Annotated in this window: 78 protein-coding genes and 1 pseudogene (2 of these 79 running past the window's edge); 69 read left to right on the forward strand and 10 right to left on the reverse strand. The window is 46.3% G+C overall.

Annotation, left to right across the window (positions count from 1 at the left end; translation table 11 throughout):
- The 13 genes from RCO25_RS08305 to RCO25_RS08365 all read left to right on the forward strand — a co-directional run.
- Positions 1-268 carry the end of a metallophosphoesterase family protein gene (locus tag RCO25_RS08305; RefSeq protein WP_308995669.1) on the forward strand. It extends 716 nt beyond the left edge of the window, so only the last 268 of its 984 coding nucleotides appear in the window; the start codon falls outside the window, past its left edge; it ends in the stop codon at positions 266-268.
- Between the two features lie 27 nt (positions 269-295).
- The gene (locus RCO25_RS08310; RefSeq protein WP_308995670.1) at positions 296-1,159 is read left to right on the forward strand and encodes an endonuclease/exonuclease/phosphatase family protein; all 864 of its coding nucleotides are present in this window, start codon (positions 296-298) and stop codon (positions 1,157-1,159) included.
- Positions 1,160-1,489: 330 nt separating this feature from the next.
- Complete coding sequence (locus RCO25_RS08315; RefSeq protein WP_308995671.1) at positions 1,490-2,872, forward strand: ABC transporter substrate-binding protein; 1,383 nt, start codon at positions 1,490-1,492, stop codon at positions 2,870-2,872.
- 91 nt (positions 2,873-2,963) lie between these two features.
- Positions 2,964-5,882, forward strand: a complete 2,919-nt coding sequence (locus RCO25_RS08320; protein WP_308995672.1) for an extracellular solute-binding protein — start codon at positions 2,964-2,966, stop codon at positions 5,880-5,882.
- A 46-nt stretch (positions 5,883-5,928) separates the two neighbouring features.
- Positions 5,929-6,849, forward strand: coding sequence for a carbohydrate ABC transporter permease (locus RCO25_RS08325; RefSeq protein WP_374992085.1), 921 nt, complete (start codon positions 5,929-5,931; stop codon positions 6,847-6,849).
- Positions 6,850-6,854: 5 nt separating this feature from the next.
- Positions 6,855-7,724 (forward strand): carbohydrate ABC transporter permease, encoded by an 870-nt coding sequence (locus RCO25_RS08330; RefSeq protein WP_308995674.1) that lies wholly within the window; start codon positions 6,855-6,857, stop codon positions 7,722-7,724.
- An 18-nt stretch (positions 7,725-7,742) separates the two neighbouring features.
- On the forward strand, positions 7,743-9,806 hold the full coding sequence (locus RCO25_RS08335) for a YIP1 family protein (RefSeq protein WP_308995675.1): 2,064 nt from the start codon (positions 7,743-7,745) through the stop codon (positions 9,804-9,806).
- Between the two features lie 14 nt (positions 9,807-9,820).
- On the forward strand, positions 9,821-12,355 hold the full coding sequence (locus RCO25_RS08340; protein WP_308995676.1) for a DUF5696 domain-containing protein: 2,535 nt from the start codon (positions 9,821-9,823) through the stop codon (positions 12,353-12,355).
- Positions 12,348-13,256, forward strand: coding sequence for a carbohydrate ABC transporter permease (locus RCO25_RS08345; RefSeq protein WP_308995677.1), 909 nt, complete (start codon positions 12,348-12,350; stop codon positions 13,254-13,256). Before RCO25_RS08340 ends, RCO25_RS08345 begins: the two co-directional genes overlap by 8 nt.
- Before the next feature lie 21 nt (positions 13,257-13,277).
- Positions 13,278-14,234 carry a carbohydrate ABC transporter permease gene (locus RCO25_RS08350; protein WP_308995678.1) on the forward strand — a complete coding sequence of 319 codons (957 nt, stop codon included), beginning with the start codon at positions 13,278-13,280 and terminating at the stop codon, positions 14,232-14,234.
- A gap of 30 nt (positions 14,235-14,264) precedes the next feature.
- Positions 14,265-14,942, forward strand: a complete 678-nt coding sequence (locus RCO25_RS08355) for an SGNH/GDSL hydrolase family protein (RefSeq protein WP_308995679.1) — start codon at positions 14,265-14,267, stop codon at positions 14,940-14,942.
- A gap of 258 nt (positions 14,943-15,200) precedes the next feature.
- Positions 15,201-16,241, forward strand: a complete 1,041-nt coding sequence (locus RCO25_RS08360; protein WP_308995680.1) for an asparaginase — start codon at positions 15,201-15,203, stop codon at positions 16,239-16,241.
- Entirely contained in the window at positions 16,231-18,972 is a 2,742-nt protein-coding gene (locus RCO25_RS08365) for an alpha-mannosidase (protein WP_308995681.1), read from the forward strand. Before RCO25_RS08360 ends, RCO25_RS08365 begins: the two co-directional genes overlap by 11 nt.
- 66 nt (positions 18,973-19,038) lie before the next feature.
- Here RCO25_RS08365 and RCO25_RS08370 read toward each other — a convergent pair whose 3' ends face one another.
- Positions 19,039-20,922 carry an ABC transporter ATP-binding protein gene (locus RCO25_RS08370; protein ID WP_308995682.1) on the reverse strand — a complete coding sequence of 628 codons (1,884 nt, stop codon included), beginning with the start codon at positions 20,920-20,922 and terminating at the stop codon, positions 19,039-19,041.
- Between the two features lie 297 nt (positions 20,923-21,219).
- Between RCO25_RS08370 and RCO25_RS08375 the strand changes: the two genes are divergently transcribed.
- From RCO25_RS08375 to RCO25_RS08445, 15 genes and pseudogenes are all read left to right on the forward strand, one after another.
- Positions 21,220-21,588, forward strand: coding sequence for a hypothetical protein (locus RCO25_RS08375; RefSeq protein ID WP_308995683.1), 369 nt, complete (start codon positions 21,220-21,222; stop codon positions 21,586-21,588).
- Between the two features lie 9 nt (positions 21,589-21,597).
- The gene (locus RCO25_RS08380; RefSeq protein ID WP_308995684.1) at positions 21,598-22,221 is read left to right on the forward strand and encodes a hypothetical protein; all 624 of its coding nucleotides are present in this window, start codon (positions 21,598-21,600) and stop codon (positions 22,219-22,221) included.
- 83 nt (positions 22,222-22,304) lie between these two features.
- Entirely contained in the window at positions 22,305-23,624 is a 1,320-nt protein-coding gene (locus tag RCO25_RS08385; RefSeq protein ID WP_308995685.1) for a glycoside hydrolase family 125 protein, read from the forward strand.
- Positions 23,625-23,656: 32 nt separating this feature from the next.
- Positions 23,657-24,529, forward strand: a complete 873-nt coding sequence (locus RCO25_RS08390) for a sugar phosphate isomerase/epimerase family protein (protein WP_308995686.1) — start codon at positions 23,657-23,659, stop codon at positions 24,527-24,529.
- Between the two features lie 2 nt (positions 24,530-24,531).
- Positions 24,532-28,473 (forward strand): glycoside hydrolase family 2 TIM barrel-domain containing protein, encoded by a 3,942-nt coding sequence (locus RCO25_RS08395; RefSeq protein ID WP_308995687.1) that lies wholly within the window; start codon positions 24,532-24,534, stop codon positions 28,471-28,473.
- A gap of 18 nt (positions 28,474-28,491) precedes the next feature.
- Positions 28,492-30,396, forward strand: a complete 1,905-nt coding sequence (locus RCO25_RS08400; RefSeq protein ID WP_308995688.1) for a beta-N-acetylhexosaminidase — start codon at positions 28,492-28,494, stop codon at positions 30,394-30,396.
- 88 nt (positions 30,397-30,484) lie between these two features.
- Positions 30,485-31,825 carry a sialidase family protein gene (locus RCO25_RS08405; protein ID WP_308995689.1) on the forward strand — a complete coding sequence of 447 codons (1,341 nt, stop codon included), beginning with the start codon at positions 30,485-30,487 and terminating at the stop codon, positions 31,823-31,825.
- Between the two features lie 88 nt (positions 31,826-31,913).
- Positions 31,914-33,029, forward strand: a pseudogene (locus RCO25_RS08410) (alpha-L-fucosidase); the annotation flags it as partial.
- A gap of 275 nt (positions 33,030-33,304) precedes the next feature.
- The gene (locus tag RCO25_RS08415; RefSeq protein ID WP_308995690.1) at positions 33,305-34,129 is read left to right on the forward strand and encodes a transposase; all 825 of its coding nucleotides are present in this window, start codon (positions 33,305-33,307) and stop codon (positions 34,127-34,129) included.
- Position 34,130: 1 nt separating this feature from the next.
- The gene (locus RCO25_RS08420; protein ID WP_308995691.1) at positions 34,131-34,502 is read left to right on the forward strand and encodes a hypothetical protein; all 372 of its coding nucleotides are present in this window, start codon (positions 34,131-34,133) and stop codon (positions 34,500-34,502) included.
- A gap of 425 nt (positions 34,503-34,927) precedes the next feature.
- Positions 34,928-36,052 carry an NAD(P)/FAD-dependent oxidoreductase gene (locus RCO25_RS08425; protein WP_308995757.1) on the forward strand — a complete coding sequence of 375 codons (1,125 nt, stop codon included), beginning with the start codon at positions 34,928-34,930 and terminating at the stop codon, positions 36,050-36,052.
- A 322-nt stretch (positions 36,053-36,374) separates the two neighbouring features.
- Positions 36,375-36,959 carry an SET domain-containing protein gene (locus tag RCO25_RS08430; protein WP_308995692.1) on the forward strand — a complete coding sequence of 195 codons (585 nt, stop codon included), beginning with the start codon at positions 36,375-36,377 and terminating at the stop codon, positions 36,957-36,959.
- 218 nt (positions 36,960-37,177) lie between these two features.
- Complete coding sequence (locus tag RCO25_RS08435; protein ID WP_308995693.1) at positions 37,178-37,537, forward strand: MmcQ/YjbR family DNA-binding protein; 360 nt, start codon at positions 37,178-37,180, stop codon at positions 37,535-37,537.
- A gap of 145 nt (positions 37,538-37,682) precedes the next feature.
- On the forward strand, positions 37,683-38,276 hold the full coding sequence (locus RCO25_RS08440; protein ID WP_308995694.1) for a TetR/AcrR family transcriptional regulator: 594 nt from the start codon (positions 37,683-37,685) through the stop codon (positions 38,274-38,276).
- A gap of 264 nt (positions 38,277-38,540) precedes the next feature.
- A complete protein-coding gene (locus tag RCO25_RS08445) occupies positions 38,541-38,732 on the forward strand; it encodes a hypothetical protein (protein ID WP_308995695.1) in 192 nt (63 codons plus the stop codon).
- Between the two features lie 99 nt (positions 38,733-38,831).
- On the opposite strand, the gene RCO25_RS08450 is transcribed toward RCO25_RS08445, so the two are convergent.
- Together RCO25_RS08450 and RCO25_RS08455 are read right to left on the reverse strand one after the other, a co-directional pair.
- Complete coding sequence (locus RCO25_RS08450; protein ID WP_308995696.1) at positions 38,832-39,635, reverse strand: dihydrodipicolinate synthase family protein; 804 nt, start codon at positions 39,633-39,635, stop codon at positions 38,832-38,834.
- A gap of 138 nt (positions 39,636-39,773) precedes the next feature.
- Positions 39,774-40,640, reverse strand: a complete 867-nt coding sequence (locus RCO25_RS08455) for a DMT family transporter (protein WP_308995758.1) — start codon at positions 40,638-40,640, stop codon at positions 39,774-39,776.
- A 195-nt stretch (positions 40,641-40,835) separates the two neighbouring features.
- Between RCO25_RS08455 and RCO25_RS08460 the strand changes: the two genes are divergently transcribed.
- The gene (locus RCO25_RS08460; protein ID WP_308995697.1) at positions 40,836-42,212 is read left to right on the forward strand and encodes an aminotransferase-like domain-containing protein; all 1,377 of its coding nucleotides are present in this window, start codon (positions 40,836-40,838) and stop codon (positions 42,210-42,212) included.
- Between the two features lie 87 nt (positions 42,213-42,299).
- Here RCO25_RS08460 and RCO25_RS08465 read toward each other — a convergent pair whose 3' ends face one another.
- Positions 42,300-43,547 carry a helix-turn-helix domain-containing protein gene (locus RCO25_RS08465; RefSeq protein ID WP_308995698.1) on the reverse strand — a complete coding sequence of 416 codons (1,248 nt, stop codon included), beginning with the start codon at positions 43,545-43,547 and terminating at the stop codon, positions 42,300-42,302.
- A 272-nt stretch (positions 43,548-43,819) separates the two neighbouring features.
- Between RCO25_RS08465 and RCO25_RS08470 the strand changes: the two genes are divergently transcribed.
- Positions 43,820-45,883: a hypothetical protein gene (locus RCO25_RS08470; RefSeq protein ID WP_308995699.1), complete on the forward strand. Its 2,064-nt coding sequence runs from the start codon at positions 43,820-43,822 to the stop codon at positions 45,881-45,883.
- Positions 45,884-45,992: 109 nt separating this feature from the next.
- Here the strand turns inward: RCO25_RS08470 and RCO25_RS08475 are convergent, their stop codons facing one another.
- Complete coding sequence (locus RCO25_RS08475) at positions 45,993-47,570, reverse strand: HEAT repeat domain-containing protein (protein WP_308995700.1); 1,578 nt, start codon at positions 47,568-47,570, stop codon at positions 45,993-45,995.
- Between the two features lie 142 nt (positions 47,571-47,712).
- On the opposite strand from RCO25_RS08475, the gene RCO25_RS08480 reads away from it, so the two are divergent.
- Complete coding sequence (locus RCO25_RS08480; protein ID WP_308995701.1) at positions 47,713-48,585, forward strand: helix-turn-helix domain-containing protein; 873 nt, start codon at positions 47,713-47,715, stop codon at positions 48,583-48,585.
- A gap of 215 nt (positions 48,586-48,800) precedes the next feature.
- Here RCO25_RS08480 and RCO25_RS08485 read toward each other — a convergent pair whose 3' ends face one another.
- A complete protein-coding gene (locus tag RCO25_RS08485) occupies positions 48,801-49,757 on the reverse strand; it encodes a phosphotransferase (RefSeq protein WP_308995702.1) in 957 nt (318 codons plus the stop codon).
- Positions 49,758-50,152: 395 nt separating this feature from the next.
- Here RCO25_RS08485 and RCO25_RS08490 point away from each other — a divergent pair, with 395 nt between their 5' ends.
- The 9 genes from RCO25_RS08490 (at position 50,153) to RCO25_RS08530 (ending at position 59,630) form a co-directional block, all read left to right on the forward strand.
- The gene (locus RCO25_RS08490) at positions 50,153-50,392 is read left to right on the forward strand and encodes an RNA polymerase sigma factor (RefSeq protein ID WP_308995703.1); all 240 of its coding nucleotides are present in this window, start codon (positions 50,153-50,155) and stop codon (positions 50,390-50,392) included.
- Between the two features lie 137 nt (positions 50,393-50,529).
- Positions 50,530-50,973, forward strand: a complete 444-nt coding sequence (locus RCO25_RS08495; RefSeq protein WP_308995704.1) for a hypothetical protein — start codon at positions 50,530-50,532, stop codon at positions 50,971-50,973.
- A 255-nt stretch (positions 50,974-51,228) separates the two neighbouring features.
- A complete protein-coding gene (locus RCO25_RS08500; protein WP_308995705.1) occupies positions 51,229-52,461 on the forward strand; it encodes a multidrug effflux MFS transporter in 1,233 nt (410 codons plus the stop codon).
- A 578-nt stretch (positions 52,462-53,039) separates the two neighbouring features.
- On the forward strand, positions 53,040-53,984 hold the full coding sequence (locus RCO25_RS08505; protein WP_308995706.1) for an ABC transporter permease: 945 nt from the start codon (positions 53,040-53,042) through the stop codon (positions 53,982-53,984).
- A gap of 17 nt (positions 53,985-54,001) precedes the next feature.
- Positions 54,002-54,901 carry a carbohydrate ABC transporter permease gene (locus RCO25_RS08510; protein WP_308995707.1) on the forward strand — a complete coding sequence of 300 codons (900 nt, stop codon included), beginning with the start codon at positions 54,002-54,004 and terminating at the stop codon, positions 54,899-54,901.
- 70 nt (positions 54,902-54,971) lie between these two features.
- Positions 54,972-56,534, forward strand: a complete 1,563-nt coding sequence (locus RCO25_RS08515) for a DUF3502 domain-containing protein (protein ID WP_308995708.1) — start codon at positions 54,972-54,974, stop codon at positions 56,532-56,534.
- A gap of 217 nt (positions 56,535-56,751) precedes the next feature.
- Positions 56,752-57,753, forward strand: a complete 1,002-nt coding sequence (locus RCO25_RS08520; RefSeq protein WP_308995709.1) for a LacI family DNA-binding transcriptional regulator — start codon at positions 56,752-56,754, stop codon at positions 57,751-57,753.
- 48 nt (positions 57,754-57,801) lie between these two features.
- On the forward strand, positions 57,802-58,848 hold the full coding sequence (locus RCO25_RS08525; RefSeq protein ID WP_308995710.1) for a Gfo/Idh/MocA family protein: 1,047 nt from the start codon (positions 57,802-57,804) through the stop codon (positions 58,846-58,848).
- A 17-nt stretch (positions 58,849-58,865) separates the two neighbouring features.
- Positions 58,866-59,630, forward strand: coding sequence for a sugar phosphate isomerase/epimerase family protein (locus RCO25_RS08530; protein ID WP_308995711.1), 765 nt, complete (start codon positions 58,866-58,868; stop codon positions 59,628-59,630).
- A 97-nt stretch (positions 59,631-59,727) separates the two neighbouring features.
- On the opposite strand, the gene RCO25_RS08535 is transcribed toward RCO25_RS08530, so the two are convergent.
- The 3 genes from RCO25_RS08535 to RCO25_RS08545 form a co-directional block, all read right to left on the reverse strand.
- The gene (locus RCO25_RS08535) at positions 59,728-60,576 is read right to left on the reverse strand and encodes a carbohydrate ABC transporter permease (protein WP_308995712.1); all 849 of its coding nucleotides are present in this window, start codon (positions 60,574-60,576) and stop codon (positions 59,728-59,730) included.
- Positions 60,577-60,595: 19 nt separating this feature from the next.
- Positions 60,596-61,483 (reverse strand): carbohydrate ABC transporter permease, encoded by an 888-nt coding sequence (locus RCO25_RS08540; protein WP_308995713.1) that lies wholly within the window; start codon positions 61,481-61,483, stop codon positions 60,596-60,598.
- A gap of 96 nt (positions 61,484-61,579) precedes the next feature.
- Positions 61,580-62,824 (reverse strand): sugar ABC transporter substrate-binding protein, encoded by a 1,245-nt coding sequence (locus tag RCO25_RS08545; protein ID WP_308995714.1) that lies wholly within the window; start codon positions 62,822-62,824, stop codon positions 61,580-61,582.
- A 522-nt stretch (positions 62,825-63,346) separates the two neighbouring features.
- On the opposite strand from RCO25_RS08545, the gene bglX reads away from it, so the two are divergent.
- The 15 genes from bglX to RCO25_RS08620 all read left to right on the forward strand — a co-directional run bounded on the left by bglX (position 63,347) and on the right by RCO25_RS08620 (position 87,687).
- Positions 63,347-65,503 carry a beta-glucosidase BglX gene (gene bglX / locus RCO25_RS08550; protein WP_308995715.1) on the forward strand — a complete coding sequence of 719 codons (2,157 nt, stop codon included), beginning with the start codon at positions 63,347-63,349 and terminating at the stop codon, positions 65,501-65,503.
- 16 nt (positions 65,504-65,519) lie between these two features.
- On the forward strand, positions 65,520-68,912 hold the full coding sequence (locus tag RCO25_RS08555; RefSeq protein ID WP_308995716.1) for a GH36-type glycosyl hydrolase domain-containing protein: 3,393 nt from the start codon (positions 65,520-65,522) through the stop codon (positions 68,910-68,912).
- A gap of 78 nt (positions 68,913-68,990) precedes the next feature.
- Positions 68,991-69,974 (forward strand): LacI family DNA-binding transcriptional regulator, encoded by a 984-nt coding sequence (locus RCO25_RS08560; protein WP_308995717.1) that lies wholly within the window; start codon positions 68,991-68,993, stop codon positions 69,972-69,974.
- A 400-nt stretch (positions 69,975-70,374) separates the two neighbouring features.
- Positions 70,375-71,397 (forward strand): LacI family DNA-binding transcriptional regulator, encoded by a 1,023-nt coding sequence (locus tag RCO25_RS08565; RefSeq protein WP_308995718.1) that lies wholly within the window; start codon positions 70,375-70,377, stop codon positions 71,395-71,397.
- Between the two features lie 392 nt (positions 71,398-71,789).
- Entirely contained in the window at positions 71,790-73,190 is a 1,401-nt protein-coding gene (locus RCO25_RS08570; RefSeq protein WP_308995719.1) for an ABC transporter substrate-binding protein, read from the forward strand.
- A gap of 114 nt (positions 73,191-73,304) precedes the next feature.
- Positions 73,305-76,229 (forward strand): extracellular solute-binding protein, encoded by a 2,925-nt coding sequence (locus RCO25_RS08575; RefSeq protein ID WP_308995720.1) that lies wholly within the window; start codon positions 73,305-73,307, stop codon positions 76,227-76,229.
- A gap of 12 nt (positions 76,230-76,241) precedes the next feature.
- Positions 76,242-77,207: a carbohydrate ABC transporter permease gene (locus RCO25_RS08580; RefSeq protein WP_374992080.1), complete on the forward strand. Its 966-nt coding sequence runs from the start codon at positions 76,242-76,244 to the stop codon at positions 77,205-77,207.
- A 5-nt stretch (positions 77,208-77,212) separates the two neighbouring features.
- Positions 77,213-78,076: a carbohydrate ABC transporter permease gene (locus tag RCO25_RS08585; RefSeq protein WP_308995721.1), complete on the forward strand. Its 864-nt coding sequence runs from the start codon at positions 77,213-77,215 to the stop codon at positions 78,074-78,076.
- A gap of 20 nt (positions 78,077-78,096) precedes the next feature.
- On the forward strand, positions 78,097-79,545 hold the full coding sequence (locus tag RCO25_RS08590) for a gluconolactonase (RefSeq protein ID WP_308995722.1): 1,449 nt from the start codon (positions 78,097-78,099) through the stop codon (positions 79,543-79,545).
- The gene (locus RCO25_RS08595; RefSeq protein ID WP_308995723.1) at positions 79,523-80,146 is read left to right on the forward strand and encodes a Yip1 family protein; all 624 of its coding nucleotides are present in this window, start codon (positions 79,523-79,525) and stop codon (positions 80,144-80,146) included. Before RCO25_RS08590 ends, RCO25_RS08595 begins: the two co-directional genes overlap by 23 nt.
- 16 nt (positions 80,147-80,162) lie before the next feature.
- Positions 80,163-82,745 carry a DUF5696 domain-containing protein gene (locus RCO25_RS08600; protein WP_308995724.1) on the forward strand — a complete coding sequence of 861 codons (2,583 nt, stop codon included), beginning with the start codon at positions 80,163-80,165 and terminating at the stop codon, positions 82,743-82,745.
- Positions 82,742-83,641: a carbohydrate ABC transporter permease gene (locus tag RCO25_RS08605; RefSeq protein WP_308995725.1), complete on the forward strand. Its 900-nt coding sequence runs from the start codon at positions 82,742-82,744 to the stop codon at positions 83,639-83,641. The genes RCO25_RS08600 and RCO25_RS08605 overlap by 4 nt, the downstream gene beginning before the upstream one ends.
- Before the next feature lie 148 nt (positions 83,642-83,789).
- The gene (locus tag RCO25_RS08610) at positions 83,790-84,767 is read left to right on the forward strand and encodes a carbohydrate ABC transporter permease (protein ID WP_374992087.1); all 978 of its coding nucleotides are present in this window, start codon (positions 83,790-83,792) and stop codon (positions 84,765-84,767) included.
- A gap of 9 nt (positions 84,768-84,776) precedes the next feature.
- Entirely contained in the window at positions 84,777-86,462 is a 1,686-nt protein-coding gene (locus RCO25_RS08615; RefSeq protein WP_308995727.1) for a glycoside hydrolase, read from the forward strand.
- Entirely contained in the window at positions 86,449-87,687 is a 1,239-nt protein-coding gene (locus RCO25_RS08620) for an immunoglobulin-like domain-containing protein (RefSeq protein ID WP_308995728.1), read from the forward strand. The genes RCO25_RS08615 and RCO25_RS08620 overlap by 14 nt, the downstream gene beginning before the upstream one ends.
- 124 nt (positions 87,688-87,811) lie before the next feature.
- Here RCO25_RS08620 and RCO25_RS08625 read toward each other — a convergent pair whose 3' ends face one another.
- Positions 87,812-88,606 carry a helix-turn-helix domain-containing protein gene (locus RCO25_RS08625; protein ID WP_308995729.1) on the reverse strand — a complete coding sequence of 265 codons (795 nt, stop codon included), beginning with the start codon at positions 88,604-88,606 and terminating at the stop codon, positions 87,812-87,814.
- 144 nt (positions 88,607-88,750) lie between these two features.
- Here RCO25_RS08625 and RCO25_RS08630 point away from each other — a divergent pair, with 144 nt between their 5' ends.
- The 14 genes from RCO25_RS08630 to RCO25_RS08695 all read left to right on the forward strand — a co-directional run.
- Positions 88,751-89,674 carry a glycoside hydrolase family 43 protein gene (locus RCO25_RS08630; RefSeq protein WP_308995730.1) on the forward strand — a complete coding sequence of 308 codons (924 nt, stop codon included), beginning with the start codon at positions 88,751-88,753 and terminating at the stop codon, positions 89,672-89,674.
- 4 nt (positions 89,675-89,678) lie between these two features.
- Positions 89,679-90,587, forward strand: coding sequence for a family 43 glycosylhydrolase (locus RCO25_RS08635; RefSeq protein ID WP_308995731.1), 909 nt, complete (start codon positions 89,679-89,681; stop codon positions 90,585-90,587).
- Positions 90,584-92,983 (forward strand): alpha-L-arabinofuranosidase C-terminal domain-containing protein, encoded by a 2,400-nt coding sequence (locus tag RCO25_RS08640; protein ID WP_308995732.1) that lies wholly within the window; start codon positions 90,584-90,586, stop codon positions 92,981-92,983. Before RCO25_RS08635 ends, RCO25_RS08640 begins: the two co-directional genes overlap by 4 nt.
- A 357-nt stretch (positions 92,984-93,340) precedes the next feature.
- Positions 93,341-94,093 (forward strand): response regulator transcription factor, encoded by a 753-nt coding sequence (locus RCO25_RS08645; RefSeq protein WP_308995733.1) that lies wholly within the window; start codon positions 93,341-93,343, stop codon positions 94,091-94,093.
- On the forward strand, positions 94,062-95,708 hold the full coding sequence (locus RCO25_RS08650; protein WP_308995734.1) for a sensor histidine kinase: 1,647 nt from the start codon (positions 94,062-94,064) through the stop codon (positions 95,706-95,708). The genes RCO25_RS08645 and RCO25_RS08650 overlap by 32 nt, the downstream gene beginning before the upstream one ends.
- A gap of 176 nt (positions 95,709-95,884) precedes the next feature.
- A complete protein-coding gene (locus tag RCO25_RS08655; RefSeq protein WP_308995735.1) occupies positions 95,885-97,519 on the forward strand; it encodes an extracellular solute-binding protein in 1,635 nt (544 codons plus the stop codon).
- A gap of 96 nt (positions 97,520-97,615) precedes the next feature.
- Positions 97,616-98,566: an ABC transporter permease gene (locus RCO25_RS08660; protein ID WP_374992081.1), complete on the forward strand. Its 951-nt coding sequence runs from the start codon at positions 97,616-97,618 to the stop codon at positions 98,564-98,566.
- Positions 98,567-98,575: 9 nt separating this feature from the next.
- The gene (locus RCO25_RS08665; protein ID WP_308995736.1) at positions 98,576-99,463 is read left to right on the forward strand and encodes a carbohydrate ABC transporter permease; all 888 of its coding nucleotides are present in this window, start codon (positions 98,576-98,578) and stop codon (positions 99,461-99,463) included.
- Between the two features lie 50 nt (positions 99,464-99,513).
- Positions 99,514-100,797: a glycoside hydrolase family 125 protein gene (locus RCO25_RS08670; protein ID WP_308995737.1), complete on the forward strand. Its 1,284-nt coding sequence runs from the start codon at positions 99,514-99,516 to the stop codon at positions 100,795-100,797.
- A gap of 317 nt (positions 100,798-101,114) precedes the next feature.
- A complete protein-coding gene (locus RCO25_RS08675) occupies positions 101,115-104,384 on the forward strand; it encodes a carbohydrate-binding protein (RefSeq protein ID WP_308995738.1) in 3,270 nt (1,089 codons plus the stop codon).
- 217 nt (positions 104,385-104,601) lie between these two features.
- Entirely contained in the window at positions 104,602-105,591 is a 990-nt protein-coding gene (locus tag RCO25_RS08680) for an aldo/keto reductase (protein WP_308995739.1), read from the forward strand.
- A gap of 256 nt (positions 105,592-105,847) precedes the next feature.
- Complete coding sequence (locus tag RCO25_RS08685) at positions 105,848-112,531, forward strand: LamG-like jellyroll fold domain-containing protein (RefSeq protein WP_308995740.1); 6,684 nt, start codon at positions 105,848-105,850, stop codon at positions 112,529-112,531.
- A 181-nt stretch (positions 112,532-112,712) separates the two neighbouring features.
- The gene (locus RCO25_RS08690; protein ID WP_308995741.1) at positions 112,713-114,434 is read left to right on the forward strand and encodes a cache domain-containing sensor histidine kinase; all 1,722 of its coding nucleotides are present in this window, start codon (positions 112,713-112,715) and stop codon (positions 114,432-114,434) included.
- Positions 114,431-115,343 carry the 5' portion of a response regulator gene (locus RCO25_RS08695; protein ID WP_308995742.1) on the forward strand. It continues 713 nt past the right edge of the window, so 913 of the gene's 1,626 nt are visible here — the first part of the coding sequence; the start codon lies at positions 114,431-114,433; its stop codon lies off the right edge, out of view. The genes RCO25_RS08690 and RCO25_RS08695 overlap by 4 nt, the downstream gene beginning before the upstream one ends.

Consider the following 115,343-nt stretch of genomic DNA (forward strand, 5'->3'; position numbering starts at 1 on the left):
GGGCGATGTGATGGGGACGTTAGTCGGTCACGACCATGGCAACGATTTTTGGGGTACGCTTCATGGCATCCGTCTTTGCTACGGACGCTCGACGAGATATGTAAGCTTCGTGGACGGTGTGCGCAACGACCTGCTGCCGACGGGGGCGAGAGTCATTCGATTAAAGGAGGGGGAGCGTCGGTTCGATACGTGGATCCGCCAGAATGACGGGACAGTGGTGTACGAGCAGCCGGAGCATCAGCCCGAAGGAAGAAAAGTCTGGTACTGATGGTTTCCGAAATGGAGTGAAACGAACATGAATACTGTTGATAAAGTTACGTTGATGACACTGAACACCTGGCACGGCGGGATGAAAGTGAATGACGGAATGAATAAGCTTGTGAAAGCGGTTCAATTGTCCGGCGCAGATATTGTCGGCATTCAAGAAGTACCCGATCCCGGCAAGGAAATCGCGGACAAGCTCGGGTGGTACTGTTATCAGAGACAAGCCCCTCTCAGCGGATATTTAGACTGCAGCGTGATTAGCAAATACCCGATTGTCGAAGCGTTCGATATCGAAGGCGTAAGCGCCGTTGCAGTCGTTATCATCCTTCTTTCCGGGCAAAAGATTCTGGTCGCCGACACCCACTTGCACTACGATCCCTACGGTCCATACTGGGCCTGCATAGACGAGAAACCGGTCGCCGACATTATTGCCATGGAAGAAGAAAAGCGCGGGGCGGAGATCGCTCTAATCCTTGACGCGATCAAGCCTTTCCTCGATTCCGGGATGCCGGTCTTCCTTATGGGCGACTTTAATGCGCCTTCTCATCTGGACTGGGGGGCGGATATGAAGCATCGTCATAACGGCTACACCGTGGAGTGGCCGATATCCAAAAAAGCGGAGCTGGCGGGGATGATCGATTCATATCGGGCGGTGCATCCCGATCCTGCCGTATCGCCGGGGTTCACATGGTCGCCGGTTCATACCGAGTCCCACCCTTGGGGGACTAATCCGCGCGAGCCACAGGACCGGATCGATTTTATTTATGGCAAAGGCTATGAAAAGGTGATTCAATCGGAAGTTTTTATTATAGGCAGCCCGCAGGGCTTTGGCAGTCATGAAGACAACGAATGGCCGACCGACCATGGCGCCGTTGTATCCACGTTTACGATTTGACTCTGTACACAGTCATTCATCCCCCGCCTGAAGAGGAAGGGGATGAATGTTTTTTTTTGTTAAAGATATAACCATTTTTTTAAAATTAAAAATATGTCATACCAACATGTTTACAATAAGCATCAAAAAGAATATAATGGGAACAAATCCCTTGCAATTGTTATACTCAATTTTTCTAGGGACTGCAATTTAACTTTTCAATGCGCATAAGACGGGAAGAATTCGACAACTTGAATGCGCTTACACTAATTGGGGAGGTGAACCGAGAAAGGCGAGAAAAGGGCAGGTCATTTGAAGTGCATTCTAAATTACATTCAAAGGGGTAATCGTATGTCAAAATTGAAAGCGCTTAACTTGGTTTCCATCATCCTTGCTTTTGTATTTATTTTCTCGATTGTAGGCTGCAGCAGCGGTAACGGCGCAGGTGGAGAAACACCTGCGGAAACCGCAACGGAAACGCCGACTGAAGCAACAAAAGCACCTGCGGAAGAACCGGCCGAAGAAGTAATTGACATGCAAGGCAAGCCGATCAAGATTGCGGCATGGTGGAGTGCTGATCCGCGTGCAGTTGCCGAAGCGGAGCGCGACGCTTATACTCAAAAATCGATTGAAGTGATCGAGCAGGTTGAAAAGAAGTACAATACGAAAATTGAGTTTGTGACACTCGACTACAACCAATTCGTGGAGCAATTCACGACGACGTCCTTGGCCGGCGAGCCGGTTGCAGACATCGTTCGCTTGGAATTGTTCTGGATGTTCCCGAAGCTTGTAAAGGACGGCTTCGTAGCTCCGCTTGAAGATTATATTGCGATTGACCAGGCGAAGGTTCCGGCATGGATGATCAAGGGCGGCACGTATGAAGGAAAACAATACGGGCTCGTAGATAGCGCTCCTTCCGGTTTTGGCGTCTGGTATAACAAAACATTGTTCCAAAAGCTGGGTCTTGAAGATCCTTACCAGCTGCAGCAAAAAGGTGAATGGACTTGGGATAAATTCGTAGAAATCGCAAAGAGCGCAACGAAAGATTCGGACGGCGACGGCAAAGTGGACACAGTTGGTTTGAGCGCCGGCGCTAGAGATCTATTTAATATGTTCGTCTATACAAACAACTCGTCGGTTGATGTAGCGGAAGACGGATCTCCAAAGTTCTCGTTGGACAGCCCGAACGCGATGGAAGCTGCACAAGCTTTCTATGATTTGTACAATACGCACAAAGTTGTTGATACAGCTGGACAAAATTTTGTTGATGGCAAGGTGGCAATGACGCTTCACTTTACGTGGCAAGTGGGCGACTACAAGCAGAACATGACGGACGAGCTTGGCTTCGTGTTCTTCCCGAAAGGCCCGAAAGCGGAAAAATACACGACCCATACACCGTTCGGCAATATGTGGGCTGTTTCGAAAATGTCCAAAAACGCGGAAGTTGCAGCGAAGGTATTGGACGAAATAACATTGTGGACAACCGTTTATCAGGATGTTCAGGATATGGTGAACGAATCGCGGCAAGCGACATATCCTTCTGCTGAGATTATCGACACAGTAAAACAGATGAGCGATAACGTGGAGTACATCAACTACACGGTATATCCAGAAGCTACCGGCATTCTCGATGAAGCTACAAAGAACATGGCCGAAGGAAAAGAAACGCCTGCTACGGCAATTGAGAAGATCAAGCCGCTGTTGGAATCTTCGATGAAGCAAATTTTGGAGTAATTTTGAGGTAAGCATCATTTAACGATCTCTTGCGATGCACCTCCATGCCATCACGCTGGAGGTGCACGTGTAAGAGGAAGGGGAGCTTCGATTGCGCCAGTCATCTAACATCAAAAAATTTGTAGCGGCTTGCTGCTCTGCAGCGCTCGCCGCAGGGTTGTTGGCGATTGCGCCAGGCATTTCGGCAGAAGAGAAGTCGGCCGAGACGGGGGAATCATCATTGGCAATCGAGCCGGCGTTTAAAGCGAACGGATACGACCGTTATCTCGACCGGTATAAAGATGAGGCCAAGCCAAAGCAGGTCATTCGATTCGAAGCTGAGCATTACGAGTCCGTTGAAGGGATGAAAGCCGTCCGATTCGAGGACGAAAACGGGAAGAGCGGCGGTGCCGTGCTTGCCGATGAAACAGGCACTATTCACTGGAAGTTCGAAGTAAAGAACGCTGGGCTTTACAATATCAAACTCCGCTATTTCAATACACCTGGGAAAAATTCAGATATTGAACGTGAGCTTCGTATTGATGGGCAAATCCCGTTCGCAGAAGCGAACAGCATTTTTTTGCAACGGACTTGGAAGAGTGAACGGAGTAAAGTTGAACGAGATGATCGCGGCAACGATATTCGGCCGAATCATACGGAAGAGTCGGTTTGGCAAGAGGTTGCGCTTCGGGACATAACTGGATATTATGAAGAGCCTTATTTTATTTATTTTAGCGAGGGGATTCATACCCTATCATTAACCTCATTAAAAGAGCCGGCAGTTATTGATTGGATCGAATTATTCCAGACAGAAAAAATGATTGATTACAAGGATCAATTGGACGTATATAAGCAGAACGGTTATGCGGAAGCTTCCAATGCTTTCGTTAAATTGCAGGCTGAAGACGCCGTATTGAAGTCGAGCTCGACATTGTATCCGATCATGGACCGCACTCCTGCCACAGAGCCGTATCACGTCTCGAAAATGCGCATGAATGCGATCGGCGGCTGGAATTGGAGAATGCCCGGGCAGTGGATTGAGTGGGAGATCGAGGTGCCGTCAAGCGGTTTATACCAAATTGCGCTGAAAAGCAAACAAACTGCCAATAGAGGGCTGTCATCAACAAGGGCGCTATACGTTGACGGGAAAACTCCATTTAAAGAAGCAGGCAGGCTTTCATTTGAATACAGCGGCGATTGGCAAATGAAAGTGCTGGGCTCGGAAGCCAAGGAGCCTTATATGTTCTATTTAACGGAAGGGAAACATCGTCTGCGGCTGGAAGTCACGCTCGGGGAGCTTGCTCCGATATTGCGGACCGTGGAATCCAGTGTATTAGAGCTGAATTCGCTTTACCGGAAAATCATTAGCTTTACCGGCGTGGTGCCGGATCCATTCCGCGATTATCAATTAGAGAAACGGATCCCGGAGTTAATAGAAGGGTTACTTCTACAGAGTGAGACGATCGATGGAGTTGCTGCCTTGCTCGAGGGTTACGACGGAAAAACGAGCGAACGGACAGCGCTGCTTCAAACCTTATCCTATCAGTTGAAGGATATGGCTAAACGTCCTGAAACGATTCCGTCCCGTCTGGAGCCCTTCAAGACGAATGTAGGCGCGCTCGGCACATGGATGATGCAGGTGAAGGAACAGCCCCTGGCCGTCGACTATTTGTTAGTGACATCGCCTGGCGCAGATTTGCCGAGAGCGAAAGCGACCTTCTTCGAAAAGTTTGTCCATGAAAACGCCTCGTTCCTTGCTTCTTTCTTCGAGGACTACGCCAGCGTCGGTACGGTTGAAAATGAAGATGAAGCTGTTTCTGTATGGGTGCTGACAGGACGAGACCAAGCTCAAACGTTAAAGAAAATGATCGATAATGATTTCACCTCCGAAACGGGCATCCCGATTAATCTTCAGCTTGTTTCCGCTAACGTACTGCTTTCCGCAACGCTTGCGGGTAAAGGTCCGGACGTGGCGATACAGGTTGGGAACGATGTTCCGGTTAATTTTGCGATGCGCGGCGCGCTTCAGGATTTATCCGAATTTGAAGACTTCGATGAAGTGATCAAGCGGTTCCAGCCGAGCGCGATGGTTCCATACGAATATTTGGGCAAATATTATGCGCTGCCGGAGCAGCAAATATTTCCGGTGCTCTTCTATCGGGAAGATATACTCCACGAGCTCGGGCTAAGCGTTCCGGAAACGTGGGAAGATGTTTACCAGATGATCCCGGTGCTGCAAAAGAACAACCTGCAATTCGGTCTGCCTCAGGCAACGCTCGATGCATCGGCGGTAACGGATCAGATGCCGCCAAATCCGGCATACACCATGATGTTGTATCAGAGTGACGGTGAGTTATACCAGAAGGACGGCAAATCCAGTGCCCTTGATACGGAAGTGTCGATCCAAGCGTTTCAAAAGTGGACAGAATTGTATGCGAACTATAAGCTGCCCATCACGTTTGACTTTCCAAACCGATTCAGAACCGGTGAAATGCCGATTGGGATTGCAGATTATTCGACGTACAACCATTTAAGCGTCAGTGCGCCGGAAATCCGGGGCTTGTGGGACTTTGCGCCGGTGCCGGGCACTCGTTTGGATAACGGAGATGTACGCCGTGAAGCTCCAGGACGCGGATTCGGCGTTGTCATGTTTAAAGATGCTGAGCATAAGCAAGCTGCGTGGGAATTTACGAAATGGTGGACCGCGAAAGAGGCTCAGGTCGATTTCGGCCTTGAGATGGAAGGGCTGATGGGCATTGCCGCTCGCTACCCTACAGCAAATATTGAGGCGCTTCAAGAGCTGCCTTGGCCAACAGCAGACTTAACGAAGCTGATGGGACAATGGCAGTGGGTAAAAGGAATTCCGGAGGTTCCAGGGGGTTACTTTACGGGCAGACATCTGGACAATGCGTTCCGAAGAGTTGTTTTACAGGGGGATGACGCAAGGGAGACGATTGATCTCTACGTCCGATATGTGAATGAAGAAATGACGATCAAACGAAAAGAATTCGGGCTTCCAATAGAGAAATGAGGGGATTCTTATCCAAAGCACAGCTCGTGAACGTTCCGTAGTGAACGTGCAGCCCCAGTCAAAGACGACGAAATTAAATACCTTGGTTCAAGATATGAAGTTAAATAAGCATTCGTATATATTGTTGGCGCCGTTTTTTATCATTTTTTTCCTGTTTACTGTGCTTCCCGTCATGATGTCTCTGGCGCTTAGCTTTACGAATTTCAACATGCTTGAATTTCCTCGGTGGACCGGATGGGACAATTATGTACGGTTATTCGTGAAGGATGATGTTTTTTTAATCGCATTAAAAAACACGTTTTTATTCGCCGCGGTTACTGGTCCTATCAGTTATTTAGCTTGCTTTATTTTCGCATGGCTCATCAATGAGCTGCCTCCGAAAATTAGGGCATTCATTACATTAATCTTATACGCACCCTCCATTGCGGGCAGCGCGTTTATGATTTGGCAAATTATGTTTAATGGTGACTCATACGGGTACTTCAATTCATTCTTAATGCAGTGGGGCTTTATATCGGAGCCGATCCTTTGGCTTCAAGACCCTAAGTACATGCTTGGTATTGTTATGGTTGTGCAGCTTTGGTTAAGCTTGGGGACAGCGTTCCTAGCGTTTATCGCCGGTCTCCAGGGCATTGATCAGACGCTGTTTGAAGCGGGGGCCATGGACGGGATCCGGAACCGTTGGCAGGAGCTTTGGTTTATTACGCTTCCATCTATGCGGCCGCAGCTTATGTTTGGTGCGGTAATCCAATTGACGACTTCGTTTGCGGTTGCCGAGGTTAGTATTTCATTGACGGGCTTCCCGAGTACGGATTATGCCGCGCATACGATCGTCACTCACCTTATGGACTACGGAACCATTCGTTTTGAAATGGGATACGCATCGGCAATAGCAACTGTGTTGTTCGGACTTATGCTTGGAATGAATCTTGTGACACAGCGGCTTTTAAAGAAAGTGGGGGAATAAGCGCAATGATTCTTCGGTGGTTGTTGCCTAAGCGCCTGAACCGTTCGATCAGTGTAGACATTTTGCTGTTTATAATGATCGGCTGCGTAGCTGCATTCATGGCCTTGCCGCTCGTCTTTGCCATTAGCAACGCGTTTAAGCCTATGGATGAAATTTTCGTGTTTCCGCCTCGGTTTTTTGTTAGAAATCCGACGCTGGATAACTTTTTTGACTTGCTGTATCTGTTTACTGATTCTTGGATCCCGTTTTCAAGGTATGTGTTCAACACGGTATTCGTTGCAGTCGTAGGGACGGCGGGCCATGTCATTCTGGCTTCGGCTGCGGCTTATCCGCTCGCGAAGCATCATTTCCCCGGTAAACAATTATTGTTCGGCATGGTCGTTCTTTCCCTCATGTTCTCGCCGCACGTTACGGCGATTCCGAACTACATGACGATGTCATGGGTGGGGCTCATCGACAACTATGGCGCGTTAATATTGCCTGCTTTCGGATTTTCGTTAGGCTTGTACTTGATGAAGCAATTTATGGATCAAATTCCAGATGTGTTGCTTGAGGCTGCGAAAATCGATGGCGCAACCGAGTACCGGATTTTCTGGACGATCGTTATGCCGATGGTCAAGCCGGCTTGGCTTACGCTCATTTTGTTTTCGTTCCAACGTTTGTGGGCCGCAAATGCCGGCGCACAAACGTTTATCTACAGCGAACAGCTGAAGACGATGGATTACGCATTCAGCCAAATCGTTCAGGGCGGGATCGCCAGAACGGGAGTTTTCGCAGCAGTAACGTTTCTGATGATGATGGTCCCGATCGCTGTATTTATTTTGACGCAAAGCAATGTAATGCAAACCATGTCGACCTCGGGCATGAAGGAATAAAGAGGGAGGGGCAACGTTTTGAAAATCAAAGGCATCCTAGGGGTCCTCATTGCCATGCTGCTGTATTTAGCTATTCCGGCGGAAGCATTCGCTTCCAATTATCCGGGGTACATCTATTCTTATGACAAAGAGGCTCACCCTTCCCCCCTGCCGTACGCTTCGTCCAGAACGTTCGACGGAAAGCAGTTGAAAGTGGGGGCGTTTCGTTCGCCTAACGATATTTTTATCGATAAGGACGGGGCTTTGTATATTGCTGATACGGGTAACCACCGAATCATCATCATTGATCAGGAAACGGAGCAGGCCAGGGTAATCGATTCTTTCCAAAATAACGGCACGGAGGACCATTTCAACGAGCCGCAAGGAGTGTTTGTGGACCCGGAGAATGGACACATTTTTGTAGCAGACACGTTAAATCGGCGTATCGTCGAATTGACGAAGGACGGGAGTCTCGTCAATACGGTTGAAGAGCCAAAGTCATCGCTTATCCGGACCAACTTTCAATTCGCGCCTATTAAGCTTGTGCTGGATAAGGCAAAGCGAATGTATGTTGTCAGCAAGGGAGCGTACGAAGGACTTATGGAATTTGACGGGGACGGTAAGTTTGTAGGGTTTATCGGGACAAACCGGGTGAAGTTCAACCCTGTCGACCTCCTCTGGAAACGGATCTCAACGGAAGAACAGCGGGAACAAATGGTTCTGTTCGTTCCGTTGGAGTTTAACAATGTTGATATTGATGAACATGGTTTTATGTACACAACGACATCAGAAGTCGGTTCGAACGAGCTGGTGAAACGATTGAATCCGTCCGGGGTCGACATTTTGCGGCGCGAGGGGTTTCATCCTCCGAAAGGCGATATACAAATTACGCAAACCGGAAGTGTTAAGGGGGGCTCCACATTCATCGATGTAGTGTCCGAACGGGCAGGGATTTATAACGCTCTCGATTTTAAGAGAGGCCGTATTTTCTCATACGATAAAGATGGTCACTTATTGTACCAGTTTGGCGGAATCGGCAGTCAGCTGGGGAGATTTAAAGCTCCGTCAGCACTTGACTCGTTCGAAGACAACATCTATGTCTCGGACCGAATGCTTGGAACCATCACTGTGTTTGAACCGACGGTTTACGGTAAAGCCGTCCGCAAAGCTGTGACATCCCATTACGACGGAAACATGGAGCAGGCTGCAGAAGCATGGAACGAAACGCTTCGACTGAATCGAAATAATGAGATCGCCTATATCGGTTTAGGGAAAGCGTTGTTAAAGCAAGACCGCTACGCAGAAGCGATGGCCCACTTCGAATTGGGAAACAATCGCAGCTATTATTCGGAGGCTTTCAAACGGAACCGTGAGCTGTGGCTGGAAAGAAATTTCGGATATATGGCAGGAGCCATTGCGCTTGCGGCCGCTGCTTACATGTTTGTCAGAAAAAGGTTCAGAACGGCAACCGCGGTCCATTATACGGAAATGGGAATATGGAAAAATCCGTTCTACACCGCTATCCATCCTTTTAACGGATTTTGGGAAATGAAATATGAGCAAAAGGGCAAGGTCGGAATTGCCTTCGGCATTCTGCTCGGACTTTTTGTTGCGATCATTTTAAAGCGGCAGTTCAGCGGATTTATAGTGAACTACAACGATGTTTCTGAATTTAATAGCTTTAATGAACTGAAATTCGTTGTCATCCCGTTCCTTCTTTGGTGTGTGGCCAACTGGTCGTTAACGACACTGATGGAAGGCGAGGGTTCCTTCAAGGATATCATCATGGCAACCGGTTATGCTCTTCTTCCTTTAATTATCGTTTATTTGCCGCAGCTTGCATTGAGTCATGTCGTGACCGCGGAAGAAAGCTCCTTCTATTACTTGCTAAATACAGTTGCCGTATTATGGTCGCTATGGCTATTATTTGTGGGCACGATGACGGTCCATCAATATACGCCGGGTAAAACGATTGTCACGATGCTGCTTACGATTGTAATGATCGGTATTATTCTGTTCTTATCCTTGCTGTTGTTCAGTGTAATGCAGCAAATGCTTTCCTTCGCAATATCCATATACAACGAAATTATTTTCCGCATGTGAAAGGAGGGGATAGCGTGAAAAAAACCGGAATTATGCTACTAGCCGTCTGTGTCCTTGCGCTCGGGGCAGTCAGCTGGGGATATGTGAAGCGGCAAAACGCCGGTTCTAATCATCAAGAAACCCTTGCCGTTTCAGCGAATGCGGAAGGTAACGCAGTAACAAACGTGATCCCCTTATCCGGCTCGGCTTCGGAGAATGGTATGATCGAAGCGGCAAGCAATGAAGCTCTCTCCTTATACATTCATCCGGCAACGACCGAAATTGCCGTGCTTGATCGGGCATCGGGCGAAATGTGGTACTCGAATCCCCAAGATTTGAAGTCCAATGAGAAGCTTACTCCACTTTATCAATCCTTGTTATCGTCGCAGGTGAAGCTTTCCTATTATAACGAAAAGGGACAAGTCAGCACTTTTAACAGTTTTGACGACAGCGTTAAAAAAAACCAATTTGAAATCGGGAAAGTGGACCAAGGCGTGAAAGTCACTTATACGCTTGGCAACGTAGTCAAAGGACTCGATATCATTCCGCTCGCGATTAGCGAGCAGCGGTTTCAAGAGGAAATTATTAAAAAAATCGAAGACGAAAAGGCTCAGAAAAGTGTCGCGTATAAATTTGCATTCGATAAAAATAATAAGGTCTACACGCCTAGACCGATGCAGCCTTTCGTGGTAGAGGAAGTCGCGGGGATCTTAGAGTCTATAGGGTATACAAGCGAAGACGCTGCCTACGACAATAAGGAGAATGGGATGGAATCCGTCTCATCAGCGAAATCGATTCAATTCAAGGTTTCGGTCATCTACACCTTGGAAGGGGAGCGTCTCTTCGTATCCGTTCCAACTAACGAAATCAAGTATCCTGAAAAATTTCCAATTCTTTCCCTTCATGTATTGGAATATTTCGGCGCCGCAGGCTTGAAAGATCAAGGCTATATGTTCGTCCCGGATGGGTCCGGTGCGCTTATTCACCTGAATAACGGGAAAACGGCGACAGATCCATATAGAGCGCCTGTTTACGGTGAAGATGCTGCGGTCGTTCAAAAAGAGAAGATTCAAACGAACATGCCGATCCGCATGCCCGTCTTCGGGATCGTTAAAGGACGTCATGCTATGATGGGAGTCATTGAAGAGGCGGAGGCGTTTGCAAGCATAACGGCAGATATAAGCGGCCGGAATCACACCTATAATTATGTGTCGCCTCAATTTGATCTTATGGCAGCGGACCAAATCTCGCTGTCCTCCGGAGAACAGAAAAGCGCGATTCCTGTATTTCAATCCCGCATTTACGAGGGAGATCTTAAGATCAGTTACAGCTTTCTGAACGGAACGTCAGCCTCTTACTCAGGCATGGCGAAGCTTTACAGGGAAAGACTTGCGGATCAATACGGCTGGGAGCGAATCTCGGAGAACACAGAGCTTCCTTTTGTATTGCAAGTTGAAGGGGCGTTTCCTCGGAAACAGTCGCTTCTCGGCGTTCCGTACGAAAGCCTTGAGCCTTTGACGAAATACAAGGAAGCGATTGAAATCTCTGAGCTTTTGCTGCAAGAGGGAATATCGAATATTCATCTTCGCTACTCAGGATGGTTTAACGGAGGCATTCGGCATGAGTCTCCGAAAGACATTCATTTGGAGTCAAAGCTGGGCGGAGCCCGCGACTTTGAAGAGTTAAAGGAATTTTCGAATAAAAACGGAATTGCGTTGTACCCTGATGTCGCTTTTCTAAGAAAGCATAAAGGCTCATCGGAGGCGGCAATGTTTTTAAACAAAAAGAAAGCTAAGGTCTATGAATATAGTCCGGTTTATTATCTGGAGGACAAAAGCCGGTTCTTGCATTACGTGCTCTCGCCTTCGGCGCTTGAGCCTACTGTTGAAGCTTTCGCAAAGCGGTATAAGAATCTCGGGGTAACAGGATTGTCGTTACGCGATCTTGCGTCTGACGTCAATTCCGACTTTAAGACGGAAGCGATGGTGGATCGGCAGCAGGCGAGAAACTTTGCGGAGCAGCAGACGGATAAATTAGGATCGAGCGTGGATCGAATCATGGTCTCGGGAGGAAACGTATATGCGGCTTCTTATGCCGATATCGTCGTCGAAGCGCCGCTTCAAAGCAGCCGGTATACGATTCTTGATGAGGATGTTCCGTTCTACTCGATGGTGCTGCATGGATATGTCGATGCGGCAGGAAAAGCATGGAATACGGATTTGCAAGCAGGACGCCAAAAGCTGCTGAAAGCGCTGGAGACGGGTTCAGCTGTTTATTATGATTGGTTTTATGCGGATCCTGCAGTTGTTAAAGATACAAAGTACGATTACTTATTCTCTTCCTATTATAAGGATTGGTTGAACGAAGCTTCAGAGTTGTATGCGGAAGCGAATCGGGTTTTACAAAAGGTAAGGGGACAAACCATTCAATCGCATGAGAAGCTTGCAGAAGAAGTGTATCGAACGACTTACGAGAATGGATTTGAGATTATCGTGAACTATGGAAATCAAGCAGCTGCGATTGACGGTATTCAAATTGACGCTGAAGGCTACTGGGCGGGGGGTGACTAAATTGTTAAAGAAAAGGACATCGCTGGAGCAAAGAAAAGCATGGTACGGCGTGTTGTTTGCGGCCCCGTGGATGATGGGGTTTGCGTTTCTGTTCCTAATTCCGCTGTTCCAGTCTTTCCGGTTCAGTATTAGCACATTAAAATTAGCAACAGGCGGTTTTATAACCGAATACGAAGGACTTGCGAACTTTAAAACTTTACTGTTTACTCACCCGACGTTCAACCGAACGCTGGTGGAAGCGGTAAGCAAGATGTTGGTCAATGTGCCGATCATTATTATTTTCAGTTTGTTCGCAGCCGTTCTCCTCAATCAGAGGTTTAAAGGACGTACGTTGGCCCGCGCGATCTTCTTTCTCCCGGTAATTATAGCTTCATCAGCTATAGCGGGTTTGGAAACGAACAATTTTATTGCCAACGTTATGCAATCTACGAGCGGGTCGGCCGAAGAAGGCGGCAATTTCCTGCAAAGTTTCGAGCTGGAGAAGATGCTGTTGGAATCGGGCATGGCCAAAGGCTTCGTCTTTTATTTAACAGGCGCGGTGGATCGAATTTATGAAATTATTGGTTCATCCGGCGTGCAAATCTTGATCTTCCTGGCGGCTCTTCAGTCCATCTCTCCCTCTTTGTACGAATCTGCGAAGATGGAGGGCGCAACGGGGTACGAAATTTTTTGGAAGATTACGTTTCCGATGATGACTCCGTTAATTTTGACAAACACCATTTATTCCGTTATCGATTCATTTAATAACAATTCCATGAGCGGATTGATCTCTAAGACCGCTTTTGCACAATTCGAATTCGGTCAAAGCGCAGCAATGTCATGGATCTATTTCTCAATCATCTCCTTGCTATTGCTCATCATTGGCTGGGTCATCTCTAAGAGAGTATTTTACTACGACTAGTTCGACAGGGAGGTGCGGGCTGTGCAAACAAGATTGCTAACGATTCGAAAATCGATCAAGCATTTGAATCCATTGGAAACCGTCAAGCGGTGGGGCTGGATCGCATTTCGGGCGCTGCTTGTCACAGGCTTGTGTTTTATTATTCTGTATCCGCTGATCCAGAAATTGTCCGTTGTGTTCCGTAACAGGAGCGACATGTATGACCCGACGGTATTATGGATTCCTAAAAGCTTCACATTGGACAATGTGATAAAAGCGATGGATGCCATGAATTATTGGATTGCTTTTAAGAATACCCTTTTCATCTCCGCGGGTACGACTCTCCTGCAGGTGCTGTCATGCGCTCTGGCGGCGTATGCGTTCGCCCGCTTGCGCTTTTGGGGAAGCGAGGTTCTGTTTTTCCTAGTCATCTTTACGATCGTTGTTCCGCCGCAAACCTTGATGATCCCTACGTATTTAACGTATCGTTACTTTGATTTCTTCGGGATTCTCGGGTGGTTCGGGCAGGACGGCATCAATTTGATTGATACCGTGTGGCCGTTTATTATGTCGTCATCTTTAGCCGCCGGATTGAAAAATGGTCTTTACATCTTTATTTTCCGCCAATTTTTCCGAGCGATTCCGAAGGAGCTGGAAGAAGCGGCTTATGTGGATGGCTGCGGAATAGGGGCCACATTTTTTCGCATCATTTTACCGAATGCCATACCGGCGTTCATTACAGTCATCCTATTCTCTTTCGTATGGCAATGGAATGACAGCTACTTCGTTTCGCTTTTCTTTAATAAGGAGCAGGTGCTTTCGACACAAGTATCTGCCTTAACAGCGCAAATCTATCAAACGATTACGAACGATCCGCTGTATGTTTCGATGATCTTAAATACAGGAACGCTGCTTGTCATGGCGCCATTGATCATTATGTATATGTTCGTACAAAGATATTTCGTGGAAAGTGTAGAACGAACCGGTATTGTCGGTTAAAACTTCAATGTATGGAGAGAGGTGGTCAATATGCCGCAGGATTTTCATGAAATCAAGCAGCTGCTTCATGAAAATCGCAGCACGATTTGGATATTTACCGGAGATAGCATTACCCATGGGGCTCAGCATACCAATGGTTTTAGAAGCTATGTCGAGCATTTCCAAGAAAGATTGCGTTGGGAGCTCCGCCAGTTCCATGATGTTGTGATCAATACAGGAATAAGCGGCCATACCGCGAGTGATCTATTGGAAACGTTTGATGAAAGGATAACGAGGTTTTCCCCTGCCGTAGTTTTTGTGATGATCGGTATGAACGATTGTACGCGGGGACAGTCGGGGTGCCTTTTATTCAAAAATAATTTGGCCCAAATCATTCATCGTATCCGGGAAATAGGGGCTATCCCCGTTTTGCAAACGCCGAACCCGATTGATATCAAGAATGATCGGACAAGAGCGGAGCTAGCCGGGTACGTCGAAATCATTCGCGAGGAAGCTTTGGCAAAGAATCTGGTTTTGATCGACCATTATGCGTATTGGCAAAGTCAGAAGCCGAATCAAGGGGATGTAAGAGGAGATTGGTTAAACGACACTATACATCCAAACCAATATGGGCATATGGAGATGACTCGCAAAATATTTACGGATTTAGGAATATTTTATTCTGAAAGTCCGACTTGCCAGTTGGGATTACCGCATCAGAAAGTATAAGTTTTCGAACTTGAAAACGGGATGATGGGAAAGTAGTTTCGTATGATTAGGTCGACCTGAATTTTAGGTTGGCCTTTTTTCTTTTGGTCGTTTTATGATGACGGCAGCTGGGATAAATAAAATATATCAACCATTTACACTTAGAAAAATAGAATATATAATTATATCTAGTTAACATATATTAGATATACCAAATTGCCGTTTGATGTTTCGCATTCATGTCCAACGTTAGATCAATGACTTTGAGGAGGGTCCGTCATGGCGGAACGGTTGGTGGAGGAATATAGAGGACAAATACTTGAAAATATTCATTACGGACATATTTGTGGAATCGATGATACCGGTAAAGTCATCTTGAGTGCGGGTAATCCTGAGTGGGTTTCGTATATGCGATCGGCTGCAAAACCGTTTCAGGCTATTCCGGCTTTTGTGCACGGAATCGGCTCGGCATTCGGCTTGACGGATCAGGAGATGACGTTGATGACCGCTTCGCACCGCGCAGAATCCATTCATGTAGAAGCGTTGGAGTCGATGCTTCGCAAAATCGGAGTATCCGAGGAAAGCTTGGTATGCTCGAATACGTATCCTTTAAGCATGCAGGCCCGAGATGAGCTAATGCTCGGAAGGAAGCCGGGTAGACGTATTTATCACAATTGCTCCGGCAAGCATCTTGGTGTATTGGCATTGTGCAAGGCTTTGGGTTACGGAACGGAAGGGTATGAGGATCCCGCGCATCCTGCGCAAAGGGAGATCATGAGAGCTGTATCCCTCTTCTCCGGGTGTAAGGAAGACGAAATAAAAATCGGAACGGACGGCTGCGGTTTTCCCGTGTTTGCCTTGCCTTTAAACAAAATCGCTATGATGTTCTTGAAGCTGGCTTGTCCGGATTTGATCGAAAATCAGGAGGTTAGAAACGCCGCTTCCGACATCTCACGCATCATGAACGCACATCATGACATGGTTTCGGCTCCATGGTTCATCTGTTCCAATCTGTTGAAGGATCCGAATATCGCAGCGAAAGGCGGTGCCAAAGGGATTTACGGATTTGCCCTGCGCAAGGAACGGATTGCGTTTGCTTTGAAGGTGCTCGATGGTTCGGAGGATGAGTGGCCGCTCATTATCGCCTCCATTCTTGAGCAAATAAATTACGGCAACAAGGAAACGATCGAACGGATGTACGGATTGGCCTCGCGGGAAATCAAAAACGACAGCAATCTTGTCGTTGGGAGCAATAAAGCGGTTTTCCGCTTGAAGAGCCAATCACGACCGGATACAGGGGGCGACTTGAATGCATCGTAAGACAGCGCATATTATTTCTCACACACACTGGGATCGGGAATGGTACCTGCCGTTTGAGAAGCATCGTTTCAGACTGGTGCGGCTCATGGATGAGCTGATGGAGGTTTTGGAAAACAACACCGAATTCCGAACCTATCACCTCGATGGACAGACGATCCTGTTGGAGGATTACTTGGAGGTTCGTCCAGACCGGCGCGCGCAGCTCGAGAAGCTGATTAGGGACGGGCGGATTCATATCGGTCCTTGGTATATTCTGCAAGATGAGTTTCTAACGAGCAGCGAAGCCAACATTCGAAATCTATTATATGGGCACAAGGATGCAGCGCGGTATGGGAACATATCCAAGCTAGGCTATTTCCCCGACTCCTTCGGAAACATGGGACAGGCTGCGCAAATCTTAACGCAAGCCGATATCCTGACGGCGGTATTCGGAAGAGGTGTAACCCCGACGGGGTTCAACAACACCGTGGATCATCAATCGAATTACGAATCGCCGTATTCCGAGATGATCTGGCAGTCTCCTGACGGCTCGGAAGTACTGGGTATCCTGTTTGCGAATTGGTATAGCAACGGGAACGAGGTTCCGAAGGATGAGGCAGCGGCGAAATCGTACTGGGAGTCCCGGTTAGCCGCTGCCCAAGCATTCGCATCGACCCCTCACCTGTTGTTCATGAACGGGTGCGATCACCAACCGGTCCAGAGGGATCTTCCGGATGCAGTGGCTGTTGCGAAACAGCTGTTTCCAGACATTGAATTCGTGCATTCGAATTTCGATGATTATATCGCCGCTGTTAAGGAGAACCTCCCTGAGGAGCTGCAAGTCGTGAAGGGCGAGCTTAGAAGCCAACGTACGAACGGGTGGGGCACGCTTGTAAACACGGCTTCCTCCCGGATCTACTTGAAGCAGGCGAACGAAAGAGGACAGACCTGGCTGGAGAAGGTGGCCGAACCGCTGGCCGCGATGGCTTATACGGCAGGCAAAGCCTATCCTCATCATTGGTTTGAATACGGGTGGAAGACGTTGATGAAAAACCATCCACATGACAGTATTTGCGGCTGCAGCATCGACGAGGTTCACCGGGAAATGACGGCTCGCTTCGAGAAAAGCCTCCACGTGGCGGAATCGATTGTGGAGCAAAGCGCCGAATATCTTGAAAAACAAATCGATACCCGGTTATACGAGCCGTATGGCGCATCCGCATTGCCGATTGTCGTTTGGAATACGACCGGATGGGGGCGAAGCGGTGTCGTTCGGGTAAAGGTCGACGTAGATCGCGTGTATTTCCGCGAAGGCATCAGCTTTGACGAGATGCGTCGAAGCATGAAGCAATTGCCGCTCGGACAAAGAAAATTGGTTGATCCGCAAGGGAAGACGATCCCTGCTTCGGTCAAAGATTTGGGGATTCAGTTCGGCTACGATCTTCCGGACGACCAGTTCCGTCAGCCGTATTTCGCAAGATCGGTAGAGCTGGAATTCGAGGCGGTAAATGTTCAGGCCCTTGGTCACCTCGTTTACGCATGGGTGGAAGGCTCCGGAAGCGAAGGTGAAGGGAACGCCCCATTATTGGTCACGGGAGAACGGACGATGGAGAACGATTACGTTCGAATTGTTATCGCGAATAACGGAACGTGGGAATTGACGGAGAAACAAAGCGGTCATACGTTTAAAGGACTCGGGGTATACGAAAACACAGGGGATATCGGCAATGAGTACATGTACAAACAGGCGGACGGGGACGTTGCCCTCACGACGGAACATCTCGCCGCGGACATTCGGCTCGTCGAGAATACTCCTTACCGTGCGTCGTTTGAAACGGTTCATGTGATTCAAGTACCCGAACAGGCTGATGAACTTCTGCAGCAAGAGCGGGAGGAGTTGGTTTGGTTTACTCAACGAAAAGCGCGCCGCTCGCAGAAATTAGTTCCAATGGAAATTAAGACCAAGATTACGTTAGATAAACACGCGCGAGGGGTGCTCGTGAGAACGACATTCGACAATACCTCCAAGGACCACAGGCTTCGGGTGTTGTTTCCTTCCGACTTACATAGTGCGACGCATTATGCGGATTCGATCTTCGAAATTGCGGAACGAGATAACGAACCCGCGCCCGAATGGAAAAACCCGAGTAACTGCCACCATCAACATGCATTCGCAAGTGTTTACGACGGGCAGATGGGATTAACGGTAGCGAATAAGGGTCTGAATGAGTACGAGATTCTGAGGGACGGCAGAAACACCCTTGCTATTACGTTGCTTAGAGCAGTTGCCGAATTGGGCGATTGGGGCGTATTCCCAACGCCGGAGGCCCAATGCCAAGGTACGCATACGGCGGAATATATCATCTTCCCTCATAGCGGCGATCCGAAGCAGACAGGGGTATACGCTGAGGCATATCAATTCCAAGTCCCTTGGACAGCGTTACAATCCGGGGTACATGGCGGCACAATCCCGCCCGTGCATTCTTGGATGCCATGGAGCGGCGAGACGCTTGCCTTCTCATCGTTGAAGGTTTCGGAGATGACAGGCGACATCGTTGCAAGATGGTATCACCTGGGGGCAAATCAAGAAAATTTATGGGTACAGCCTCAATTCCCATGCGGGAAGTTGCACACCAGCGATGTCCTCGAAAGAAGGAAGGAAGCCGTTCTTGCCAATGCAGACGGAAATTATATGCTGCCTGTCAAAAAATATGAAATCATAACCCTAAGTATGGAAATAAAAGGAAAATGATAAATATCCCTTGCTCACCGAATGGAGAGCAAGGGATATTCTAGTTTAGATTGATTTATTCTGGTCTTATGCGCCGCTATGAATCTCCTCGGGACGCATAGCCTTCAGTTGTAACTCATAAAGCTTACGGTACAATCCTCCTTCTGCCAAAAGCTGTCTATGGCTGCCTCTCTGTACAATTTCACCGCCGTCCACAACCAAGATTTGATCCGCTCGGACGACCGTAGCCAGTCGATGGGCGATAATGAAGGTGGTCCTGTCTTTCATTAAACGTTCCAATGCTTCCGTTACTAAAGCTTCCGATTCCGAATCGAGCGCCGAGGTCGCCTCATCGAGAATTAGAATTTTTGGATTTTTCAATAACGCTCTTGCGATCGCTAGCCGTTGTTTTTGGCCGCCGGACAACCGCATGCCTCTCTCGCCGATGATCGTTTCGTATCCATCCTTGAAATCAGCAATAAACTCATGAGCATTAGCGGCTTTCGAGGCCGTAACGATTTCCTCCATCGTCACGTTTTCGCGTCCGTATATCATATTGTCCTTGATTGTGCCGGAGAATAGGACATTGTCTTGCAGTACGATGGCGATATGCTTCCTAAGCTCCTCCAACTTGTAATCGCGTGCATCCTTACCATCAATGAATACCGCGCCGTCAACAGGATCATAAAACCTTGGGATTAAATTGATCAATGTGGACTTTCCGGCACCGCTGGGTCCTACCAAGGCGATCACTTCACCGGACTTGGCTTTAAAGGTAATGTCTCTGATCCCAGTCCGTTTTTCGATTTCGACTTCCGGAAGTTTCGGAGGAAGATGCGTGGGAATCCAGTAAAATTTTTTCGGCGGCCGCTCTCTCTCTATGAGGTCAGGATTTGCCCGTTGGTTATGGTTATCATTATAAATTAAATTTAGTGTGAGATACGTGTAGGTAACGTCACGAAATTCGACTTCCCCCTTGCATTCCGGCATAGGATACGCGTTAGAACGCTCTACGATATCCGGTTTTTCATCGAACACTTCGAAGATCCGCTCGATGTTCGTGACGGAATTTTGGATCGTTACGTTCACGTCGGCGAACCGTTGAATGGGACCGTACAGGTTGCCTAGAAGCATCTGAAACGCGATGATTTCTCCGGCGCTCATTTCACCTTTCAGCACCAACCCTCCGCCGATAAACCAAATGACGATGCCGCCGACATGAGACAACGATTCGCTAAGTCTCCCGAGAATGTTCGAAAACAAATGAGCGGTGACCGTGTGGTGAAAGTGCTGCTCAGTTTGCTTGTTAAACCTGATCTTTTCTTGCTTCTCTCCGTTAAAGGCTTGAACGATGCGAATTCCGCCCATTCGCTCCACCAAGGTACCCGAAACCCGTTCCATCTGCCGGTGTACGGATCTCCAGGCCAGACGGATCCAAACATTCATATTCGTGAAGGACAAGTAATAAAAGGGAAGCACACATAGTGAAATCAAGGCAAGCGTTACATTCATTCGAAACAGGAGAAAACCGGCGAACAGGACCATACATAAATCAAGTACTAAATTGATGATTCCGCCGCCAATAAGGTTTTGCGCTCCTCCGACATCATGAATCACCCTTGATGCGACGCCGCCAACCTGTCTCTGGTCATAATAGCTCACCGACATCCGCTGCAGATGGTCATACAATTGTTCTCGCAAATGCATCATCATTTTATTGCCGAGTATGGCCGAGATATAGTTTCTTAAGAAATTCAGAAGCACTCCGAAAAACAAAATGAAGGCCATGAGCAGCACGGTGTTCGTTAACCGCGAGTAATCATCGCCAATCAATACATCGTCGACAAGGAGTTGGGTGAAAACAGGCGTGGACAGCGGCGCCGTAAACTGTAAAATGCCGACCGCGATGATAATGCAAATCATCCACCAATAGGGTTTGGCCCATAGGATATAACGTTTGATTGGACTCATAAGTATCACTTCGCTTTTGATATATTTTTTTGAAAGACTTTATCATCTTAGCGCAAAATGAAAGGGGATACAATAAACGTAAAGTATAACAATTGGAAGGGATTGGAGAGGAAAGGGCGAAAAGGGTAGGATATCAATAGGTTTCAAGGTTTAGCACGAGAATTCCCATGATAATCGGCTAGTTTAGGACAATTTCCATTTTACTTTGCAGAATAAATAGCGTTAAATAGATATGTTCAGATGAAAATTGGTTATAACCTTTAGGCTGTTCAATGGATTTGGAATATTAACTACTTTATGAACAACGCGAACGAATCGAATATCGGCGCGCTTAGAGCCGACGGCACCCAGAAGCCGGAGGCGGACGTTTCCTACGATTTCGGCGGATTCATGGGCGAGATCAGCGGACTGTTCGAGGGACGTGTGCTGGAAGATGTGGCGGTCGTGTATCCGTATTCCAACGATTTCTCAAGCCGCAAGCACGCTTTCCAATCCACCGCGCAGGCAATTAGGGTACTCACTTACGGGATGAACATACACCCTCGAGGCATCGGGGAGTACCAATTGGAGGATCTGGAGCGGGAGCCTGCCAAGCTGATTATCGTGCCAAGCCCGCAAAACTTCAGCGACGATGCTTTCAATCGGTTGGTTGAGCTCGCGAAGTGAGGGAGTACGGTGCTCTGGACCGGTCCGCTTCGCAGAGACGCCTACTGGGGGCCGGCAAATGAGCGGCTCCAGGCTGAAATCGGCGAGACGGTACACGGCAACGTATTGCGTGAGGAAGCGCTGCTATTGAACGGGAAGCTGTACGCAGCATCATTCGGGAATCGTAAAATAGGCACGGTTGCCATTGATATTCCGGTTAGCGGCGGAAACGCGGCAAACGATAGTGGAGTACTCCTTCCAATCACAGCGGAGCTCGGGACGGGCCGCTTCATCTGGTGTCCGCTTCCGCTTGAGCTGAATGACCGCTGGGAACCGCTGCAAGCGTTGTACACGGAAGCGCTGCGCATAGCCGGCGCCGCATATGAGCTTGAATGGTTGAGCGGCGGGGAGCTTCCGGGAGTATACGGGCGAAAGCTTCAATTTGCGGAAGGATTTCTTTACATTTTCGTATCCGAATACAGCAGCGATACCGATATTCAAGTACGCGACCCGCTGACAGGGGCCGATTATGCGTTTACGCTGGATAGCGAAAGAACAGTCATGTTTGCCGCCGACCGTGAAGGACGATTGCTGTCCGTATACCGGCCGGATCAGGTTAGCGTTCGATGCAGCGGCGCCAACTCTGCTGTCTAAGCAGACAATGTAAGAAATAAACGATAAAGACGCTTCGGTTCTCGTATGCAGTATCGGAGCAATTGCAGGAGGAGCTATGTCAAATGGAACAATTTAAGCTGCCGAAGGTAAGCATCCCTCGAATGGAGCTTCCGGAAGCAATAAAGCAAGTGCTGGACGAGGCGGAGGAAAAGCTGGCCCGCCGTCCCAAGCTGTTGCACCAGTTTCGGAACTGTTTTCCGAATACGCTCGAAACAACAACGAAGCTGATGGACGATGGCACGACCTTCGTCATTACGGGGGATATTCCCGCGATGTGGCTTCGCGATTCGGTCGAGCAAATCATTCACTATGTACCGTTCGCGAAGGATGATGCGGGGCTGCAGCGAATCATTTCGGGGTTGATCAAGCGTCACTCCATGTATATCAGTATCGATCCTTACGCGAACGCCTTTAACGAAACGGCCAACCACTGGCATTGGGACGCAAATGATGAAACCAAGATGTCCCCTTGGGTTTGGGAACGTAAATTTGAATTGGATTCGCTTTGCTTTACGGTTCGTCTGGCCTATATGTATTGGAAAGAAACCGGTCTAACCGATATTTTCGACGAGCAGTTCAAACAGGTGCTGCGCTCCATTGTCGACGTATGGAAAACGGAACAGCGCCATTTCGAAAAATCGGAATACCGATTTATGCGGTACAACTGCCCGGCTATAGATACGCTGCGCAACGATGGATACGGGATGCCCGTCAATTACACGGGAATGGTATGGTCGGGCTTCCGTCCGAGCGACGATGCTTGCGACCTGCATTTCAATATTCCATCCAACATGTTTGCCGCTGTTTCGCTCTCCCAAATGCAGGAGATGGCGAAATGGGTGTACCGCGATGAAGCGTTTGTTCAGGAGATGAAGCTTCTGGAGGAAGACATTCGTCACGGCATCCAGCTTTACGGGGTGTACAACCACCCGACATTCGGGAAGATTTACGCTTTTGAGACGGACGGGTACGGCAACTACTGCCTGATGGATGATGCGGGCACGCCAAGTCTGCTGTCGATCCCGTATATCGGTTACACGGACGTTAATGACCCCATTTACCAAAACACGCGCCGGTTTATTTTAAGCAAAGAGAATCCGTTCTACTTTGAAGGGAAAGCTGCGAAAGGGATCGGCAGTCCCCATACGCCGCCGGGATATATCTGGCACATGGCGTTAGCCATGCAAGGCATAACCGCCGCGACAGATGAGGAAATGCGGGAGATGATCGATCTGTTGGAAGCGACCGATGCCGATACCGGCTTTATGCATGAGGGCTTCCATGCCGATGATCCGAAACGGTTTACCCGTCCATGGTTTGCATGGTCGAACAGTCTCTTTTCGCAGCTCATTTACCACGCGATGGTGAAGGGGATTTTGTAACTATCAAATTTGAAATAGGCGGGGTGGAAGCAATGAAAATTGGTCTTAGTACGTATAGTTTGTTAAACGCTTTGAAGTCCGGGGAGATGACAGTCCTGGATGTTATCCAATGGATCGCTGACAACGGCGGCGAGCATATGGAGATGGTTCCTTACGGTTATACGGTCGAAGACAATCCTGACTTGGCGGATGCAATCCGCGAAAAAGCTAAATCGGCAGGCATTGAATTGTCCAACTACTCTATGCCCGCTAACTTCGTACAGGAAACGGAGGAAGCCTTTGACGAAGAAATGGCCCGCGTCAAGAGACATGTCGATGTCGTGCATCGGATGGGCGTCAAGCATATGCGCCATGACGTTACGGCCTTTACTCTGCCGAAGGAAAAGATGACGATCGCGTGGTTTGAGGAAAGCTTGCCGCTGATCGTCAAAGGCAGCCGGATCATTGCCGATTACGCCGCGCAGTCCGGAATTACGACCACGATCGAGAACCACGGCTTCAGCGTGCAGGCGAGCGATCGCGTCCAACGAGTCCTGCAGGCGGTAGACCGCCCGAACTTCAAGACGACGCTTGATATCGGCAACTTCATGTGCGTGGATGAAAACCCGATTATCGGGGTAATGAAAAATTTGCCGTATGCGTCACTCGTTCACTTCAAGGATTTTTATTTCCGCCCGTACGACGAACATCCTGGCAACGGGGAATGGTTCACCACGGCGCATGGAAATTTCCTGCGCGGTGCGATCGTTGGGCACGGGGACATCCCGATCAGGAAAATCGTGAAATTGATTAAGCAATCAGGATACGACGGCAATATTACAGTCGAGTTCGAAGGCATGGAGGAATGCAGGACCGCTTCCAGGATAGCCATGGACAATTTACGCCGCTTCTGGGAGGAGGCTTGAAAGTGAGGTCATCTACACTGGGCAGAAGACTAAATATTAACGATAATTGGCGTTTTCAAAGGGAGTTCAACGGCACGCTTGCAGGGGCGCAGCAGCCCGGTTTTGATGACTCAACATGGCGGCAGGTAAATCTGCCCCACGACTGGAGCATCGAGTTGGATTTCAACCCGGAATCCCCTTCTACTCATGAAGGAGGCTATTTGGACGGTGGTGTCGGATGGTACCGCAAAGCGTTTACCTTACCCTCAACTTTGGAAAATAAGCAGCTTTCAATAGACTTTGATGGTGTGTACATGAACAGTACAACCTATTTGAATGGGCAGATGCTCGGTACTTATCCTTTCGGTTATAATGCCTTTACTTATGACATTACCGGTAAGGTTTATACGGATGGCAGGGAAAACGTGCTCGTGGTCAAGGTGAACAATACCCAACCGAGCAGCCGTTGGTATTCCGGCAGCGGTATATACAGAAACGTATATCTCACAGTAAAGAATGCCATTCATGTGGAGAGATACGGCACATTTGTGACAACACCTAGTTTGGAAAGCGATATGAAGGCAAATAGAGCGGGCGTAAACATCAGGACGAAGGTTAAAAATGTATCAGGCGAGCCGGCGGAAATTTCGGTTAAGTCGCTCATTTATGATGCTGACGGGGCTGTCGTTGGATCCGCAGTATCGGGCGAACAAACGATAGATACGGGCAAGGCTGTCATTTTTGAGGATTATACCGTTATTTCAAATCCAAAGCTGTGGAGTACTGACGCCGCATATAGATATAAGTTAGTGACAGAGGTAATGGCAGGCGGACAGTTGATGGACACCTATGAAACAGCCTTTGGACTTCGATATTTTGTATTTGACCCCAATGAAGGATTTTCGCTGAATGGGCAACATATGAAGCTTCATGGGGTATGCATGCATCATGATCTGGGAGCACTGGGCGCAGCTACGAACGCTCGCGCCGTTGAGCGGCAAATGCAGATCATGAAAGATATGGGTGTAAACGCAATTCGGGTAACGCATAATCCCGCATCCCCGGAGCTGATAGAGGCCTGCAATAGCTTGGGATTACTCGTTGTGGAGGAGGCTTTTGACACTTGGAATCAGTCCAAAAAGACTTATGACTTTGGCTCATTCTTCTCCACATGGGCTGAGCATGATATTAAGGAAATGGTAGACAATCATAAAAACGAGCCCTCGATCATTATGTGGTCGATTGGCAATGAAATTTATGATACGACTAGCCCAAGCGGAGTCGAAACGGTCCGTCATTTAGTAAGATGGGTAAAAGAAATAGACACAACGAGACCGACCACCATTGGCGAGGACAAAACAAGAGGCGATAAGGTGAATGTCACCTCTCTTGATGAAAATATTGAAGCGATATTCAATGAAGTAGATGTGATAGGTCTTAACTATTCCGAAAATAATTATTACGGATACCATCAACGAAACGCTAAATGGAAACTTTACGGCTCTGAAACCTCGTCGGCTACGCGTTCTAGAGGCGTGTATACCCATCCCTATGACTATAATCAGAGTATGATTTATGCTGATCACCAGCAATCTTCTTATGACAATGACTATGTAGGCTGGGGAAGAACGGCTGAGGATGCATGGAAATGGGATAGGGATTTAAAACATATCGCAGGACAGTTCATATGGACAGGGTTTGATTATATAGGCGAGCCTACGCCTTACTATCATTCATTCCCTTCGAAGAGCTCTTATTTCGGTGCAGTAGATACCGCTGGATTTCCAAAGGATATATTTTATTATTATCAAAGCCAATGGGGGAAGAAACCGATGGTACACATCCTGCCCCACTGGAATTGGAAGGACGGAGACTCCATCCGGGTGTTGGTATACACGAACGCTCAGAAGGCAGAGCTGCTGCTGAATGGCACGTCTTTGGGAGAGCGAAGATTTGAAACCAAAACAACCTCATGGGGCGCTTCTTATAAAGAAACCACGGATGGCAAGACCTATCTCGATTGGACGGTTCTCTATAAGGAAGGTACATTAGAGGCCGTGGCAATGGACGAGAATGACAATATTATCTGCAGGGATAAGGTGGAAACCGCAGGAGACCCGGCAGCTGTAAGACTTACCGCCGACAGGCAGGTGATCGTGTCAGACGGCAGAGACTTATCCTTTATTACGGCGGACATCGTAGACAATGCTGGTAGAATTGTGCCTACAGCCAACAATCTTATTCATTTCAGCGTTGAGGGCAATGGCGAGCTGGCAGGTGTTGATAATGGAAACGCCGCAAGTATCGAGAGATATAAGGACAATAAGCGCAAGGCTTTCAACGGTAAAGCGTTAGCTGTTATACAATCCAACAAACAATCGGGCGAGATCGTCGTAAACACAACCTCTGCGGGACTTATTGGCGATTCCATCAATCTAACAACGCTGCCGCCTTCTGAGCGCAACAGGCTGGTATCAGCCAAACTCCTCGTTGATTACACGAATCTTGTAGAGGACGACATTTTAGACCTGGAACTTACCGGAATGCTCGAAAGCGGAGAAGTTATTGAGTTGTCCGGTTTTGAGCCAGCTTATACGATGGATCGCAACATCATTACGATTAAAAACAATAAGTTATATGCTCTTAACGAAGGTCAGGTAACGGTAACAGCGACAGTGATGTACGAGGGTGTTGCTGTAACAACATCAGAGCTTAGTCTAAATATTCTAAAGAATACGGTTGAAAGGCATATTGTGAGCATCGAACCGGTAACCCTAATCGTGGACAAAGGCGCAGAACCTAAGCTTCCTGCAACTGTAACGGCAAATTATAACATCGGAATCCCTGCCGGCCGTTCTGTAACATGGGAGAAGGTTGATCAGATCCTCCACGATAAGCTCGGAGAATTTATCGTTATGGGTGCCGTCGAGGAGACGACGATTAAAGCCATGGCAAGGGTGTTCGTCAAGGGCGCAATAGCCGTTGAAACTATAAGTATGGCTGTATTGAAACATCGATTGCCTAAATTACCGCAAGCCTTAACGGTATATTACAATGACGGAACAGAGGAAGAGAAGGCAGTCAGGTGGGGGAATATTCACGCTGAAAGCATGAGCAGAGCAACCGAATTTGACGTGGAAGGCCTGATTGCGGGTATTGAAATCAAAGCAATAGCGCACATCAGGGTGACCGATGAAATAGGCTTGGTGCACAATATAAGCAGGTCTAAGAACGGCTATGACTACCCCAAAGCAGAAGCTTCCTTTACGAACAGAGAGCCAGGTTCCAAAGATGCCATCGAGGTCATTAATGACGGTGTAATATCTTATGGGGAAGATCCGCATAACCGTTGGACAAATTGGCAAAGCGAACCCCGTTTGAGCGATTGGGTATCTGTCACTTTTGGTGATTTTGGGCCTGAGGAATACGACGTAGACAACTTGGAGGTCCATTGGTTTGAGGACAACCAATCATCTTTCCCTGCTTCTTTTAAAATACAGTATAAGCATAACTATGCTTGGGTTGATGTGACCAACATGCAGAGTCTTCCCGAATTTACTGCGCTGCATCAGGCCAATTACTATTCATTTGACCGGGTAAAAACCTCGGCATTGAGGATGGTTATGCTCGCAAAACCAGGCAAGAGCTTAGCCATTTCCGAGATCAAAATATTTGACAAGCAGCCCAAAGCCAATAGTGAACCAAAGGTTAGGGATATCCTGCTAGACGGCGAAAGCATAATTAACGACTTTGTTCATACAGGAAGCAGCTATGAATGCAGCGCTACGATTAGCAGTGCTTCTAATATCCCGCAAATTACCGGAATCGGTGAGGACAACACGAGTATTACGGTGATTCCAAAGGCCGCACTATCCAAAGCAACGTTGATAGCCAAATCGGAAGACGGTAAGAAGACTGCCGTATACAATGTTACATTTGATCCGAATCCTCACGGCAAGATTTAGAAATGGAGGCCTGCTAGAATGATATTACATTTGTATGGGGATCTCGATCTTGTGGAGGCCGGCATTCAGGAGTTAGCAAGCATCGTCAAGATTGAGCAGAGCGAGAATGGCATTCCCGTTCAAATCGTGAAACGCAGCGGTTCGCTTCGTGTTTCGCTTGAGAATGGACAGGGGTATATCGCGTTCGCTGAACAACATCATTTTTTTCGTGCGCTTGGTCTGTTTGTGGAGTATGCCCAAGAGATGGGACGGTTTGATCGGACGGAAGAGCCGCGGTTTGACTTTAACGGTCCGATGTTGGATGTTTCCCGCAATGCCGTGTTGAAGCTCGAGACAATTAAACAGATGATCCGCTATATGGCTTTGATGGGCTTGAACGGATTGATGCTTTATACGGAGGACACCTACGAAATTCCGAACCGTCCATACTTCGGGTATATGAGGGGACGTTATACGACGGATGAATTAAAGGAGTTGGACGATTATGCGGCGCAATTCGGCATCGAGATCGTTCCATGCATTCAAACGCTAGCCCATCTGGCATCGGCGCTGAAATGGCCGTTTGCCTCTGCAATGAGAGATACCAACGATATCCTTCTTGTCGATGAACCCCAGACATATACGTTTATTGAAGAGATGATTTCGGCGGCAACCGCCCCTTTCCGTTCGAAGCGCATTCATATCGGAATGGACGAGGCTTTTGGTCTCGGTCTTGGCCGCTATCTGGAGCGTAACGGTTACCGGGAACGGTTTTCGATCATGAACGACCATGTGAGCAAGGTTCTGGACATTACTCAAAAATACGGCTTGAAACCTATGATTTGGAGTGATATGTACTTTCATTTTCTATCGAATGATCAGCATGCGTTCCATTATAATTTGAATGTCGATTTTTCGCAGGAAAGGCTTGAACAAATCCCGAAGGACGTCCAGTTTGTATACTGGGATTACGGCAACCGGGATCAGAGCGTTCATGAGCGTATTATGAACAGGCATAAGGAATTCGGTTCGGTTCCTTTATTCGCCGGAGGTATTCATATATGGGGAAGCATGAGTCCGAATTACGGAAAAACTTGGATGAGTACCCATCCAGCACTGCTTGCTTGCAAGAGTGAGGGCATCAGAGAGGTGTTGGCAACCGCTTGGGGAGATAATGGCCAGGAAACGAATCATCTCGTCATGCTGCCGGGATTACAGCTCTTCGCTGAGCATGGCTACTCGGATGATGTAACCGACGCTGTATTGCGCACACGATTCGCAGCTTGTACGGGGATGGATTTATTCGATGATATCGTCGGTCTCAAAGAGATGGATGAAGTTCCGGGCGTCGAGCAGGGCAACCATTACATGGCCAAACCTTCCAAATATTTGCTGTGGCAGGACATCCTGCTTGGACTGTTTGACAAGCATGTCGAGGGAGATGCGGAGAACACGCTGCCAGAGCATTACGCGAAGCTGGGGAACTGGTGGCGGACGTCTAAAGAGAAAGCAGCCGCCCCGTTTGATGCTATATTCGGTGTGTATGAAAAGCTGAGCGGCGTTCTCGCTAGCAAAGCAACCATCGGTATTGAAATTATGAGGCTGTATCGTGATGATCGTAAAGAAGATCTGCGGAAGATCGCCGAATTCCGACTGCCAGCTCTTCATAAGCAGGTCGATGAATTGAGAAAGGCACACAGTCGACTTTGGATGCTGACCAACAAGCCGTACGGATGGGAGGTGCTTGATACCCGTTACGGCGGACTGTTAGCGCGTATATCATCCGCTTGTCAGCGTCTTCTGGATTATACGGAAGGGCGCGAAGGCAGGCTGGAGGAATTGGAATGCGAGCGGCTCCCATTCGATACTGAGTTTTCGGATCGTCCGCTCACGTTGAACGTGTCAGGTTACCATCGGATCGTCAGCGCATCGTCGATCATTTAATGCTCAAGCAGGTTCCTAACGAAACAAGCCTTCAACCGGGATTTCATATCCGGTTAACCATAATTTAAATGCTGGGGGTTAATTAATCATGCCAAATATTGAAACGCAAGCCGTTTTTTATCCGAATTTAGCTGGTTCAAGAGCCTATCGAATTCCATCGATGATTACAACCAGCAAAGGAACAGTGATAGCAGGGATTGATGCAAGGATTGTGGATCAGACAGACAATCCTAACCAGATCGATGCCACAATCAGGCGAAGCGAAGATCATGGACAAACGTGGGGCCCAGTTCAAAAGCTTGTTGCTTTTGCTGGGGAAGGCTTAGATGGTGCAGCAGCTATTGATACGTCACTTTTGGAAGATGAAGAAACAGGTACTATTTTTATGCTTTATATGCATACACCTGGTGGAATTGGTCTTTGGGCAAGTGAGCCTGTAATTGGTTTTGATTCAGATGGACGCAGGAAGTTATATGATCAAGAAGGTAATATATATTTACTTGCCGAAGATGGAGAAGTTACTGATTCTGAAGGTAATGGGACAAGTTATACCGTTGATGAAAAAGGGTATGTGTTCAAAGGCGGAGAGGCCCGAGGAAATATTTATTATAAAAAAGGCATCGATCCAAATGAGAGTTTGCTAGAAGCAAGAACGTCATTTTTGCAAATGATTCAAAGTGAAGATGATGGGCTTACCTGGTCCAAGCCAAGAGAATTAAACCCAATGGTTAAAGAGGAATGGATGCGCTTTATTGGATCCGGGCCCGGCTGCGGAATTCAATTAAAGCATAGTGAAAAAGCAGGTCGCTTAGTATTCCCGATTTATTTTTCAAATGAATCAGGCCATTTATCCTGTACTTGTATATATAGTGACGATCACGGGGCTACTTGGCAGCGTGGAGAATCTCCGAACGACGGAAGAGAATTGGACGGCGAAGTTCTGTCTGCGAAGACCATCTCTGAAGGGAAGCAGTATTTGACAGAATCACAGGTCATTGAATTGCCGGCAGGTGAACTGAAATATTATTTGAGAAATCATTACGGACTTCAAAGAACAGCTGTTACAACGAGCACAGATGGCGGGAAAACATGGGGTGAAGTTACGTTTGATATGGCACTAGTGGATCCAATTTGCCAATCAAGTGTCGTACTGTATCCTGATCAGGGGGATGGGAAGGTACGAGTCTTATTCTCAAATCCGGATGATGAGAAAACAAGGATAAAGGGAACTGTACGCCTCAGTGAGGATGGCGGAAAAACTTGGCCATACAGCAAAGTGGTTGAAGACGGATATTATGGTTATTCCTGCTTAACCGTACTTAAAAATGGTGATATTGGTGTTCTGTATGAAAAGGTATATGATTACTCCGATTGGAATAACATGGATATTCAATTTGGAACGTTTACGTTGGAATGGCTGAAATCATGAGGGAGCAGAATATGACAAACACCGACATTATCGAATCGCTATAGGGAAAACTTATCGTTTCATGTCAAGCGTTAGAAGATGAGTTCTAAATGGAACAGGAGATATTGTAAAGGAAGTTGCAGAAGCTTGTCGCAGGGGCGGCATTAAATTCGGAGTCTACCTGTCTCCGTGGGATCGGCATGAGCAAACCTATGGCGATTCGCCTATGTATAACGAATACTTTAAAAATCAATTAAGAGAGCTGCTGACGGGTTACGGGGATATTTTCTGCGTCTGGTTTGACGGTGCCTGCGGGGAAGGCCCGAACGGGAAGCGCCAACAATATGATTGGGAATCGTATTATGCGATCATTCGTGAGTTGTAGCCCAATGCCGTCATATCGGTTTGCGGTCCTGATATTCGTTGGTGCGGGAACGAAGCGGGCCATTGCCGAGAGTCAGAATGGAGCGTCGTGCCAGCATCTCTTAGATTGAATGAGAGTATACAAGAAAAATCGCAGCAAGCGGATGATCGGGAATTTGCAAAAAGATACGATCCTCAAGAAGATGATCTTGGAAGCAGAGAAGTGATTCAGCATGAGAGCGAATTGGTCTGGTATCCTGCCGAAGTCAATACATCGATTCGTCCAGGCTGGTTTTATCATGCTTCAGAGGACGAAAAGGTCCGATCGCTTGATGAGCTGTTGAACATCTATTACAATTCGGTTGGTGGAAATGCGACGTTTCTGCTGAATCTCCCGCCGGATTCTCGAGGACTGATTCACGAGAATGATATGAAGCGTTTGAAGGAGCTTGGGGACGTGATTCGCCATACGTTCAAAACCAATTTGGCGTCCATTGCAATCGCCAAAACCTCTGAGGCGATGAACTGCTGTGATGCGGCCAATATGTTGGATGGGAACCGGGATACATTCTGGTCTCCTGAAGAAGGTACAGAGCAAGCATTTATTGAAGTCGATTTGCAAAGTGAACTAATGTTTGACCATGTTGTGCTTCAGGAACACCGATACGGACAACGAATTGAACGATTCGAGCTGGAGTATAAAGAGGGTGAGAAGTGGGTTCCGTTATACAAAGGCACGGTTGTCGGCTACAAGCATATATGTCGGTTTGATGCGGTTGTATCGCGATTCATTCGACTGAAGATCATAGAATCGAGATGGTGTCCGACGATTTCCTCTTTTGAAGTTTATAGGAGCAAATAGGCATCGAAATTTTACTCATTATTAATTCTCTATTTTGTTATTTCAAAGATAAGTATGAGTAATGAGCAAATTAATATTTGCAATTGAAGAGCCGGAACTTTATTTACATCGCTCCTATCCAGCGGATAGGGGCCTTTTTCATGTAAACGTATACATGTCGATTTTGTTTTTCTCTATTTTCCCCTATAAATGAACCTTTACGAAAAAGAAAAAAAGGATTGCTAACTCTAGATTGTTCACATACTGGAGTTACGTATAAATCTGCTGAAGCTGAGATGCTTAGCCTAAAGCACTCTTCGTATGGATATGATGTGCTTGCTCTCGTTGGCGAATTGCGCTTTAAGCAGCATCGAACCGTTAAAGAAATTGCCGATGCGTTGAACGAACGTGGAATTCCAACGAGTGAACGGCATGCTCAGAATCTGTACGAACGCTACCAGACACTGCTTTCTGAAAGTCTAGATGACCATGTAAACAAAGTGCTCGCAGAAACGACTGAACAAAATGGCGGTATCATTCTATCCATGGATGGCGTCCAACCTGAAAAGGGAAATGAAACTCTTTATGTGCTGCGCGAAGTCTTCAGCGGAACCGTTCTCGCTGCACAAAACATGAAGAGCGGGACGGCAGAAGAATTGATAACACTTATCGAACCCATCATGAAGCTGGGCTATCCCATTGTAGGTATTGTAAGTGACGGACAAAAATCCATCCGGCTGGCATTTGAAACACTGTTACCGGATGTACCTTACCAATACTGTCAGTACCACTATCTGAAAGACATCGCCAAACCCATTGTCGACGCCGGTCGCAAGTTAAAAATGGAACTCAAAAAAAGCATGCGTGGGATTCGGGACATCGAACGAAAAATAGAGCAAGCTGAGATCCAAGCATCTGAGAAGGAGCAAACGGACCAGTCAGATTCGGAAACGGCTGAGGTCACTGAAGCACAGATTGCCAAGGGATATGTGGCGGCAGTTCGAGCCTTGCTCCTTGAAGACGGAGATCCACCACTGGAGCTTCCCGGATTACTGATTTATGATCGTGCCCAAGCCATTCAGGCTTCTTTACAAAGATGCTTGAGTAAAAAAAGAGCCTAGTTTGCTTCAAAGTGTTGTCAGAATATTCAGTAAAACAGATGGAATGACGAATGTTTATGAAGCGGTATCTCGGCTCATGAAACCGTTGGATCATATAGCCGCTATCCTTACCCCTGGTGAAGATAAAAGTAGCGAGACGGCCCAGTGGGAGATGTCGATGCTTCTGGATTGGGTGAAACAAACCTATACGCTTGAGGGTGACAAGCTCATGGTTGATAATGTACTCAACTATTCCAAAGGGTTTTGGAAGGGACTCTTCACTTGTTATGATCACTATTACATCCCAAGAACCAATAATGATTTGGAACAATTCTTTAGACGGACAAAGGCTTGTCATCGCCGGATTACGGGACTCCGCAATTGGAACAGCTAAATTGTACGCAATGGTGAAATGATCGTTTTGGTGGATGACGCGCTTCGTCAAGAGCATGTAATTTCCCGTCTTCGTTCTGTTTCCTTTGGTGACTACAAGAAACGGAAAGCTCAGTGGGACCAACGTTTATCCGGCGTAATATTACGTAAAAAGTTTAATCGCAATACCGAAGGCTACCTCAACGACTTAGAACAAATGTGGGATCAATTAAACAGTTAGTTAATTGTACTGTCGTGGCTTTTTTTATTCCCCACCAAATATTAACTACCACAACCTACGATGAGAACAATTATTTTGAATAGATGGAAAAGTATTTGTGTTTTGCACTTTATGAGACTTTTCAAATGCCGCGTCATACGCGGCTTTTTCTATTTGATAGGGATCTCGTTATAATGAGAAGAGCGATTACAGAAAGGAGTGGAATCATCGTGAGGGTAATTGTCATTGGAGCGGGAATTGCTGGAGCATCAACCGCATACCAATTGGCTAAGCAGGGAGCAGAAGTCTTCATCATCGATCGGAAAGATGAAGGACAGGCTACGGATGCAGCTGCCGGCATTATTTGTCCCTGGCTTTCGCAGCGGCGCAATAAGACTTGGTATAGGCTTGCGAAAGCCGGAGCGAGTTATTACCCTGTGCTAATTGAAGAGCTTGAAAGCGAAGGGGAAACCGAAACCGGCTATGCCAGGGTCGGGGCCCTCAGCATACATATGGATCCGGAGAAGATCGACAAAATGGAAGAGAGAGCTTACAAGCGTATGGAAGACGCGACAGAAATCGGTGAGATAACCCGGCTTGATGAACAGAGGACCCGAAAGCTCTTCCCGCTGCTTGCAGAAGGATATTCATCCATTCATATTAGCGGGGCTGCCCGTGTCGATGGCCGGGCGCTGCGTGATGCTTTGCTTCGATCTGCACAAAGGAACGGGGCTGAGCTTATATATGGGGATGCTAAACTGGAATTTCAATACAACCGTGTAACGGGCGTAACAGTTGGGGCTAATCGCTACCCGGCTGACATCGTTATCGTTTGTGCCGGGGCTTGGGCGCGACCGTTGCTGCAACCTCTAGGCATTGATTTTAATGTAAGTTATCAGAAAGCTCAAATCATGCACTTGCAGGTTCCAGACGCAATACAAAATACTGGAAACTGGCCGGTTGTTATGCCGCCTTCCGATCAATACCTGCTCGCCTTTGAACAGCAGAAAATCGTGATAGGGGCAACTCATGAAAATAATATTGAAGGCTATGATACGAGAATCACGCCTGGCGGAATGCATGAGATTTTAAGCAAATGTCTTACATTCGCACCTGATCTGACAGATAGCACGTTCCAGGAAGTAAGGGTGGGCTTTCGCCCTTTTACAGCTGATTTTCTTCCGGTTATAGGAGCCATTCCAGATTGGGAAGGACTTCTTGCCGTAAACGGTCTCGGGGCCTCCGGATTGACGATGGGTCCTTATATCGGAGTCCAGTTGGCTAAGTTAGCACTAGGAATGGAATTAGATATCGATCTAGCCGATTATGACATTCGAAAAGCCATCAGCTGACCTTTTGGTTTATCACGAATAAGGCTGTAAGAGGGTACAAAAACATACGTATATTGAATTCCGCTTTTTTTAAAGCGGATTTTTTTTATGCAAATAACATCTTGTACAAAGGTCATGGCAAGAACATAAGCTCATTTTCGTGGAGCTAATACAAATTAAATTCAATGGCAGCTTATTGAACTAACTGGCAGATTAGCCTAATAATACACTCAATATACAAACGCCAGGGTAACTAAAGATAATAGGTAACGGCTAGTGACAATCTGAAAAACTGGTACATATCGTATTATGATACTGATATGAGGAAGGGTGAACTAAAAACATGATTCATCCAGAAACAGAACTCCGATTTGTAAGTGAAGAGGTAGGTGTCGGTGTATTTGCTACGAAATTCATCCCAAAAGGAACGATTGTCTGGATTTCAGATGATTTAGATATGATGCTTAAGGAGGATTATGTAGATTCCCTCGATGAAATTCGGAAAGAGATGGTGATTAAATACTCTTACCAAGAAAATAATGGCGATTATATTCTTCATTGGGATCACTCAAGGTACATGAATCACAGTTTCCAACCCAATTGTATTGATACAGCTTATGAATTTCAATTAGCTGCAAAAGACATTAATCTTGGTGAACAATTAACATGTGATTATGGAATACTGGGTGATGATGAAAAATTTGAATGTGTACCTGAAGAAGGAGCGTCTCGAACAAGAGTCAAAGCAGATGATTATTTAAACTATTATCAGGAATGGGATGATATGGCTAGGGAGGCGTTTAAGTATTTCAATGATGTTGAACAACCGCTAAAATATTTAATTAAAAAGGAATTTGTTGATAAAGTTAATGCGGTTGCTTGTGGACGTGAACCATTAGATTCGATTCTCATTACTTTCGAAACTTAGTTGTACCGATATAGGAAACTTTAATCATCTTGATATCTGGAATATCGCTGCCCGGCAAAAGAAAGACCCGAATCATTTTCGCATGATCGGGTCTTTAAACTAATCATCCGTTTTTATTCCCCCACTAATGGGCAGGAATAGTCGGGGTATATTCAATTATAATAATGAAATACACGTCATAAGGAATTTGTTGTTATAGGAGAAGGCGAGGTACTGATTTGAAGAATAATATTATTGAATACTGTTTAAAGAAGAAAGGAGCGGCTAAGGATTACCCTTTTGGACCCGATCCATTGGTGATCAAAATTGCTGGCAAAATGTATGCGCTTATTTTTGAGAACAAAGGGGATTATTCTTATTTAAACTTAAAATGTGACCCGGTGATCGCGGAAAATATGAGAGAGCAACATGAGAACGTTCGACCAGGCTACCATATGAACAAAAAACACTGGAATACGATTACAATGGATGGCTCCTTACCAGAGTCGGATGTTTTTGTAATGATTGACCACTCTTACGATATGGTTGTCAAAAACCTTCCAAAGAACCTCCGAGAATCTATATTGGAAATGAACTAACGGTATAACAACCGATCAGAACGACAAGATTTTAAGGGAAATAAACGCCAAGCCGATAATGATTCATGGCTTGGCGTTTATCTATAATGGACAGCGACACTAGTGCGGGAGCTCGGTCTTTCAAGATCGACTTGATTTTAATCGAATGATCGTTTATTATATTTGCATGAGACATAAAGATGAAAATAAAAACGAAAGCATTTTTAATGCAGCGATCCAGCTGATAAATGAACATGGTTTAGCGGAAACTTCGATGTCCAAGATCGCGAAAAAAGCCGGTGTATCTGCTTCAACGATTTACGTCTATTTTGAAAACAAGGAGGATATGCTGAACAAGTTGTATTTGAGTATTAAAAAGAAGATGAGTCTAGAAGTGTTTTATGAGTACGATGACTCTTTCTCGTTACAATCAGCTTTTGAACATGCGTTGAGAAAGTTTTTAACTTTTATTTTGACCAATAAAGATGAATTTTTATTTATTGTGCAATTTTCAAACTCACCTCTCCTTCATAAGTTATCTCTAAAAGAAGGAACAGAATTGTTTGAGCCGCTCTTTAACTTATTTGAAAAAGGCAAGAGTCAAAATGTTTTCAAACAAGTGGACACGAACCTGCTCCATATGTTCATGTTTAGCCCAGCCATGGAATATGCTAAGCAGTATTTTGGCAGTCAAACAGAGTTGAAACAGGAAAGCTTGAACGAATTAATTCAAATGAGCTGGGATGCTTTAAAGGCTTAATATGCCACTTTCAGAGGGAAAAAATTCTAGAAATCAATCCCTCTGATTTAAAACGCTTGTTTTTAATCGAATGATCGTTTATTATAAAAATTCAAACGAATAATAAAGAAGTAACGGTTAATTTTTTTATATAAAAAGTTCGAAATCCGCACATCGGACATGAAAAGAAACTTTTTCCAATGAAATCACCCTAAAAATGCATATTATTTAACGAATACATCCAAAATAATTTGAATTTAAAAATAGAATGGAGGTCAGATCCTTATGAAACAAGATCAGCTAAGCAACTCCAATATTAAGAAGCAGCCGGTTGCCTTTACCAATTTAAATCACTCGGGAACAAGCTATGCGCAGAATGCGATAGAGCATGTACCGGCGGAGAACTCCATTAACGAAGAAGCGTCAGAAAATTTGGTAAAACAGGTTATGCAAAATAAAGATAATATTGAAAAATGAAAGGTGATTAGAAATCCCAATGGTTTTAATGAAATTTTTCAATGTTCTGAGTCAGAGCTGCATGAGCAAAAGCCCGGTTATAAACCGGGCTTTTAGCTTTTATTCAGCTCCCAGAGGCGAACGGCAGCTTCCCGTTCCCATTCCCAATTGATTGTAATATTCTTTTATATTCACAATAGTTTGACCGTGTGTGACCTGGGCAATCATCTGAGAGATTTCTTCAACATTTACGGTTCTGTTCTCTAGAAGAGTATCAAACGTTTGCTTAATTTCTTTAGGAAAAACATTTCCGGCCATACTGGACAAGCCATTACATCCACCTAAAACAATATTGGATACTAGGTTTACATCACCTGCTGCGAACCGAACAAACGATTCAGGAAACACCGTGTCTCTATGACGATGAATGTCTCCTGCTTCCTTAAAACCCAAGATGTTTTTATGTCTTCTTATTAAATCGTGTAAAAACTCTGGATTCAAATCAAAACCTGTTCGGGAAGGATTGTTGTAAAGAATCACATCTTTGGTTGTGTGTGTGAGTAACTCATCCACATATAAGATTGCTTGTTGCTGGGTCGGTTTAATATAAGGAGGGAATCCGATCATTACCATATCAAATACCGATCCTTCAAGTGCTTCGATTAATCTTACCCCGTCTCGGGTTCTAGTAGATGCAACGCCAAAAATCAATTCTATATCTTGAAAATGCTTCTGATTGAAATAGTCTATGATATGCAGACGTTCCTCGATGCTCAATGAATGCTGTTCCCCTGTTGAGCCTGATACAAACAGAGAGTCAATTCCGTTTTCTTTCAAATAATTGACTATTGGCTCGAATCCCTCCAAATATAAGCTTTCATCTTCCCGAAATGGAGTAGGTAAGGCAATATGGAAATTTTTCATGTAGATTAATATCCTCCCAGTCAAAAAATTATAGTGTTGCTTTGAAGACATTACGTTAGAGGGGCCACTCTTTTAATGGTCATACCAACTACAGGATTGGTATTAAAAACGACTAGCAGAGCGAGTTGACGTTGAAAACTATTTTGATGCGAATCGCCGTGCGTTCGCAACGCACAGTACGACACCGATATTTACTATAAAGATAGGCCAACCAATTGATTCGTGCAAAACGAGAGCCGAAAGTAGCAGGCCGAAGAACGGCTGTAGGAGTTGTAACTGCCCGATCGCTGCTATACCTCCCTGGGCTAGACCGCGATACCAGAACACAAAGCCGATGAGCATGCTGAACAGGGAGACATAAGCAAGGCTCAAGAGTGCGGAAGTACTTACACCCGCCCATGAAAGCGGCATGTAATAAAACGAGAGCAGTGACATAACGGGAAGTGACAGAACGAGTGCCCAGGAGATCACCTGCCAGCCCCCTAGCCTCCGTGAGAGTCGTGCCCCTTCCGCATAACCGTAACCGCACACGATGATAGAAGCCAACATTAACGAATCACCGACCGGCGAAGAGGTAGCCCCTTGAGTTAGGGTGAATCCTGCCACAATGGAGCTGCCTAGAGCTGATATGATCCAAAAGGTTGGTCGCGGGCGTTCACCGCCCCGCAGTACGCCGAAGATCGCCGTCGAAAGCGGCAGAAGGCCAATGTAAATAATTGCATGCGCGGATGTGACGTACTGAAGCGCTAAGGCTGTCAGCAATGGGAAACCTACTACCACGCAAAGTGCTACCAACGATAACGGAACGATGTCGCCTAGGACTGGTCGTCGTTGCCGGAAGATGAGGAGAAGCACTCCTGCTAACACCCCTGCAATTGCGGCACGGCATACGGTGAGGAATAACGGATCAAAATCCATCACAGCCAACCGTGTTGCGGGTAGCGAGCCGCTGAAGATGAGCACGCCCAGGAAACCATTGATCCAGCCGCTTGTCGTTTTGTTAATTACAATCACCTCAAAAAAATTTATACAAAAATGCACTCGACATAGTGAGATTTCAAGGAACAAAAATATTTATAAAATACATTTCTGTATGATTGTTTGTATTATAATAGATACAAAATACGATGTATATTGACGATTTATCGATCTGTATGGGTACAGATGGTTGGCTGGATTATTCGAGTTGGAGGCATATTTATGAAAAATAAAAAGGATTCCATTCAGCAAATCATCCGTTCGGACATTGTCAATGGTCTCATCAAACCTGGTCAGAAGTTACCTTCCATCCGTATGCAGAGTCAAAGATTCGGTTGTAGTCTCAACACGATTATTGGTGTTTATCAGGAACTCGAAAATCAATATCTCATTTATTCACGTCCGAAGAGTGGTTATTTCGTCGTAGCGAGGGAAGCGCTTCTTCCTCTGCTGCAAACAAAACGAATCGATTTTGCATCAGCGGCTCCCGATCCCACTTCGATATCGCAAATCGACTTTCGTCAATGCTTGAACAAAGCGATGGAATTATTTGAGACGTCCATATTCACTTATCCCGATCCACAGGGTTTGCTTTCTCTTCGCCAGGAGATCGTGAAGCTTTTTCAGCAGCAACAGGTTTTCCCTTCGGCACAGCAAGTTTTTATATTTTCAGGAGCTCAGCAAGCTCTTCATCTTCTAGCCGGGATGCCTTTCCCAAATGGAAAAACCAACATTCTGGTCGAGCAACCAACGTATTGGGGAATGCTTGCTGCAATTAAAACACAAAGACAAACCGTAATTGGTATAGAAAGAACTCCTGATGGTATTGATTGGGTAACTTTGGAGCGCCACTTTCAAAGTAATAATATAAAGTTTTTTTATACAATCCCGCGATTCCATAATCCCTTAGGCACTTCTTACACGGCGGAAGACAAGCAGCGACTGGCAGAACTCGCCAAAGCTAATGACGTTTACATCGTTGAGGATGATTTTCTTGCTGATTTGGAAACAAACAGTAAAGCAGATCCAATTCACGCTTATAAGGGAGCCGGTCATGTCATTTATCTCAGAAGTTTTTCCAAAGTGATGCTGCCCGGATTAAGGATTGCCGCGGCCGCAGTACCAGATTCGTTTATTCCTATACTCCAATGGCATAAACATACGGCGGATCTGAGCACCTCAGTGCTTTCTCAAGGTGTGCTTGAGATTTATATGAAGTCTGGGATGTATGCTCATCATGCAAAGCGAATGAAATCCTTGTACAATCATCGCATTAAACATCTAAGGGAAGTTTCACAGCGATTATTGCCCAAAGAGTGCTTATATACCATTCAATCTTGCGGAGGGCTCTTTGCTTCAATACAGCTTCCGGACTCCATTGATACAGAGGATTTGGTCAAACGATTGGAGAATCGTGGCGTAGATGTACTAGCTGCCGATAAGCAGTTCCTCTCATCTTTTCCTAAGCTTAATTTACTGCGCCTTAGCATCATTCGATCCGATGAGCAAGCTATTGAAGAGGGCATCCGCATCATTGCCGAAGAAATGGAGCGTGTTCAACATACAAACAACTTCCCTAAGCCATTCTTTCGGTTGTGAATAAGTTAGCTTGTTCAAGATGTGAGTGAAGATAGTACAAAAAAGCACAAACAACGGTAACCGTACATTCGGAAGCTCAACTTGCAATCAACTTGAGTGGTTTCGGTCCCGATATTTCTTAGGCGTTACTCCTGCGTGTTTCTTAAATACCTTAATGAAATGGGTTTGATCATAGAAGGTGAGCCGTGCACCAATCCTTGAAATCGTGTCGCCCGAATGATCGAGCAGCTTCTTAGCCTCTTCTACTCGTTCCCTCTGGATATAGTTCATCAAAGTCAAACCGGTCTCCTTTTTGAATAGCTGCGACAAATAGTTAGGGTTGAGTCCGGACACATTTGAAAGCTGCTGTAACGTCATTTCTTCGAACAGATGAAGGTAAATGTATTCTTTGCTTACCTGGACCGGTTTGGTAGAGCTGTTTTTGCGGCTCTGGCCGACACGATCAGCAAAATCCACAATTGCTCTGATAACGGCAGCCTCTACCAATGCCAGTTCGTTCAGTTCTTCGATATGTTGAATATGCAAATCGCTCAGCGTGATGGCTAATTCCTCATTCAACCCTCCTTCCAAGGCAGCATTGCTGCTCAAGGCTATTCCGCATATCGCGAGGTTTTTCACGCTTCGAAGGTGGCTTCGTTTTGAGAGCACCCCGATTTGGTCGTCGCTGTTAGTAGTTTTGGCCAACATCTTCATTAACTCGGTCTTATCACCGCTTCGAATTAAGGCAAGCATCTGTTGCGCACCTGAGATTCCTTCGTGGAAGACGGAATATTCTCGGAGATCTGCAAGTGCAAGCTCACTCTCCTTCAGTTGATTAGACAATCCATATTGCAAACTGGTTTGAAGCACGTCCGTGATTTCCAGTGCCTCTTGATTAATCATCAAGTTTGCCGACACGCAGATATGCAATAATCGCAGGCGGTTCATGATCGGAAGGTTATGCCAATACTCCATCCATTTCGTCCGCTCCTGGATCGGAATTCCATAATCGTTCAAGAGTTTTGTGAATATCTCGCCGTTCGGCTTTTGCCTGGTGACTGGGCCGATGACGATGATGGCTTGACACTGGTCTTTTCGTCTTACCGGCACAACGGCAAACTGCTCCAAATAGTTGGATTCATGAATAGCCGGTCCATTTAAGACTGTTCCTTGACTGGCAGCCAAACGGAAAAGCTCAGCCGGGTCAGAATGCGAAGGGGAGGGAGACAGGCTATCACTCCAGATGTATTCCTCTTGTGGATCAACATTCGATTTGCAGAAAACCGGAAGCTGCAGACTTTCATGAATCAATTTACCCAAATAGGCCAAATCGGGAAAATCACTAGATGTGAACATCACAAGAACCTCAATTTCATACTTTTTTTCTATATAACATACCATATTTCGATTTTAATGTATGTCATAATGCATCTGTAAGTGTTTTCAAAAACTAATGTGTTGGAAGTGAGATGAGATTAATATGGTTTGATCTAACAGAGGAGAAACAGGCTCAAATAGCCAGAGACCTTGCAAAAAGAAGGATAAATGCCAACGCGGACGACAGCATTAAAGTACCAGAACCGATAAAAAAATAATGAAGTCACAATAGGAAGCAGGAGGAAGATAGGATGCCAAACCATGAAACGGAAAAGGGAAATACCATAAAATCGCTGTACGACGGGGTGCAAGACCCACAGTTTCAAAATCCATATGTGGACATCGATGAATGGCGGAATGAGCCTGCTCACCATCGGTACATTCATGGCGGATTCGAGGGGACCGATACCAGATTTTCGTTCTACTTCCCGCCAGCTGAAGTCTATGAGGGACGCTTCTTTCAACCTGTCTACCCTGTTCAGGGAAGCGAAAACGCAGCCCAAAGCCATATTGACGGCGTGGACAATAAAATTGGCTTTGCCATTTCCAGCGGCGCCTATTTAGTAGAAAGCAATATGGGCGGAGCATCCTCTGACGTTACACTTGTATATCGCGCAAGCGCCGCAGTAGCGCTATACTCCCGGGTCAAAGCGGCGGAATTGTTCGGCCCGCACCGTCCTTACGGTTATATTTACGGCGGCAGCGGCGGCGGATTCAAAACGATAAGCTTCATCGAGAATACAACAGGCGTTTGGGATGGCGCAGTGCCATTTGTCATCGGAACACCAATGGCGATTCCAAATGTCTTCACGGTACGCGTCCACGCGATGCGAATTCTCAAGGATAAGTTCCCTGCAATCCTTGACGCGATTGAGCCCGGCGGCAGCGGCGATATGTATGCAGGATTGAACGAAGAAGAAAGACATGCACTTCAAGAAGTGACCAGAATGGGGTTCCCGCCTAAGGCGTGGTTTGCCTACAAAGAAATTGGTGATGGAGCGCTTACGGTACTGACTCCTGCCGTCATGAATATGGACCCCTCTTATTTCGAGGATTTCTGGAACGTTCCAGGATACCTTGGAGCCGATCCCGAAAGTTCCGCTTCGCGTGCGCGCCTTCAACATAAGACTGTCGTAACGGGGGTCATCCGGCCCGGAAAGAAAGAGGTCATGGATTCCGATGGAGCGGTAAAAATGGGAGTCGATGACGCCTGGAAAATGCTTACGGAGGATAAGGAGTCATTACCTTCCTTTAAGTTGGAAGATGTCCCGGAGGGGGATGTATATCTGGATGGAGCATTTGTCCGGTTTACCAGCGGCGAGGCCGCCGGTCTGAAAATCCCTTTTGGCCAGATCAACGGAAACGTCGTTACGGTCGGTTCGGCATTCGGATTTTTCACATCCGTTCAAAGCTTAGATAAAGTGAAGCCAGGCGACGAGGTCGTTCTGGACAACTCGGACTATATCGCCATTCAAACCTATCACCGGCATCAGGTACCGACTGCCGAATATTCCGTGTGGGATCAGTATCGGGACGACAACGGCGAGCCGTTGTATCCGCAGCGTCCAATTCTAGTGGGGCCTGCCGTTGCCTATGGAGGGGCAGGCTCGGTACAAAGAGGCTGTTTCGAAGGGAAAATGATTGTCGTGCAAACGCTGATGGACGAAAGTGCGTTCCCTTGGCAGGCCGATTGGTATCGAAGCAAAGTCAAAGAATACCTGGGAGAGCAGCTCGATGATCGTTTTAGACTTTGGTTCGTGGATCACGCTTTGCACGCCGACACGAGTTCGAACAATGTTCTAGACGGACTCCATATTGTAACCTACATTCCCGCTCTGCATCAGGCGCTTCTCGATTTGAGTACTTGGGTAGAAAGAGGGGTTATCCCTCCAGCCAGCACCAACTACGAAGTTGTCGAAGGGCAAGTTATTGTTTCGTCCAAAGCTGCAGAACGTAGAGGTATACAGCCAGTCATTTCCCTCAAAGCCAATGATGGTGAGCGGGCCGAAGTTTCGGTGGGCGAAACGGTCTTCTTTATGGCAGAGATCGAAGTTCCGCCGAATACAGGTAAAATCGTGTCTGCAGAATGGGATTTTGAAGGGGAAGCAACCTTTTCGATTAATGCGACCGTCAATCACACCAATGAAGAGGGATCATCAGCGGTTGTGAAGACAACATATGCATTCTCCAAACCGGGAACCTTTTTCCCAGTATTGCGAGCTTCGTCAAACAGGGAAGGTAATTGCAGCGACTTGTATACTCAAGTGGTGAATCTACACAGAGTTCGAGTCGTGGTGCAAGAAAACGACATTTAAAAAGATCACCGCAAACCGTTGACTAGGGTCCAATACGAAGGGCAGGATAACAACAACAGCATAATGCTGTTGTTGTTACGCATGCAAGTTGAGTTAATAATGGGGCAACCTAGAAAGTACTAACATTACTTGTATCCGGACACCAGCGGGAAGAGCGGTAAAAACGGATCAAGATATCGACTGCTTCCTCCGTTCTGAAATGGGTGAGTGCTTCCGATGCATAAGCTCTGACGTAACGGTCCTTGCTGTAAAGCGCTCGCTCCAAGGAGCGGATAGCTTCCTTCATATCGCCAGCATTACCGATACGCAGCAGTGAAAGTGCCGCAGTATATCCGATCTTATTGATAATGTATGGCTGATGGCTTGCATACGACTTTATGGCTTCCGTATTAATCGATTCTGAAGTATCGTCAGTTTCGCTTAGAAGAGAATCTTTCAATACTTTCGCCAAAGCCGAAACAATTTGTTCTCCAGCATTCTTGATCATACCTAATGATTCAACTGCATTTCGGCGAACCCATTCGCTCTGATCCTGCAAGCTTGAGATAAGCGAGGGTACCACTTCACCTTCAGAAGATCCTATCATACCAAGAACGAAAACCGCCAACGCTCTGCGCTTCTCATCCTTATGCTTCATAACACGAAGAAGCTCAGGAATCGCCTCAATGCCAGCTCCTTGCAATCCATATGCTGCCCTTTCCGCTGTCAGTCTCGACCCCTCCGTAATGTGACTAATCAGCGTTTCAATCCCTTCTGTTCCAAGCTGCCCAAGCGCATAGGCTGCATTCAAAGCGGTCGTTTCCACCTGATCGTTTAATAGAAGCCCTAACGAGGGAGCGCATGAAGCTGCCGCTGTTCCGATCCGTCCCAATTCGTCGGCCGCCCGCCCGCGGTTGGTAGCATTCTCTGCCCCAAGCTCTTGCCGTAATGCCAACAATCGCTCCTCGACCGTTGTCGTGTAACCCTGCTTTACCGTATGTTCTCCGCGGAGCCAATCCCATACGTCCTGCCATAAATTCATATGGATAGCGGGCGTTCCTTCAGGCACAATCATCTCTTTGCTTCGATGATTCCAGCTCGGAAACTCCGGTGCGCTCAATCTGAGAAATTGAAACTTAAGCATATAACGATCTAGTTCTGACACATTAAGCGAGGCTTTATGCCACAAGTCGAAATGCACTAGCACCATAGTACCTGCCTTGCCTGTGGGCAGCAGAGGCTCCCCTCGGTCGCCGAGGAATTTTTCGTAATATTGGGTGCCTGGCATAATCGCAGTAGGCCCTAAATCTTCGGTAATATCGTGGGTGTAATAGAAAATCATTGCCCACCACGGACGATGGCTGCGCATGGAAGACCAATAGCCGTCTTTGTGCCATTTTCCGCCACCCGGCGTCGAATTTCCGGGTTGGTTGTAATGACAGTGGCGATGTGGATGCATGTAATAATCCGAACCAAGTACACTGCTCAAGGCTCCCTTGACGACTGGCGTATCGAACAACTGCTGAATGTCTGGAACACGGGGCAGAATGTTGTTTCCAGGATTTCCTTCATTATGCATAACGTGATTGATCTGATTCATGATGCTCAGATGAAGTTGATGAGGCATGTCGTTCTTAAGTACAAGATAGCCTTTGGTAATAAATTGTATCATTTGTTCATCTGTCAACAAGTAGTTGCTTTCTAACATGTGAACTCCTCCTAAGAAATCTTCGTCTTCACATAGAAATTTTATAATATTTAATTTATTTTGTATTTGCAAAATCGTCAGTTATGTGTACAATCGTCATATCAATTGCTATTTAGTTTTCAGTATAAGGTGGTGTTCGAGGATGGATTTTGCTAACTTACATCCTTACGTGTACTATGCAACCCGGTATCCATTCTCCAAAGGACAGACTAGCAACAATCGGATCAGTTATGCCTCCTCACTATATTTGATCAGTGAAGGAAAAGGTGTAGTTCACACATGTGGCCGCACTCATGAAACGGCATCCGGTTCTCTAGTGTACATACCAGCAGGACAGCTCCACCATTGGGTTGCCGACAGCCAAGACCCGATGGTCCACGTTTGCTGTTATTTTGATTGGTCATACATAGATCGTCGGGCTGAGTTCGCCCACCCCAGCAAGATCTGTTTTGATGCAGCCACTCTGGTTCCTGCTCTGATCGGACCAGCATTTCCTTATTATTTACCGGAGCATGTGAAAGTGGAGAAGCTTCGGGTATGGATGGATTTTTTCGAGAGGTTTTATACAGAAAATCACTATACAAATGAGCGGAGTTATGTTCGCAGCTTAAAGATTCAGAGCAGCTTTCAGCAGTTTATCGAGTTTTTTCTAACATTTGCCCTGAAAGAGGATCATATGCCCAATCCCCGCATGTCCAAGCTGCTAGAGCGACTAGATCAGGATCTAGTACAAGGCAATCTTAAGCCTTTCGAAAACTATTACAGAGAGTTATGTATAAGCCGTGGTTACTTTTTTGATTTATTCAAACATGCAACCGGATTGCCGCCTACACAGTATGTCATTCAATTCAGGATCAATCGGGCGAAAGATGACCTTCTCTTTACGAATCTGAGCATTACAGAGATCGCAGAAAAGCATGGATTTTCATCTTTACATTATTTTTCGAAGATATTCCGAAAGTTAAATGGCCTATCACCACGGGAATACAGAGAAGGGAACAGGGTAGGTCTGTGAAGATACGGCAGCCTCGTTGGACTAACGGGCAGATCAGCCAACATTGAGCAGCATTATGAATTGACTTTTTATGATACGGGTTACCGTAATATAGCTAAACACAAAGTATTATTTGACCATAAGTTATACATTCATATATAAAGACAAAGCCACTCCATTACTAGGAGCGGCTTTTTGACGGGACTTTTCTTATTTAAAAATTCCATTTTAAAAAGTTATAATTTCTTGTTTAATATATCCATTTGAAGCTTTACAGTTTTAAGCAAATGATCATGATACCTACCCCAAGTTCTCTTGCAGATAATTCCCAACCTTCTGACCCCAATCCATAATGCCCAGAGGTCAATTTCTATTTGGTCATCATACGAGAGGTCTCTTACTTCGTTATATCCTTTTGCTAAGGAAGTATAGCCCCAATAACGCTGTTCATGCTGTCCATCATGCAATTTAAAATGCCCTAAATCATATAGTGGACTATTTCCTTGAATCTCCCCAAAGTCAATAATGCCCGTAAAGTTTCCATTATGAGCGAAAATATGTGAATCATCAAAATCCCCATGGATTAAACAAGATGGATGTCTTAACATTAATGCTGTTCCAGTATTTAATGTGCTTCTGATTTGGGATGTAACATCCTTATGAAAAACATTCTCTGATAATAAAAATAGATCTTCATCTAAATATTCATAAATGTTATCGTGTAATGAATCTTTTTCACCTTGTAGAATATTTCCACATTCTTCGTTACCTCTTTTAATCCAGCCAAAACCATCAACTCGTACTTGATTTATAACCGCAATTTGTTTTCCAGCATTAAAAAGTATGTTCTCGTATTCGTCTATTGGAGGATAAGCTTCAATATTGGAACCAAGGATTTCTTTAACAAGCATCATTGACATCCCTAATGCTTCATTATGATGTTCAAAGTATATAACTTCTGGAACTTGAACTTTTTTTTGTCTTAGTAATGAATGTACATGTACTTCTATAGCAAAACTCATATCTTGTTCTGGAAGAACCCGAAGATAAAAGGTATTCTCACCTAATAGAACACGATACACATAAGTAGAAACGCCACTTAATACTCTTTCTAATTTAAAGTCTCTTGAATTAAGGTGATCACTTACTATTTGTGTTACTAAATCAATATTAGGAGCATCTTTTTTTATCAATAGCTTAGTCCTCTCTAATGTAAATTCATAAGTAAAATATATATGAAGTTTATCTAACTAATCACTAAAAAGTTTTTTTATAATTAAACATTACCAACATTTGAAGATATTCGTCTAGCTCAGTCTCTTGTACAAGTTCATACATATGTTAAGTAAAGTCATCGTCGGTTACGAAAATGAAGATGTCGGAAACGTTCATATAATCCGAATGGGCTGCCTGGCAACTCATTCTCGTACTAAACAAGCCCCTTGGCCCCATTAGCCCAAGGGGCTTGTTGTTTGCTCCTGACCCGCGGACTGTTGCCGTTTTTGGCAGATGGACATACTGATAGGAATCGCAGTATTCCTAAATAACGGTCTCCTCAATTGTATTACTAATGAAAGGGGGACATCAGGTGAACGATTCATATGAACTCAATGAATCCGTCCGCAAAGCCGTTGTCAACTATTCCGACAGCCTGGTCAAGATATTATCATTGGATAAAAAATATCGGGTCCCGATCCATCTGCATTATTACGAGGGTTACTCATTGGAAGAAATAGCTGACATTCTTCATGCCAAACCCGCGACGGTAGGGACTTGGCTTGCTCGCGGGCGTAATAAGCTTAAAGAAGTTATAGGCGGTGATTTGTGAAGATGAAGAAATCAAGTTATAAATCGGCCATGTCCAAATTGAAAACGAGCGAAGACTTTCAATAACGAACGCTTGAACGCTTAATTCAGGAAAGACACAAACAAATCGATAACGATAAATGAAATGGAGAGATTCCTATGAGAACAACTAATCCGGCAGTAAAGAAAAATAAGGTGGTCATCTGGGAAGCAAGCATTGCGGCTTGCGCTGTATTGATTTTGGGCATCTATGCGGTTAACCAGAACGGAAGCGGTACATCCCCTAATCCGGTCACGAATAACCCAAGCGGCGGCGTCGTTGAAAATAACGGTCCGGGACCAGCCATTTCAGCAAAGCATCGGGTCAACATTGACGGTGTCATTGATGAGGTAAGCGCCGACGGCCAAAGCTTCCGAATCGGAGAGTTGTGGGTGACGGTAACGGAAAAAACGACTTACGGAATAACGGGCCCGACGGCTCCTGATCCTTCCGAGCAACTGGTAAGCAAGGAGTTCAAAGTCGGCAACACGGTATCCGGCTTTACCTCGGAAGACGTCACGAGCGGGAAGGTAACGGCTGACGTTATTTACAACAATTTTTAAGAGAGCTGCTACCAGACTAACCGCATTCTCATATGGATGCGTTTTTTTTTGCTGGCTGCAGGCAGATTTGATTAAACGATCATAAATCAAAGAAAATCAGCGGCCGGCATAAATGCCTGGTGACGCTGATTTTTTGTTATACGAAAGAGAAGAGATAAAGCTATTGGGTTTATCTCTATCTTGGTCTATAATGAAACAAGTTTACTCGATCACCATGATTCATCACTTTGAAATAGTTTAGGAGAAGATCAAACGATGTCTGCAACAAAAAATTATGATCGCCTAAGATTAGTATTGCTATTAGGCGCTTTTTCAGCACTTGGCCCACTTACGATTGACATGTACTTGCCGTCATTCCCGCAAATTACCGCTGATTTTGGAACCCAGGCTTCACTTGTTCAGCTTAGTTTGACAGCATGCCTCATTGGCTTAGGTTTGGGTCAAATTATTATGGGACCATTAAGTGACGTTCATGGGAGACGCAAGCCGATTATTATTTCACTTATTTTCTATCTGGTTGCTTCGTTTGTCTGTGCGATATCCCCAAATATTTATTGGTTTATAGCTGCGCGCTTTGTTCAGGGTTTCGCTGCCTCTGCGGGAATTGTTATCTCCAGAGCAATCGTACGCGATCTTTACAGCGGAACAGAATTAACGAAGTTTTTCTCAATGCTCATGCTTGTAAATAATCTGTTTCCTATGATTGCGCCTATGGCTGGCAGCGGTGTGATCTCCTTTACAACGTGGGTAGGTGTGTTTTTCGTCCTGAGCATTGTTGGTTTGCTACTCGTTATTTTGGCAACGATGAACTTAAAAGAGACCCTGCCAGCCCAGAATCGGGTATCGGGTAACTTCGGAGAGCTGTTAGCCGGTATCCAAGCTTTGATTAAAGATCGACAGTTTATCGGCTATGCGCTTGCACAAGGCATTATGATCGGGGGCGTTTTTGCCTACGTATCGGGGACTCCATTTGTTTATCAAAATATTTACGGAGCTTCTCCACAACTGTTCGCACTGTTATTCGCATCCAATGGAATAAGCTTAATTATTGGTTCGCAGGTTGTTGGAAGGTTCAGCAAAGCGTTCTCGGAACGCAATTTCGTTATTCTTGGTTTACTGTTGTCTTGTACGGCCAGTTTTGCAGCCTTGCTCGTAATTTTATTGCACGGTCCTTTACTGGCATTGGTTATACCGTTGTTCTTCTTTGTGGCGTCAATCGGTATGACGGCAACTGCTTCTTTTGTTCTGGCGATGGGTTCGCAAAGTCAAAGGGCAGGAAGTGCATCCGCACTGCTTGGCTTGTTGCCTTTTGTGATTGGAGCATGTACTTCACCACTAGTCGGCGTTGCCGGAGAGAATTCCGCGGTTCCGATGGGGATCATCATTTTGTCCACTAGCCTTCTTGCTCTTATAGCCTTCTTTGGACTTGCACAGAAGCCGCAAATTAAGCTTGCCAATAACCCTATTTCATCAAAGGTTTCTCAATAGGGAAATAGAATAGTAAGCTTAAGCCACCCTTGTCGGTGGCTTTTTTCTTATTTCTTGCCGTTTTTTATTCTGATTAGCCGACTACATATTTCTTCAAGTGAGGCGATCTCAAGAATGAAACAGTTAGTGGTTGACGATAGGGCGATAACCTCGAAACGTTTCGAGGTTTCTCCCGCCATTACAGATATAGAGTAGAAATAATGACTAAAATAGGCTCACGCATATGGAATAGATGCGACTTATTGACCATATGGTCGAATAGGGCGATCTGTAAGCGGATATATTTCGAAAAAAAATGATTGATTTCGATGCAACCATGTTGTAATATTTGCTTTAAGAGAAACGTTTCGATATACAATTATGGAATTGAAAGTGCTAACATGAGTTTTATATGGCGGATGACGTGTATATCCACCGTATTCCGCGAAAATCAATCATTATTTTACTTCTAAATCGAAACGTTTCAAAAAAATGCAGCGTATATCTCATCAATGAGGGGGAGATTATGTTTCAAGTCAAATGAAAGCGCATTCAAAACAACGGTTTTATTAGAAGAACCATAACAGGAGTTGGGCTAAATGTATGTCATAACAAGACTTAAGGTTCATGGCGGGAATATGCTGCGGGAGATTTTGAAGAACAAGGTTCTGTTTTTTATGCTTTCACCCGTCATCCTATACTTTATAATCTTTCACTATTTAGTCATGCCAGGGGCATACGTAGCGTTTGTTGATTTCAATATCAGCAAAGGAATTTTCGGAAGTAAATTTCTAGGTTTAGAAAATTTTGAGTTTTTAGTTAAGACTGGCGATCTTTGGAATATCACCAAAAATACTTTGCTTTACAATTTTGCTTTTCTAGCCGTAGGGAACATCATTCAAATTGTTTTTGCCATTATGCTTTCTGAAATTTCCGGCAAGTGGTTTAAAAAGATTTCTCAATCCGTGCTTTTACTGCCGCATTTCATTTCAATGGTTATTGTCGGTGTGTTTGCCTACAATATGTTCAATTTTAATTCCGGCTTTATTAATACGATGATTACCTCATTTGGTCTGGAGCGCTACGAGTTTTATTCTGATCCTGATATTTGGAAGTACATCATCGTGGCTTTTAAAATATGGAGCGCAACCGGTTATGGCATGATCGTCTACCTAGCGACTATTACAGGCATTAGCAATGATCTTTATGAAGCGGCTTATATGGATGGGGCCAGCAGATGGCAAAGAATTCGCCACATGACCTTGCCTATGCTTAAACCAACGTTTATCTTGCTGCTGCTGTTTGGACTTGGCGGAATTCTCAAGGGCTCGTTTGACCTGTTCTATAATCTGATAGGCACAAACTCGGTGCTCTATCCGCAAACAGACATCATTGATACGTATGTCTTCCGCAGTCTGGTGGGGCAGTTCAACTTCTCCATGGGCGCAGCAGTGGGCTTCTATCAATCCTTATTCGGTTTAATCCTAGTGTTAACGGTTAATCTGATCGTTCGTAAAATCGAACCGGACAGCGCCTTGTTTTAAAATGGGAGGTGGATAATATGGGGAATAAAAAGAAAGAAAAAGAAGATTACGGCAGTATATTCATAAAACTAATCAGCTATTTGTGCATCACCTGCTTCGCCTTGGTTTGCCTGTTTCCTTTTGTCCTGATGATCTCCTCTTCCTTGATGAATGAGCAGGAAATCATTCGCGAAGGGTACAAGCTGATTCCGAGCGATTTTTCCATCAAGGCTTACGAAGTGCTGATCAGTAACTCGACAGCGTTATCCAAAGCTTATGGCGTAACGATATTTATTACGGTTGTCGGCACCGCTTTAGGATTGTTTATGATGTCGATGGCAGGTTTTGTTCTTAACCGGAAGGATTTTAAGTATCGTAATTTCTTCTCCTTCATGATCTACTTTACGACGCTTTTTGCCGGCGGTTTAATTCCAAGTTATATCCTGATGGTCAAATATTTGCATCTGAAGGATAGCTTGTTCGCTATGATTTTGCCCGGCGTTGTCGGCGCATGGTCGATTTTCCTTATGCGGAATTTCATGAAAGCGATTCCTGATTCCTTGTACGAGTCAGCTACGATTGACGGCGCGGGCGATTTCCGCATCTATTGGCAAATATTTATTCCTCTGGCGATTCCGTCACTCGCTACCGTTGGCCTTTTTGCGGCACTCGGTTTTTGGAACGAATGGTATAATGGCATGCTTTACATCCAGTCTCCTGACAAATTTCCTTTGCAATACTTTTTGCAGCGTATGATCAACCAGACCAATATCCAAGCACTTATTAATCAGGGCGTGGTCATCGATACGGCTGAGTTACCGACACAATCCATTAAGATGGCTACTGCCGTATTGGCAACGGGTCCGATTATCCTGTTATATCCGTTTGCACAGCGCTATTTTGTATCGGGTCTTACCATTGGTGCGGTTAAAGGTTAATAAATACCCCTTACTAAGGGTGTATCTATTATAGAAGTAAGATTTGTAACTAAAAAAGGGAGGCAATATCATGAAAGGTAAAACATTTTCGATTTTGATACTGGCTGTTATTATGCTGAGCAGCCTATTGGCTGGCTGTACGTCATCAAAGGAAGAGAACACGCCATCAACTGAGCCGGCAGCGTCTACTAACTCGAGCGGTGTTGACATTTCTAAAGAGGTCAAGCTGGTTTATTATTTATGGGGTTCTGAAGGCGTTGCCAATAAGGACATTCTGGCTGAGATCAACAAATTGCTTAAACGCGATATTAATGCGACGCTGGAGGTCAAGTATATTGACTGGCCGGATATTGCTACTAAGTATCCGTTGCTGTTCGCCTCTGGCGAGAAGTTCGATATGGCTCATGCGTCACCAGGTGCCGCGGTGTCCTATTATTCGCTGGCCGGGCAGGATGCGCTTGTAGATATCACGGATATGCTGGATAAGGTTGCCCCAACTCTGAAGGCAGCTATACCTGAAGAAACCTGGGCAGGTTCTAAGTTCGACGGCAAAATCTACGGCGTGCCTTCTTTGTACAGTGAATACACGCCCGCTGGTTTTGGCTACCGCTCCGATCTGCTGAAGAAGTATGGCATGGAGAAAATCAGCACCATTGAAGACATGGAGAAATACATGGACAATGTATTGGCGAACGAGTCCTATCCGCCAATCAACGGCAATGCAAACGACGCTTTTAACATGTTTAGAATGCTGGTCGATACGACGGGTGAGTGGCAGAACGCGCCTGGTATATCTCTAACGGAGCTTAATCTTGTTACGAAGAGTCCGAAAGATTATAAAACCGTTTTCCACCCGGCCTTCACCCAAGAGTTTGAAGATTGGGCTGTGAAAATGCGCGAGTGGTCGGATAAAGGATACTGGCCAAAGGACATCCTGTCCTCGCAAGTCGATGCCGGGACTAACTTTAGAGCGGCTAACTCAGCGGGTTACCTTACTCATGCACAGGATTGGATTGGCAAGTATGGATCGGACATGAAAGCACAGCCGGAATCGGATCCTTATTTCTATACGTTTGCTGAAGCAGGGAAGAAGATTAAACGTAAAATGGGCGTAGAGAACTCCACTGTTATCAGCTCGAATTCTGCAAATCCGGAACGTGCACTGATGGCAATTGAAAAGTTTATGACCGATCCGGAATATTACAATTTGATACAATATGGCATCGAAGGCCGTCAGTACATCGTTGAAGACGGCGTTAAGAAAACGCCGGCAGGTTTTGATGATAAAGTCGACGGCGGTGGTTTCGCGACATGGTCCTTACGGAATGATAAATATAATTTGCGCATGGATACGGAAAACCCGGTTCGTAACACGTTGTACGCAGAATGGGATACTTTCGCCATCAACGATCCGTACATGGGATTCAGCTTCGATCCATCGAAAGTGACGACGGAGATTGCAGCTATTTCTAACGTAAATTCACAACTGGGCATGCAGCTTATGCTTGGCAAAACAAGCAAAGATCCGAAAGAAGCGGTGGCTGAGTACAGAAAACAGCTGCAAGCAGCGGGTGTTGACAAGGTCATTGCAGAAGTCCAAGCACAGCTTGCCGATTTTGTATCTGGCAACTGACGTATATTGAGAAGTCGTAAGGGAGCTATGTTCATAGCTCCCTTATCCTTAAATTCTAAGAATATATATTTTACACGTATTTGGGCTTAGAATTCACCATGAAACGATAGCTTATTCTACAAGAAATACGGTAAGGGCCGTTTACGTTTGACAAAGTAAAACATTGGTTTCGGACGAGGGATTTCCCTGATTCGGATGTGTGGGGAGACAAGACAGAATGGCTACGATTAAAGATGTCGCTAAAATGGCAGGTGTATCGATATCGACGGTCTCGTACGCCTTGAATAATAACTCTAAAGTAAGCAAACATACGAAACAAAAAATTTTAGAAGCCGCTCGTGAATTGAATTATCAGAAAAACGGAATCGCTTCCGATTTAAAAAGAAACAGCACGCGTACGATCGCGCTTATCGTGACGGATTTGGCGGGCCCGCATTATTCGGAATTGGTGAAAGGCATTCAGGAAGTTACATTGTCCAAAGGCTATGACTTGCTGGCTTGCAGCTCGATGGGAGAGGAATCGTCCACCGCAGTCAAATTTTTGACAGAGAAGCGGGTCGATGGAGCCATCGTATTGGCCTACAATATTAGCGAAGACATTATTATGCAATCAGCCAGAAAAGAGTTTCCAATCATACTGCTTGATCGGCGAGTAGATAACGAATTTGTTGTCAGCATCGAAGTCGATAACGAAGAAGGCTGCTACATGGCGGCGGAATATTTTATTGAACAAGGACACCGGGATATTGCTTATATAGGCGGTAACGCGTTAGACCGTCTTCATACGATGCGTGTTAACGGATATGAAAGCGCATTGCGCAAGCATGGATTGGATTCGGATGGTAAACTGCATCAATTTGGGGTTTTTACACGGGATAACGGCTATAGTATGACCAAAATGCTTATCGCGCAAGGGAAATTGCCAACGAGCATTATGTATGCCAACGACGAAATGGCAATCGGCGGAATGAAAGCGTTCAAGGAGCATGGCATAAAAGTGCCGTCCGATGTCTCGGTCATTGGCTTTGACGATATTGAATTGGCGCAGTATGTCCGGCCTTCTCTCACGACAGTAATGCAGCCTAAATACGAACGCGGTGCATTGGCCGCCCATGTGTTATTTCAAATTCTTGAAGGTAAAGAGGTTGATCAGTTTTATAAATTCCCGACACAATTGGTAATACGCGATTCCGTCCAGAAAAGACAAGAAAAAGAATAATAGAAGCTGCTGTCTCAAAAGTATATAGATTGAAGGGGAGGATTTAGGGTGAACACACAAACCAAACGGGTAGCTTTTATCGGCTGCGGCAAACGTGCGCATGAACACGCGATCGGCGTACAAGACGACAACAGGTGTGAGGTTGTCGCTTTGTCCGATATCTCAACTGCATCGGCTGAAATGCTGAATGCCGAATTTGGTTTTCAAGCAAAGATCTACACTGACCACAAGGAAATGCTGGCGAAGGAGAAGCCTGACGTAGTTCTAATCTGTTTATGGACTCCACTGCATTTATCGGTATTTCGTGATTGTGCGGAAGCCGGCGTCAAAGCCGTACTGTGTGAGAAACCGATGTCGGCGACCTGGGGAGAATGCCAAGAGATGGGCCTGATCGCTGATGAGACGGGCTGTCAGCTGACCTTCTCTCTTCAACGACGTTTTGCAAAGGGAAATCAAACCGTAAGGCGCCTAATAAAGGAAGGGAAAATCGGACAAGTGCTCCGAATGGATCTATATTCCCCGCCCAATTTGCTGGATTGCGGCATCCACACTTTTGACCAGGCGATAAGCTATCTTGATGAAACCTCAGCGAAATGGGTGCTTGGAGCGGTCGATACCACCGAAATATTTAACTGGTTCAACGTTGCTTCAGAATGCGGGGCGTCAGGGCAGATCGTATTTGCTAACGGTGTCCAAGCCAATCTCTATTCCGGCTCCATCGATACATGGGAACCGAGTCAGGATATGGCGAAGATTTGGGCTGGAGTTCGGGTGATCGGCGCCGAGGGCTTTATCGAAGTAATGTGGGACGGGCAAATTGTCAGAGGTGTCAACTATGAGGATCCGACTTGGAAACCTGAGATGGAATTATCCTCGATGTCCGATCAGATGAAGGGTTATGTCCGCCACGCGATCGACTGTTTAGAGACAGGCGAAGAACCAGAGGTTTCGCATCGAAAGGCGCTTCGCGCCTCGGAAATTATTTTTGCTGTTTATGAGTCGGTACGCCGAAATGCACGCGTAGAGCTGAAGCTAACCGGCGTAACTGACAGTCCATTTATCACGATGTTAGAGAACGGCCAATTTACTAAATAAGGAGCGCGAACCTTACAATGTCGAGACCTAAACTTGGTTTAATCGGAATCGTTAACGAAGAAGCGAAGCAGGATTTCTGGGGTACCATGCAGCGTGTAGCTGAGATCGGATATGAGGGGATCGAAGGTGGAGCTGAGCTGCTCAAAGGAGATGTAAAGGCTAATGTAGCGCGGTTCCACGGATTGGGACTCCAAGTTGCTACGCACAGCGTCAACAAGGAACAGCTGCGCGACGAGAAGGAGCTCGATAAAGTAATTAGAGAGGCCCACGCGTTACAAACGAAGGATGTCACCTTCTGGTGGGACGTTGTAGATACACGGGAGCAGCTGCTTCGCGATGCTGAATTATACAATGCAGCAGGCGCTCGTTTTACAGCGGAGGGGCTGAGATTTTGCTACCATAATCATGCCCATGAGTTCCAAAGAACATTCAACGGCGTTTACTCATTGGATATTTTAGCAGAGCATACGGATCCTCGAAATCTCTTCTTCCGTCTGGATGTCGCGTGGATTACGGTTGGCGGCGCCGATCCGGCACACATCCTTCACAAGATGGCGGGCCGCGTACCGGCCATCCATTTGAAAGACATCTACGGCATCGACGAGATCGGAAAGTGGACTGCGGTCGGTACGGGTATAGTGAAAATTAAGGAATCCATTGATGCAGCAAAGGAAATCGGAGTTGAATGGATGACTGTCGAGCAGGACCAGCTCCGCAATCTTACGGGGATCGAGACTGCGACAGTCAGCTATCTGAACTTGAAAGAGAAGGGCTTGCTTTAATTTGCCGCTCACGTTTGCATCCTAATATACTTCTGAAACGATGCAGAGGCTGTCCTCAAAGGTCAATAAAGACCTTGTAGGACAGCCCCTGCTGTTACTACTTAATGCCTGAAATGGCGTAGTTCTCGATAATATGCTTCTGGAAGAAGATGAATATAATGATAATCGGCACAACCATAAATGTAGAGCCGGCCATTTGAAGCGCATAGTTTCCGCCGTATTGCCCTTTAAGCAACGATAAGCCGACGGAGAGGGTGTACAGCTTCTCATCATTCGCGATAATGAGCGGCCATAGGAAACTGTTCCACCCGCCAATGAAGGCGAGAATGCCTTGTACCGCGAGTATGGGCTTCGAGATCGGAAGCACGATCTGCAGGAAGGTGCGGAATTCACTTGCACCGTCAAGACGGGTCGCCTCAAGCAGCTCATCCGGAATGGTGGACATAAACTGACGGAACAGGAATATGCCGAACGCTCCAACAAGACCAGGAAGCACGACGCCGATCATCGTATTCGTTAGATGCATCTCATTCAGGATCAGGTAGACCGGAATCATTGTAACCTGACCAGGAATCATCATCGTAGCGAGCACGATGTAGAACATGTTATTGCTGCCCTTGAATTTATATTTCGCAAAACCGAATCCAGCCATCGCATTCATGAATAAGCCGATAAAGGAGAAGATGACGATAATAAGCGTATTTTTCAAATAGACGCCAAAGTTCATATTCTCGAACAAGTTTTTAAAGTTTTCTGTCGTGAACCGCTCAGGCAGCAGGGTGGGCGGGATATTCTGAATCTCGCCCTCCGGCTTGAAGGCAGATAGGATCATCCATACGAAAGGAAGGATGACCAATACCCCGCCGACCGCGAGGCAAATGCCCAGTATCCACTTGAGCGCTTTTTCGCCGCTTGAGGCGCTTGACGCTTTTGTTTGCGAACTCATCCATTACACCTCCGTTTGATTATAGATCCGTTTCTTTGCTTTGGAATCTGAATTGAACTAGCGTAATAATAATGATTGCGATAAACAGGACAAACGATCCCGCTGCCGCGTATCCGAAGTTGCTAAGCTGGAATCCGTTGCGGTAAATGAACAACGCTACGGATGTCGTACTGTCGAGCGGGCCGCCGTTTGTCATAATGAATGGCTCCTCGAAAAATTGCAGCCAGCCGATCATCGTCGTGATCGATACGAAGAAGATCGCGAAGCGAAGCATTGGAATTGTAATATGGATAAGCTGCTTCCATGTGCTTGCGCCATCGAGCTGAGCTGCCTCGTAGTAAGATTTCGGAATGCCTTGCAGAGCAGCGATAAAGATGATCATATTTAGACCGATCCCTCTCCATACCGCCATCAGAATAAGCGATACCTTGGCCATAATCGGATCTTGAAGCCAAGGGACGGCAGGCAGGTTGATCGAATCGAGGACATAATTGAGTAGACCAAATGCAGGGTTGTAGAGAAAACCCCATACGACCGCAACTGCAACAACGTTCGTAACCGAAGGCATGTAATAAATAACGCGGAAAGCTTTGAACACACGGTTCGCGCCGAAATTAATCATGATCGCAATAGCGAGCGAGCATAAGATGACGAGGGGAACCCCGATAATAACGTAAAACAACGTATTCAAAATGGCTTTTACAAAAACAGGATCAGCCAGCACGTCTACATAGTTTTTGAATCCGACGAATGAAATATTGGACCAATCAGCGAGGCCCGCCAAGTCCATATTCGTAAAGCTTATTATCAAAGCCACGAGGATCGGCAATAACGAGAATAAGGTAAGTAAAATAAGCGTTGGAGCGATAAAGAAATACGGTGCCTTGCTCTGGGAGATCCCTTTCATATACGACCCTTCCTTTGCTATGAGCGCAAGCTTCATCCATTCCTAATGGAACCGGCAGCGGCTCCGTTTCAGGTGCGCTGCCGACACTAGCGATCATTATTTATTCAAAATTTGCTCGGATTTAGCGTTGAAGCTGTCCAGTTCCTCTTGTACTTCTGCCTTGCCGCGATAGATTTTCTCGAACGTGGAAAGAACGTTTTGTGCGATTTCTTCCCACGCCTTAATTACCGGCATTGGCTCCGAGTTATTCATTTGCTCTCCAATGACTTTCAAGTTAGGGTCAGTCGTCAAAGCTTCGTCTTCCCAAGCTTTCTTCGTGGAAGGAAGGGAGTTCGACAGCTCCAGCCATTTCAACTGCGTCTCAGGCTTGCTCATGTAAGCTAGAAATTTCAAAGCTTCTTCTTTGTGCTCTGTATATTGGAATACGGACAAGTTAGAGCCGCCTAGGGAAGATAAGTTGTTCACTTTTTTAGGAAGCACGGCTGTAGCCCATTTGCCTTTAAGTTCAGGAGCTTGGTCGTTGATTAGTTTAATCATCCATGGGCCGCTTATGAACATGGGCAGAATGCCATCGCCCTTGAACGCAGGGATGATGTCCATGCCAAGATCAATCGGTGCAGAGCCGTCTTTGAAGAAGCTGTTCAAGTAGTTGACCGCTTCAACGAACTCCGGTTGGTTGAATAACGGCTTATTATTCTCGATAAGCTTCGAGCCGTTTTGACGCGCAAACATGAATAGAAGCGATTGCTCGTTTACATCAAGGCTGATGCCGTACTTGTTTTTACCGCGAGCTTTAAGCTTGGTCGCTGCATCCTTAAGCTCGTCCCACGTTTGCGGCGCTTGATCATAGCCGGCTTCCTTCAGCAGGTCTGTACGGTAGTAAAGTACGCGAGTGTCGATATACCAAGGCACGCCGACAGTAGTATTTTCGTATTTGGTCGTTGAAATCGATCCGGGAAAGAAATTCTCTTCAGCTAGCTCTGGATATTGCTCGACGTAAGGAGTCAGGTCCATAAGCGCCTTGGCGGAGCCGAATTCAGGTATCCAAGTCGTACCCATTTGAAGCACATCCGGTCCTTTCTTGGAAGCGACCGCCGTCAAAAGCTTATCATGCGCCGTATCCCAAGGAAGTGCCTGTACATTGACTTTAATGTTAGGATTCTCGCTTTCGAATTGCTCAGCAATTTTCGGCAAAGCTTTTGCTTCTTCACCCATGCCCCATACGTTGATCGTTACTTTGCTGTCAGCGGCTTTGTCGTTGCCGTTGCCTCCGCACGCAGTGAGTGCTCCGATAAGCAGCATAGAGCTGGCTAGTACGGTTGCTACCGATTTTTTAAACATAAAATATTCCTCCCGAGTAAATGATTCTAATAAGTACTATGCAGTGAATATGTGCAAGTTATGCACGAAATCGGTTGTCGTTTCAGCCATATTGCTGAATAGGACAAGCAGGATACTGCTTAAGCACCTCCTAAAGCAAAAACGTTCGCCACATGTATTTCGAATTTCTTTTTGATGTGGTGAAACGTTTCTATGATCGAAATAATTCCCCATGAATAGCTTGCAATCCAGTCGATAATTGAGTTTCGAAACGTTTCGACATCATTATAGATCAAACTGTAATCGTATTCAACCCCTTTTTATTTAACGGAAATAGTCATTTAATGGTAAAAATCGATATGAATCAGTCATTGACGACTCTTTTTTAATTGTTTATAATCCAGATTAGGTTTCAATAGAAACGTTTCGATTGTATTGATGATTGGGTATTACACGTTTTTTGTTGTAAAGACAGCAGGACCTGCAAACATTAAAGATAAGAATGATAGATATGATCGGATACAACGAGGGAGGAACACGGATATGGTGAAGCAACCTGCGGAACTTCTAGAGCTCATGACGTTTGAGGAGAAGGTTGGACAGCTGCTGCAGCTGGCGGCTCCTTTCTTTCAAGGTGCGGATGGACAAATAACAGGGCCGATGGCGGAGATGGGCATAACGGAGGATACGGTACGCAATACGGGCTCGGTGCTCGGCTTAACTGGGGCTGATGATGTCATTAATGTCCAGAAACAGCATTTGGCGACCAATCGCCTGGGTATACCTCTGCTCGTAATGGCAGATATCGTACACGGCTACAAAACGATCTTCCCTGTTCCGCTGGCGATCGGCTGCTCATGGGATTTGGAGCTGGCTGAGCAAAGCGCGGAGATTGCTGCCAAGGAAGCGGCGGCGGCTGGCGTACATGTCACGTTCGCTCCGATGGTCGATCTCGTGCGCGACCCAAGATGGGGCAGAGTGATGGAATCGACCGGTGAGGACCCTTATTTGAACAGCGAGTTTGCGAGAGCATTCGTAAGAGGCTTCCAAGGGAAGGATCTTGTAAATGATGTCAGCCGCGTCGCTGCCTGCGTGAAGCACTTTGCTGCATATGGAGCTGCGGAGGGCGGACGCGATTATAACACGGTCGATCTTTCCGAGCGTCAGCTTCGCGAGTTTTATTTGCCTTCCTATAAAGCGGCGCTGGATGAAGGCTGTGAGATGGTCATGACGGCATTCAATACAGTGGACGGCATACCGGCTACAGGTAACAAATGGCTCATGCGTGATCTGCTTCGCGGGGAATGGGCGTTTGACGGCGTCATGATCTCCGATTGGGGCGCGGTAAAAGAGTTGATCCCGCATGGCGTTGCGGCGGATGAGGCTGAAGCGGCGATGAAAGCGCTCAGAGCGGGCGTAGATATCGAGATGATGACAACCTGTTACGCCGATCATCTAAAGCATCTTGTTGAGTCGAACGAGATTGACGAAGCGCTGATCGATGAAGCTGTGCTGCGTATTCTGGAGCTTAAACAAAAGCTTGGTTTATTCGAACAGCCATTCCGCGGCGCGAATGCGGAGTTTGAGCAGGAAATCGTTGGCTCGGCAGCCCACCTGAAGGCTTCGCACGAGCTGGCGCTTAAATCATGTGTGCTCTTGAAAAATGATGCCTTACTCCCGCTTGGACGTGAACAGAAAATCGCATTAATCGGCCCGTTTGCGGCTAACGGCGATATTCTTGGTCCTTGGTCTTGGCTTGGCTCCAAAGACGAGGCTATTCAGCTTGCAGCAGGTATCGGGAGCAAGATAGATGCGTCACTGTTGTCTGTGGCAGAGGGCTGCGGCATCGAAACGGCGACAGATGAGCAGTGGCAAGCGGCGCTTGCAGCGGCAGGTAATGCGGATGTCCTTGTGCTGGCACTGGGCGAGCATTCCGATATGAGCGGGGAAGCGGGAAGCAGGTCCAATATCCAGCTGCCGCAGGTTCAGCTTGAGCTGGTTGCTAAGCTGAAGCAGTTCGGCAAGCCGATGGTCGCTGTCTTATTCAACGGGCGTCCACTTGATCTGCACAGCGTTATCGATCAAGCAGACGCGGTGCTGGAAGCTTGGTTCCCAGGAACAGAAGGGGGCGCAGCTATTGCGGAGCTGCTGTTCGGTGAATCTGAGCCAACCGGAAGGCTAACGATGTCATTTCCTTATTCCGTCGGCCAAGTGCCGGTCTATTATAACCGATTCAATACCGGCCGCCCGCAGGGCGCTCCGGATGCGCAGGTGAGATACGTATCGCAATATTTGGACATTCCGAATGAGCCGATGTTGCCGTTTGGCTACGGGCTAGGGTATACGACATTTGAATACAGCGAAGCGGTGATGGCTGTGGATACGATGAGTACTTCGGAACCATTGCATGTAAACATAACCGTAACGAACACGGGGGATCGCGCTGGCGAGGATACCGTGCAGCTGTACGTACGGGACATGGCGGGCGATGTCGTTCGTCCGCTGCAGGAGCTGAAAACATTCCGCAAGGTTATGCTGCAGCCGGGCGAGAGCAAAGAAATCTCCTTCACGCTGGAGGAGAAGCAGCTGCGCTATTATCATGCTGATCTTACCTTTGCCAGCGATCCTGGCGATTTTGAACTTTATATCGGTCCTAATAGCCGGGATGTAACGGCGCTTAAATTCAAACTAAGCAAATAGAAAGGCAGTGAGAAGCATGAAAGCTCTAATCGATACGCATAAGGCGATGGATTTGGTACAGATAAAAGCGGGAGAGCTAACGTTTGATTTTCTAAGCAGCGGGGATCTCTCGAGAGCCGTTCATCAAGGAACGATGCTTAATCAAGTGGTATCGAATTCTGTTGACGGATCGCTTAACAACATATATTTACGCATGCATAGCGCAGAAGGCATTTCTTACAAGCCGTTGCTTGGCATTCGTTCATCGAGCCGGATGTCGACTGCGGGCGGACGCCTGTTATTTGAGGGGACAGCGTTTGGCGGCATCTCCTACCGCGTTGTATTCACAGCGACAAAGCATGGCATCTGGTTCTGGGATGTAACGGTTGATTCGCATGGAAGAGAAGCGAAGATCGATATCATTTATGGTCAGGATATTGGTCTCGCAGATATCGGCGCGGTACGGACAAACGAGGCTTATATGTCGCAGTATGTCGATCATAAGGCGTTTAAAGACGAGGAACAAGGCTATGTGCTGTGCTTCCGTCAGAATCAGCCGATGCAAGGCGGCGCATTTCCTTATATGCAGCATGGCTCGCTTACGGGTGCGGATGGCTATTCGACGGATGGATTCCAATTCTTCGGCATCAGCTATAAGGAAACGGATGTGCCTGAAGCTCTTGGCAAGCCTAAGCTAGCGAATGAAGTATACCAATACGAATTCGGATATGCGGCGCTGCAATCGGAACTTACCCAGCTTAAGGGGGAAGCGCGCTTCGTATTTTACGGCTTGTTCAAGGCGAATCATCCTTCTGCTGTCGATTCGTTGGCATTCGGCTCGGAAGTTCGGAGCGCTTGGGAAGAGGTTGAACGCACCAAAGAAGCTGATCTTGCAGTTGCTTCTGAGCCTGCAGTTAAAGTTGAGTTCGCAGCATCCATCGGTTCACCGTTACATACGGCATCGATGACTACAGCGGAGATTGACGCCTATTTCCCTCTCCGTCATCAAGAGGAATGGCAGGATGGCAAGCTGCTTTCCTTCTTCACCGACAGCCATGAGCATGTCGTGCTGAAGGAGAAGGAGCTGCTAGTGGAGCGTCCGCATGGTCATATTCTGATGTCCGGCGGCAACGACAAGTTGACTGAGAACGTAATGACTACAACTTCATATATGTATGGTATTTTTAACTCGCAGCTGTTAACAGGAAATACGAACTTCCATAAGATGCTTACAAATGCCCGCAGCGCTCTGAATACGCTCAAGACATCGGGTCAGCGCATCTATGTTGAGCTGGAAGGAACGTACCGCCTGCTCACGATGCCTTCGATGTTCGAGATCGGGTTCAACTATGCCCGTTGGTATTACAAAATGGCAGACGATACGCTTATGATTACGAATTTTACGACAGTCGATACGCCTGAGGTACGTCTCCATTTGCGTTCGGTTAACGGGAAAGCTTATCGCTGCCTCGTTACGAACCAAGTGTCGATGAACAACAATGAATATGAGCTTCCATTCCATATGGAGCAAGCAGATGGCGTGCTTACGTTTAAGGCAAACCATGAATCGATCAGTTCATCCGTCTTCCCTGATCTGCAATACCGGATGACTGTTGACGGAGCGGACATGACAACAGGCGATGAAAGCTTGCTTATCAGCGGCGTTAAGCCTCGGGCAGCTTCATTAGTGGTTCTTTTGCTCGGCGCGAGCGCAGAATGGACGATTACCATGCAAGGACTCTTGCATGGTGAGGATCTGCCGTTCACAGAACGGAAATCGGAGCTGGAAATCGAGCGTTACCGTGAATTTTTCCGGAATGTAATGAACGGCTTCCGCTTATCAGGGGAGGGAACTGCTGAAGCTGCGGCTGAGCTTGACAAAGTGAACGCGTTGGCATGGTGGTACACGCACAATATGCTCGTCCATTATTCCGTTCCGCACGGATTGGAACAATACGGCGGCGCAGCGTGGGGAACGCGTGACGTCTGTCAGGGGCCGACGGAATATTTCATGGCGATGCGCAAATACGAACAGGTTGCGGAAATTCTTAAGACCGTTTATTCGCATCAATATGAGGATGACGGCAATTGGCCGCAATGGTTCATGTTCGACCGGTACTTCCGCATTCAGCAGGAAGAGAGTCATGGCGATATTATTGTCTGGCCGCTTAAGGTGCTGGGCGATTACCTCGCTGCGACGAAGGATTACAGCATTTTGCAGGAACGCGTTCCTTATACGGTACGCCACAAGGGTGAATTTACGACGGAATCGGCAACGCTGCTTGAGCATGCGCTGAAGGAAATTGCTTATATGAAGGATCACTTCCTGCATGACACGCATTTGTCTTCATATGGCGACGGCGATTGGGATGACACACTTCAACCGGCAAATGCGCAGTTGAAGCAATATATGGTCAGCAGCTGGACCGTAGCGCTGACGTATCAGGTTATTGCGCAGTTTGGACGAGTGATGGAGTCCGTAGATGAGGTGCAGGCAGCCGAGCTTACGGAGCTGGCATCCGCGATCAAAGAAGATTTCAACCGGTATATGCTTCAGCAAGATGTTATTCCAGGCTTTGTTTATATGGAGAAGCCGGGCGATGCGAAGCTGATGCTTCACCCTACGGATACGACTACAGGCATTCAATACCGACTGCTCCCAATGACGCGCAGCATGATCAGCGAGCTGCTGACAGAGGAGCAAGCGGCGGAGCATTACCGCATTATTAAAGAGCAGCTGTATTGCCCGGATGGCGTGCGGCTCATGGATCGCCCTGCGCAGTATGCGGGTGGCGTAAGCACGAACTTCAAGCGAGCGGAGCAGGCAGCGAACTTCGGCCGGGAGGTTGGTTTGCAATACGTGCATGCTCATATACGTTATGTAGAGGCAATGGCGAAGCTGGGCAAGACCGATGAAGTGTGGCAAAGCCTACTGATGATTAATCCAGTCGGCCTGCGCGATGTCGTGCCAAATGCAGAGCTGCGCCAAAGCAACTCGTATTTCAGCAGCTCGGATGGTAAATTCAATAACCGTTATGAGGCGCAGGAGCGCTTCGGCGAGCTGCGTGAAGGTACAGTGCCGGTTAAGGGCGGCTGGCGGATTTATTCAAGCGGCCCCGGCATTTATATGAACCAATTGATTTCGAATGCACTCGGCATTCGTCAATCAGAGGGCGAGATGGTCATCGATCCGATTCTGCCTGCCAAGCTTGATGGCATGCAATTCGAATTCATGTGGAACGGCTTGCCGATTACCTTCGTCTATCGCCTCAGCGATGCGAAGCAGATAACAAAAATAACGATTAACGGCAGGGAGATGCCGCTAATACCGTCAGCTAACCGCTATCGTACAGGCGGTATTCAAATTCCAGGCGAGCAATTGAAAGAAAGCCTAGCTGCAGCATCGAACCGGATAGAAATATTTATGTAAGAAGCAGACTGGCGGTATCCAAGAACCGCCAGTCTTTGTGATATAATGATTGAACAATGATAGATAGGAGCGAGTGCTGTGGTTAGTATTAAAGATATCGCTAAACAAGCGAGGGTCTCGATCTCGACCGTATCTTATGCGCTTAACGGCAGCCCCAAGGTGACAGACGAGACGACGGCAAGAATACTTGCTATTGCCAAGGAATTGAATTATGTCCCGAACGCTGCTGCAAGATCGCTCAAGACGAGGGAAACGAAAATTATCGGTGTCTTTCTTACCGACTTCAGCGGCGCGTTCTATGGCGATCTCTTGCAAGGAACAAAGGAGATTTTGACGCAAAAGGGCTACGACCTTATTGTATGCAGCGGCAAGCAGTCCCATCGGATGTTGCCTGAGCGCATGATCGACGGAGCCATTGTATTGGACGAGACATTCGGCAGCGAAGAGCTGATGAGCTATGCAAATCGCGGGCATAAGCTCGTTGTGCTGGATCGAGAGCTTTCGCATCCGAATATCAATCAGGTTCTGCTCGACAACAAAGCGGGAGCTATGCTGGCAGCGGAATATCTTATCGAGCAAGGGCACCGAACGCTTTACGTCGTAACGGGACCTAACGGCTCGTATGATTCGAAGCAGCGGCTGCAAGCAGTCACGCAAGCGGTAGAGCGGACAGCTGGCGTTAAGCTTACCATCATCGAAGGCGACTTCAATAAGTCGGCGGGGGAGCGGGCAGCCGCGAGAATAATGGCGGAAAGCAGCGGCAGTTCAGTCTCCACAGCAGTGTTTTGCTTTAATGATGAGATGGCGATCGGCATGTTTAATTATTTGGCGGGGAACCATCCGAACATTCGGATCGGGGAACAAATTCATATCGTTGGCTTCGATAACATGGAGCTGGCTTCGTATACGCAGCCGCGCCTATCTACGATTGATTATTCGAAGCGCAAATGGGGCGCGCTTGCTGCCGAGCAGCTGATCAAGCTTATAAACGGCGATTCGGTGGAGAATGAACGGATATATGTTACGCTGATCAAAGGAAATTCAGTCAAAGCGGCTAAGTAAAACAAAAAAGCAGTAAATGAACGAAGAGACTCTCTATCCTTAAGATAGGGAATCTCTATTTTTGTTTATATATAAGAATTTATAAGTTTTCACATTATAAATGTGCTTATATATCTCCGCGAAACGATAGCTTTTGCCACTGAGGACGGCGACAGCCGTTTACGCTTGATTCGCTTAGAGCTATTTTCAATGTCCGAGTTTCGCTTTTCTATCCGTTGCTATCCGTGCTTATGAATCTCGAAGATGGTAACCGTTGACAATGTTTACAAAGTAGTTCTATACTTTAAGTTCCATTTATGAAACCCATTTCATAAATGGAAGATGGGTGCAATGCATTACATAACATGTCTGATTTTGCTATAATAATCCGAGACATGAAAGTAGGAAGGAAGCGTTTAGCTTGAGACAGGTCACCATATATGACATTGCCAAGGAGGCAAATGTATCGATTTCGACTGTTTCCCGGGTATTGAACGATACCGCTCCGGTAAAAGGTTCTACCCGTGCCAAGATTGAAGAGCTTATTCAAAAATACAATTTTCAGCCTAATGCAATGGCCAGAGGCCTTCTTAAAAATGAAACCGGAATTATTGGCGTAATCGTACCCGATCTGACCAATCCCTTTTTCCCTGAAGTGCTCGCCGGAGTCGAGCATGAGGCAATGCAGTCGGGACATACCTTCCTGCTTAGCAACACGATCGGCGATTATGCTAAGGAATCGGAATATCTCAGCATCATGCGGGAGAAACGTGTAGACGGTATTATTTTTATGGGAGGCAGGATCAATTTAAAGCACTGCGAGGAACATCTGGCACAGGAGCTCGTACAGTGCGCTAGCGTCATCCCGACCGTGCTGGTAAACGGAGGGTTGCGGGGCACCGACTTGATTAGGGTTGCTACGGACGAGTCGGCGGGCACCGCTCTAGCGGTCCAGCATTTAATCGACCTGGGGCATACGGAAATCGGCTTTATTGGCGGAGAAATCCATATGACGACGACTTCCAACAAACTGCGTGTATTTCGAAAGACGCTGAAAGATAAGGGACAGAAGATACGGGAAGAATGGCTGCTCCCGGACAGCTTCTCTATCGATTCGGGCAAAAATCAAATGCTTAAGCTGCTTGCCATGAAGGAGAGGCCAACTGCCGTGTTCTGCGTCAACGATTATACGGCGATCGGAGCGATTAAGGCTGCGACGGAGGCCGGACTGACCATTCCGGATGATATGTCCGTCGTCGGGTTTGACGATATTCCGCTGGCGCATCATTTTATCCCCGAGCTGACTACGGTTTCCCAGCAGGCGCACGAGCTTGGGAAGACGGCCGTTAAAGTTCTTAAAGCGATGATGAACAAAGAAAAAGTCAAAAAGCTTACCTCGCTCGAGCCTCAGCTTATCATTCGACAAAGTTCACGGAGAAAATAATGCCTCACTGGCGATAAAAAATAAAGAGCTTCCTTCAAGAGCAGCAATCAGATTTATCTGGTTTGCTGCTCTTTTTTATTTATGGGTTTGCTAAAGCCAAGGTTGTTGTAATTATCATTCGCAAGGCATTGTTGGAAAAATAAAACTTTATTATTGACCAAAGATTGGAACCGGGATATACTGAAAGGGCTTTCATGAAACCCATTGCATAAAATTAGAGGTATCAGAAAAGTCTGTTTCCCGCAATCAAATTTTTCCTGAATTCTTATATAATGGCAACCGCCACTATATACAATTTTATTTAGGGAGGGGAGAGTCGATTTTTATTTAACTAAACTGCCTGTCTTGCTTCTATTTGTTTAATCATTCATTAAAGGGGAGTGTGCTAAACAATGAAACAGTTGAAAAAGATGAAACCAATGTTGATTATTTTTTTAATAGCTGTGTTGACGATTATATCTGCATGCAGTGGCAACAACGGAGGAAATACACCTGCCACCGAGGCACCTGCCACCGAGGCACCAGCTGCAACGGAAGCTCCGACCGAGGAACCTGAACCGCCTGCCGCTGATTTGGGAGGCAGAGAAATTCGCATTTCGCATTGGTGGGATGCAACCCCTGTCGGAGATTCGGAAGCGGACGAACTGGCCCGCGAAAGAATCAAAAAGGTGGAAGAAAAATATAACGTCAAAATTAAGTATTTGAATACGGAATACTGGTCGACTTCGGAGAAGCTTTCTTCCTCTGTCATGGCTAACGATCCTTTCGCAGAAATCGTCCGCATACCCGACGGATTCATTTGGGGACTTATGCACGGAGGATTCCTAACGCCATTGGATGATGCCCTCAATAATACGCGCATTGCGCCGGACGTAGTCGAAGCGATGCGTTTTGGCGGCGAGAATGTATTCGGATTGGAGAGCTGGTTCAACGCGAACGACTCCGGTATGTATTACAATAAACGGATTTTCAAGGAAGCTGGCTTGAAAGATCCGCAACAGCTGATGGATGAGGACAACTGGAATTGGACGACAATGCTTGATGCTGCGAAGAAACTGACCGTTGACAATAACGGTGACGGAAAAGTTGACCAATACGGTCTTGCCGGCGCGCATTATATTTTCTCGGAGCAGCTGATTACCAGCAACGGCGGCCTTATCTACGATGAAGCGAGCAAAAAAGCAAGCTTTGATTCTCCTGCCGCAATGGATGGGCTTAATTTCTTGTACGAGCTGTATAACACACATAAGGTCGTGAAGGCGAACGAAGGAAACGACTGGGAGGATCCGGCGAAATATTTCGCGGAAGGCAACATTGCTATGTATCCGGGCGGACTATGGGAAATCGAGGGACGCCTTCAAGACAAGATGAAGGATGAATGGGGATACGTTTACTTCCCTAAAGCACCTAATGCGTCATCCTATACAGATCCGCTTGGACAAACCGCTGCCTATGTCATTCCAAAGGGTGTCAAGGACGCGGAAGCCATTGTGAAGATCTGGGAAGAATTGCAAGATTTCGACAACTGGGAAGCAAACCGCAAGCTGTGGCTTGAAAATGTGCTGCCGGATGAAACTTCCATCGCTAATGCTATGAATGAAGCTGGCAAGGTACAGCGGGTGATCGGCGGACGATTCGGAGGTCTCGGCGTTAAGGATCAGCTTGACTCTGTGACAGGTAAGTTTGTTAAAGGCGAAATTACTCCTTCGACGGGCGTCGCTCAAGTTATCGGACCAGCGCAAGCTGCTGCTGAAAAAGTGCTGAGCGGTGAGATAGAAGAGAAGAAAGAGTAGATATTCGGAAAGAATTATAGGTGAACAAGCAGACTGCCCGGTTTTCCGATTATGGAAGACTGGGCGGTTGCTGACAAAACAAGATTCCGCTAGTTTGCTAAAGGGGGGGATGAGGTGAAAATCGCCTTTTCCAGAATGACCGTCGCTTGGCTGATTGTCATCGCTATGCTGATCTCGATATTGGTTTTCCCTGCATATCAGTCCGACGCATCCGGTACTAAAGCCGCGACAAATATAGAAGCCGATTCAAAGAGCGGCCAGAACTCCTTGACGAACGTATCAGAGAACAGCTACGAGCATTATTTGCAGCAGTACGAAGATGAAGAACGGCCAAATGAGGAGATCGTGATTCGAGGGGCGGACTTTACAAGCGCTAATGAAATGAACCCCGAAATCGGAGGCGAGCTGGGTGGAATATCGGGCGACTTCGTCAAGACGGCGGAGAGCGGTTCGATCGGGTGGGAACTTGAGGTACCGACACCCGGTTTATATCATATCGCCATTAACTATTTTCCGATCGAAGGCAAAAGCTCTGCAATCGAAAGGGAGCTGTTGATCGACGGAGAGCTTCCGTTCACCAGCGCCAGAAACCTGATTTTTAACCGTGTATGGAAAAACGAAAGCGATCAAATCATGCAAGATAATCGGGGCAACGAGCTGCGGCCGCGCCAGGTCGAATCGCCTATGTGGCAGGAGACGCTGCTTAGAGATACAGAGGGATATTTCGAAGAACCGTATCTCTTCTATTTCACAGCTGGCAAGCACACGTTGACACTGGTGTCTTCCAGAGAGCCGATGGCAATCGACTATATCAAATTGTATCGCTACGATGGGCCTGATGCTTACGAAGAGGTGAAGGCAGACTACGCATCTAAGGGTTATAACGAGACCAGCGGGCACCTGATCAAAGTGCAGGGTGAGAACGCCGCTTACAAGTCATCGCCGACTTTATATCCCATTCCCGACCGTTCGAGTCCGTCTACAGAGCCTTATGACGTATCGAAGATCAGAATGAACACAATCGGTGGCAACAACTGGCGGGTGCCGGGCCAATGGATCGGATGGGAAATTGAAGCACCGGAGGACGGATTATACCGCATTGCCATTAAGAACAGGCAAGAATTGCTAAGGGGCATTTATTCTACACGCTCGCTATGGATTGACGGGAAAATCCCGTTTCAGGAAATGACGCAAATTCCGTTTTATTACGACTCGGATTGGCAGATGAATGTGCTCGGCAGCGAGGAAGAGCCTTATTTATTCTATTTGACTAAAGGGAAGCATGAGCTGAAGCTTGAGATCAGTCTGGGCGCGATCGCACCTCTGATACGCCAAGTAGAAGCAAGTCTGCTCGAAATTAATGCCATGTATCGAAAAATCTTGATGATTACCGGTAACGTGCCAGATCCATACCGTGATTATCAATTAGATAAACAAATTCCCGACATGGTAGAAGTGTTCCAGAAACAAAGCGACATTTTGTATGCCGTGTCGGAAGAGCTAGTACGCCTGACGGGCGAAAAAAGCGACAAAACCGCCGTGTTGAACAAAACGGCTTATCAGCTGGCAGATTTGGCAAAAAAACCGGAGTCGGTTCAGAAGCGATTGGCTCAATTCAAAATCAATGTAGGCAGCGTAGGCGCCTGGATTCTCCAGGTCAGAGAGCAGCCGCTCGAAATCGATTACTTAGTCCTTGCATCGTCTGACGTAAAGCTGCCTAAAGCGAATGCTTCCTTTGGCAAAAAAACCGTTCACGAGGTATCATCCTTCTTCCATTCCTTCATTGAAGATTACGATACGATCGGAAACACGGCTGACGATAAGCAGTCCATAACGGTATGGGTAGGAACGGGGCGCGATCAGGCGCAAGTGCTGAAAGCGATGATTGACGATACGTTTACGCCGCTTACCGGAATTGGCGTAAATCTTAAGCTTGTCAATCAGGATGTGCTGCTTCGCGCGTCGCTCGCGGGTGAAGGCCCCGATGTGGCCATGCAGGTCGGAAACGATGTGCCGGTCAATTTCGGTATGCGGAATGCAGCGGAGGATTTGACGAAATTCCCGGACTACGAGGCGGTCGTGAAGCAATTCAGAGATAGCGCGACTGTTCCTTACAAGTTTGAGAATCAAGTATTTGGTCTGCCAGAGCAGCAAATCTTCAATATGCTCTTTTACCGGAAGGACATTCTGGAGGAGCTGAATTTGGACCCGCCGCAAACTTGGGAGGATGTATATGCGATGATTCCGGTTCTGCAGAAGAACCACATGGATTTCGCTCTTCCGATTGCCCAGGCGACGGGTGTCCCCGTGCTGGAAGCGAACCGTGCTTATGCGATGCTGTTATACCAGATGAATGGATCGTTCTACTTGAAAAACGGGGCCAAGAGCGGTCTGGATACCGAGACTGGTCTAGGCGCATTCAAGAAATGGACCGATTTTTATACCAGCTACAAGCTACCGTTGATCTTTGATTTTCCGATGCGGTTCCGGACGGGTGAAATGCCGGTGGGCATTCAGGATTATACCTTCTACAACTATTTGACCGTTTCAGCGCCGGAAATCAAAGGGTTATGGGAGTTCGTTCCGGTTCCGGGAATGGTGCAGCCGGACGGCACAATTCGCCGGGACGTAGCCAGCAGCGGAACAGCCGCCATCATGCTCAAGCAGGCCAAGGACAAGGATGCGGCCTGGGAGTTCATGAAATGGTGGGTAAGCAAGGATGCGCAGGTACGCTTCGGCAGAGAGATGGAAGGGCTGATGGGCGCCGCGGCGCGTTATCCGACGGCCAATATCGAAGCGCTCAAAGAGCTGCCTTGGCCGGCGCGCGACTATCTCAATCTCGAAGAGCAATGGCAATGGGTTCAGGGTGTGCCAGAGGTGCCGGGCGGTTATTTCACGGGAAGGCATCTCGACAACGCGCTTCGCGAGGTTATCAACAACGGCACGAACACGGCCGACGCCTTGTATGACTATGTACAGGAGATCGACTATGAGATAGCGGAAAAACGTAACGAGTTCAATTTGGACGGAAAGGACTAGGGAGGGACTCTTTTGCAAAAAACGAAAATCGCGGCCGAGATTATGATACAGCCGAAGGGCCGCTCTGCCGGCTTGCAAGGGAAATGGGAGTTGTTCATCAAGGACGTGAAGCGGGATCGGCATTTATACGTCCTGCTGGCTCCATATGTGTTGTTGTTCCTGTTATTTACCGTGCTCCCGGTTGTCATATCCATTTTCTTCAGTTTTACGCATTTCAATATGTTGGAGGCTCCGCGCTGGATTGGCTGGGAGAACTATTCCAAGCTGTTGTGGAACGATGACGTATTCCTGATCGGGCTTAAAAATACGATGATCTTTGCCGTTATTACCGGACCTGTCAGCTATATCGCCTGTTTCGTCTTTGCCTGGCTCATCAATGAGCTTAATCCGAAGGTCAGGGCATTCATGACGCTCGTGTTTTTCGCGCCATCGATATCGGGCAACGTTTTCTTTATATGGCAATTTATTTTTTCCGGCGATTCGTACGGTATCATGAACGGATTCCTGATGAAGATCGGGATCATTTACGAGCCGATCCTATGGCTGCAGAATCCAAAATACATGCTCACGATCATCATTGTCGTTCAATTGTGGCTGAGTCTGGGCACCAGCTTTCTAGCTTTCATTGCCGGCTTGCAGACGGTTGACCGCACGCTGTACGAGGCGGGAGCGGTGGACGGAGTCAAAAACCGCTGGCAGGAGCTTTGGTTTATAACCCTTCCTTCGATGCGGCCTCAACTAATGTTCGGCGCCGTCATCCAGATCACGTCCTCCCTTGCGGTAGCGGACGTCGCAATGGCTCTAGCGGGCTTTCCGAGCGTGCAGTACGGAGCTCATACGGTCGTTACGCACTTAGTGGATTACGGCACGATTCGGTTCGAAATGGGTTATGCGTCGGCCATTGCAACCGTGCTGTTTATTCTGATGCTGGGCACGAATCTGGTCGTTCAAAAGTTGCTGAAGAGGGTGGGGGAATAGGCGAGATGAAGCTGGCCATACGTCTCAATAAAAAAGTGAACCGCTCTTGGCAGGTGGATATCATGCTGCTTCTTTTGCTGGGCGTGTTCGGTGCCTTTATGGCAGTACCGTTGATTTATGTCATTAATAATGCGTTTAAACCGCTGGATGAGCTGTTCATATTCCCGCCTACGCTGTTCGTTAGGAATGCGACGTTCGAAAACTTCGCGGATTTGTTTCAAGTTATGAAAAACTCCTGGGTGCCATTTTCCAGATATATTTTCAATACGTTTTTTATTACGGCGGCAGGAACCGCAGGTCATATTCTACTAGCCTCGGCGGCGGCTTACCCGCTGGCCAAGCACAAATTTCGCGGTCATAAAGTATTGTTCACGGTCATTGTCCTTTCGCTAATGTTTTCTCCGCATGTGACGGCCATTCCGAACTATATGATCATGTCTGTCTTGGGATGGATTGATTCGTATCAGGCTGTAATCGTTCCGGCGTTCGCTTTTCCGCTCGGCCTGTATTTGATGAAGCAATTCATGGAGCAAATACCGGACGCGCTGCTGGAAGCCGCGAAGATTGACGGCGCCAGCGAATACCGCATTTTCTGGCAGGTCGTCATGCCGCTCGTCAAGCCTGCCTGGTTGACGCTGCTGATCCTGATGATGCAAATGCTGTGGGGAACGGATGGAGGAAGCTTTATCTACAGCGAGCAGCTTAAGACGATGCATTACGCCATGGGGCAAATCGTTCAGGGCGGTATAGCCCGCGCAGGGGTGGGAGCCGCAGTTGCGGTTATTATGATGACGGTGCCGATCGTAACTTTTGTTTTGTCTCAAAGCAATGTGATTCAAACGATGGCTTCGTCCGGCATGAAGGACTAAAGCGATGGAGGCGTATAGGTTTGATAATAAAGCGATCGATTCTGATCCTGGCGGCTGTGATGATTATCGCGAGCCTAAGTCCTAAGCCGGCTCACGCATCGCCGTACGAGGGATATACCTATTCATATTGGGGAAATGCCGTTCAATCGCCGATCGCTTATCTTCCTTCCAGGACGATAACAGGTCAGGAAATAGGCATTGGACCAATGGCGACGCCGAGCGATATGTTCGCGGCGTCTGACGGCAATCTGTACGTTCTGGATTCTGGTAACGGGCGAATTGTGGTGCTTAACAGCGAGTGGAAGGCGATCCGCCAAATTCAAGGCTTCGATAATAACGGCAAGCAGGATAGCTTCAATAAACCGGAAGGCATCTACGTCAGCGGGGCAGGTCATATTTATGTGGCGGATACCGAAAATAGGCGCGTAGTCGTACTGGACGGGAGCGGAGCGTTCATCAGAGAAATCGGCGCTCCGAAGTCGGAGGTGCTTAGCGACAATTTCGAATATTTCCCGCGCAAGGTCATTGTCGATAAAGCCGGCCGAATCTATGTTGTCGCGAGAGGCGTCTTTGACGGCATTATCGAATTCGACAGCGTTGGCGACTTTACCGGTTTTATAGGTACGAATCCTGTGCAATTCGATCCGGTTGATTTGTTCTGGAAAACGGTATCGACAAAAGAACAGCGGGAAAAAATGATCCGATTTGTCCCGATTGAATTTAACAATGTGGACGTAGATGCAGACGGATTTATCTTTACGACTACGGCTGACAAGCAAACTTCAGTTCCCGTCAAAAGGCTGAACCCGTCCGGCATCGATGTGCTTCGCGTAAACGGGGCATGGGGTCCGATAGGCGATTTCAGTAGAGAGCGATCGGCTTTCATCGACATCGATGTCAGCGGCAATGGCGTGTACCGGACGCTTGATTCGACTCGGGGGCGGATTTTCACTTATAACGAGGACGGCAATTTATTGTACGTAATCGGTCAGCACGGCAATCAACTCGGCACGTTCAAAACTCCGGTCGCGATTGAAAGTTTCGGCAATCGAATTTTTGTTCTGGATAGTGATCTGGGAATGATTACCGAGTTTGCCGCGACTAAATTCGGAAGCCTGGTTAACGAAGCGAACGGTTTGTACAGTATAGGGAAGCACGATGACGCGGCAAAGCTGTGGGAACAAGTGCTCAAGCTGGATGCGAATTACGAAATGGCCTATGTCGGAATCGGCAAGTCGATGCTGCGTCGAGGCGAATACAAGCAAGCTATGACTTATTTAAAGCTGGGCAACGACAGGGAATATTATTCCAAAGCGTTAACGAAATTCCGCAGGGAATATATGCGCGAGTATTTCGGGACCTACATGACGATTGTGGTCGCGCTGATAGTGGTCATAATGGCCGTGCGCCGTGGCATGAGGCTAAGAAAGGAGGGCATGAAACAGGATGCAGTTTCTCAAGGACGCTAAGTACACACTGCATGTCGCTTTTCATCCCTTTGACGGTTTTTGGGATCTGAAATACGAGAACAAAGGAAAGCTTAGAATCGCGCTTACCATCTTGTTCGGCGTGACGGTAATGATGATACTGAAACGCCAGTATGCCGGTTATGTAGTCAACTTTAATTACCCGCTGGATTTAAACAGCATTGACGAGTTGAAATACATTGTCCTCCCTTTCCTGCTCTGGTGCGTCGCGAACTGGTCGTTGACTACACTGATGGACGGGGAAGGGAAATTCAAAGAAATTGTCATCGCCACAGGCTACGCGATGCTCCCTTTAATTCTAATCTATCTGCCCAATATATTGCTCAGCAATGTCATTACGCTGCGCGAGGCTTCATTCTATTATTTGCTGGAATCCGCGGCTGCGCTATGGTTTGTTTGGCTGCTGTTTATAGGAACGATGACGGTTCATCAATATACGGTTATGAAGACGATCATGACGATGCTGTTGACCGTCGTGGTCATGGGTGTCATCATCTTTTTGGGTCTGCTGTTCTTCAGCCTGATTCAACAAATCGTTGCTTTTGTTTACACGATCTATCAGGAACTTTCATTGCGAGCATAAGAAAGGGGGCCAAGCGGTGAAGCGGAGGCTTGCGATCATCATGACAGCAGTTATTATCGGCTGCTTGCTTATATCCCAAGGCACCAATTTCGCGGAACCTGCATCCGGGGCGGTGGCAGGTTCAGAGGCTGGGGCAGCGTCCGCGTCCGCGCCGGTCGACGAGCAGACTGCCGAGTCTACGGTTGCGAGCGGCGATTCCGGCAAGGCGGCGAGTATAGCCGAAGGTATGGATAAGGCGGCCGAGAATGAATTTTTGATTTTGTACGTCAACAATACAACGACGGAAATCGCGGTTCAGGACAAGCGAAGTGGGGCGATCTGGTATTCCAATCCGCAAGATCGTGAACAAGATCCGATCGCCACAGGCTATAACAAAGCAAAGCTGAACGTGCAGGTCGAGATTTCTTATTTGGACGCTGCGGGAAATTCGGTAAAGTATGACAATTATACGCACAGCGTTCAGAGCGGCCAATATGTCATTGAGAAGGTAAGCGACGGCTTGAACATCGTTTATACGCTAGGGGAAGTTAAAAGCGATATCGACACGATCCCTAAATATATAAGCGAGGAAAGATTTCAAACTCTCATCCTGGACAAGATCGAAGATTCGGGAGACAAAAGAGAAGTTGAAAAGCGTTTTAAGCATAACGAGCAAGAGAAGCGTTACGAAAGAAGGGACTCCTCTTTAAAGGGAGTCGGATTAAAGAAGGTAACCGAAGTTTTCGAACAGATCGGATATGACGAGGAGCAGAAAGCGATCGATAACGCTGCGTCTGGCGAAGCGGCTGCCAGCGATCTTAATGTCAAGATCCCTCTCCATTATCGGCTTGACGGAGAGCAGTTGAAGGTTACGGTTGATTCGGGCGGGGTCGAATACCCGGAATCGATGAAAATTCAAACGCTATCCCTGCTGCCGTTTTTTGGTGCAAGCGGACTCGAGGATGAAGGCTATACGCTCGTCCCGGACGGTTCGGGTTCACTGATCCGCTTTAACAATGAAAAAACGTATGCCACGCCATTCCGTAAAGAACTATACGGGACTGATTCGGCCATTCGTCAGCAAATCCGAATTCAGAATGATGAAGCTGCGCGATTGCCTGTATTCGGAATGAAATACGAGGACCGGGCATTCGTCGGAATCATTGAAGAAGGGGATGCGGTCGCAGCAGTCGAGGCTGACATAAGCGGCAGGCTTAACGTCTATAACACGGTGTCCCCTAGCTTTAAGCTCCGTAACCTGGAGGAGGTTACGCTGACGAACGGGTGGCGCTCCAGCACGGTTAAGAAATTTCAAGCAGCGCCTTTCCAGGGCAATATTAGCGTTCGATACGGGTTTCTCGGCGCCGAGGATGCCAGCTACTCCGGCATGGCCACGGAATACCGCAATTACTTGATCAAGCAAGCGGGTCTAACTAGGCTGACGGATGAAGAAGGCGTTCCGTTCTATGCCGAGCTTATAGGCGGCATACCGAAAAAGAAATTTTTCCTGGGCATTCCTTATAACGCTTATGAGCCGCTTACGACCTTCGATCAGGCCGAATCCGTATTGGGTCAAATGCTGGATCTGGGAATCGGTAATATCAAGCTGCGTTATACGGGTTGGTTCAACGGCGGCATAATCCATGACCTCGCGAAATCCATTACCGTCGATAAGAAGCTAGGCGGAAGCAAAGGATTGAACGAACTGAAAGCTTATGCTGATGCCAACCACATCTCGCTGTTTCCTGACGCAACCTTTCTTGAAGCAGCTCCGAACGCGGACGGTTTCAAAAAATCGCAGGCTTCCCGGTTTATTAATGGCAAGCTGGCGCATATTTATCCGTACAGCGCTGCCAACTTCAGGGAAGAAGACGAACAGGAGCCCGGTTATGTGCTTAGTCCGAATTCGCTGCCCCAAATTGTAAACGGATTTATTGACGATTACGAGAAGCTGCAGCTGAGCGGTGTGTCGCTGCGCGATCTTGGCAGCATGCTGAATTCCGACTTTAACCGTTCCAATGTCATCGATCGCGAAGAAGCGAAGGAGATCGTGAGTGGACAGCTGCAACAAATAAGCGGCTCCGTCAAGGAAATATTGGTGGAAGGCGGAAACGCCTATGCGGCTGCCTATGCGCGGCATATCGTAGATGCGCCGATGACAAGCAGCGGATTTATCATTACCGATGAAACCGTTCCTTTTTTTCAGTCGGTGTTTCACGGTTACATTAATTACGCCGGAACGGCCTGGAACATGGCGGACGATCAGGATTCTACGTACAACTTCCTGAAGGCGCTCGAAACGGGCTCCGCTATGCATTTTACATGGTTTAATGCTGATTCGTCGGCGATCAAGATGACAGAGTTCGATCACTTGTATTCTGCCGATTACCGGCTATGGATCGATGAAGCTTCACAAAGATATCGCGAGCTAAACGATGTTCTCCATGATGTGCAGTCCCAAATAATTGCCGATCATCGAATGCTGGCCGACGGCGTGTATCAAACGACGTTCGAAAAAGGCAAAACGATTATCGTCAATTATAACGATACAGAATCGAATGTGGACGGAATTATAGTGGGGGCAAAGGATTATTGGGTTGGAGGTGAAACGCAGCGATGAGGTTCAAGAAGCTTTCGCTTGAACAAAAAAACAGATATTACGGACTTTATTTCATACTTCCCTGGTTTGTAGGCTTCTTGTTCCTGTTTATGATTCCGCTCTTGTCCTCGTTCCGGTACAGTTTAAGCAATCTGCAAGTTACGGATGATGGCTTCAGCCTGGAGTTTATCGGATTGTCGAACTATCGGGAGGCGCTGCTGTCGCACGAATCGTATGTCAGGATATTGACGGAATCCGTGATGAATATTGGGGTTAACACGCCGCTCATTATTATTTTCAGTTTATTTTTTGCAGTTCTTCTCAATCAGAAGTTTAGAGGACGAGTGCTCGCCCGGGCTATCTTCTTCCTTCCGGTTATACTGGCATCGGGAATTATCGCTAGTATCGAGAACGGAGATTTGATGCAGTCCGTCGTCCAAAGCGCGAACGATACAACCGGCGGCGGTTTGTCCGTTATGAAAAATTTGGAGCTCACCGTCATCCTCGTCGAATCAGGGATAAATATTACTTTTGTCGAGTACTTGACGGGGGCTGTCAGCCGAATCTATGAGATCGTCAGTCAATCCGGCGTCCAAATTTTAATTTTCCTTGCAGGGCTTCAGTCGATCTCTCCCTCTTTATACGAGGCTGCCAAGATCGAAGGCTCGACCGGCTACGAGTCTTTTTGGAAAATTACGTTTCCTATGATCAGCCCGTTGATACTGACAAATCTGGTCTACACGATAATCGATAGCTTCATCAGCGATGAAACAAGCCGGCTAGTGGTAGATACGGCATTCAAAAGCTTCGATTTTGGTCTCAGCGCCGCGATGGCCTGGATGTACTTTGCCGTCATTGCGCTTGTGCTGTGGATCACGACGTCGATTGTGTCGCGCAAGGTCTTTTACCAAGATTAGCGGTTTAGGCTAATGCTTACGAAGTATGTTTGCTCTGCAAACATTGAAGGCGAATGCTTACGATGTATGTTTGCTCTGCAAACATTGAAGGAGAGATTACATGAAGACGGAAACCGCAGTACAACAACGGTCAACGAAAGAAGAGCGGATGCACCGCATGCATCGTATGGCATCCGCTGCCTATTGGGTTGAATTTGCAAAGAAATGGTTATGGGTCATCGTCCGATTCGTACTTATTTTCGGCATATCATTTGTCATCGTCTACCCGATTTTGTTGAAGTTATCGATTGCATTCAAAAGTATGGATGATTTATACGATTCTGCGGTCATTTGGGTGCCGAGGGCGTTAACGCTCGATAACTTCAAGCTCGTGTTCCAAGCGATGAACTATCCGCGCGTGCTGCTCAATACGTTATTTCTCTCTTCCGCGGTTATGCTGCTCCAAACGATAACCTGCGTGCTGGCCGGATACGGTTTTGCGAGAGTGAGGTTTAAGGGAAGCGGCCTTTTGTTCGCGGCAGTTATTTTTACAATTTTAGTGCCGTCCAATACGATTATGATTCCGCTCTATTTACATTTTAAAAATTTTGATCTGTTCGGATTGATTGAGCTAATCAAGGGCGAGCCAGCCAATCTGATCAACACCTACTGGCCGTTTATCATTTCTGCGGTACTCGGCATGGGCGTGAAAACCGGGTTGTACGTTTATATTTTTCGCCAGTTTTTTAAAGGGATTCCAAGAGAAATTGAAGAAGCCGCTTACGTTGACGGCGCCGGCTATTTTTCAACCTTCAGAAGAGTTATTTTGCCCAATGCAATTCCTTCGATGGTGACGGTCATGCTGTTCTCGTTCGTATGGCAATGGAACGATTCCTTCTTTACGAATATGTATTTGAATGAACCGAAGGTCATGTCTTCGATGATGGCTTCTTCCGGGTATGCAATCGCGACTTTCCTTAGCGGAGGGGAACAGGCGGCAACAGCATCCTATGTTCAGGATCCGTTCTTTATGTCCATGATGATGAATACCAGTGTCCTGATGGCCATACTTCCGCTTATTATTTTATATTTGTTCGTGCAAAGACATTTTGTAGAAAGCGTTGAACGCTCAGGATTAGTAGGTTAGGAGAGGCGGATGAAAAGAAAATTGATAGTCATCACACTTGTTGCTTTTACTTCAGTTCTCGGCTTGTATTTCGGATTCACATCGGGAGGTTCTGACAGTCCTAGCAGTTCCAACAGCTCCAATAGCGTGAAAGAGACAGTGGAACCCGTGCAGCAGTCGAAACCGCCGGACGCTTATGTATCGATAGACGAATCAGTCCGCTATCAAACGATTGATAACTTCGGTGCGTCTGATGCATGGTCTATGGATCCTCTAGGCAAGCAATGGACGGAAGAAAATAAAAATCGAGTTGCAGACCTGCTTTTTTCGAGGGAGAAAGGGATCGGGCTGTCGGCATGGCGTTTCAATATCGGTGCAGGCTCGAGTGAAACGGACCAGACGATTATTCCCGATCCATGGCGGCGGGCAGAAGCGTTCAAGATGTCGGAGACCGGCGATTACGATTGGAACAAGCAGTCGGGCCAGCAGTGGTTTCTACAGGCAGCCAAGGATCGCGGCGTAGATTCTTTGATCGCATTCGTGAACAGCCCTCCAGTCTGGATGACGAAGAACGGACACGCCCAACCGGACCCGGATGTCGGCTCCACCAACTTGAAAGAGGGCTATGAGGATGAATTTGCGGCATACTTAATCGATGTATTGGAGCACTTTAGAAAAGAAGGTCTGACGTTTGAATATATCAGTCCCATTAACGAGCCGACCTGGGATTGGAACCGTGCGCAGCAGGAAGGGAACCGCTATAACAATGAAGACCTGAAGCGCGTCATTCTCGAATTGCACCGTCAGTTAAAGAAAAGCAGCCTCGATGCGCAAATCAGCGCTGTAGACGGCGTGGAAATTACTTCGCTGCTGGATGACGAATATTATCAAATGTTTGCGGGCGGCGGGCAATATACAAGCGGGGCCAATAGCCTGGGAGCAGGAAAATACCGGGAGTATATTAAGGATTTTCTCGGCGACCCCGAACTGGGGGAAGCGATCGGCAATAAAATTGCTTCGCATTCCTATTGGTCCGATTACAGCAAACCGGGAGACGACCGGCTCGGCAAGCTGAGAGAATTGCTGGATGCCAATATGAAGAAATACGACGCTGAGGCTAAATATTGGATGTCGGAATATTGTATTCTTGGCGATTACGGTCCCGGCCGCGACCTCGGCATTGATCCCGCTTTGTATGTGGCCAGAACGATTCATTTTGATTTGACGAAGGCGAATGCGGCCGCTTGGCAGTGGTGGACGGCGGTGTCCAAGGTCAATTACAAGGACGGTCTAATTTATACCGACTTTAATGAAGCAGGAGACGAGCAAAATATTTTGACATCCAAAATATTATGGGCTCTTGGCAACTACAGCAAATTTATACGTCCCGGCGCGGAGCGCATTGCGCTTACGGGGCTGGACGAGGGAGCTGAGAGCGAGCTGCTCGGCTCGGCTTACGTACATGAAGGAGAACAGACGGTTACGGCTGTGTTCGTCAACGACAGCGAAGAGGATAAGCGTATTCAGCTTTCGTTGAAAGGCATAGACAAGAGCCGTTCCATTGGGGTTATGGAATCGTACATTACGTCAGCTGGCCACGATCTTGCCCAGGGTGAAGACGTTCCGGTTCAGGACGATCATAACTTCGAAGCGGTTATTCCCGCGAAGTCTGTCGTTACCTTAACGGGGAGAGGGGCAGACGATGCAAGGATATAGCAGAAGCGATGAAGATACGGTTCGACTAGACCAAGAAGCGCTGACGGTATACAATATCGAAAATGTGCGGGGCCACTTGACTTTGCCTGTCAAAGGAGCGAACGGAACGACGATAACTTGGCAATCCGGAAGCCCTGAGATCATTGCGGCGTCCGGAGAAGTGACCCGTCCCCAGTTCGGCAGTGGAAATCAATCGGTGAAGCTAACGGCAACCATCACCCGAAATGGTGTAACTGCGGAGAAAGTGTTTGAGGCAACGGTCAAAACGGGTCCTGCAAAGGAAGATTATGCGGGTTACCTCTTCTCTTACTTTACAGGAGAAGGGACGCCGGACGCAGAGCAAGTCTATTTCGCGCTTAGTGAAGGGAACGACCCGCTTCGCTGGAAAGAGCTGAATGGCGGGAGGCCGGTACTTACGTCCACTATGGGCGAGAAAGGGGTGAGGGATCCCTTTCTCATCCGATCCCCCGAAGGCGATAAGTTTTATATGATTGCTACTGATCTGAAAATAAACGGAGACTGGAACTGGGACCGGGCTCAAAGTCAGGGGAGCCGATCCATCATGGTATGGGAATCGAGCGATCTTCTGAATTGGACCGAACCAAGAATGGTCGGGGTTTCGCCACCAGAGGCAGGCAACACGTGGGCTCCCGAAGTTTTTTATGATGAAGCAACGGGCGAGTATATCGTGTTCTGGGCCTCCAAGCTGTTCACTGATGAAAGTCATGCCGGCAATGCCTATCAAAAAATAATGTATAGCAAAACCCGGGATTTCTATGTCTTTACTGAACCGCAGGTGTACTTGGATTTCGGGTATTCCATTATCGATACGACTATGATCTCCCATAAGGGGAAGATCTACAGGTTTACGAAAGACGAAAGAGACAATCAGCCGTTATCACCTTACGGAAAAATGGTATTTCAGGATGTATTGGGCTCCGTATTCGATCCCGGCTGCCAAATGATTAAAGAAGGCGTCGGCAGCGTTAAAGGCGTCGAAGGTCCAACCGTGTTTAAATCCAATACAGAAGAAAAATGGTATTTGTTCGTCGACGAATTCGGTTCCAGAGGTTATTTGCCGCTAGAAACGACTGATCTGGACTCAGGCGTATGGACGCTTTCTACCGATTACGATTTACCCGGCAGCCCCCGTCACGGAACGGTTATACCGATAACGAAAACCGAGTACGATGCCATTTACGCCAAATACTTGAGTCACCGTTGACAGTTCAAGAAAAACGGGTCTTGCATGAAAAAAATACGCTTAGTAAGCCGCATATTTGCGGCTTTTTCATTTTAACGATATGCGCTCTAGGATCGGTCAAAGGCTAAACTTATCGGTAAAAACATCACGTTGCGGGAGATCGATATTTGCGGCGATACTGGGTCGGCGTCAAGTGCACGCTCTTCTTGAACTGTCTCATAAAGTGGACCTCGTTGTCATACCCGCAAAGCTCTGCGATCGTCTTAACATCGTGATCGGAATTTTCTAGTTGATGCAGAGCATATTCGAGCCGATTGTGAATGACGTCATTAATGACGGACACGCCGAATATTTCCTTGTACAGCTGTTGAAAATGCGATCGGCTCATATTCATGCTTGCCGCCAGCTCATCGATCGAGTACGAAATCGAAGGCGTATTGTAGATCACGTTACGAAGATTAATAAATTGATCATAATGCTTGCTAATGTGATGGTTGGAATCGATGCGGCTGCGCATTTCGCTTAGTTTCATGAGCAGACAACGTACGGTAGCGTCCATAATCTCGCGCTTATAGGGGCCGTTATGGACATGCTCGCTTTGGAGCTCGCTTACTTTTCTAGAAACATAAAAAGGGTCATGAGCCGTCATGACCGTATCGAGCGGCAGTTGAAGCTGCTGACAAAACATGTCTATTTCATCGGAATCGAAATGAAACCAATCATGCATCATAGGCTGCTCGATGGCTCTATAATATTGCTTACTGCTTTTGCCATACAGGATATAGCTGTTTTGCTCCGTGACGATTAATTTTCCTTGCGATTCAACTTCCATTTTGCTGCGGAACAGCAGAAACAAGTAGTCGCCGGATCCTTCCGGCCGGTCGACGATGAACCCTTCTTCATGCGTGACATTGTAGCCGCATCTCTTGATTTGAATCATTGTTATCCCTCCGCTATTTTCTGGACAATAAATCAGTTAATACCTATCATACATCATTTACGATTGTATAATAAAGTTGGAAAATAGGGTGGGATAATGCTTTTATTATGGATTATATTTCAGCTATGAGGATGAGTGAAACCAATGGTTGCTAACTTGGAGCAGTATGCGGGGTATTTGTTTGCTTATTTCAAGGGCGAGCGATACGAGGATGGGGAGCAAGTATATTTTGCGCTTAGTGAAGGCAATAACGCTCTCTCTTGGAGAGAGCTGAACGGAGGACGGCCTGTTCTTGTTTCTACGATGGGGGAGAAGGGCGTACGGGACCCTTATATCGTCCGATCTCCGCTAGGCGATTCGTTCTATTTGGTTGCGACCGACCTGCGGATACACAGCAACGGGGATTGGAATCGGGCAGTCACGGCGGGAAGCCGCTCGATTATGATTTGGAACTCTTCGAATCTCGTTGATTGGTCAAATCAATCGATGGTGGAGCTAGCGCCGGAGGGGGCAGGCTGCACGTGGGCACCAGAAGTATTCCGCGATAGCAGCTCGGACGTATATTACTTGTTTTGGGCTTCTATGCTGGACGGCAGTCTTCCGGATACCGATCGATACCATCGTATGATGGTAGCCGAAACAAAGGATTTTGTAACGTTCAGCAAGCCGAAAGTATACATGGATTACGGGTATTCGGTCATCGACACGACGATGATTGAAGCCCAGGGCAGCGTGTATCGGATTAGCAAAGGGCAAAACATCATGTTGGAATCAGGCAGCTCTTTCTACGATCCGAGCTTTAAGCTTATAAATGGCAGCGTTGAACAGCCCTATTTACGCCAAGGTGAAGGGCCGATTATTTTCAAGTCAAACACAGAAGACAAGTGGTACGCATTTATCGATGAATACGTGGATCGTGGCTACATTCCACTCGAAACGACGGATTTGAGCTCCGGCATATGGTCGTTGCCCGAGCATTACTCCTTGCCCGCTTCGCCGCGCCATGGCTCGGTCATACCCGTTACCAAGCTGGAATACGATAGATTGCTAGAACGATATGGAGGATGATTTTATGGAGAAGAAGTTGCAACAGCCGACCTTGATCGGCGAATGGGCTGATCCGTTCCTGTTTCAAGACGGAGAAAACTATTATTTGTATCCGACGAAGGACAGCGATGGATGGCTATACGAGAAGTTCCATGTTTTCCACAGCAAGGACTTGATTCACTGGGAAGGGCCGTACTTGGCGCTGGACTTGACCGAGGTCAGCTGGGCGAAGACAAGAGCATGGGCTCCCGGTATTAACAAGTATAAAGGCAAGTATTACATGTACTTCTCTGCGGAGGCGCAGATCGGCGTTGCCGTATCCGATTCGCCGCTTGGGCCGTTCAAGGATTTGCTTGGCAGGCCATTAATCGAGAAGAACGAATACGATTGTCAGAGCATCGACGCCGACCTGTTCGTTGACGAAGACAATCAGCCTTACTTGTTATGGGGTCAAGGAAAGTGCTGGATCGTTCCACTTGAGGACGACATGATTTCATTTAAAACGAAGCCAGTCTTGTTGTCCAATCAGCTGTATGAGCTTCGCGGCAAAGATCCGGACGTGTTCGATAACGGCATATATAACGAAGGGCCGCATATGCAAAAGGTAGACGGGAAATATATGCTGACCTGGAGTAACTACGATACCCGCGATCCGAGATACCAAATCTGTTACGCTACGAGTGACCACATTTACGGGCCTTATGATTCGCCTGAGGATAACCGCGTAACGCGGCACTCCGACCTTTACACCGGAACGGGCCATGCATCCATGGCGAAGTATGAAGGCGACTGGTATTTATGCTATCACCGGCTTATCGACCCTTCGAGTACTGTATTGCGCGAAACTTGCATTAGTAAAATCGATTTCAACGATGGCAAGCCAAGCGTTGGTGTAGACCACTGGATATCGGTTGATGGAGGAAATTTCAAATGAGTGAGGCACAAGGAAAGCTTACGATACATACGAAGCAACGGGGTGCTGAACTTGGCGATTTGTTCGGCATTTTCTTCGAGGATTTGAACCATGCGGCAGACGGCGGGCTCTATGCGGAGCTAGTTCGCAACCGTTCGTTCGAGTTTGATCCGATCGATCACCCGGACTTCCATGCGTTGACCAATTGGGAGAAGGTTGAACGAGGCGGCGGACAGGCTGAACTCAGGATTGAGGACTCACAGCCGATGAATGAACGTAACAGGCATTACGCCGTTATTACTATTCGTATGGCAGGCGATGGAGTGGGAATCGCGAATTCGGGCTTTAATTCGGGAATTCCAGTTAGGGTGGGGGAAGACTATCGATTCTCCTTCTACGCGAGGCGCAATGAGAGCTTCAGTGAGCCGGTGCGCATAGCGATTGAAAGTAAGGCAGGAGTTGTTCACGGGGAAACGACTGTTGTGGTGGACTCGTCCGAATGGAGAAAATACGAGGCTGTTATATCTGTGGATGAAACCAATTACAGCAGCAGGCTGACGATTACGACAGGCGGCTCGGGCAGCCTGTATGTAGACATGGTCTCGTTGTTCCCGCTTAGGACGTTCCTAGGACGTACGAACGGGCTGCGGGAAGATATTGCAACTTTGCTGGCTGAGCTGAAGCCGAAGTTCATGCGCTTTCCAGGTGGATGCCTCGTTCATGACGGCTCGCTTAACCCGGATGATCGCAACTCGATGTACCGTTGGAAGAACACAATCGGTCCGGTTGAACAGCGTCCTTCGAGACGGAACAATTGGCGATATAATCAGACGCTTGGATTAGGCTATTACGAATACTTCCAATTCTGCCAAGACATCGGCGCGAAGCCGATTCCTATCTTGCCAGGCGGGTATGACCCGCATCATAAACGGATCGTTCCGATTGACGAACTAGGCCCGTGGATCGACGATGCGCTTGATCTGATCGAATTTGCGAATGGCGATCTCTCGACGGAATGGGGAGCTATCCGCGCCGAGCTTGGTCATCCAGAGCCGTTCGGACTCGAATATATCGGCATTGGCAACGAGGAGGTCGGTGAACCGTTCTTCGAGCGGTACAGTTATTTCCACCAAGCGATCAAGGCTAAGTACCCGACGATGAAAATCATAAATTCCAGCGGTCCGTTCGCGGCCGGGGGTGAATATGAGCGAGGCTGGCAGTCGGCGAGAGAGAATGGCTCCGATCTAGTGGACGAGCATTACTATCAATCTCCGGAGTGGTTTCTTGCCAACTTCGATCGGTATGACGGGTTCAAGGCTGATGAACCAAAGGTGTTTCTGGGAGAATACGCCTCGTGGGGCAACACCTATTATAATGCGCTCGCAGAAGCGGCATTCATGATCGGCTTGGAGCGTAATGCCCATGCGGTTGGACTAGCTTGCTATGCGCCTATGCTCTGCAACGTCGATTATGTGAACTGGAAGCCTGACCTTATCTGGTTCAACAACCATGAGGTGTTTGGAACGGCGAATTATTACGTACAGAAGTTGTTCATGCATCATCAAGGCGACCGTTTGCTTCGCATCGAAGCGAGCGGCTTCGAGAAGCCGCAAGGCATCGAGGCGAAGCCGATAAATGGCGCTATCGAGCTGGGCACGGACGCCAGCAGCGTTATATATTCGAATGTCAGGATCGTGAATAACGATTCAGGCGAGGAGCGAACGTTTACGGGCTGGACGGCCGAACTGTCGGATACGGAGAAAGCTCGCCTTGCAGGCACAGCCAAGCAGTCGGCACATCTCTGCGTAACGGATTGGACCAATTATACGTTATCCATGACGGCTAAGAGAACGGACGGACCAAGAGGATTCGTGATATCGTTCGGCTGTGCGGACGATGATAACCGGTTGTTCTGGGAAATTAGCGGCTGGCAAAATCAAGATTCCATGATTAGCTCCCGAGTCAACGGTCGCAATTCCTGCTTAACCCAAAGCTTGTTCACCGTCGAGAATGACGTCACCTATGAGCTCGCGCTCGAAGTATCGGGAAGACAGATTCGCAGCTACATTAATGGTAAGCTCATTCATGATACGGAGGATAAGCTGCCCCTTATCCAGCCGATCTACTGTTCCTCAAGCGTAGATGACAATTTTGGCGACACAATCGTCAAAGTCGTCAATATGCAGGACGTCGCCGTATATGCGGACATCGCGTTTGAAGATTTGCCGGAGGCAGGCGGACGCCGCGTTGAAAGCTACGAATTGTCGGGTCATTCGCTCAAGGATGAGAACAGCTTCGAGCAGCCTCAGAAGATTGTGCCGGTTCAGCGCGACTTCTCGTTCGAAGGCAGCAGCTTCTTACATGAGTTTCCAGCGCACTCCGTTACCGTATTCAGAGTCAAAATGCCAGTGGTATAAGCTGTCTGAACCGATATAACGTCTATGGAGCTTATGAGCAGAAGTAACCGGCCACGCAAAGTAGGCCGGTTACTTTTTTTGTGAAAATGGAAATTCCGGAAATCACTCATTCTCATGATAAATATGAAACGTCTCAGACGAGGTGCCCGCGCTTGCTGGCACCATTTTGCCACGCCATTTTCAGGAGCTGACCTCAGCCAGGTTTAGACCCGAAAGGCGAAGCACTAATGACTTCATTCTCTCTATCTCTTTCTAGAAGGCTAGTTGCATCTAGCATTTTATCATTGAAAGCACTTTCCAAAATTGTGATATAATGAACTGCAATTTATAAATCATTTCTATAGAGGAGATGACATCATGTTTAATGTTCTTATCGTTGACGATGAACAAATAGAACGGGAAGGCATAAAAAATTTGATCGCTCAGTACAAATTTCCTTTCAATGTGCTGGAAGCTGAGAATGGTCTAGTTGCCGAAGGCATTCTAAATAGGAAATCAATAGATATCCTGATTACGGATGTAAAGATGCCAATGATGAATGGCTTGGAATTAAGCAAGATTGCCAAGAAAACGCAGGAAAATCTGAAAATCGTGATATGCAGCGGATATGATGAGTTTGAGTATGCTAAAAGTGCGATCAAATTAGGGGTAGTGAACTACTTGTTAAAGCCTTTGGCAGTTGATGAATTCCTGGAGGCGATGGAAGATATTACACAATTTAGTCCATGCAAGGATAATCCTGAGCATGAAACGCAGGAATCGAAGGTTATCAAGCAAGTGAAGGAAATAGTGAAGGATAACTTCCAGAGAGATCTCTCATTATCGGATGTAGCTAAGGAAGTATACCTTTCTCCGGGTTATTTAAGCATTTTGTTTAAGAAAGAAACGGGTGTGAATTTCTCGAAGTATTTAACGGATTATCGGCTGCGCAAGGCAAACTATATGTTAATCCACTCCAATATGAAAATAAATGATATCGCGGTTTTTGTAGGAATTGAAAATACTTCTTATTTCTGCAGATTATTTAAAGCTAAATATAATGTCAGTCCATTACAATATAGAGAGAACGGTATCGCTTATGATCAATCTGATAAAGAAAAAGTTCAATGATATCAGATTCCGCAACAAGTTATTGCTTTCTCACCTCATTATCGCGTTGATTCCAATTATTTTATTGGGGCTAATTTCCTTTATCCAATCGTATAGAACGCAGATCAAAGAATTAAAAAGTGAAGCGGCTTCAAGCTTAAACCAGATATCCAACATCCTTGATTATAAAATTAACCGATATAATACGCTATGCGAGTTCATGGTGCTCAATCGAGAGTTTTCGAATGTATTTATCAATAATTACGAAGAAAATTATTTTGATATGTACCTCGATTTTAGGGACAAAGTGGATCCCATGATTTCGCATATCAAATTAATGGATGATGATATCGAGGAAATCACTTTTTATACGTCAGGAGACTTACTTGGCATCCGTGAAAATATTTTGCCGCTAAGCGAGTTGAAAAATAAGCCCTGGTACGACGGGTTTAGAGGTAGACAATGGGTCGTATATGACGGAAGTGTATATTTGGTCCAAGAGCTGATCAGTAATTTCAAAGACAGCAATTTTATGGTGATTTCAATTAATTATGATAGTATTTTTTCAGATCTGGATAAGCTGTCGGAATATATATTTGTGAATATCGTGAACGATAAAGAGCAAATTGTTTTTAGTGAAAAAAAACCAGAGCAACTCTCAGCTCCGGCCGCTTTATCTGATTATCCCTTGAAAATAAGCGGTAATTTGAAAAATATCGAATGGACGATCCATTATTATCTCTCGAACGCTAACGCTTATATTAATGCATTTGCCATTTTTAAAATTACCGTATTTGTTATTTTGCTCAGTCTAATTATCACTTTCTTTCTCATCTACATATTTTCAAACAATTTCACGAGACGGATTATCCATTTGAAAAATAAAGTAGATAAAGTTGAACAAAACAATCTAGATGTGATTATTCAAAGTGCGTCCAAGGATGAATTTGGGGGACTCACGAATGGAATCGGAAAAATGCTGGAGCGGATTAACAGTCTTATTTTTCAAGTGTATCAGGCCGAAATCGCCAAAAAGGAAAGTGATTATAACAAGCTCATAAGCCAGATCAACCCTCACTTTTTATATAATACCCTCTCTTTTATTCATTGGCGGGCGTTAAAAAAGAAAGATATAGAAACGAGTTATATGGTCACCACGTTGGCGAAGTTCTATAGATCAACCTTAAATAAAGGCAGAAATATGGTTACGATTGAAAATGAGATTAAGCATATTCAAGCCTATCTGGATTTGCAGTACATCATGAATGATGGAACATTTGAAGTGGACTACAGAATAGACGAATCGATTCTAAATCTATCGATCATTCATTTCATATTACAGCCTATCGTGGAAAATGCCATTATACACGGATTCGCCGAACCGAATTCTCAGGGTAATCAGATTATCATTTCAGTGTATCCCGAGAATGAGGAGATCAAAATGATTGTAAGCGATAATGGCGCGGGCATGTCCCTGCAGCAACAAAAGCAGCAATTAACAGCGGATAACGGCGGCTGCGGCGTAAGGAATGTTAATGACCGTATCAAGCTGTATTATGGCAACGAATACGGGATGGAAATTGAAAGTGAGCCCAATAGGGGAACAACAGTCACACTAACGATTCCGCTTTCTTGATGCAGGAGATTGCTCATCCCGAAAACCGAGGTACTTCGCGTACAGCGGTTTTTTTGTATTGTCGATAAAGGAAGATGGAACACTAGAAAGTGCTACAGAAAAGAAAAATGTTGCATATACGCTATTCGTGATAGCGCATACAATTTAATTATAAATAAGCAAAGGAGCTAATAAACATGGGGAAAAGCAAGAAATTCGCAGTGATATTGATAACTTGTGTAAGTTTGCTAGTGGCCAGTGGTTGTAATAGTGCAAAGAATGGGGGCAATGAAACAGTAAATCCGGTCAATGAAAATGATTATAATCCTTACGGGAAATATGAAACGCCTGTCGAATTTACGATTGGCCGACATACAAATCATGTGAATAATTTGCCGGAGGGGGATACCATCGAGGATAACCTAGCTACAAGATATGTGGAAAGCAGGGTGAATGTAAAAGCGAAGGTCGCCTGGGAGACAGATGATATGGGTCAGAAATTATCCCTTTCGATGACTACCGGTGATTTGCCTGATGTTATGTTGGTCAACCGGGAAATTTTCAATCAATTGGTAGATAATGATCTGATTGCCGATTTGACTGAGGTCTATGAAAAAACAGCATCCGATGGAATTAAGAAAATTTATGATTCTTATAGCAGTTTATTATTGGATCAAGTGAAGGTCGACGGCAAAATCATGGGACTTCCAATGACGAATATTGGGAATCAGCATCAACTATTGTGGGTGAGAAAAGATTGGATTGATAAAGTTGGAGCTGAAATACCAAAAAGCTTGGATGATGTCTGGAATTTGGCAAAAACCTTTGTAGAAAAAGACGCTTCAGGAACGGGGAAAACAGTAGGATTTGTCATGGATCAGAATGCCATGAATTTCACGCCTGTTTTTGCAGCACATCAAGCATTTCCTGCGCAATGGATTACGGGTAAAGATGGACAAGTCGTATACGGGTCAGTTCAGCCGGAAATGAAAGCAGCGTTAGCAGATTTGAGTGAGCATTACAAAGAGGGAATTATAGATAAACAATTTGCAGTAAGATCGAACGAAGAAAAAGAAGCTCTGGTGATTAACGGTCAAGTAGGCATGCTATTTAATCCTTGGTGGATCGGTTATACAAACTATAAGGATTTCATTAAAAAAGATCCGAATGCCGAGTGGGTAGCGGTTTCTGCTCCTGTTGATGCCAATGGGAAATTTAAGACGATTCGCCAAGACCCAATTGGCGGCGGGATCGTCGTCGTGAAAAAAGGATTTAAGCATCCGGAAGCGATTATGAAATCTATTAATTTAACAACAGACTTCTTATATTCCATGACCGATGATGCCGTGCAATACAAAAAAGAGCATTCGGATGAATTGTTAACAGATAAAAGCAGATGGAATAACGATCCTACTCAAATTCCTATGCAAGTCGATTATGACGATGTATTAAAGCGTTACTATGAAGACATTATGGAAACAGATAAATCTGGAGATGAAACCGCGATCCAGGAAGATCGAATTGTGTCCTATCGTGCTTATCAGGAGTTTAAAGAAAAGGGAAATAGTATTGATGTAAATACTTACGGAGAATATCTATCCCGTATTGAGGGCCAGCGAGAAGCAAATAATGAGAACCTTGAAGTAATTCCTGGCGGTTTTTATGGAACAACCGAAACGATGAAAATGAAGTGGGCTAATCTTCAAAAAATGGAAGAAGAAGTGATTCTAAAAATTATTATGGGTGAAGCGAAGATAGAAGAGTTTGATAAGTTTGTTGAGACGTGGCATCGCACAGGCGGAGATGAAATTGCCAAAGAGATAAATCAATAGGAAGCAGCATCAGGTGGAGTCATCCTCCACCTGAACATTTTCGTTTAGCTGAAGCAAGCAAGTTCACTATTTTAGATATAAGGATGTGATGCGAAAATGGCGCAAGTGGATATGAGTGTAACTAGAGAGAGAAAGACCCTCAAAAACACACCTAAAAAACGGAACTGGTCTAACGGTATCGTCTATCATTTCATGCTGTTGCCCGGAATGGTCATGCTGTTTATTTTTTCGATTGTTCCCATGTTTGGAGCCGTAATGGCCTTTCAAAGATTCATTCCCGCGAAAGGGATATGGGGTTCCGATTGGGTGGGCATTGCCAATTTCACCTATATGTTTCAACTGCCGGACAGTAAGCAAATTTTTATTAATACGATTGTAATTGCGATAGGAAAAATTTTACTAGGCTTACTGGTACCTATTGTTTTTGCCCTGTTATTGAATGAAGTAAGGCTTAAAGTCTTCAAGAGTACGGTTCAAACCATTGTATATTTACCGCATTTTATGTCATGGGTTGTCTTAGGCACCATGTTGTCCATGATTTTTTCATACGATGGCATGGTAAACGGTTTACTTGATTTTTTAGGTCTGGAACGAGTTATGTTTTTGGCAAGCAATACATGGTTTAGACCCCTGCTTATTTTAACGGATACGTGGAAGGAGTTTGGTTACGGGACTATTATTTATTTGGCTGCCTTAACGGCAATTAATCCGGCTTTATATGAATCGGCGGCGCTTGACGGCGCTAATCGCTGGAAACAGATAAGAAGCATAACGCTGCCAGGCATCTTTCCAACCATCGTTTTACTAGGCACCTTGAGTCTGGGAAATGTATTGAATGCAGGGTTTGACCAGGTATTCAATCTATATAATCCGTTGGTATATGAAACAGGGGATATCATCGATACCTTTGTATACCGTATGGGTCTGATCAATATGCAGTATTCGTTTGCCACAGCCATTGGATTAATGAAATCTGTCATCAGTTTTGTTTTAATTATTCTCTCCTATAAGTTAGCTGCAAAATACGCCGGGTATAAGATTTTTTAGGAGGTAAACATGGTACAATCCAAAGCCCTGGGGTCCAGGTTTGTAAATATATTGATCATAACAGCATTGTTAATGATCACTTTTCTTTCAGTCGTTCCGTTGGTTAATACGATCGTGATTTCGATCAGCAGCAGTACAGCCGTGAATGCAGGAGAGGTTTATTTTCTCCCCGTAGATATTAATTTCTCCTCCTACGAAAAGATATTAAATGATACGAAATTTTGGAAGGCATTTCTCGTCTCGGTTGAGCGGGTTGTTCTTGGAGTCAGCCTGAATATGATTCTGACCATATTAATGGCATATCCGCTATCCAGAAGTATCAAGCATTTCAAATCCAGAAATATATACATGTGGGTTATCCTATTTACGATGTTATTTAGCGGCGGTATTGTTCCTTGGTTTATGGTCATAAGTAACCTGGGGTTGATTAATTCCATCTGGGCTTTAGTATTACCCGGAGCCGTCCCCGTATTTAATGTCATATTGCTGATGAATTTTTTTAAAGGAATTCCTAAGGAGCTGGAAGAGGCCGCATTTATGGATGGAGCGGGCCCGCTCAAAATATTAACTCATATTTATCTTCCTGTTTCATTGCCAAGCTTAGCTACCATTGCCTTATTTTCCATTGTAGGCCATTGGAATAATTTCTTTGACGGAATTATTTTAATAAACGATAGTGAGAAAATTCCTCTGCAGACCTATCTTCAGCAGCTCAGCCTGACGCGGGACCAAATACAGAATCTTACGGTCGAGCAGCTTAAGGAGTTTAATAAGGTATCTAATGTCACCTTGAACTCGGCAAAAATTCTAGTGTCTATGATTCCTATTTTATTAATCTATCCTTTCTTGCAGCGGTATCTTATTCACGGAATCGTCTTAGGATCGGTAAAGGAATAGTTAAAAACGAAGTTACAAAAGCCTCAATAATACATTTCAGGAGAATGATAATGCAAAACAATACGGAAGAAAAGATTATTCAATACGTTAGCGAAAGAATGTCCGACCGGCCTAAAATCATTCAGATGTTCAAAAGCTGCTATCAGAATACGCTGGAAACGACCATTCGCCGGCATGATGAGGATGGGACGGTATTCATGCTGACCGGAGATATTCCGGCCATGTGGCTGAGAGATTCTGTGAACCAGCTTAGGCCTTATTTAATGCTGGCGGCACAGGATACCGACCTGAAGAAAATAATCGAAGGGGTATTGAAAACCCAATATCAATCGATTTTAAGAGATCCATATGCCAATGCGTTTAATGAGTATGATAATGCTAAAGGGCATCAAAATGATAAGACTGAAATGTCAGGATGGATCTGGGAAAGAAAATATGAAATAGATTCATTGTGTTATCCTATTCAATTAGCTTATTTATATTGGAAAAACACAGGCGAAACGGGACACTTTACTCCCGATTTTGAAACAGCGGTTCGGTTAGTTTTGAAAGTCTGGCGGACCGAGCAATATCATATGGAACATTCAACCTACACCTTTGAACGAGAAAATTGTCCTGCCACGGACACTTTGGATAGAAATGGAAAGGGGAGTGAGGTGGCGTATACAGGGATGACCTGGTCGGGATTCCGGCCAAGTGATGATGCCTGCAAGTATGGTTATTTGGTGCCTTCGAATATGTTCGCCGTGGTGGTGTTGAAGTACTTGGAGGAAATTAATGATTTGTTCATTCATGATCAGAGCCTGGGTCAAGAGATCATGTCCATTCGAAAAGATATCGAGCAAGGCATCGAACATTTTGCTGTCGTTAACGATGAAGAATTCGGCCCGGTTTATGCCTACGAGGTCGATGGATTAGGACAGGTCAACATCATGGACGATGCGAATGTACCAAGTTTGCTTTCACTCCCATATCTTGATTACTGCAAAAAAGACGATTCGATTTATCTAAATACAAGAAAGATGATTCTCAGCCAAAGAAACCCTTATTATTATGAAGGCAAGTATGCCAAGGGGATCGGCAGCCCGCACACACCGGAACATTACATTTGGCATATCGCTCTATCCATCCAAGGAATGACCGCTATCGATGAATCAGAGCAGAACGAAATACTGGATATGTTTGAACGTACAGACGCGGGCACAGGTTTGGTTCATGAAGGATTTCATAAAGATAATCCGGGCGAATTTACAAGAGAATGGTTTTCTTGGTCTAATGCCATGTTCGTTGAATTTATATTAAGTGTATGCGGGCTGGAAATCAGAAAGTCATAATTAAATGATATGTTAATATATCAATTGGCTTCGAAATTGTATATTGACATTAGATTAGTATGAATATTATAGTGTTAATGAAAGCGCTTTATAGCGAATATGCTCGCTGCGGTCATACGGAGAGACTTGGCTTGTAAGCTCCGCGTGATTTGGTGCAAAACGGAGCTGGAACGGGGATGATGTACGAAGGTTCTCAGTAGGACGATCACCCGGCATTCCATATTCTTATTCAACAAGTACATTTCTTGACGCGTTGGGCAGTGTATATCGAACCGACCTGATAAAACTCATATTGAAATGGAGGTAATATTACGATTATGGCACTGAAAAAAACGAAACCATCTGCGTTATTAGTGTTATCTTTGGCATTTTCCTTAATTTTCGCTTCACTGTCTTCCATTGGAAGTACAAAAGCATATGCATTTACTTCATCGGATGCGGACACTGCTATGGAGGCATTTAACGCAAAGTTTTGGGATAGCGAGTCAAAGTATTTTTGGACAAATTCCAACCATGGCGACAGCTATCAAGGCTTCTGGGTGGAAGCAGAGCTTTGGGAGATGGTAATGGATGCATATGTTCATACTTCAAATCCTACCTTGAAAGCAAAGCTTAGAACTCAGATTGACGATATATTCGATGGTACAGTAGCTAAGTATGGAGATGACTGGACAAACAATCATTTTAATGATGACATCATGTGGTGGGCAATGGCGTCCGCAAGAGCTTATGAAATAACGAAAGATCAAAAATATTTGGATAAAGCTAAATATTATTTTGATTTTGTATACGATACGCAATGGGATGACAACTTTGCAAACGGCGGCATCTGGTGGATGAATAGTGAGCATAACACAAAAAATTCCTGCATTAATTTCCCGGCAGCACAAGCAGCTGTTTTTATGTATAACATTACTGGGGATGACCATTATCTAGATGCAGCTACCCGTATTTACAAATGGGGCAAGACGATGCTTACGGATGGCAATGGCAAAGTATTTGACCGTATAGAGCTTGAAAGAGGTGCTGTCCCTGATGCCACGCATTACAACCAGGGTACTTTCATTGGTGCAGCAGTAGGATTGTATCAAATAACAGGAAGTACCGTTTATCTTGATGATGCAGTGAAAGCCGCTAATTTCACCAAAAATCATTTAGTTGACGCAAACCAGTTGTTGAACTATGAAGGGCCGAACGGGGATTTAAAGGGCGGTAAAACGATACTAATCCGTAATATGGCTTATCTTCAAGATGCTTTAAATGAGAGAAGCGAAAGTGCATATAAGCAGGTTAGTGAACAATTAAACTACTGGCTTGCCTTCAATGCGCAAATGGCATGGAACAATAGAAATGCTGACAATATCATAGATGGAAACTGGGCAGGGCAGCTGCATGCCGGAACCTATGATTCTTGGTCAGCATCCAGTGCTGTTGAAGCGCTGACTGTTCTAGAATCACAAGATGTGGCTATCCAATATGCGGTTAAAGATCCTTACAAAAAAATAGAAGCGGAAAAGTATAATATCGGTACGGGATTCGTTATGGAGGACAGCACGGAGGGATCCAAGCAATTGGGAGGCATTCAGCCCGGAATGTATGCGGCTTATAAGAATGTCGATTTTGGATCTACCGGTGCAGTTGGATTTATTGCTAGAGCTGCAAGCGGAACAGGCGGGGGGAATATCGAAGTAAGGCTCGATTCCCTGGATGGCCCTAAAGTCGGCACCTTGAACGTACAAGGAACAGGCGGATGGAATAATTATACGGATGCCGTTACGGTTCTTAAGGATGATCAAGGAAACCCAAGTGTTGTAACAGGAAGACATGATGTATATCTGTCCTTCACAAAAACAAACGATCAATATTTATTTAACTTAAACTGGTTTAAATTCACCGCAACCGATCCAACGAAAACAGATGCATACGCAAGACTTAAGGCTGGAAATTTCGACAGCAGTTCAGGCTTAAGTAAAAATGAGGAAGGCGGATTTTTAGAAGGCATTCATAACAACGCTTATGCCTCTTATAAAGGAATTGACTTTGGAACAGGCGCCGCTGGTGTGACCGTTCATGTAACAAGCGGTAATCAAGGCGGCACGATTGAAGTTAAGCTGGACAGTCTGGACGGACCAACGGTAGGCACAATTGGAATTCCGGCTTTAGGAGATTCGGATAACTGGGTGGACATCATGTCTAACATAGATGATACCAAAGCAGTAGGTATCCATGATCTATATCTCGTTTTCCGCGGGGCGAATGAAAGCGACTTGCCTATATATTTGGATTGGTTCACTTTTTCAACAGTGAAAGGGCAAGCAAAGGACGCTTATGGCAAGCTTGAGGCTGAGAATAATACGAACGGTGTAGGATTCGGTACAGAAAATGGCGGAGGCCAAACCTACCTGGCGGGAATATATGGTCCTAATAAACCATATGCCATGTATAATTATATTGACTTTGGAAGCACAAGCCCATCTAAATTTACCGTTAATGCAGCAACAGACACAGGTGGAGGAACGATTGAAGTAAGAATTGACAGCATGAATGGCCCTGTTATAGCTACAAGTACGGTTTCAGGAACAGGCGGTTGGCAGAACTTCAAGGTTGTCTCGGCAGATGTTACAACTCCTGTAACGGGTAAGCATATTGTTTTCCTACTATTTAAAGGAGGAGACTGGTTATATAACTTTGATAAATTCACTTTCGGTGATCCTGCCGTATTTACAAAACCTACTCCCCCTCCTGTACCTGAAGAGGACCATGTTGCTCCAGGAGAGGTTGAAAATGTTCAGATTATTCGTGGCGATGACAATATGAAATTGTATTGGGATGGTCCATATGCTATCGATGGTCAAAAGGTGCAAATCTCTTTATTAAACAATGGACAACAGGTTGGAGACGTAAAAGAAGTTAATAGAGGCATACAAACAGCTGTTATATCAGGAATTGAAAAGAATACAAGCTACACAATCTTAATAAAGACTGTAGATAAGTCAGGAAATGTTTCACAGGGGATAATGATTGATGATAAGGACTTACCTTCATTTTCACTTTCTGCAAACGAAAAGGTTTTAAAAGAGGGCGAATCTTTTGAAGATTATATGGCTTTAAACTTCAAAATAAGAGAAAGCTTAGCAGCTATAAAATCTGCAAAAATCACAATTGACGGAAAGCAATATACGATTGATCCTCAGAAAAAGGACAGTATAGCTATCGATATGGCCGGGAATTTAGGCGATAAGACGGCTACTGTTGCAATAGAGGATTACTCAGGCAACAGGCTTCAGCATACATTTAAATTTAATGTTGCAACTAGTGTAAATTCCATGAAACAATTAATAGCTCGTTTCAAGGATTCAGGAGAAATAAGTGGAGCGATGACACCACAGCTTATCAATGCTCTTGCTCAGGTTCAACATCAACTTGATAGTGGGAAACGGAATAATGCGATTAAACATATGAAGGATTTTATTAAGCACTTAAATAATAAAGCCTTAAGTCATAACGTTAAAGACGGTGCCAAAGCGATTCTGAATTCGGATGCTCAATCACTAATAGATATTTGGCAAAATAGCAGTTCAGAATAGATCTATTTATATGAAACAACCTCGCAGCTACTAAAACTGTGAGGTTGTTTTATATATTTCAAGATCAGTACCATTCAAGGAAATGTCCTTTTAGTGAAGACACAACATGGCGGTTGGGTGTTTCCTGGCGGCAAGAATCGCTTGACTTGGAGTTAACTCCAAGAAGTAAACTACTTCTGAAGGAAACAATATCTATTTGAAAGAGAGGAACAATGAAATGGAATATGTGAAACTCGGAAATACAGGCTTGGATGTATCCCGGCTTTGTCTTGGCTGTATGAGCTTTGGTGTGGCGGAGCGTTGGACTCATCCTTGGGTACTTGATGAAGAGAGCAGCCGCCCAATTATAAAAAAAGCACTGGAGCTTGGTATCAATTTTTTTGATACGGCGAATATCTATTCAGACGGAACAAGCGAAGAAATTGTTGGTCGGGCTTTAAAAGAGTATGCCAATCGAGATGAAATTGTCCTCGCGACAAAGGTTCACTTTCGTATGCATCAAGGTCCGAATGGTGCTGGACTTTCCCGAAAGGCAATCATGAGTGAAATTGATAAGAGCCTTAAGAGACTGGGAACTGATTATGTAGACCTTTATCAAATCCATCGCTGGGATTATAATACGCCCATTGAAGAAACGATGGAAGCATTGCATGATGTTGTGAAGGCTGGGAAGGCAAGATACATTGGTGCTTCAGCTATGTACGCATGGCAGTTCCTAAAGGCTTTACATGTAGCCGAAAAAAATGGATGGACACGATTTGTATCCATGCAGAATCATTTAAACCTCATCTACCGTGAAGAAGAAAGAGAGATGATGCCGCTCTGTAAGGAAGAAAAAATCGGCGTGATTCCTTATAGCCCGCTCGCATCAGGAAGATTAGCGCGTGATTGGTCGGAAACAACGCATCGTTCCGAAACCGACCAAGCTCAAAAATCTAAATACGATGCGACTGCAAATACTGACCAATTGATTGTAGAGCGGGTTGCAGCAATCGCGGAAAAACGCGGCGTTCCCCGCGCTCAAATAGCACTTGCGTGGTTGTTGCAGAAAGAACCAGTAACAGCTCCGATTTTCGGCGCTACGAAATTGTCCCATCTCGAAGATGCAGCAGCAGCTCTTTCAATAACGTTAACACCAGAAGAAATCGCGTCGCTGGAAGAGACGTATGTTCCTCATCCGGTCGTTGGTGCTATTATGCTGCGATGATCGTTTAAATCTAATGGATTTGACATTATTAGGTTGAATAAATAAGCCAAGTCAAAGAAGCCTGGGCTTCAAATGACTTGGTTTATTCTTATTTCTACTTCTTTTCCACGCGGTTCATGGGCTATCGGAGTAGTCGCTTGCATTTATCGAGTACTACTGAATTTACTCTACATTAACCTTAACATTCTCTCATTTAAGTTAGAGCTCAGCTGGACTATAATGAAAACGCATTCATGAATTCAAAGGAGTGAGAGGAATGAAGGGCAAAATGAAACGCTGGACGGCGATGCTACTGACAGGTGTGATCGTAATGACGTATGCACCTGTTGGCATGCATGCTGCGAGTATAGCACCGGACGCTGGTGTCAGAACCACCGCCGTACCGATTTACAGTTGGGGTTTCGAGAATAATGAGGTTGAAGGTTCAACCGTTGCGAACAGCGTCTATCCTCATAATAGCGAGGGCAACGCTGAACTGCATGCGGGCGCTTCTGTCGTTCAGGATGAAGAACGGGGACGTGTTCTTTCACTTCCTGGCGGACAGGCAGGCAGCGGAGGCTGGTTATCACTCCCGGATGATCTTTACAGTCAGGTCACGGATGAATTGACAGTGGCAATGTGGGTAAACGTAGCATCTGACGCAGGCGCGTACCATCGTTTGTTTTCATCTACAATCAAGGAGAAGAGTCTTTCCTTCAGCGGAATAAACTCATGGAACGATCCCGAGTTTTCATTCGTAACGGGAGGCGATACTTACGAACATCGGATTTTTACGGGAACGAATCCTGCTGCGGTGGCGAATTACAAAGGTGATATGAGCTGGAATACCGCTATTTCAAAAGGAAAATGGCAGCATGTTGTCGTTTCGATGACAAAAGCAGGAGCATATAACGTATTCCTTGACGGAGTTCCGTCAGGAGACAGCGCGCTCTACGCCGGCAACAGCACGGCTGGAGCAACGGTGTCGTCCGTCATGCAGGCTTTTTTTGAACGAAGCCATTTAGACGCACTCCAATACAACGGCTTCGGACGATCATTGTATACGTCTGATGCTGACGTTAAGGGGAAGTTTGACGATATCCAGCTTTATAACGTCGCTCTATCCTCGGATGAAGTTAAAGCGGTGTACGATCGTTACTTCTTGCCGGAAATGGATAATGACATAAGCTATTATTATTCATTTGATCAGGTTGAGGGCAAGACCGTACAAAATGGAGTCGAAGGCGGGTCAAATGCGGAAATGGGCGCTGCGGCTGCCGTTGTCCCGGATGTCGAAAGAGGCGGAGCGGTATTGAGTTTGCCAGGCGGGGGGGCGGTTGCTGGAAGCTGGTTAACGCTGCCTCAGGATTTATTTAGCGGTGTGAACGGCGATGATGGATTCGCGATGTCTTTGTGGCTCAATGTGCCGGCTGATGGAGCTAGCTACTCCCGGCTGTTCTCTGCCAGTCCTTATCCACTCGGCCAAACGAATGCCGGCAACAATTGGTGGACAGATCCCGAGTTTGCTGTCGTCCGCGGCGGAGGGGATTATCATGCGCGCCTGTTTAACGGTGTTGCCGCGAACTCAGCGGCCGAGGACGGCGTAGATATTGCATTCGACCGCGGTTTTGAAGCCGATACATGGCAAATCTTCATTGTAACGGTGAAAAACGATGCTTTTGACGTTTATCTCGACGGGCAAAAAATCGCTGATATCGATAACGGCATTATTAAAAGGTTTGCGGCTGCTAACCTATCAGAGGCGCTGCCTTCGTTTTTCGATCCCGATTATTTGACGTCGCTTGTCCATAGCGCTCTAGGGCGTTCTTTATATACGTCCGATAATAACTTTACGGGGAAAATTGATGATTTTGCTTTCTATACCAGGTATTTAACGGCGGAGGATGCAGCCAGCATCAGCGGTGTCGGCGATTCGGCAGCGCTTCATGATCTACTCGAAGAGGCCAAACTCATCGAACAAGGCAATTATACGACCCAGTCCTATCAATTTATGCAAAATGTTATCGCAGAAACAACCGCTCTGCTCGCGGAAGGAAGTCATCCGCAAGGGGTTATTAACGAAGCGCTTAATCGTCTTCAAGGGGCAATAAATAGTCTGAAAGAAGAACTGCCTTCAGGCATTCATCCGGATTACTACTATACCTTCGATTCTGCAGCGGATGCGAATGGCAATGTTTTGAACGATGCTGAGGGCGGTACGCATGACGCTTCGCTGAAAGTAGGCGCACAGATCAAAACCGATGCCGAACGGGGACAAGTATTGAATCTTCCCGGCGGGTCAAACGGCTCCGGGGGCTCCCTAAGCTTGCCAGCCGGTTTGTTCGAGGGCGTAACCGCCGAGGGCGGCTTTACGGTCGCCATGTGGGCGAAACTGAATTCGAGCGTACATGGCTGGTCGAGGTTATTCGATGCAAGCCCGACGGATTACGGATCGGGTACGCCGCCATTCTTTTACGTTTCCGCTTTGAACGGCAGCGAAGTGAACACAGGAACCGGAAAAGAATACATGAGCGGTTACGCAACAGCAAAGGGCGAATGGACGCATGTGGCGTATTCCGTCAAAGGCAATCAACAAATCATTTATGTGAACGGTGCTGCGGTCAAAGCGCAAAATGCTGACAGCGCCATATTCGATCTGGTGGAAAACTTTACGAAGAATTCTATAGGGCGTTCGAGATTTAGCGCCGATCCCGACTTAAAAGCTCAAATCGATGATGTTATGTTTTTCAAAAACGCTTTAAGCGCGGATGAGATCACGACTATCGTAGGCAGCGGCTATAATGCGGCATTAAAGAGTATCACGATTGGTGACCACACCATTGCGGTCAAGCCTGGACAATCGACGTATCAATACCCGATTGATCGTGTAAGCGACGTTCCTGCTTTAGACGAAATCATCCTTGAAAAGTCAAATCCCGAATCGAAAGCTGCAATAAAAAAGTTAAAAACATTCTCGTATCTTATAACGGTTACTTCTCCGAACGGGAAAGTATCGGTCGAATATAAGCTTGAATTTATTCATCCAACAAAGGGTGCGACAGCAAGCTTTTTCATGAATCAAACGAATGGCGAAATCATGCATGGAGCGAGCGGTTTTCTGTACGGTTTAAGCGAGCCTAACGTGCCAACCATAGATTTGCTCTCACCGCTAAAGCCAAAAGTGGTCGTACAAAAAGCGCCCGGCGGCCTTCAGCATCCTTCAGGCGACGGCGTCAGACTATCCGATGCGCTGATCGAATCCGGCGTAGAGCAAATCCAAATCTATATTCAGGACATGTATTACCAATGGCCGTATGAATATAATGGGCTCGACCAATACGAGCAATTGGCAGTGGAAACGGTCAGGAAGGCTAAGAGCAATAAAAATAGCGGGAAATTCGTCTATGTTATTTTTAATGAGCCCGATGGCATTTGGTTTAACGGGCAAATGAATGAAGCAGGCTTCTTCGCTGCATTTAAGAGAATATACGATGCAGTAAAGGCGGAAGATCCTAATGCAAGAGTGGCGGGACCCAATTTGGCTGGCTATAATAAATCCGTCATGGAAAAATTTATGGACTACTGCGTGGTTAACGACTGTATTCCGGATGTGATGACATGGCATGAACTAGGTAATGACGGCGGTTCATTTGAAGCTAGATGGGAAGACAACTATAACCATTACCGCAGCCTTGAGGCTAAACACAATATTCCGAAAAGACAAATCGTCATTAATGAGTACTCATGGTTTGAAGATCCCGGTGCTGCCGGCAGTCTGATTCAATGGATGGCGCGATTTGAAACCCAGAAGGTGTACGGCTCAATTGCCTACTGGCATTTGGCGAATTCGCTTAATGAGCTTGCGGCAGACGCCAATAAACCGAACGGCGCATGGTGGCTTTACAAATGGTATGCGGACATGACCGGAGAAACGGTAGCATTGGAAACCTATAATGCGGTGCCGGACGGCATGTACGGACTTGCGTCGATTGATAACGAGAAACGTACTGCTTACACCATTTTTGGCGGGCAAGACGGCGTCTTGACTGCATCGATGCATGATCTTGCGGATAGCGCTGCATTTGAAGGTGCGGATTCGGTTCATGTTAAGCTTTACAGATCCAAATTCACTGGTTATTACGGGACGCTAGAGGCACCGCGCGTAGAGTTCGAAGGCAACGTCGCCCTTACGGACGGAACTCTGAATATTACGGTACCGGACGCAAACGGCAAGGACGGTTTCTTTGCCATCGTAACGCCTGCTTCGAATAATCAGATAACGGAGTACAGCGACTATGAACGTATCTGGACAACGATATATGAAGCAGAGAATGCTGCGCTAGGCGGCGTCTCCATTGCTAATCAAGATGCAAGCCCTGCCTCCGGCGGGCGATATGTAAGCAGCATCCCGTCTGGCGGCAGCGTAACATTTACCGTAAATGTTCCGCAAGATGGAGTCTATAAGTTGGAAGTTTATTATGGAAATAATGCGCTGACTACGAACGGAAGAAACCGTGCGCAAGGAGATCTTGCGAAGCAGCTTCTCAAGATTGACGGCGACAACCACGCTGAGCTTACTTATGATTCAACGATTTTTAACGACTATTTTGCAAGTAAGACACTGTATGTGAATTTGAAGGCAGGTACGCATACGCTCCATTTTAGCAAAAGCGGGGGCTTAGACGCGTCACTCGACAAAGTGGATTTAACCTATGCAGGCGCTTTGGGATCTAAGATCGCTGAACCCTATCTTCTGGAAGCCGAGGAAGCTGACTACGGCAGCGGCTTCGATAAAGCGTCGACGTTGCAGAGCCCAAGCTCAGGAACTTATATTGCGGGAAGCGGGGAGGTTTCGTTCACGGTTGTCGTCAAGGAAAACGGGTATTATGATTTGAAGTTAGGCTATGCATCCGAAGCTGCAGGCGAGATCGATCTGTATAAAAAGATCGTTAAACATGCGCCTGATGCTACGCCGGATACGACATTGACTACTTCTTGGAGCTCTATCGGCAGTTATGCTTTGCAAGCCGGGACGGCCTTTGCCTCTGTATCCGGAAATCGGGTATATCTGAGCGCCGGCGCCAATACGATCAAGATCGCAAGCGAACAGCCGGTTTCTCTGGATTATCTGCAAGCGACTTATGACGCGGAAGCAAGCGAGAAGGAAAAGATTGTTTTGGAAGCGGAGACTGGACATTTATTTGGAACAGCAAAGGCTGTGGAGAGTGACAATTTCTCCAGCGGAGAGTATGTCGCAGGTATAGGAGAAAGCAAAGAGAATGGAGTATCCGTCAACGTTACTGTAAAAGAAGCAGGAGCATACAAGCTTTCCATCGATTACAGCAATAACGAACCGGCTCCGGCTATCGTAACGGCTGCACATCCGAACGGATATATTCATCCCTATAATACCGACCTCGTTGAGCGGTATGCCCAAATCGTCGTGAACGGCGGAACTCCTCAGACCGTGTATTTTATTAATACGCTGGCTTGGAATTCCGTACGCAATACCGTTGTCGACATAGAGCTTCAAGCAGGAGAGAACACGATAACGTTTTATAATGATAATTCTTATAGGTTCAGTAACGTGATACAGTACGCGCCATACTTCGATAAGTTCGAAATCGCGAAAGCGACTCTTGAGGCAGATGAGGAAACCAACGAGAATTCTGGCAACAATGGCAGCAATACGAATCCGAACGAAAGCCAAATTGATATTATGACAGACGGCGAGAATAAAAACATTCGGGCAACCGTTCTTTTGTCAGAAACGGAATTTGGAAAGTCTGCACTCGTACAATTAGATAACAACATGCTTATTGACCAATTGAACAAAGCTGCATTTAAGCTGCTTACCATTCCTGTCCATATCGATGCAAGGGAAGTCATTGGAGAACTCAACGGGCAGCTGCTTAAAGCGATGGAGAACAAGGGTACAGCATTGGAGTTGAAGACGGACCATGCTTCGTATCTGCTCCCGTCTTCCGAGATCAAGATTGATGATATTTCAAAGAAATTAGGCACTCAAATCGCGTTGCAAGACCTCAAAATCCGCATCAAGATTGCCGAATTAACAGCGGAACAGGCAGAGCGGTTTATTGAGGCTTCCGATGGAAAATTGAACATTATCGCGACACCTGTAGAGTTCAAGGCCGAGGTTGTTTACAAGGGGCATGTTGTTGAAGTGAAGCAGTTTGACAATTATGTTACCCGTATGATCACTATACCTGCTGGCGTAGATCCGAACCGCATTACGACAGGCATGGTGCAGAACGAAGATGGAACGGTATCGCATGTTCCAACAAAGATCGTACAGAAGAACGGGATCTATTATGCGGTCATTAACAGCATGACCAATAGCGTATATACGGTTATCTCTAATCCGGTTTCATTCGCAGACATCGAGACGCATTGGAGCCGGAATGAAGTCAATGATATGGCTTCGCGTCTTATTATCAAAGGAGTGAATGCAACTTCATTCATGCCTGACAAGAGCATCACAAGGGCAGAGTTTGCCGCCGTTATGGTGAGAGCGCTCGGATTGCGCGAAGCTCGGAGCGAAGGGATTCCGTCATTCAGTGACATGCCGTTAAATGCATGGTACAAAGAAACGGTAGCGATTGCTGCTTCCTATGGGTTAATCGACGGCTACCAAGACAGTACGTTCCGTCCGGACCATACGATTTCAAGAGCGGAAGCGATGGTCATTATTGAAAGAGCATTAAAATTAACTCTTGGTGACAGCACAATGGAAAACGGCGATATCAGTCAAACGCTCGCCGTATTCGAAGACGCTGCGCTAATTAGCGATTGGGCATTGGCAGCTTCGGCATTGGCCGTTCGGGAGGGTATCGTTCAAGGGCATGACGGCAAGCTAGCTCCAGGCGACAATTTAACCAGAGCCCAAGCAGCGGTAATGATTAGAAGGATGCTAGAAAAGTCGGCATTAATCGGAAAATAACGAGAAAGCAGCCAAGCAAGGCTTCCTTGCTTGGCTGCTGCCATTACCGTGAAGATTGTCCAACCAATTAAAGAGAGAATCAGAACCGGATAGGAATGAGCGTCAGCAAAGTAGGGATTACGCAGATGATGTCGAAATCAATCCTATCTGTATTACATGACTTGGACAAGGGGGCAGGCTTATGAGGTTTAAACGAATCCGCATGAAGATTTTTTTAGCTATGATCGTGGCAACCGCGCTGCCGCTGGCTATTACTTGCGGAATTATTTTATATCAGGTTTCGCAAAATATCGAGGAAGATCGCATGTTTGCCAAAAACCGCGTGGAGGAGGATCTGAAATCCAGAATCGAAGAGTATGGAGAGGCTCTTAATGAAACCGCTTACCAAATTTATTCGAATGCCAGCCTGATTGAAAGTATCGCATTGGACAAAGAGTTTTTGACAGATAGCAGAACCTACGACACGGTAAGAGATATAAGGGAATTTTTTTTCAGCGTTTATTATCAATCTCGTCTAACGGATATTATGGGGATGTATTTGATCCGCTCGGATGGAGAGCAGATGGGGGCTTTTTATCCCGGGTTACATCCTCATTATAAGCCGGAATATGCTCAGAGCTTGCTTGAAATGATGGAGCGGTCGGGCAACAAGCCGTTTATTACCTTTAATTATCATACGGAATACGGAGAGCCGGTCATGCAGTTTTTATATCCTGTTCGATATATGGGCAATCCTGTGGGGCTATTGGTCATCGACCTGAGAGAAAAGGGCTTTCGAACGCTGGTTGAACGGTATAATGACTTTTATCATGGGCGCATCGTTCTGACGGATTCAACGGAACGAATCATATACGATACCGCTCCTGAAGCGGTCGATAGCAGCTTTGATTCTGATTCGTACGACGACAAGGCTGTTCGATTAACCGTTCCGCTGAATGATTCGACATGGACATTGCGATATTTCTATGAGAATGATCCAAAGCTTCAATTTTACAGCACGGCGGCATATTCCATGGTTGGATTCGTTTGTTTGCTGGCAGTATTGTTCTCCTATGCTCTAAGCTTTAGTTTGACGAAACCAATCGTACATCTCCATCGAAAGATGGGTCGCATTCAAATCGGGGATTACGATGCTAGGGTAGATGTGGAGTCTCAGGATGAGATCGGATATTTGGGCAAGCAGTTCAATCAAATGGCGGAGACGATTCAGCAGTTGATCGAGCATGACTTGAAGCTGCGGTTAATGAACCAGGAGTCGCAAATTAAGGCGCTGCAAGCGCAAATATCGCCTCATTTTTTATTTAATACGCTTCAATTGATGTCCGGCATTGCGGAAGTGAATAAGGTGCCCGACTTAAAGCTGATTTGCAAAAGTCTTAGCCATATGTACCGCTACAATATGAAGATCGAAAATGAATGGGTCACCGTGCGGGATGAGCTTATACATATTAGAAATTACTTGGTTATTATCAACAAGCGTTACTCCGGTCTTATCCGCTCGAGGATCGTGATTGAACCGAGCATTCGTGAGCTATATATACCGAAGCTTGTTCTTCAACCGATCGTAGAAAACGCCGTGGAGCATGGATTGATCCCAAGCAAAGGTACCAAAAAGTTGCTGAGAATTTCCGGAAGGGTGTTTAAGGAGCGGGATGCTATTTATTTGTATGTTACGGATAATGGCGCTGGGATGACGGAGGAGGAGTCCGTATATGTGGGAGACCTGCTTGACAGGAATAATCGAATTCACCAATTTCATCGAGATTCTATCGGGCTCTCTAACGTAAATGTGCGGATCGGGCTTATATGCGGCGAAAATTACGGCATAGTGGTGAGAAGCAGAAAGAACATGGGAACATACGTCATTTACAAATTGCCGCTTAAGGGAGCGATACCGGGATGAAAGTGCTAATAGTCGATGATGAAGCATCCGTGCATGAACAGATGAAAAATGTGATTCCGTGGGAAGCACTTGGATGGACAATTATTGGACATGCCGTAAACGGCGAGGAAGCTTGTCGTCTGGCGGCCGCTTTACGTCCCCAGCTCATTTTAACGGATATCAAAATGCCTTTGATGGATGGGCTAAGCTTTATGGAATGGTTAAAACAATCCGATATCCATGCAGAAGTTATTGTGCTGAGCGGCTACGGCGATTTCGAATATTCTCGTCCGGCATTTCTGCATGGTGCCTTTGATTATTTGCTAAAGCCGCTTAATGAAGCGGATCTGCTGCAGGTTCTGAGCAAAGCGGTTGAAAAGATTCGTAAAGATTCTAATGCCAAAGTGGTGCAAATCAATGAAAAAGCGGTGCTGCAAAATGGGTTTACCGTTCTTCAGGATGAATTTTTAACCAGTACGGCTGATGCCTCTGAAGCAGATGAAAACGAGCTTATCGTACAAGCTGCCGAATTATCCGTTCTGCTTCCTGAATCGGGTTTCTACGCGGTGGTCGTAAAGCTGTTTGATTTTGATGAACGGGTTAATGAACGCTACGGGGGAGATCGAAATGTTTTTTACTTTGCCGCACGCAACATTATAAAGGAAACCATCGATTATTACTCCCCTTCCGTTGTTTTCCGGCATCTTTCTAAATCCAATGAATTCATTATTTTATTCAACAGCCCCATGCGCAATGATGACAAACTTCAGTCTCTGGTCAATAAGCTTCATCGATCTCTTGTGCATTTTATGCGCGTGAATGTAAAGCTGGGTTTAAGCTCGTTCAAGAACCGCATATCGAAGCTTCCGGAGGCTTATCGGGAGGGTGCGCATGCCATTGAATCCATGCTGCTCAGCGAACAAGAATCGG

Source organism: Paenibacillus sp. LHD-38, from assembly GCF_031157315.1.
Taxonomy (GTDB): domain Bacteria; phylum Bacillota; class Bacilli; order Paenibacillales; family Paenibacillaceae; genus Pristimantibacillus.

Coding starts and splice junctions, on each gene's coding strand:
- RCO25_RS08310 (WP_308995670.1), top strand. CDS start 296: ATGAATACTGTTGATAAAGTTACGTTGATGACACTGAACACCTGGCAC.
- RCO25_RS08315 (WP_308995671.1), top strand. CDS start 1,490: ATGTCAAAATTGAAAGCGCTTAACTTGGTTTCCATCATCCTTGCTTTT.
- RCO25_RS08330 (WP_308995674.1), top strand. CDS start 6,855: ATGATTCTTCGGTGGTTGTTGCCTAAGCGCCTGAACCGTTCGATCAGT.
- RCO25_RS08355 (WP_308995679.1), top strand. CDS start 14,265: ATGCCGCAGGATTTTCATGAAATCAAGCAGCTGCTTCATGAAAATCGC.
- RCO25_RS08360 (WP_308995680.1), top strand. CDS start 15,201: ATGGCGGAACGGTTGGTGGAGGAATATAGAGGACAAATACTTGAAAAT.
- RCO25_RS08365 (WP_308995681.1), top strand. CDS start 16,231: ATGCATCGTAAGACAGCGCATATTATTTCTCACACACACTGGGATCGG.
- RCO25_RS08370 (WP_308995682.1), bottom strand. CDS start 20,922: ATGAGTCCAATCAAACGTTATATCCTATGGGCCAAACCCTATTGGTGG.
- RCO25_RS08375 (WP_308995683.1), top strand. CDS start 21,220: ATGAACAACGCGAACGAATCGAATATCGGCGCGCTTAGAGCCGACGGC.
- RCO25_RS08385 (WP_308995685.1), top strand. CDS start 22,305: ATGGAACAATTTAAGCTGCCGAAGGTAAGCATCCCTCGAATGGAGCTT.
- RCO25_RS08390 (WP_308995686.1), top strand. CDS start 23,657: ATGAAAATTGGTCTTAGTACGTATAGTTTGTTAAACGCTTTGAAGTCC.
- RCO25_RS08400 (WP_308995688.1), top strand. CDS start 28,492: ATGATATTACATTTGTATGGGGATCTCGATCTTGTGGAGGCCGGCATT.
- RCO25_RS08405 (WP_308995689.1), top strand. CDS start 30,485: ATGCCAAATATTGAAACGCAAGCCGTTTTTTATCCGAATTTAGCTGGT.
- RCO25_RS08415 (WP_308995690.1), top strand. CDS start 33,305: ATGCTTAGCCTAAAGCACTCTTCGTATGGATATGATGTGCTTGCTCTC.
- RCO25_RS08430 (WP_308995692.1), top strand. CDS start 36,375: ATGATTCATCCAGAAACAGAACTCCGATTTGTAAGTGAAGAGGTAGGT.
- RCO25_RS08440 (WP_308995694.1), top strand. CDS start 37,683: ATGATCGTTTATTATATTTGCATGAGACATAAAGATGAAAATAAAAAC.
- RCO25_RS08445 (WP_308995695.1), top strand. CDS start 38,541: ATGAAACAAGATCAGCTAAGCAACTCCAATATTAAGAAGCAGCCGGTT.
- RCO25_RS08450 (WP_308995696.1), bottom strand. CDS start 39,635: ATGAAAAATTTCCATATTGCCTTACCTACTCCATTTCGGGAAGATGAA.
- RCO25_RS08460 (WP_308995697.1), top strand. CDS start 40,836: ATGAAAAATAAAAAGGATTCCATTCAGCAAATCATCCGTTCGGACATT.
- RCO25_RS08465 (WP_308995698.1), bottom strand. CDS start 43,547: ATGTTCACATCTAGTGATTTTCCCGATTTGGCCTATTTGGGTAAATTG.
- RCO25_RS08470 (WP_308995699.1), top strand. CDS start 43,820: ATGCCAAACCATGAAACGGAAAAGGGAAATACCATAAAATCGCTGTAC.
- RCO25_RS08475 (WP_308995700.1), bottom strand. CDS start 47,570: ATGTTAGAAAGCAACTACTTGTTGACAGATGAACAAATGATACAATTT.
- RCO25_RS08480 (WP_308995701.1), top strand. CDS start 47,713: ATGGATTTTGCTAACTTACATCCTTACGTGTACTATGCAACCCGGTAT.
- RCO25_RS08495 (WP_308995704.1), top strand. CDS start 50,530: ATGAGAACAACTAATCCGGCAGTAAAGAAAAATAAGGTGGTCATCTGG.
- RCO25_RS08500 (WP_308995705.1), top strand. CDS start 51,229: ATGTCTGCAACAAAAAATTATGATCGCCTAAGATTAGTATTGCTATTA.
- RCO25_RS08505 (WP_308995706.1), top strand. CDS start 53,040: ATGTATGTCATAACAAGACTTAAGGTTCATGGCGGGAATATGCTGCGG.
- RCO25_RS08510 (WP_308995707.1), top strand. CDS start 54,002: ATGGGGAATAAAAAGAAAGAAAAAGAAGATTACGGCAGTATATTCATA.
- RCO25_RS08515 (WP_308995708.1), top strand. CDS start 54,972: ATGAAAGGTAAAACATTTTCGATTTTGATACTGGCTGTTATTATGCTG.
- RCO25_RS08520 (WP_308995709.1), top strand. CDS start 56,752: ATGGCTACGATTAAAGATGTCGCTAAAATGGCAGGTGTATCGATATCG.
- RCO25_RS08530 (WP_308995711.1), top strand. CDS start 58,866: ATGTCGAGACCTAAACTTGGTTTAATCGGAATCGTTAACGAAGAAGCG.
- RCO25_RS08535 (WP_308995712.1), bottom strand. CDS start 60,576: ATGAGTTCGCAAACAAAAGCGTCAAGCGCCTCAAGCGGCGAAAAAGCG.
- RCO25_RS08540 (WP_308995713.1), bottom strand. CDS start 61,483: ATGAAAGGGATCTCCCAGAGCAAGGCACCGTATTTCTTTATCGCTCCA.
- RCO25_RS08545 (WP_308995714.1), bottom strand. CDS start 62,824: ATGTTTAAAAAATCGGTAGCAACCGTACTAGCCAGCTCTATGCTGCTT.
- bglX (WP_308995715.1), top strand. CDS start 63,347: ATGGTGAAGCAACCTGCGGAACTTCTAGAGCTCATGACGTTTGAGGAG.
- RCO25_RS08555 (WP_308995716.1), top strand. CDS start 65,520: ATGAAAGCTCTAATCGATACGCATAAGGCGATGGATTTGGTACAGATA.
- RCO25_RS08570 (WP_308995719.1), top strand. CDS start 71,790: ATGAAACAGTTGAAAAAGATGAAACCAATGTTGATTATTTTTTTAATA.
- RCO25_RS08585 (WP_308995721.1), top strand. CDS start 77,213: ATGAAGCTGGCCATACGTCTCAATAAAAAAGTGAACCGCTCTTGGCAG.
- RCO25_RS08595 (WP_308995723.1), top strand. CDS start 79,523: ATGCAGTTTCTCAAGGACGCTAAGTACACACTGCATGTCGCTTTTCAT.
- RCO25_RS08605 (WP_308995725.1), top strand. CDS start 82,742: ATGAGGTTCAAGAAGCTTTCGCTTGAACAAAAAAACAGATATTACGGA.
- RCO25_RS08610 (WP_374992087.1), top strand. CDS start 83,790: ATGCACCGCATGCATCGTATGGCATCCGCTGCCTATTGGGTTGAATTT.
- RCO25_RS08615 (WP_308995727.1), top strand. CDS start 84,777: ATGAAAAGAAAATTGATAGTCATCACACTTGTTGCTTTTACTTCAGTT.
- RCO25_RS08620 (WP_308995728.1), top strand. CDS start 86,449: ATGCAAGGATATAGCAGAAGCGATGAAGATACGGTTCGACTAGACCAA.
- RCO25_RS08625 (WP_308995729.1), bottom strand. CDS start 88,606: ATGATTCAAATCAAGAGATGCGGCTACAATGTCACGCATGAAGAAGGG.
- RCO25_RS08630 (WP_308995730.1), top strand. CDS start 88,751: ATGGTTGCTAACTTGGAGCAGTATGCGGGGTATTTGTTTGCTTATTTC.
- RCO25_RS08635 (WP_308995731.1), top strand. CDS start 89,679: ATGGAGAAGAAGTTGCAACAGCCGACCTTGATCGGCGAATGGGCTGAT.
- RCO25_RS08640 (WP_308995732.1), top strand. CDS start 90,584: ATGAGTGAGGCACAAGGAAAGCTTACGATACATACGAAGCAACGGGGT.
- RCO25_RS08645 (WP_308995733.1), top strand. CDS start 93,341: ATGTTTAATGTTCTTATCGTTGACGATGAACAAATAGAACGGGAAGGC.
- RCO25_RS08650 (WP_308995734.1), top strand. CDS start 94,062: ATGATCAATCTGATAAAGAAAAAGTTCAATGATATCAGATTCCGCAAC.
- RCO25_RS08655 (WP_308995735.1), top strand. CDS start 95,885: ATGGGGAAAAGCAAGAAATTCGCAGTGATATTGATAACTTGTGTAAGT.
- RCO25_RS08660 (WP_374992081.1), top strand. CDS start 97,616: ATGGCGCAAGTGGATATGAGTGTAACTAGAGAGAGAAAGACCCTCAAA.
- RCO25_RS08665 (WP_308995736.1), top strand. CDS start 98,576: ATGGTACAATCCAAAGCCCTGGGGTCCAGGTTTGTAAATATATTGATC.
- RCO25_RS08670 (WP_308995737.1), top strand. CDS start 99,514: ATGCAAAACAATACGGAAGAAAAGATTATTCAATACGTTAGCGAAAGA.
- RCO25_RS08675 (WP_308995738.1), top strand. CDS start 101,115: ATGGCACTGAAAAAAACGAAACCATCTGCGTTATTAGTGTTATCTTTG.
- RCO25_RS08680 (WP_308995739.1), top strand. CDS start 104,602: ATGGAATATGTGAAACTCGGAAATACAGGCTTGGATGTATCCCGGCTT.
- RCO25_RS08685 (WP_308995740.1), top strand. CDS start 105,848: ATGAAGGGCAAAATGAAACGCTGGACGGCGATGCTACTGACAGGTGTG.
- RCO25_RS08690 (WP_308995741.1), top strand. CDS start 112,713: ATGAGGTTTAAACGAATCCGCATGAAGATTTTTTTAGCTATGATCGTG.